The 111,465-nt window shown below is 62.1% G+C and carries 107 protein-coding genes, 1 tRNA gene, 4 pseudogenes and 1 riboswitch (2 of these 113 running past the window's edge); of the genes and pseudogenes, 41 read left to right on the top strand and 71 right to left on the bottom strand.

The annotated features are described in order from the left end of the window. The 11 genes from NKJ00_RS03365 to NKJ00_RS03315 form a co-directional block, all read right to left on the bottom strand. Window positions 1-172, bottom strand: the 5' portion of a protein-coding gene (locus tag NKJ00_RS03365; RefSeq protein ID WP_127295725.1) for a hypothetical protein. It extends 263 nt beyond the left edge of the window; 172 of the gene's 435 nt are visible here — the first part of the coding sequence; its start codon is at window positions 170-172; the stop codon falls past the left edge of the window. Window positions 173-229: 57 nt separating this feature from the next. Beyond that, window positions 230-1,372 (bottom strand): glycosyltransferase family 4 protein, encoded by a 1,143-nt coding sequence (locus NKJ00_RS03360; RefSeq protein WP_352628683.1) that lies wholly within the window; start codon window positions 1,370-1,372, stop codon window positions 230-232. Beyond that, a complete protein-coding gene (locus NKJ00_RS03355) occupies window positions 1,369-2,526 on the bottom strand; it encodes a glycosyltransferase (RefSeq protein WP_352628681.1) in 1,158 nt (385 codons plus the stop codon). The genes NKJ00_RS03360 and NKJ00_RS03355 overlap by 4 nt, the downstream gene beginning before the upstream one ends. Then, entirely contained in the window at window positions 2,504-3,313 is an 810-nt protein-coding gene (locus NKJ00_RS03350; protein WP_352609924.1) for a class I SAM-dependent methyltransferase, read from the bottom strand. The genes NKJ00_RS03355 and NKJ00_RS03350 overlap by 23 nt, the downstream gene beginning before the upstream one ends. A 5-nt stretch (window positions 3,314-3,318) precedes the next feature. After that, window positions 3,319-4,095: a class I SAM-dependent methyltransferase gene (locus NKJ00_RS03345; RefSeq protein ID WP_023808548.1), complete on the bottom strand. Its 777-nt coding sequence runs from the start codon at window positions 4,093-4,095 to the stop codon at window positions 3,319-3,321. Then, the gene (locus NKJ00_RS03340) at window positions 4,088-5,356 is read right to left on the bottom strand and encodes a polysaccharide biosynthesis protein (RefSeq protein WP_352628679.1); all 1,269 of its coding nucleotides are present in this window, start codon (window positions 5,354-5,356) and stop codon (window positions 4,088-4,090) included. The genes NKJ00_RS03345 and NKJ00_RS03340 overlap by 8 nt, the downstream gene beginning before the upstream one ends. Beyond that, the gene (locus NKJ00_RS03335; protein WP_023808550.1) at window positions 5,353-6,183 is read right to left on the bottom strand and encodes a glycosyltransferase family 2 protein; all 831 of its coding nucleotides are present in this window, start codon (window positions 6,181-6,183) and stop codon (window positions 5,353-5,355) included. Before NKJ00_RS03335 ends, NKJ00_RS03340 begins: the two co-directional genes overlap by 4 nt. Before the next feature lie 97 nt (window positions 6,184-6,280). Then, entirely contained in the window at window positions 6,281-7,306 is a 1,026-nt protein-coding gene (locus NKJ00_RS03330; RefSeq protein ID WP_352628677.1) for an NAD-dependent epimerase, read from the bottom strand. Then, window positions 7,306-8,580 carry a nucleotide sugar dehydrogenase gene (locus tag NKJ00_RS03325; protein ID WP_352613254.1) on the bottom strand — a complete coding sequence of 425 codons (1,275 nt, stop codon included), beginning with the start codon at window positions 8,578-8,580 and terminating at the stop codon, window positions 7,306-7,308. Before NKJ00_RS03325 ends, NKJ00_RS03330 begins: the two co-directional genes overlap by 1 nt. Before the next feature lie 42 nt (window positions 8,581-8,622). Next, complete coding sequence (locus NKJ00_RS03320; RefSeq protein ID WP_352613252.1) at window positions 8,623-9,900, bottom strand: sugar transferase; 1,278 nt, start codon at window positions 9,898-9,900, stop codon at window positions 8,623-8,625. Window positions 9,901-10,264: 364 nt separating this feature from the next. Further along, complete coding sequence (locus NKJ00_RS03315) at window positions 10,265-10,855, bottom strand: biotin transporter BioY (protein WP_352613250.1); 591 nt, start codon at window positions 10,853-10,855, stop codon at window positions 10,265-10,267. 117 nt (window positions 10,856-10,972) lie between these two features. Here NKJ00_RS03315 and NKJ00_RS03310 point away from each other — a divergent pair, with 117 nt between their 5' ends. Then, entirely contained in the window at window positions 10,973-11,899 is a 927-nt protein-coding gene (locus NKJ00_RS03310) for an MBL fold metallo-hydrolase (RefSeq protein WP_352613248.1), read from the top strand. A gap of 19 nt (window positions 11,900-11,918) precedes the next feature. Here the strand turns inward: NKJ00_RS03310 and NKJ00_RS03305 are convergent, their stop codons facing one another. From NKJ00_RS03305 to NKJ00_RS03285, 5 genes are all read right to left on the bottom strand, one after another. Next, window positions 11,919-12,779, bottom strand: coding sequence for a phosphorylase family protein (locus NKJ00_RS03305; protein ID WP_352613256.1), 861 nt, complete (start codon window positions 12,777-12,779; stop codon window positions 11,919-11,921). A 74-nt stretch (window positions 12,780-12,853) separates the two neighbouring features. Continuing rightward, window positions 12,854-13,645, bottom strand: coding sequence for an ABC transporter permease (locus tag NKJ00_RS03300; protein WP_128302516.1), 792 nt, complete (start codon window positions 13,643-13,645; stop codon window positions 12,854-12,856). Next, window positions 13,638-14,525: an ABC transporter permease gene (locus NKJ00_RS03295; protein WP_023808558.1), complete on the bottom strand. Its 888-nt coding sequence runs from the start codon at window positions 14,523-14,525 to the stop codon at window positions 13,638-13,640. Before NKJ00_RS03295 ends, NKJ00_RS03300 begins: the two co-directional genes overlap by 8 nt. Then, window positions 14,522-15,559 carry an ABC transporter ATP-binding protein gene (locus tag NKJ00_RS03290; RefSeq protein ID WP_128302533.1) on the bottom strand — a complete coding sequence of 346 codons (1,038 nt, stop codon included), beginning with the start codon at window positions 15,557-15,559 and terminating at the stop codon, window positions 14,522-14,524. Before NKJ00_RS03290 ends, NKJ00_RS03295 begins: the two co-directional genes overlap by 4 nt. A 27-nt stretch (window positions 15,560-15,586) precedes the next feature. Next, complete coding sequence (locus tag NKJ00_RS03285) at window positions 15,587-16,627, bottom strand: ABC transporter substrate-binding protein (protein ID WP_023808560.1); 1,041 nt, start codon at window positions 16,625-16,627, stop codon at window positions 15,587-15,589. A gap of 195 nt (window positions 16,628-16,822) precedes the next feature. Between NKJ00_RS03285 and NKJ00_RS03280 the strand changes: the two genes are divergently transcribed. After that, window positions 16,823-17,821 carry a LacI family DNA-binding transcriptional regulator gene (locus NKJ00_RS03280; RefSeq protein WP_023808561.1) on the top strand — a complete coding sequence of 333 codons (999 nt, stop codon included), beginning with the start codon at window positions 16,823-16,825 and terminating at the stop codon, window positions 17,819-17,821. 13 nt (window positions 17,822-17,834) lie between these two features. On the opposite strand, the gene NKJ00_RS03275 is transcribed toward NKJ00_RS03280, so the two are convergent. Together NKJ00_RS03275 and NKJ00_RS03270 are read right to left on the bottom strand one after the other, a co-directional pair. Then, the gene (locus NKJ00_RS03275; RefSeq protein ID WP_023808562.1) at window positions 17,835-18,620 is read right to left on the bottom strand and encodes a DUF1499 domain-containing protein; all 786 of its coding nucleotides are present in this window, start codon (window positions 18,618-18,620) and stop codon (window positions 17,835-17,837) included. 80 nt (window positions 18,621-18,700) lie between these two features. Next, entirely contained in the window at window positions 18,701-20,326 is a 1,626-nt protein-coding gene (locus tag NKJ00_RS03270) for a fatty-acid--CoA ligase (RefSeq protein ID WP_352613246.1), read from the bottom strand. A gap of 183 nt (window positions 20,327-20,509) precedes the next feature. On the opposite strand from NKJ00_RS03270, the gene NKJ00_RS03265 reads away from it, so the two are divergent. Together NKJ00_RS03265 and NKJ00_RS03260 are read left to right on the top strand one after the other, a co-directional pair. After that, on the top strand, window positions 20,510-20,866 hold the full coding sequence (locus NKJ00_RS03265) for a hypothetical protein (RefSeq protein WP_023808564.1): 357 nt from the start codon (window positions 20,510-20,512) through the stop codon (window positions 20,864-20,866). A gap of 143 nt (window positions 20,867-21,009) precedes the next feature. Beyond that, the gene (locus tag NKJ00_RS03260) at window positions 21,010-21,399 is read left to right on the top strand and encodes a DUF427 domain-containing protein (RefSeq protein ID WP_352613244.1); all 390 of its coding nucleotides are present in this window, start codon (window positions 21,010-21,012) and stop codon (window positions 21,397-21,399) included. A gap of 39 nt (window positions 21,400-21,438) precedes the next feature. On the opposite strand, the gene NKJ00_RS03255 is transcribed toward NKJ00_RS03260, so the two are convergent. The 3 genes from NKJ00_RS03255 to ppdK all read right to left on the bottom strand — a co-directional run bounded on the left by NKJ00_RS03255 (window position 21,439) and on the right by ppdK (window position 26,249). Further along, window positions 21,439-22,179 (bottom strand): polysaccharide deacetylase family protein, encoded by a 741-nt coding sequence (locus NKJ00_RS03255; protein WP_023808566.1) that lies wholly within the window; start codon window positions 22,177-22,179, stop codon window positions 21,439-21,441. A 169-nt stretch (window positions 22,180-22,348) separates the two neighbouring features. Next, a complete protein-coding gene (locus NKJ00_RS03250) occupies window positions 22,349-23,452 on the bottom strand; it encodes a glycosyltransferase family 9 protein (protein ID WP_352613242.1) in 1,104 nt (367 codons plus the stop codon). A gap of 118 nt (window positions 23,453-23,570) precedes the next feature. Then, window positions 23,571-26,249 carry a pyruvate, phosphate dikinase gene (gene ppdK / locus NKJ00_RS03245; RefSeq protein ID WP_352628675.1) on the bottom strand — a complete coding sequence of 893 codons (2,679 nt, stop codon included), beginning with the start codon at window positions 26,247-26,249 and terminating at the stop codon, window positions 23,571-23,573. 223 nt (window positions 26,250-26,472) lie between these two features. On the opposite strand from ppdK, the pseudogene NKJ00_RS03240 reads away from it, so the two are divergent. From NKJ00_RS03240 to NKJ00_RS03230, 3 genes and pseudogenes are all read left to right on the top strand, one after another. Continuing rightward, a pseudogene (locus NKJ00_RS03240) lies at window positions 26,473-26,815 on the top strand (VOC family protein). Between the two features lie 128 nt (window positions 26,816-26,943). Beyond that, window positions 26,944-27,018 (top strand) — tRNA-Gln (locus NKJ00_RS03235). Window positions 27,019-27,258: 240 nt separating this feature from the next. Continuing rightward, the gene (locus NKJ00_RS03230; protein WP_352550787.1) at window positions 27,259-27,483 is read left to right on the top strand and encodes an Hpt domain-containing protein; all 225 of its coding nucleotides are present in this window, start codon (window positions 27,259-27,261) and stop codon (window positions 27,481-27,483) included. 15 nt (window positions 27,484-27,498) lie between these two features. On the opposite strand, the gene NKJ00_RS03225 is transcribed toward NKJ00_RS03230, so the two are convergent. From NKJ00_RS03225 to NKJ00_RS03200, 6 genes are all read right to left on the bottom strand, one after another. Next, entirely contained in the window at window positions 27,499-28,923 is a 1,425-nt protein-coding gene (locus NKJ00_RS03225; RefSeq protein ID WP_127269369.1) for a glycosyltransferase family 2 protein, read from the bottom strand. Continuing rightward, entirely contained in the window at window positions 28,923-29,960 is a 1,038-nt protein-coding gene (locus NKJ00_RS03220; RefSeq protein WP_352550791.1) for a HEAT repeat domain-containing protein, read from the bottom strand. Before NKJ00_RS03220 ends, NKJ00_RS03225 begins: the two co-directional genes overlap by 1 nt. Window positions 29,961-29,962: 2 nt before the next feature. Then, the gene (locus NKJ00_RS03215) at window positions 29,963-31,705 is read right to left on the bottom strand and encodes a YaiO family outer membrane beta-barrel protein (RefSeq protein WP_352628671.1); all 1,743 of its coding nucleotides are present in this window, start codon (window positions 31,703-31,705) and stop codon (window positions 29,963-29,965) included. Next, window positions 31,705-32,097, bottom strand: a complete 393-nt coding sequence (locus NKJ00_RS03210; protein ID WP_127270163.1) for a response regulator transcription factor — start codon at window positions 32,095-32,097, stop codon at window positions 31,705-31,707. The genes NKJ00_RS03215 and NKJ00_RS03210 overlap by 1 nt, the downstream gene beginning before the upstream one ends. 276 nt (window positions 32,098-32,373) lie before the next feature. Next, on the bottom strand, window positions 32,374-32,751 hold the full coding sequence (locus NKJ00_RS03205) for a response regulator (RefSeq protein ID WP_292566459.1): 378 nt from the start codon (window positions 32,749-32,751) through the stop codon (window positions 32,374-32,376). 5 nt (window positions 32,752-32,756) lie between these two features. Next, entirely contained in the window at window positions 32,757-35,192 is a 2,436-nt protein-coding gene (locus tag NKJ00_RS03200; RefSeq protein WP_352628668.1) for a hybrid sensor histidine kinase/response regulator, read from the bottom strand. A gap of 295 nt (window positions 35,193-35,487) precedes the next feature. On the opposite strand from NKJ00_RS03200, the gene NKJ00_RS03195 reads away from it, so the two are divergent. Then, on the top strand, window positions 35,488-37,578 hold the full coding sequence (locus NKJ00_RS03195; protein ID WP_352628665.1) for an O-antigen ligase family protein: 2,091 nt from the start codon (window positions 35,488-35,490) through the stop codon (window positions 37,576-37,578). 168 nt (window positions 37,579-37,746) lie between these two features. After that, entirely contained in the window at window positions 37,747-38,619 is an 873-nt protein-coding gene (locus NKJ00_RS03190; RefSeq protein ID WP_352550799.1) for a phytanoyl-CoA dioxygenase family protein, read from the top strand. Between the two features lie 86 nt (window positions 38,620-38,705). Here NKJ00_RS03190 and NKJ00_RS03185 read toward each other — a convergent pair whose 3' ends face one another. Next, on the bottom strand, window positions 38,706-39,605 hold the full coding sequence (locus NKJ00_RS03185; RefSeq protein WP_127290810.1) for a LysR family transcriptional regulator: 900 nt from the start codon (window positions 39,603-39,605) through the stop codon (window positions 38,706-38,708). Window positions 39,606-39,733: 128 nt separating this feature from the next. On the opposite strand from NKJ00_RS03185, the pseudogene NKJ00_RS03180 reads away from it, so the two are divergent. The 5 genes and pseudogenes from NKJ00_RS03180 (at window position 39,734) to NKJ00_RS03160 (ending at window position 44,963) form a co-directional block, all read left to right on the top strand. Next, window positions 39,734-41,370 (top strand): annotated as a pseudogene (locus NKJ00_RS03180) (ABC transporter substrate-binding protein). A 657-nt stretch (window positions 41,371-42,027) separates the two neighbouring features. After that, entirely contained in the window at window positions 42,028-43,260 is a 1,233-nt protein-coding gene (locus NKJ00_RS03175) for a polysialyltransferase family glycosyltransferase (RefSeq protein WP_352628659.1), read from the top strand. A 36-nt stretch (window positions 43,261-43,296) separates the two neighbouring features. Next, the gene (locus NKJ00_RS03170) at window positions 43,297-44,178 is read left to right on the top strand and encodes a hypothetical protein (RefSeq protein WP_352628657.1); all 882 of its coding nucleotides are present in this window, start codon (window positions 43,297-43,299) and stop codon (window positions 44,176-44,178) included. A gap of 91 nt (window positions 44,179-44,269) precedes the next feature. Further along, a complete protein-coding gene (locus NKJ00_RS03165; protein ID WP_352550807.1) occupies window positions 44,270-44,638 on the top strand; it encodes a VanZ family protein in 369 nt (122 codons plus the stop codon). Between the two features lie 184 nt (window positions 44,639-44,822). Further along, entirely contained in the window at window positions 44,823-44,963 is a 141-nt protein-coding gene (locus NKJ00_RS03160) for a hypothetical protein (protein WP_352628655.1), read from the top strand. A 346-nt stretch (window positions 44,964-45,309) separates the two neighbouring features. Here the strand turns inward: NKJ00_RS03160 and smc are convergent, their stop codons facing one another. The 3 genes from smc to NKJ00_RS03145 all read right to left on the bottom strand — a co-directional run bounded on the left by smc (window position 45,310) and on the right by NKJ00_RS03145 (window position 50,281). After that, complete coding sequence (smc, locus tag NKJ00_RS03155) at window positions 45,310-48,768, bottom strand: chromosome segregation protein SMC (RefSeq protein ID WP_352628652.1); 3,459 nt, start codon at window positions 48,766-48,768, stop codon at window positions 45,310-45,312. A 105-nt stretch (window positions 48,769-48,873) separates the two neighbouring features. Further along, window positions 48,874-49,617: a DsbA family protein gene (locus NKJ00_RS03150; protein ID WP_128302501.1), complete on the bottom strand. Its 744-nt coding sequence runs from the start codon at window positions 49,615-49,617 to the stop codon at window positions 48,874-48,876. A 163-nt stretch (window positions 49,618-49,780) separates the two neighbouring features. Beyond that, window positions 49,781-50,281 (bottom strand): DUF721 domain-containing protein, encoded by a 501-nt coding sequence (locus NKJ00_RS03145; RefSeq protein ID WP_127290824.1) that lies wholly within the window; start codon window positions 50,279-50,281, stop codon window positions 49,781-49,783. A 53-nt stretch (window positions 50,282-50,334) separates the two neighbouring features. Between NKJ00_RS03145 and mutY the strand changes: the two genes are divergently transcribed. Genes mutY through NKJ00_RS03130 form a run of 3 tightly spaced genes read left to right on the top strand, consistent with a single transcriptional unit; the run spans window position 50,335 to window position 52,516 of the window. Then, window positions 50,335-51,516: an A/G-specific adenine glycosylase gene (gene mutY, locus NKJ00_RS03140; protein ID WP_352628650.1), complete on the top strand. Its 1,182-nt coding sequence runs from the start codon at window positions 50,335-50,337 to the stop codon at window positions 51,514-51,516. Further along, window positions 51,509-52,120 (top strand): HAD family hydrolase, encoded by a 612-nt coding sequence (locus NKJ00_RS03135; RefSeq protein ID WP_023808583.1) that lies wholly within the window; start codon window positions 51,509-51,511, stop codon window positions 52,118-52,120. The genes mutY and NKJ00_RS03135 overlap by 8 nt, the downstream gene beginning before the upstream one ends. Before the next feature lie 12 nt (window positions 52,121-52,132). Beyond that, window positions 52,133-52,516 (top strand): WapI family immunity protein, encoded by a 384-nt coding sequence (locus NKJ00_RS03130; protein ID WP_023808584.1) that lies wholly within the window; start codon window positions 52,133-52,135, stop codon window positions 52,514-52,516. A gap of 8 nt (window positions 52,517-52,524) precedes the next feature. Here NKJ00_RS03130 and NKJ00_RS03125 read toward each other — a convergent pair whose 3' ends face one another. After that, the gene (locus NKJ00_RS03125; protein ID WP_023808585.1) at window positions 52,525-53,658 is read right to left on the bottom strand and encodes a site-specific DNA-methyltransferase; all 1,134 of its coding nucleotides are present in this window, start codon (window positions 53,656-53,658) and stop codon (window positions 52,525-52,527) included. A gap of 176 nt (window positions 53,659-53,834) precedes the next feature. On the opposite strand from NKJ00_RS03125, the gene NKJ00_RS03120 reads away from it, so the two are divergent. The 3 genes from NKJ00_RS03120 to NKJ00_RS03110 all read left to right on the top strand — a co-directional run bounded on the left by NKJ00_RS03120 (window position 53,835) and on the right by NKJ00_RS03110 (window position 55,194). Beyond that, window positions 53,835-54,521 (top strand): HAD family hydrolase, encoded by a 687-nt coding sequence (locus tag NKJ00_RS03120; protein ID WP_023808586.1) that lies wholly within the window; start codon window positions 53,835-53,837, stop codon window positions 54,519-54,521. A 146-nt stretch (window positions 54,522-54,667) separates the two neighbouring features. Next, complete coding sequence (locus tag NKJ00_RS03115) at window positions 54,668-54,904, top strand: transcriptional regulator (protein WP_023808587.1); 237 nt, start codon at window positions 54,668-54,670, stop codon at window positions 54,902-54,904. Next, window positions 54,904-55,194 carry a type II toxin-antitoxin system RelE/ParE family toxin gene (locus tag NKJ00_RS03110; protein ID WP_023808588.1) on the top strand — a complete coding sequence of 97 codons (291 nt, stop codon included), beginning with the start codon at window positions 54,904-54,906 and terminating at the stop codon, window positions 55,192-55,194. The genes NKJ00_RS03115 and NKJ00_RS03110 overlap by 1 nt, the downstream gene beginning before the upstream one ends. A gap of 25 nt (window positions 55,195-55,219) precedes the next feature. Here NKJ00_RS03110 and NKJ00_RS03105 read toward each other — a convergent pair whose 3' ends face one another. Next, window positions 55,220-55,951: a hypothetical protein gene (locus NKJ00_RS03105; protein ID WP_023808589.1), complete on the bottom strand. Its 732-nt coding sequence runs from the start codon at window positions 55,949-55,951 to the stop codon at window positions 55,220-55,222. A gap of 128 nt (window positions 55,952-56,079) precedes the next feature. Between NKJ00_RS03105 and thrC the strand changes: the two genes are divergently transcribed. Genes thrC through NKJ00_RS03085 form a run of 4 tightly spaced genes read left to right on the top strand, consistent with a single transcriptional unit; the run spans window position 56,080 to window position 62,288 of the window. Then, entirely contained in the window at window positions 56,080-57,477 is a 1,398-nt protein-coding gene (thrC, locus tag NKJ00_RS03100; protein WP_023808590.1) for a threonine synthase, read from the top strand. 14 nt (window positions 57,478-57,491) lie between these two features. Beyond that, window positions 57,492-58,784, top strand: coding sequence for a M16 family metallopeptidase (locus NKJ00_RS03095; protein ID WP_127290840.1), 1,293 nt, complete (start codon window positions 57,492-57,494; stop codon window positions 58,782-58,784). Window positions 58,785-58,799: 15 nt separating this feature from the next. Continuing rightward, on the top strand, window positions 58,800-59,396 hold the full coding sequence (locus NKJ00_RS03090) for a GNAT family N-acetyltransferase (RefSeq protein WP_352442778.1): 597 nt from the start codon (window positions 58,800-58,802) through the stop codon (window positions 59,394-59,396). Window positions 59,397-59,399: 3 nt separating this feature from the next. Beyond that, window positions 59,400-62,288, top strand: a complete 2,889-nt coding sequence (locus tag NKJ00_RS03085) for an EAL domain-containing protein (protein ID WP_128302499.1) — start codon at window positions 59,400-59,402, stop codon at window positions 62,286-62,288. Between the two features lie 298 nt (window positions 62,289-62,586). Here the strand turns inward: NKJ00_RS03085 and NKJ00_RS03080 are convergent, their stop codons facing one another. Next, on the bottom strand, window positions 62,587-63,195 hold the full coding sequence (locus tag NKJ00_RS03080; RefSeq protein WP_023808594.1) for a YqgE/AlgH family protein: 609 nt from the start codon (window positions 63,193-63,195) through the stop codon (window positions 62,587-62,589). 170 nt (window positions 63,196-63,365) lie between these two features. Between NKJ00_RS03080 and NKJ00_RS03075 the strand changes: the two genes are divergently transcribed. The 3 genes from NKJ00_RS03075 (at window position 63,366) to NKJ00_RS03065 (ending at window position 65,301) form a co-directional block, all read left to right on the top strand. Continuing rightward, window positions 63,366-64,172: a protein-disulfide reductase DsbD domain-containing protein gene (locus NKJ00_RS03075; protein ID WP_352442779.1), complete on the top strand. Its 807-nt coding sequence runs from the start codon at window positions 63,366-63,368 to the stop codon at window positions 64,170-64,172. 84 nt (window positions 64,173-64,256) lie between these two features. Next, the gene (locus tag NKJ00_RS03070) at window positions 64,257-64,733 is read left to right on the top strand and encodes a peroxiredoxin (protein WP_023808596.1); all 477 of its coding nucleotides are present in this window, start codon (window positions 64,257-64,259) and stop codon (window positions 64,731-64,733) included. A gap of 91 nt (window positions 64,734-64,824) precedes the next feature. Continuing rightward, on the top strand, window positions 64,825-65,301 hold the full coding sequence (locus NKJ00_RS03065; RefSeq protein WP_352628646.1) for a DUF2938 domain-containing protein: 477 nt from the start codon (window positions 64,825-64,827) through the stop codon (window positions 65,299-65,301). A gap of 8 nt (window positions 65,302-65,309) precedes the next feature. Here the strand turns inward: NKJ00_RS03065 and NKJ00_RS03060 are convergent. From NKJ00_RS03060 to coxB, 14 genes and pseudogenes are all read right to left on the bottom strand, one after another. After that, a pseudogene (locus NKJ00_RS03060) lies at window positions 65,310-65,620 on the bottom strand (type II toxin-antitoxin system RelE/ParE family toxin). Next, entirely contained in the window at window positions 65,610-65,891 is a 282-nt protein-coding gene (locus tag NKJ00_RS03055; RefSeq protein WP_127290846.1) for a ribbon-helix-helix domain-containing protein, read from the bottom strand. The pseudogene NKJ00_RS03060 and the gene NKJ00_RS03055 overlap by 11 nt, the downstream one beginning before the upstream one ends. A gap of 176 nt (window positions 65,892-66,067) precedes the next feature. Next, window positions 66,068-66,598: a ribonuclease HI gene (rnhA, locus tag NKJ00_RS03050; protein WP_023808602.1), complete on the bottom strand. Its 531-nt coding sequence runs from the start codon at window positions 66,596-66,598 to the stop codon at window positions 66,068-66,070. Between the two features lie 10 nt (window positions 66,599-66,608). Next, window positions 66,609-67,571, bottom strand: a complete 963-nt coding sequence (locus tag NKJ00_RS03045; RefSeq protein ID WP_352628644.1) for a homoserine kinase — start codon at window positions 67,569-67,571, stop codon at window positions 66,609-66,611. Between the two features lie 5 nt (window positions 67,572-67,576). Continuing rightward, window positions 67,577-68,587 (bottom strand): 4-hydroxy-3-methylbut-2-enyl diphosphate reductase, encoded by a 1,011-nt coding sequence (ispH, locus tag NKJ00_RS03040; protein WP_023808604.1) that lies wholly within the window; start codon window positions 68,585-68,587, stop codon window positions 67,577-67,579. 71 nt (window positions 68,588-68,658) lie between these two features. After that, window positions 68,659-69,414 (bottom strand): SURF1 family protein, encoded by a 756-nt coding sequence (locus tag NKJ00_RS03035; protein WP_023808605.1) that lies wholly within the window; start codon window positions 69,412-69,414, stop codon window positions 68,659-68,661. Next, window positions 69,411-69,797 (bottom strand): DUF983 domain-containing protein, encoded by a 387-nt coding sequence (locus NKJ00_RS03030; RefSeq protein ID WP_352609452.1) that lies wholly within the window; start codon window positions 69,795-69,797, stop codon window positions 69,411-69,413. Before NKJ00_RS03030 ends, NKJ00_RS03035 begins: the two co-directional genes overlap by 4 nt. Window positions 69,798-69,818: 21 nt before the next feature. Further along, window positions 69,819-70,310, bottom strand: coding sequence for a L,D-transpeptidase family protein (locus NKJ00_RS03025; protein ID WP_352609450.1), 492 nt, complete (start codon window positions 70,308-70,310; stop codon window positions 69,819-69,821). A 92-nt stretch (window positions 70,311-70,402) separates the two neighbouring features. Continuing rightward, window positions 70,403-71,284: a cytochrome c oxidase subunit 3 gene (locus tag NKJ00_RS03020; protein WP_023808608.1), complete on the bottom strand. Its 882-nt coding sequence runs from the start codon at window positions 71,282-71,284 to the stop codon at window positions 70,403-70,405. A gap of 1 nt (window position 71,285) precedes the next feature. Further along, window positions 71,286-71,918: a cytochrome c oxidase assembly protein gene (locus tag NKJ00_RS03015; protein ID WP_023808609.1), complete on the bottom strand. Its 633-nt coding sequence runs from the start codon at window positions 71,916-71,918 to the stop codon at window positions 71,286-71,288. Beyond that, window positions 71,918-72,082, bottom strand: a complete 165-nt coding sequence (locus tag NKJ00_RS03010) for a cytochrome c oxidase system small membrane protein (RefSeq protein WP_024503613.1) — start codon at window positions 72,080-72,082, stop codon at window positions 71,918-71,920. Before NKJ00_RS03010 ends, NKJ00_RS03015 begins: the two co-directional genes overlap by 1 nt. After that, window positions 72,079-73,023: a heme o synthase gene (locus NKJ00_RS03005; RefSeq protein WP_023808610.1), complete on the bottom strand. Its 945-nt coding sequence runs from the start codon at window positions 73,021-73,023 to the stop codon at window positions 72,079-72,081. Before NKJ00_RS03005 ends, NKJ00_RS03010 begins: the two co-directional genes overlap by 4 nt. A 75-nt stretch (window positions 73,024-73,098) precedes the next feature. Further along, a complete protein-coding gene (ctaD, locus tag NKJ00_RS03000; protein WP_023808611.1) occupies window positions 73,099-74,751 on the bottom strand; it encodes a cytochrome c oxidase subunit I in 1,653 nt (550 codons plus the stop codon). A gap of 38 nt (window positions 74,752-74,789) precedes the next feature. After that, window positions 74,790-75,689, bottom strand: coding sequence for a cytochrome c oxidase subunit II (coxB, locus tag NKJ00_RS02995; protein WP_031212224.1), 900 nt, complete (start codon window positions 75,687-75,689; stop codon window positions 74,790-74,792). A 376-nt stretch (window positions 75,690-76,065) separates the two neighbouring features. Here coxB and NKJ00_RS02990 point away from each other — a divergent pair, with 376 nt between their 5' ends. Next, window positions 76,066-76,620 carry an invasion associated locus B family protein gene (locus NKJ00_RS02990; RefSeq protein ID WP_023808613.1) on the top strand — a complete coding sequence of 185 codons (555 nt, stop codon included), beginning with the start codon at window positions 76,066-76,068 and terminating at the stop codon, window positions 76,618-76,620. A gap of 157 nt (window positions 76,621-76,777) precedes the next feature. Next, entirely contained in the window at window positions 76,778-78,190 is a 1,413-nt protein-coding gene (tldD, locus tag NKJ00_RS02985) for a metalloprotease TldD (RefSeq protein ID WP_352550838.1), read from the top strand. Window positions 78,191-78,387: 197 nt separating this feature from the next. Here tldD and NKJ00_RS02980 read toward each other — a convergent pair whose 3' ends face one another. Then, window positions 78,388-79,629: a class I SAM-dependent RNA methyltransferase gene (locus tag NKJ00_RS02980; RefSeq protein ID WP_352628640.1), complete on the bottom strand. Its 1,242-nt coding sequence runs from the start codon at window positions 79,627-79,629 to the stop codon at window positions 78,388-78,390. Further along, window positions 79,626-80,390, bottom strand: a complete 765-nt coding sequence (locus tag NKJ00_RS02975) for a TlyA family RNA methyltransferase (RefSeq protein WP_352439982.1) — start codon at window positions 80,388-80,390, stop codon at window positions 79,626-79,628. The genes NKJ00_RS02980 and NKJ00_RS02975 overlap by 4 nt, the downstream gene beginning before the upstream one ends. A gap of 325 nt (window positions 80,391-80,715) precedes the next feature. Between NKJ00_RS02975 and NKJ00_RS02970 the strand changes: the two genes are divergently transcribed. Both NKJ00_RS02970 and NKJ00_RS02965 read left to right on the top strand, forming a co-directional pair. After that, window positions 80,716-81,711 carry a sterol desaturase family protein gene (locus NKJ00_RS02970; RefSeq protein WP_352440113.1) on the top strand — a complete coding sequence of 332 codons (996 nt, stop codon included), beginning with the start codon at window positions 80,716-80,718 and terminating at the stop codon, window positions 81,709-81,711. After that, complete coding sequence (locus tag NKJ00_RS02965) at window positions 81,708-82,859, top strand: GNAT family N-acetyltransferase (protein ID WP_023808619.1); 1,152 nt, start codon at window positions 81,708-81,710, stop codon at window positions 82,857-82,859. Before NKJ00_RS02970 ends, NKJ00_RS02965 begins: the two co-directional genes overlap by 4 nt. 89 nt (window positions 82,860-82,948) lie before the next feature. Here NKJ00_RS02965 and NKJ00_RS02960 read toward each other — a convergent pair whose 3' ends face one another. The 6 genes from NKJ00_RS02960 to NKJ00_RS02935 all read right to left on the bottom strand — a co-directional run bounded on the left by NKJ00_RS02960 (window position 82,949) and on the right by NKJ00_RS02935 (window position 87,954). Further along, window positions 82,949-83,242, bottom strand: coding sequence for a hypothetical protein (locus NKJ00_RS02960; RefSeq protein ID WP_023808620.1), 294 nt, complete (start codon window positions 83,240-83,242; stop codon window positions 82,949-82,951). Window positions 83,243-83,390: 148 nt separating this feature from the next. Beyond that, window positions 83,391-85,304 (bottom strand): 1-deoxy-D-xylulose-5-phosphate synthase, encoded by a 1,914-nt coding sequence (gene dxs, locus NKJ00_RS02955; RefSeq protein ID WP_128302487.1) that lies wholly within the window; start codon window positions 85,302-85,304, stop codon window positions 83,391-83,393. Window positions 85,305-85,434: 130 nt separating this feature from the next. Next, a complete protein-coding gene (locus NKJ00_RS02950) occupies window positions 85,435-86,355 on the bottom strand; it encodes a pirin family protein (RefSeq protein WP_352550848.1) in 921 nt (306 codons plus the stop codon). A 39-nt stretch (window positions 86,356-86,394) separates the two neighbouring features. Then, window positions 86,395-86,661, bottom strand: coding sequence for a DUF2277 domain-containing protein (locus NKJ00_RS02945; protein ID WP_027035955.1), 267 nt, complete (start codon window positions 86,659-86,661; stop codon window positions 86,395-86,397). Window positions 86,662-86,772: 111 nt separating this feature from the next. Further along, window positions 86,773-87,024 carry an exodeoxyribonuclease VII small subunit gene (locus tag NKJ00_RS02940; protein WP_127268720.1) on the bottom strand — a complete coding sequence of 84 codons (252 nt, stop codon included), beginning with the start codon at window positions 87,022-87,024 and terminating at the stop codon, window positions 86,773-86,775. A gap of 3 nt (window positions 87,025-87,027) precedes the next feature. Further along, a complete protein-coding gene (locus NKJ00_RS02935; protein ID WP_127290880.1) occupies window positions 87,028-87,954 on the bottom strand; it encodes a histone deacetylase family protein in 927 nt (308 codons plus the stop codon). Window positions 87,955-88,075: 121 nt separating this feature from the next. Continuing rightward, a riboswitch (cobalamin riboswitch) is annotated at window positions 88,076-88,255 on the top strand. A gap of 15 nt (window positions 88,256-88,270) precedes the next feature. Between NKJ00_RS02935 and bluB the strand changes: the two are divergent. Next, window positions 88,271-88,984: pseudogene (gene bluB / locus NKJ00_RS02930) on the top strand (5,6-dimethylbenzimidazole synthase); the annotation flags it as partial. A gap of 122 nt (window positions 88,985-89,106) precedes the next feature. Here bluB and NKJ00_RS02925 read toward each other — a convergent pair. Further along, a complete protein-coding gene (locus NKJ00_RS02925) occupies window positions 89,107-90,090 on the bottom strand; it encodes a hypothetical protein (protein ID WP_352628637.1) in 984 nt (327 codons plus the stop codon). 284 nt (window positions 90,091-90,374) lie between these two features. Further along, window positions 90,375-90,983, bottom strand: coding sequence for a TetR/AcrR family transcriptional regulator (locus tag NKJ00_RS02920; RefSeq protein ID WP_352628635.1), 609 nt, complete (start codon window positions 90,981-90,983; stop codon window positions 90,375-90,377). 121 nt (window positions 90,984-91,104) lie between these two features. Between NKJ00_RS02920 and NKJ00_RS02915 the strand changes: the two genes are divergently transcribed. Next, the gene (locus NKJ00_RS02915) at window positions 91,105-92,328 is read left to right on the top strand and encodes an MFS transporter (protein ID WP_023808629.1); all 1,224 of its coding nucleotides are present in this window, start codon (window positions 91,105-91,107) and stop codon (window positions 92,326-92,328) included. Window positions 92,329-92,365: 37 nt separating this feature from the next. Here the strand turns inward: NKJ00_RS02915 and ribB are convergent, their stop codons facing one another. Next, on the bottom strand, window positions 92,366-93,466 hold the full coding sequence (gene ribB / locus NKJ00_RS02910; RefSeq protein WP_023808630.1) for a 3,4-dihydroxy-2-butanone-4-phosphate synthase: 1,101 nt from the start codon (window positions 93,464-93,466) through the stop codon (window positions 92,366-92,368). Window positions 93,467-93,585: 119 nt separating this feature from the next. Beyond that, complete coding sequence (gene aroC, locus NKJ00_RS02905) at window positions 93,586-94,695, bottom strand: chorismate synthase (protein ID WP_352628632.1); 1,110 nt, start codon at window positions 94,693-94,695, stop codon at window positions 93,586-93,588. A gap of 183 nt (window positions 94,696-94,878) precedes the next feature. Here aroC and NKJ00_RS02900 point away from each other — a divergent pair, with 183 nt between their 5' ends. After that, window positions 94,879-95,139 (top strand): DUF1344 domain-containing protein, encoded by a 261-nt coding sequence (locus tag NKJ00_RS02900; RefSeq protein ID WP_352628630.1) that lies wholly within the window; start codon window positions 94,879-94,881, stop codon window positions 95,137-95,139. A 66-nt stretch (window positions 95,140-95,205) separates the two neighbouring features. On the opposite strand, the gene NKJ00_RS02895 is transcribed toward NKJ00_RS02900, so the two are convergent. From NKJ00_RS02895 to NKJ00_RS02880, 4 genes are all read right to left on the bottom strand, one after another. After that, complete coding sequence (locus tag NKJ00_RS02895) at window positions 95,206-95,793, bottom strand: histidine phosphatase family protein (RefSeq protein ID WP_352628628.1); 588 nt, start codon at window positions 95,791-95,793, stop codon at window positions 95,206-95,208. Between the two features lie 46 nt (window positions 95,794-95,839). Next, window positions 95,840-96,658 (bottom strand): enoyl-ACP reductase FabI, encoded by an 819-nt coding sequence (gene fabI / locus NKJ00_RS02890; RefSeq protein ID WP_023808634.1) that lies wholly within the window; start codon window positions 96,656-96,658, stop codon window positions 95,840-95,842. A gap of 106 nt (window positions 96,659-96,764) precedes the next feature. Further along, on the bottom strand, window positions 96,765-97,694 hold the full coding sequence (locus NKJ00_RS02885) for a DnaJ C-terminal domain-containing protein (protein ID WP_352628626.1): 930 nt from the start codon (window positions 97,692-97,694) through the stop codon (window positions 96,765-96,767). A 132-nt stretch (window positions 97,695-97,826) separates the two neighbouring features. Beyond that, window positions 97,827-98,288, bottom strand: a complete 462-nt coding sequence (locus NKJ00_RS02880; RefSeq protein ID WP_352628624.1) for an RT0821/Lpp0805 family surface protein — start codon at window positions 98,286-98,288, stop codon at window positions 97,827-97,829. Window positions 98,289-98,365: 77 nt separating this feature from the next. On the opposite strand from NKJ00_RS02880, the gene pdxH reads away from it, so the two are divergent. Beyond that, window positions 98,366-98,983, top strand: coding sequence for a pyridoxamine 5'-phosphate oxidase (gene pdxH / locus NKJ00_RS02875; RefSeq protein ID WP_352439989.1), 618 nt, complete (start codon window positions 98,366-98,368; stop codon window positions 98,981-98,983). A gap of 9 nt (window positions 98,984-98,992) precedes the next feature. Here pdxH and NKJ00_RS02870 read toward each other — a convergent pair whose 3' ends face one another. Continuing rightward, window positions 98,993-99,745, bottom strand: coding sequence for a crotonase/enoyl-CoA hydratase family protein (locus tag NKJ00_RS02870; RefSeq protein WP_023808638.1), 753 nt, complete (start codon window positions 99,743-99,745; stop codon window positions 98,993-98,995). Between the two features lie 20 nt (window positions 99,746-99,765). Continuing rightward, window positions 99,766-101,535 (bottom strand): acyl-CoA dehydrogenase family protein, encoded by a 1,770-nt coding sequence (locus NKJ00_RS02865; protein ID WP_352628621.1) that lies wholly within the window; start codon window positions 101,533-101,535, stop codon window positions 99,766-99,768. A 214-nt stretch (window positions 101,536-101,749) separates the two neighbouring features. On the opposite strand from NKJ00_RS02865, the gene NKJ00_RS02860 reads away from it, so the two are divergent. From NKJ00_RS02860 to NKJ00_RS02850, 3 genes are all read left to right on the top strand, one after another. After that, the gene (locus tag NKJ00_RS02860; RefSeq protein ID WP_352628762.1) at window positions 101,750-101,968 is read left to right on the top strand and encodes a hypothetical protein; all 219 of its coding nucleotides are present in this window, start codon (window positions 101,750-101,752) and stop codon (window positions 101,966-101,968) included. A gap of 41 nt (window positions 101,969-102,009) precedes the next feature. After that, window positions 102,010-102,201, top strand: a complete 192-nt coding sequence (locus NKJ00_RS02855) for a type II toxin -antitoxin system TacA 1-like antitoxin (RefSeq protein WP_352628619.1) — start codon at window positions 102,010-102,012, stop codon at window positions 102,199-102,201. Window positions 102,202-102,372: 171 nt separating this feature from the next. Beyond that, a complete protein-coding gene (locus tag NKJ00_RS02850) occupies window positions 102,373-103,482 on the top strand; it encodes a glycoside hydrolase family 25 protein (protein WP_352628760.1) in 1,110 nt (369 codons plus the stop codon). Between the two features lie 14 nt (window positions 103,483-103,496). Here NKJ00_RS02850 and purD read toward each other — a convergent pair whose 3' ends face one another. Both purD and NKJ00_RS02840 read right to left on the bottom strand, forming a co-directional pair. Then, window positions 103,497-104,774 carry a phosphoribosylamine--glycine ligase gene (purD, locus tag NKJ00_RS02845; RefSeq protein ID WP_352628617.1) on the bottom strand — a complete coding sequence of 426 codons (1,278 nt, stop codon included), beginning with the start codon at window positions 104,772-104,774 and terminating at the stop codon, window positions 103,497-103,499. Window positions 104,775-105,055: 281 nt separating this feature from the next. Next, complete coding sequence (locus NKJ00_RS02840; RefSeq protein ID WP_352628615.1) at window positions 105,056-105,871, bottom strand: phytanoyl-CoA dioxygenase family protein; 816 nt, start codon at window positions 105,869-105,871, stop codon at window positions 105,056-105,058. Between the two features lie 89 nt (window positions 105,872-105,960). On the opposite strand from NKJ00_RS02840, the gene NKJ00_RS02835 reads away from it, so the two are divergent. Together NKJ00_RS02835 and ubiA are read left to right on the top strand one after the other, a co-directional pair. After that, on the top strand, window positions 105,961-106,872 hold the full coding sequence (locus NKJ00_RS02835) for a LysR family transcriptional regulator (protein WP_352628613.1): 912 nt from the start codon (window positions 105,961-105,963) through the stop codon (window positions 106,870-106,872). Between the two features lie 60 nt (window positions 106,873-106,932). Then, the gene (gene ubiA, locus NKJ00_RS02830; protein ID WP_352628758.1) at window positions 106,933-107,916 is read left to right on the top strand and encodes a 4-hydroxybenzoate octaprenyltransferase; all 984 of its coding nucleotides are present in this window, start codon (window positions 106,933-106,935) and stop codon (window positions 107,914-107,916) included. Between the two features lie 36 nt (window positions 107,917-107,952). On the opposite strand, the gene NKJ00_RS02825 is transcribed toward ubiA, so the two are convergent. The 3 genes from NKJ00_RS02825 to NKJ00_RS02815 form a co-directional block, all read right to left on the bottom strand. Beyond that, entirely contained in the window at window positions 107,953-108,519 is a 567-nt protein-coding gene (locus NKJ00_RS02825; RefSeq protein ID WP_023808648.1) for a DUF6101 family protein, read from the bottom strand. 186 nt (window positions 108,520-108,705) lie between these two features. After that, on the bottom strand, window positions 108,706-110,136 hold the full coding sequence (locus NKJ00_RS02820; RefSeq protein ID WP_352628611.1) for an FAD-binding oxidoreductase: 1,431 nt from the start codon (window positions 110,134-110,136) through the stop codon (window positions 108,706-108,708). Beyond that, on the bottom strand, window positions 110,133-111,119 hold the full coding sequence (locus NKJ00_RS02815) for an L-threonylcarbamoyladenylate synthase (RefSeq protein ID WP_352609419.1): 987 nt from the start codon (window positions 111,117-111,119) through the stop codon (window positions 110,133-110,135). The genes NKJ00_RS02820 and NKJ00_RS02815 overlap by 4 nt, the downstream gene beginning before the upstream one ends. A gap of 191 nt (window positions 111,120-111,310) precedes the next feature. Between NKJ00_RS02815 and NKJ00_RS02810 the strand changes: the two genes are divergently transcribed. Then, a protein-coding gene (locus NKJ00_RS02810) for a hypothetical protein (RefSeq protein ID WP_352609417.1) crosses the window boundary here: on the top strand, window positions 111,311-111,465 show its start. The gene runs 328 nt beyond the window's last position; only the first 155 of its 483 coding nucleotides appear in the window; it begins with the start codon at window positions 111,311-111,313; its stop codon lies off the right edge, out of view.

The following is a 111,465-nucleotide window of genomic DNA, read 5'->3' as shown; positions in this document are numbered from 1 at the left end:
ACAGCAGGATCTTGCGACCGCCGACGCGCAGATCATCGACCGATGGGATTGCGAGCTTGCCGTCAAACGGCTTGAGCTCGGCTACCGGCTTCGCGGGGGACGGGCCGCCCCTCTGCATCACGATGATGCCCAGAAAGCCAACACCAAACAAAACAGCCACGACGGCAAGCAACGCTATGCTCCTGACTGACAAAACCATCCTCCATCCGACCCTGTGCGGCCGGTCCGCTCATTTCGTCGCAAGGGCGCTCAGTCTTTCTATCTGCTGAATGTACTTCTCGATGACGATCCTTTCCGAAAACTGCCGCTCGACCTTGTTTCTGCTCTGTGCCCCCATTCTGTCCCTGGACGAGCCGTCCAGCCGCGCAAACTCGACCATCTTGCTCGCAAGGTCATCAGGGTCCCTCACCTTGCATAGGAAGCCATTGACGGAGTGGTCCACCACTTCCCTGCATCCTGGCACGTCGGTTGCGATCAGCGGCTTGCCCATCGCAGCCGCCTCGAGCAGCGAGCGCGGCGTTCCCTCCCTGTAGGAGGGCAGCACGACACAATCGGCGGCACGCATGAAAGGCCGCACATCCTCGGTGGAGCCGAGATATTCGACCAATCCCTCGCCAACCCATTTTTCCACGTGCTCGCGGCTGACCGCGGTCCGGTTTTCGACATCAAGAAAGCCGAGTAGCTGGAAACGCACTCCGGGCACCTCACGGCAAACCCGACGGGCCGCCGTGATGAACTCGCCGACACCCTTGTCCCAGAGAAGCCGGGCCACGAGAAGAAAGACGATGGCGCCAGACCCGGTGCGCGCTTCGGACAACGGGGCAAAACGCACGAGGTCGATGCCGGAGCCAGGCAAAAGCGCGGTTCGATCCTTGCGAACCAGACGTTCGTCGACGAACAGCATCCGGTCATCGTCATTCTGGAAGAAAACCATTTTGGAACGGGCCAATGCCACCCGGTACAAGGCCTTGGCAATCCTGAGCAGCAGACCACCGCGGACGAACGCCGTCCCCAATCCCGAAATGTTGTTGATGACGGGAATGCCGTTCAGATTGGCCGCGATGGAGCCGAACACATTGGGCTTGATCGTGAAGCCGACAAACGCCAGCGGTCTCTCGCGCCGCAAGAGACGCCAGTAGCGCCACAGAAGGACCAAATCCCGCAACGGTGACGTGCCGGAATTGTCCATGTCGAGTTCGACATAGCGGCAGCCCATGGCCCCAATCAGCGGAGAATACTCGTCTCTCGGCGCGACGACGACCACGTCATAGCCACGGCTCCGCAGCGCCTCGATCAGTCCCTTGCGGAAATTGACGACATTCCAGGATGTGTTTATCGAGACGACTATCTTGTTGCGAGCAACGGCCGTCATCTCTGCCCACCCGGATATGACGACGGCGCTCTCAACAGCATATCCGCAAACCGATCCGGCGATCTTTCCGACAAGGTCTTTCCGTACAAGGCCGACCGATCACCGCCTTGAATGACCTTCAGCAGTGCTTCCGCAATTTCCGACGCGCCAAAGCCGGCTGAAATCTCCAGGCCCGACAGCATGTCCAGATCTCCCGCACAGGGGGTGGTGACGATGCCGGGAATCCGGCAAGCCATCATTTCCAGAAGGACGTTGGGAAATCCCTCCGTCGCCGACGTGAGCATGCCGGCACGCGCTGCGCGAAACAGCGGAAACGGGTTGTCTCTCTGGCCGAGCAGATTTAGTCGCGAGGCCAGATCAAGTTTGCCGGCGCGGGCTCTCAACTCCGCTTCCATGGGGCCAGAGCCAACCATGGTCAGCTCATAATCCTCGCCGGTCTTTCGTCTGACTTCGGCCAGCACATCAACCGCGATCATCGGACGCTTCACATCAATCAGCCGGCCGCACCAGACTATCTGTGGGCGGCGGGAAAGTATCTCGGCGTCGTGCCCGGACAATGCCTCCATGGACATTTTGACGATGAGATCGTCGTCGACCGGGTTGGGCAAAGTACACAACTTGGCGATTGCTCGCCGGGGCAATACGTCACGCAAGCGTTCATTCATATAGCTCGTTTGCGCGACTATCATGTCTTGGCTGCCATAGGCAGCGTAGAGCGCCTTGTAAGCGAGCGCGCGAGGACCCTTGAAACGATCCAGAAGTACCGTGGACTCGCGGGCGACCAGCCTATGGCTGCGGAGAAGTCCAATGCTTCGAGCGGCAGCCAGAAACGAGTTTACCCGTGCGTGGCTCGAGAACACCAAATCGTACCGACGCCGGAGCAGCCGCGGGGCGAGCAAAAACTCGCTCATGGCCTTGCCGCCGCCAAAGCCGTAGCTGCACCGAATTCCGTCCTGGTGTGATCCAGCGGCCTCGCCCGCCGCCTGGCTACCCAAGAAGCCGATTTCGACGTCCCAGTCGGGTCGCCTCGCGAGTGCGCGCGCAACAAGTTTCAGAATGGTTTCGGCACCGCCTCTTCTGTCGAGCGGAATGGCGATCAGCGCGAGCTTCCTTTTCATGAGCCGCGGGAACTCACTGTTTTCGCCGAAAGACATAGGCGTAGGTTTCAGCGGCATCCTTGCGGAGAAACAGGGCCGAAACGCCTAACCAGATGCGCCAGGCAAGAAAGGCCGGCACGAAAAAATAGAAGTAGGAGCTTTTCCAGAACAGACGGCGCTCGACAAGTTCCAGGTCGTTCCGTTTTGCGATTGTCTCGACGTCACTGGGCAAGCACTTGTCGTAGAAGGCCGGAAACCCGTCATGACCCATGCCCTTTTCAGGATAGATCGCAAAAAGCAGCCGTCGCTTCATCCCCTCCGGCAGGACCCGATTCAATCTGGCAAAAACGGCGTTGCGCGAGGGCGAGAAAATGGCAACCATGCCTCCCGGCTTCACGCAACTGGCAATGCCGCGCAGGGCACCCTCGCCATCACGGACGTGCTCGAGCGTTGCCTGGCAAATGACGACGTCAGCATCGCCCCTCCCCCTAAACGAGGTAAGGTCCGCTTCAATCTCCTCGTCGTATATTCCGCGTGGCGCTTTCGACAACTCTTCCGCGTCGAGGTCGAGCCCAACGACAAAAAGCCCCAGGCGCCGCTTCTCCGAAAGACTGACGAACGGCCTGGCACCCCCGCCAAGATCGTAAACCCGTGCGTTTGAGGTAAGTAAGGGAGGTGCTATCTCCGTCGCAAAGGTACGGTTGCCGTCGATGCGAAGGCGCCGCGGCAGAGCACTGTCCAGGAACTCGGAAATGGCCACATTCGCGCGAACAAACTTTCGCAATATCGACACTGCTTCACCACCGGTTTCGTTTGGCGATCTGCGCCCACTCGGATTTGACATCCGCGCTATATCCTGTGGAAGATGTAGAGCCGCGTATGATGCGAAAATGGGCCGAGCAACCGGTCCGCAGCAGCACGCAAACCTCTTAGGATTCCATTCTTGCTGTCGTACCAGGCCTGCATCGGCTTGGAGAAAAATGTCTCGTCCTTCAGCCCCTTGAAGCCTCCCCTTGGCTGTGATCCCAGAAGCTTGAAGCCGTACTGTTCGAAACTGGAAACAATCGAAGACGGCTCAAGAACGAACTGGTAAAATCCGGCCTGTTCACCTGAAAACCTGGGATAGAGACCCATTCTGATCTTCAGCCGTCGGAGAGGAGAAATGCTCGGCACTGTCACGAAGGCAACTCCTCCTGACCGGATGATGCGCCTCATCTCCAATGCGATCTCATCGTAACCGTCGAAGAAGTGCTCGATCACCCCCAGAGACCACACCCCATCGAAGAATTCGTCCGCGAAGCCCGTTGCTCGAACATCCCCCACGGTCACTTGCAAATGGGGCGCGGCACGGTTCACCATCCCCACGGTCTTCTGCGCGAAGTCGATCCCGTAGGCGGAAAAGCCTGCCTGGTGGAGGCCATGGACCGTATTGGCCAAGCCACATCCAGCGTCCAGGATCTTGGCCGATCCGGTCAGGTATCGCCTGGTGGTTTCAACGACAAAGCGATCCGGCCTCAAGACAATCCCTTCGGCCCAGTGAGAATCCCAATAGTCGTCATCAGCCACCGTGCCGACATGGACGATGCGCCTGTTTTCCTCGTCGTAGAGTGCTTTCTTCTCATTCATTTCTGGCATCCGGCCCGACCACCAAAACAGTGCGCTGTTTCGCATCAGGCCCTTGGTCTGCAATCACATTCCTCAATGCGAAAAAGGAACAGGCAGCGGCAACGACATATCCGAACAAAAACGCCATTTCACTGCCAAGCGGCACCCGCCACCAAAGGCCCAATGCCGCCAGACAACAGCAAGCCAACGCCCCTATCGCGTAGGAATAGGTCAACGTCATCGCTTTGGTCGACCGAAGCGCAAACGGATCGATGATCACCTTTTTCGTCCTGTTGACCAGAACAGCACAAGAAACGATCCCGAACACCACAGGGTCAAAAGACTTCCCCAGCCATCCGGAGGCATGGCCCGAGAAAAACAGGCCAACTATTCCGGCCGCCGCCGCGGTCGCAAAAATGAGTGCGATGGCCGCTCCCTCGAACAGTCCGCGCCGAAACTCCCTGACGTTTCCATTTGCGGCGCTGAGAAACGCCCTTGGCACGAAAACGAAGCTGGCCGCATTCATGAAGAAGCCGACGGACCGTTGTGAAAGATCGACACAAAACGAGAAGACACCGAGATGGGTCTCGGAGCCAAGCAACAAAACTATGTATCGGATGCCGACAAACACGCCGCTCTCGGCCAAATTGCTCAACACAAATCCCCAGCCAGTGACCAGAGACCCGGCAAGATAGGAAAAGCCAGGCCGTCTCAGATTCCTAGGTCCCAGCAAGGCAAATGAAATCAGCGCTCCGACGAAATAGCTGAGCGAAAAGGCTGCAAGAGCCGAGCCTACTTTCGCATCTCCGACAAGCAGGACTATGGCTCCTGCCTGGTATGCGACGGCCTGGCCAATCGCCGACCAACCGTACGCCCACAAGCGCAGTTGTGACCTCAAAATCTCTTGAAGTGCGGTGTGCAAGCCGAAAGAAACGATGATGGTCGCGGCAACGGCATTGCCAAATCCCAGCCACGTCAGTGCCAGTCCAGACAGGACGACAAACAACGCCACAACTGCCAGCACGGTCAAGATGGACGATACGTACTCTCTACCCATTCCCGCGGCATGCATTTTTGCGGAAACCGGCATTATCGAATAGGTCGCGACCCCAAAAACAAGTGTCGAAATAAATGAAACTGTTGCAATCGTCGTGCTGAAAATACCGTACTGTCCAGTCTCCAGATGGCTGCCGATGTACAGCAACGTCGCTATGTTCAGAAGACCAGGAACAATTCGTATTACGATGGCTTCCACCAACTTCCACAGGCTGGCTTCTTTCATGAAGTCACCCGCACGAATGACCTCTTGAGCAAGAACGGGAAACTCAAGGCACCAAAGCTCAAACAGGCAAGAACCGCCTTGCCCAGGAACCGAACCGACCGATATCGTCCTAGCCAGAACGCCTTGATGTAGTTTAAGTTCAGCAACAACATCGGGTATGCATTTTGCCGCTGAAGAAGCCGAATCCTTGCCGTCATCCCCTCCGGCAAATATCGTTTTCGTCCAATCTCGACATTGACACAGATAACGTCGTATTCGATCGCCAATCTGGACCAGAGAAGAGATGTTGGAACACGGCGGAACCGCCCCGCTGGGGGCACGGCAACCCGTTTAAGCAAAGGAGTTTTGATGACCTCCTTCTTGTCGCCGACCACCCGTTCGTCGGCCCGCATCTTTATCAGGTTTGTCCGTTCCGATGGAAATGGCTCTGCTGCCGTCTCTGGGTGGCCAAGAGCCATCGAGAACACAAAACCCGCAATCTTCTCATCGACACTTCTCTGCGAGAGGTGCTCACAGACTTCCGGTAAGCGATCGGTGAAGAGATCGTCGTCATCATCGAAGACCATGCAATAGTCGCCAGTGGCGGAAGCAATCGCCGAAAACATCGCGCGGCCTCTGCCGTCATTCGGGCCGGTGGTGACCACCAAACTGGCATCGCGAGATGCGATTTCCGCAAGCGCTTCGTTCGTTCCATCGGTCGAACCGTCGACATGGACGCATATCTGCAATGGGCAGTCCGTACGCAACAGTTGCTGAACCAGCGCCGCAACGCGATCCCGCCGATTGAACGTGGGGATGCAGACGCTCAATAGCGCCTGGGACTGCAATGGATTGCAGACTGCCTGTTTGCGAGCCGTATCGATTCCATCTGCTCCTGGTTACGTGATCATGGAACAGCGCGGATCAGCCGGGAAACGCCGAGCCTTATCCCCGCCCGAAATACGCCTGGTACCACTCGACGAACCGCCCCACCCCTTCGGTCACTGTCGTCGTCGGGCGGTAGCCGACCGCCTGCTCCAGCGCCGAGGTGTCGGCGAAGGTATCGGGCACGTCGCCGGGCTGCAGCGGCAAGAGTTCGACGATGGCTTTGCGGCCCAGCGCGTTTTCCAGCGCCTCGACATAGGCGGTCAGCTTCACCGGGTTGTTGTTGCCGATGTTGAAGATGCGCCAGGGGGCGCTGCTCGTGGCCGGATCGGGACGGCTGGAGTCCCAGGCGGCATTGCCCGTGGCCGGGCTGTCGCTGGCGCGGATCACGCCTTCGGCGATGTCATCGACATAGGTGAAGTCGCGCGTGTGATTGCCGTTGTTGAACAGCTTGACCGGCGCGCCGGCCAGGATGTTCCTGGTGAACAGGAACAGCGCCATGTCCGGGCGACCCCAAGGACCATACACCGTGAAGAAGCGAAGCCCGGTCGTCGGCAATCGGAACAGATGGCTGTAGCTGTGCGCCATCAGCTCGTTGGCGCGCTTGGTCGCGGCGTAGTACTGCAGCGGATGGTCGGCCGGACGATGTTCGGAAAACGGCATGTCGGTGTTGGCGCCGTAGACACTCGACGTGCTGGCATAGGTCAGGTGCGCGACGGCGCTGTTGCGGCAGGCCTCCAGCATGTTGGTGTAGGCGATGATGTTGCTTTCGACATAGGCATGCGGGTTTTCCAGGCTGTAGCGAACCCCGGCCTGGGCGGCGAGATGGATCACCCGGTCGAATGCATGGTCGGCAAAGCAGGCGTCGACCACGCTCTTGTCGGCGAGATTGCCGCGGATGAAATGATAGCCGGCATTGGTCTTGCGGCTCGCCTCGTCCAGGAGCCGCAGCCTCGCCTCCTTGATCTGCGGATCGTAGTAGTCGTTGACGTTGTCGATGCCGACGACCTCGTCACCGCGCTCCAGCAGCCGCTTGGCTACGTGATACCCTATGAAGCCGGCCGCGCCGGTGACCAGAACCCTCATCAGAAGCGCCCATCCGTAACATGCCTGGGGAACAGACCCTTGATGTCGTAGATGACGCCCGGGGTCTTGCAAAGCGCCTGCAGGCCGTCGACGCCCAGCGCGCGGAACTGCCTGTGGCCGACGGCCACGATAACGCCGTCATAGCGCTGATCGGGAATGTCCTTCATGCTGGCTATGCCGAAGGCACGCGCGCATTCCTGCACGTTGACCCAGGGGTCCCATATGTCGATGCCGGCATTGTATTCCTTCAGTTGGGCAACGATATCGGCGACCTTGGAATTCCTCAGGTCCGGACAATTTTCCTTGAAGGCCGCGCCCATCACCAGAATCCGGCTGCCAACGACAGGTATTCCCTTGCGCATCATCAGGCGGGCCGTCTGATCCGCCGCGTGCTGACCCATGCCGTCATTGATACGGCGGCCGGCAAGAATCACCTCCGGATGATAGCCGAGTTCCTGGGCCTTGTGGGTGAGATAGTAGGGATCGACGCCGATGCAGTGGCCGCCGACGAGACCAGGCGTGAAGCGCAGGAAATTCCATTTGGTGCCGGCGGCTTCCAGCACTTCGGACGTGTCGATGCCGAGCTTGCCGAAGATAAGCGACAGCTCGTTCATCAGCGCGATGTTGAGGTCGCGCTGAGTGTTCTCGATGACCTTGGCCGCTTCGGCGACCGCAATGCTCGAGGTACGGTGTGTGCCTGCCGGCACGATCGAGGCATAGAGCGCATCGATACCTTCGGCCGCTTCCGGCGTCGAGCCGCTGGTGACCTTGACGATCGTTTGCAACCGATGCTCGCGGTCGCCCGGATTGATGCGCTCGGGACTGTAGCCGAGGAAGAACCCCTCATTGTAGCGCAGCCCCGAATGTTTCTCGATCAGCGGCGCGCACACCTCTTCCGTGCAGCCGGGGTAGACCGTCGATTCGAAGATCACCACCGCGCCTGGCGATATGACCTCACCGACCAAAGTCGATGCCATGATCAGCGGTTTCAGATCCGGACGATTGGCCCTGTCGATCGGCGTCGGAACCGTGACGATGAAAATCCCGCAATCGCGCAGATCGGCCTTGTCGGTGGTGAATGTCAGCCGCGACGCAGCACTGATCTCATCGCTGCTGGCTTCCAGCGTATGGTCGTCGCCACGCCTCAGCGCGTCCACCCTCGACTGGTCGATGTCGAAACCGACGACATCCCTGCCGGCACCGAAGGCGACCGCCAGCGGCAGGCCGACATAGCCAAGCCCGATGATCGCTATTTTCCTAGAGGCGAGATCCATCTGCTTCCTGCGCTTACTATTCCAGAGCCATGCTTCGCTTGGTTATCTCGCACCAAAGCCGGTAAGCATCGTTTTCATTGTCTTGAGGGTTATCAAAACGTCCAGCCAAGGCGAAAAGTTCTTTATGTAATAGAAATCATAGTGCAATTTTTCCATAACGTCATCGACGGCAGCCACATGCCCCTGATTTACTTGTGCCCACCCACTTATGCCTGGCCTGACGATATGCCTGTAGCGATAGAATGGCAGCTCAGCCTCGTACCACTGTGACAGCACGACAGCTTCCGGTCGCGGTCCGATCCAACTCATTTCGCCACGCAGGATGTTGATGACCTGCGGCAGTTCGTCGATCCTGGACTTTCGCAGGAAACGCCCGACTCGGGTGATGCGACCATCATCGCGCATGGTGATCGCCCTCTCCTTGTCGCTGCCGGCGCCAGAGTGCTGGCGCATCGAGCGAAACTTGTAGACCGTGCAGATCTTGCCCCGGTAGCCCATGCGTTGCTGGCGAAACAGCGCGGGACCATCGGAATCCAGCCGGATCAGCAGTGCTATCAACGCCAGAACCGGGGAAAGAACGATAATCAAGACAAGTGCCGAGACCCAGTCGACCGCCTGCTTGATCTTGAGATAGGCTTGGTTCGGATTGAGCGAACCAAGCGTGTTTTCCGACAGGTGCTCGATCTCGACCCGACCGGTCAGCGACTCGCTGACCTGCTTGACGTGGTATACGGGCGTTCCCGAAAGGGCCCGATCCGCGATGTATCGTTCCCATTCCGCGCCAAGATCGGCACGCAGATCAACGACCACGCCGCTGGCTCTTTCGATTATCGTACTGGTCGACTTGATCCAAAACCAATGCACACCCGGTAACGTCTTGAGGCGCTCGACATCTCCGCCGGGAATCACGACGAGCCGGTACGGATCGAGACGCCGCGTCAACAGGCTCAGGCCGAAATACCAGAGCGTGGACTGCGTGAAACTGGCGGCGGCTTGAAACCGGCTGTACTCGAACCGAAAAAAGAAGATGGTCAGGAAAACAGCCCCATAGGACAGGGCAAATGTCGGCAAGATGTAACTTGCCGCGGCCACGCCCGGGAAATTTCCGATGCGGCGATAGGACAAGAAGCCCACAAGGTGCGCGATGACCGCAGCTGCCACCGTGACCTGAAGATTGGCCGAATAGATAAATTCAGGATTGAAGACAATCCGGATGATCGCCGGCGCAAAAATCGCGAATGTCAGTCCGCCAAGCAGTTGAAACCGAATCCTGAACAGGAAGTGCCGGCTTCCGACAATAGTCGACGCTGCGACATTCAACGTCTTCCCCCCTTCCCCGAAGCTGCCGTGTCGGCGACAGACCAGCGCGATAGTGCATCTGACCTGATCGCTCACAACAACGAATCGGACGTCTCGCCCCCCGGCGATTCGATACAGTCGAAGACCAAGAGCTACGACAGCGCGGCTGCGCCAGCAAGCATCTATTTCTCAGATCAACAGTGCGGGAATTGAAAAGCCTGGGCTAATAAAGCGGCTTAATGATCATTACTGAAGATGTCGCAGCGTCTAGGGCGATATAACCGACAATCTATCGAGGTTGGCGGACACCAGACCGGAAATCGGCCAGTCACGCCGCTCCGGCCAGTGGCTTGATTGCCCCTGGCCGTTTCTTCGATCGCGCGCTTCAGCCGCGCTTGAGCAGCGTCCAGACGGCCGGCACCAGGCTTGCCGCGAGAGCCACCTTGATCAGGTCGCCGACGATGAACGGCACGACGCCGAACTGCCACGATTTTTCCGGGCCGATCAGCGCCGCCAGCCAGGCGAAACCCATCGCCATCATGACGACCTCGGCAACCAGCATGGCGTTGAAAAGCTTGATCGGATGGCGGTCCCAGCCGCGATCCGCCGCCCAGCCGACGATTGCCGCCATGACCACGAAGCCTGCGAGATAACCGCCGGTCGAGCCGAGCATGTAGGCAATGCCGAGACCCTTTTCAGGCGTGCTCTGGAAGACGGGGAAGCCCATGGCGCCCTCCGCCATGTAGAGCAGCAGGGTGGCGACGCCGAGACGCATGCCGAAAGCGGCGGCGATCAGCAGCACGGCCAGCGTCTGCATCGAAATGTCGACCGGCCCGAGCATAACCTTGGTCTTGGCCGACAGGGTCAGCACAAGCGTTCCGGCGATGGCCAGGAAAAGCTGCGTTGCCAGCCGCGCCGCGCCATTTTGCGGCAGAGCCAGAGAAACAAGCGGACGCATCGTAGTTGCAATTGCCATGGTATTTCCCCAATCCGATTGCCGCACACCGATGTTCGCGGCCTCACATCCTCCTATATTGGCTTGCGTGTTATGCGGCAATCGGTTTTGCCGTTTCCCGAAACAAGGCACCGATGCATGGCACTGAAATTCGATACCGGCTTCGACCCCTTCTATGGCCAGGGGGTGAACGTCGCGCCCGATGTCCAGCGCATCACGGCCCGCAATCCAAGCCCTTTCACCTTTCACGGCACCAACAGCTACATAATTGGCCGCGATACGCTGGCGGTGATCGATCCGGGGCCGGATGACGAGGCGCATCTGCGGACCCTGCTCGGCGTGATCGCAGACCGGCCGGTCAGCCATATCTTCGTCAGCCACACGCATCGCGACCACTCCCCGCTGGCGGCCCGGCTGAAAGAGCGCACCGGCGCCCTCGTGCTGGCAGAGGGGCCGCACCGGCCGGCAAGAGCCCTGCATATCGGCGAGACCAATGCGCTCGATGCCAGTGCCGACACGGGTTTCGTCCCTGATGTCGCCCTGCCCGACGGCGAGGTGGTCGACGGCGACGGCTGGTCGATCAGGACGGTTCTGACCCCGGGCCACACCGCCAATCATGCGGCATTCGCGCTGGAAAGAATTGGCGCGCTGGAAGGAATCGGTATCTTGTTTTCGGCCGATCATGTCATGGCCTGGGCAACCTCCATCGTCGCCCCGCCGGATGGAGCGATGGCCGACTACATGGCCTCGCTGGATCGCTTGATCGAACGCGGGGACCGCTTGCTGTTGCCCGGACATGGCGGGCCGGTGACAGCACCGCGGGCTTTCATGCGCGGGTTGAAGACGCATCGCAAGATGCGCGAGCGTGCCATCCTGGAGCGGGTCAAAGAGGGCGACCGGACGATCGTGGATATGGTCAAGGCGATCTACAGGGACACCGACCCGCGGCTGCATGGCGCCGCCGGATTGTCGGTGCTTGCCCATCTCGAGGATCTGACGGCGCGCGGCCTGGTTGTGACCGATGCCGCACCGGCCATCGACGGCATTTTCACGCCGGCTGGCTAAGCTATCGGCGCCATTCGCTCTAGAACCGGCTGGAGCGCTCTGCTGGCTGAGGCGACTTCAAGCCCTGGCAAGAGCATTCGGGATCCGTTGGAAGACGTGCCGCGGTCTCCAGCGCAACCCGCGAGGCTGTCATGGAGAGGCTCGGCAGCACGTGCTCCTGCAGCAATTTCTGGCGCTCGCGGTCCATATAGTCGTTGAAACCGGCCGTGACGAACGCCAGGGGCACGAAACAGGCGCCGATCTCGCGCGATAAGGTGGCCTCAGGGGCGATCGAGTGGTTGAGCACGTCCGCTCCCATGTTTCGATATGCCAGAGCTTCGGCGGGAGTTGTCAGTCGCGGCCCGTAGCAGTGGGCAGCCACCAACTGCTGCTCGATGCCATGGACGCGGCATTCGGCTGGCCAATGGCGCCGGGCGGTCTCGGCCAACAATGCCGCACATCTTGGACATACGATCTGCTTGCCCGAGCAGTCGAAGCTCTGGCGGCCAGGCAGCAGCGAAAACGGGGTCTGCGACAGTTCGATGATATCGGCGTTTACGACTATGTCGCCGGGCTGGATCGCCTTGTTGACGGCGCCAACAGTCGAGCAGGCCAGCACTTGCCTTACACCCGCTTTCATCAAGACCCAGAACGCGCGGCGATGACAGGAATGGTCGATATGGTCTCGGGGATTGCCGTGCGAATACATGCACAGGGCACGTTTCGTTTTGCCCTCGACGGTAATAGATGCATCGAATTCGAGCAGCTTCCAATTGTCGCTGGGACCGAAAGGCGTTTGGAAACTCATGTCTCGCTGCAAGGTGCGGACGCCATCAACTTCGACATCTTCCGGAAAGGCGAGACCCCAATTCGCCGATCCGGTGATGATCGCCAACCCCACTTGGGGTATGTCCGTTGAATGATCGGCCAGATCGTCGGCTGCATGATGATTGTTGGGCATGTTTTCAGTCTCGCTTAGGATTTTTGGCGAAGGGTCACGACCAGGACAACGACCACGACGATGACGGTCCACAAGGTCGAAATCGCCGCGATGGTCGGGTCGATCTGATCGCGCAGCGACAGGAACATGAGCTTCGGCAGCGTGCTGTTTTGACCACTCGCGACGAAGATCGAAATGACGGATTCGTCTAGCGAGGTCAGGAAGGCCATCAGTGTGGCCGACAACAGACTGATCTGAAGTTGGGGGACAATTATTCCGCCAATGGCTCTCGCCCAGTTTGCGCCCAGGCTGCGCGCCGCCTGAACCTGGTTCCAGTCAAAGCGGGCCAAGGCGGGCAACAACACAATGCACGCGACCGGAATGGCTAGTACCACATGTCCGACCAGGACACCGAACAGCGTTCCGACAAGACGTTGCGCCGCCAGAACAAAGAAGAGACCGATCGCGAGCAGGATCCCCGGCACAATGGACGGGGTGAGCAGAACGCCCTGAATGGTTACGGCGGCCTTTCCGCCGAGCCGGTTGATCGAGATGCCGGCCAGAAGCCCCAGCGGCACTGTGATCATCGCTGTCAATGTGCCGAGGATCAGGCTCGTCCTGAGTGCGGCCATCCATGTCGCCGAACCGAAGAAAGTCTCGTACCAGCGCAACGAGTATGCGCGCGGTGGGAACTCGAGAAGATTGGACGCCGAAAAGGAGAGCGGGACGACGACGAGCGTCGGCAGCATCAGGAACGCCATAACGAGCGCACAAAAGCTCCACAGGAGGATGCGGGCCAGCCTGCTGTCTGGATAGGCTTCAAGCATGGGCTGTGCCGATGCTGCGTCCGGCAATGAGCCGCCGCGCAGCCAGGAACATCACCCCCACCAACGCCATAAGAACGAGGAGCAGAATGCCCAGGACGCTCGCCGAGCCCCAATCCTGGAAGGTCGATAGCGTGCGCTCGATCCGGGTGGAAAGGGGATTTACCTTGCCGCCGCCAAGCACCGCGGGCGTGATGAAGAACCCTATGGTGTAAATGAAGACGATGATCGAACCCGAGAAGATGCCGCCGGCCGAAAGCGGCAGGATGACCGTGCGGATCGTTTGCCCGAGAGTGGCGCCCATGCTCGCCGACGCGCGGACGAGGTTTGCATCGATATCGCGCATCGCCGCATAAACGGGCAGCAGAAAAAGCGGCAGCATGTAGTGAACCATGCCGATCAGCGTTCCCGTGAAATTGTAGACCAGCGGCAATGGCTCAGCTGTCAGGCCTGAACCCGTCAAAGTTGCGTTGATCAGGCCATCGCGCCGCAACAGCACGAGCCAGCCATAGGTGCGCACCAGAATGGAGGTCCACAACGGCAGCATGACGAAGGCCATCAGCAAATTGGCCACCCTTGGTCTGGCGCTGGCCAGGGCGAGCGCCAGGGGAGTACCGAGAAGAATGCAGATCGCCAGCGTGCCCAGGGACAGTTCAAGGGTTGTGACCAGTGCCGACCATGTCAGCCCGCTCGAAAGCACCTTCTCGTAGTTGCCGACGGTGTACTCGCCCCCCGTGGTCAGGAAGGATTGCCGGATGATCCATAGGATAGGCAGTATCGCCGCCAGTCCGACGATGAACAGCGCAGGCAGTGAAAGCGAGAGGAAGAACCGCCGCTCGCGTCGCGCGTCTGCCGCGAGCGCAGGATCGGCAAGGACGGTCACGCTACCACTCCCGGTATCGCGTGAACTTTCGCTGCTGGTGCATAGGCGGTCACCCGCTGACCGGCGGCTAGTTCGGCGCAGCCGCTGGCCAGCGCCGCCGGAATGCAGACAAGTATCTCTTGCCCGCCGTCAAGCGCCAGCGTCAAAAGCCAGTTCTCGCCACGAAACGCCTTGGCGCGCAGCGTTCCCTCAAGGGCCACCCCGTCTGGCCCGACGAGCTTCGCATCAAGATGGAAGCATTCCGCGCGGATCATCAGAGCTTCGCGTGACGCATCGGCGCCGTCTATTCTGCGCGCCGAGCCCGGGGCCACAATGTTGGCCTCGCCCATGAACTCCGCGACGAAGCGGGTCGATGGACGATCATAGATCCGCTGTGGCGTATCGATCTGCTGGATGCGGCCGGAATTCATCACCGCGATCCTGTCGGACATGATTAGCGCTTCGCGCTGGTCATGCGTCACATAGATGGTGGTGATCCCCAGATCATCGTGCAGACGCCGGATCTCGTACTGCATGGTTTCGCGCAGGTTCTTGTCGAGCGCCGACAACGGCTCGTCCATCAGCATCACGCGTGGCTCAAAGACGATCGCCCGCGCCAACGCCACCCGCTGGCGCTGGCCGCCGGACAATGCGGCAATGTTGCGCTCCGCCAAACCTTCAAGCTTCACGCGGGCCAAAGTGTCGAGTGCCCTCTGGCGGGCCTCGGCTTTCGGCGTCTTGCGCAGCACCAACGGATACTCGACATTTGCCAGAACGTTCATGTGGGGAAACAGGGCGTAGTTCTGGAAGACTATGCCGATGTCGCGCTTGTTGGGGGCCAAGCGGGTAATGTCCCGATCGTCCAACAAAAGTTTACCGGAATCGGGCCGGACAAATCCGGCCAAAGCCATGAGCAGCGTGGTCTTGCCCGATCCGGACGGCCCCAAGAGCGTGAGAAATTCGCCAGCCTGAATGTCGAGCGAGACATCGTCCAGCGCGACGTAAGATCCGTAGGTCTTGCGCACGCTGTCGATGGTGATCGGGAGCGACTTCATCATGTGCTTCAGCCTTAAAGCTGAGACTCAGCGGGCCATCATCTCATCGAAGGTTTTTTGAGCAGCTTCGCCATTCTTGACCCACCAGTCCGCATTCGAAAACACCGAAGTGCCGGCATTTTCAGGCGCGGTCGCAAGGGTCTTCAGACGGTCCTCGGGAATAAGGCCACCCTCATAGCCAGCAGGATTGACCGGGCCATAAGCGATGAAATCGGTCAGCTTCGCCACGCGCGCGGGCTGTGTCATCGCCGCGATGAGTTTCATGGCCGCTTCCTTGTTCGGCGCCCCCTTCGGTACCCCGAGGCAATCCGTACCGATGACGGAACCCTTGAACGTGTAATCGACCGCGCCGCCATCCGCTTTCACGGTTTGGGCCCGCCCGTTCCAGGTAACGACCAAATCCGCCTCGCCATCTTTCAGCAACTGCGCAGACTGAGCTCCCGAAGTCCACCACACCGCGACATTTGGTTTGATCGCTTCAAGCCGCTTGATCGCGCGATCCAGGCCCTCCGGCGTGCTGAGCACGGAATACACGTCGGCCGGTGCTACGCCGTCCGAGAGCAGCGCGATCTCGATCGAGTCCTGTGCATTGGCGCGGAGGGCGCGACGGCCCGGAAATTTGGCAACATCCCAGAACTCCGCCCATGTCTTTGGCGGGTTCTCGCCATAGGTCTTGGTGTTCCAGGACATGACGGTGCCATAGGAGTCGAACGGATAGCAGTAGTCGGACTTTGCGCCATCCGGCACGGCCTTTGGATCGATGATCTTGTAGTCGAGCGGCTCCAGCAGCGACTGTGCGGCGGCCTGCGCGCCCTCCGGTGAGCCCAGGTGAATGACGTCGGTTGTGACCGCGCCCGAGGTGACCTGCATCTTCAGGGCGGCCAAGCCGTCGCTGAGGGTCTCCTCGCGGACATCATAGCCAAGCTCTTTTGCAGCGGGGGCCCACATGGCTTCCTTCATGGCGTTGCCATAATCGCCGCCCGCGGTCGTGATGGTGACTGATTGGGCATAGACCGGCACGGCGGCCGAGAATGCTAATGCCGTCAAGGAAATGCGTAACCAAGACATAGGTTCTCCTCCCTAGAATTTGTTGAGACGCGCTCAAAATGGCCGATTCTTGACAATCGTAACGTTACGATTGCATCCAATTGCAGGAGAGTCAAGCTGCTTTAGCGAGAGCTTGGATTGACCGTGAGGTGGAATTCGGTCACGTAGTGGAAGTCAGCAAATCAGCCGGCGCTTTCGCAAATGAGGTCGGGCGACATGACCAACCTGAAACAGATCGCGGCGGAACTTTCCCTTTCGGTCACCACGGTATCCCGCGCGCTGAAGGATGGGCCGGAGGTTCATCCCGCCACCATCGCTCGCGTCAAGGAAGTGGCGCAGCGGGTCGGCTATGTGCCAAATCATCATGGCTTCGCGCTCAAAACTGGCCGCACGCTGACGATGACAGCAATATACCCGATGGAAACAAAAGATCATCTGTCCGATCTGTTGAAGCTTCCGTTAATCGAAGGCATGACGCTGGCGGCGCGGCAAGCGGGTTATAGCCTATCCATCTACTCCACCACGCCCGATGATGATCCCATCGAGAGTGTGCAGCGACAGCTTCAGGCGGGCAGCACAGACGGACTGATTATCACACGCATGGTCTCGGGTGATCCGCGCGTTAAGCTATTGCTGGATAGAGGCATGCCATTCGTCGCGTTTGGAAGAACTGACCTGGATACAGCATATCCTTATGTCGACATCGACAATGAACAGATTGCCTACGAGGCGACCCGGCGGCTCATGGACAAGGGCTGCCGACGCATTGCGCTGCAACTTCTCGTTCCGGGCGACCAGGCGAGTGCCATGCGTCTTTCCGGGTATGGAAGGGCAATGGCCGAGGCTGGTATTCCGATCGACCAGTCGCTGATCGGTCATGGAATGTTCACCATGGAATCGAGCGCAGCCTGGTTCGATCGCATGCTGGCCTGGTCAGATCCGCCGACGGGCTTGGCATGCGCCAACGAACTGGGCCTTCTGGGGGCATTACACGCTCTCGGCAGAAGAGGTCTCGCGCCAGGGAGTGACATCCACATTGTCACTCGGGACAGCACGCGGCTATCGCGCTTCCTGCCTGCGAAGATCGGCGTTCATTTCGTGGACATAGCGGGTGTCGGACGCAAACTTGTCGAAGTCCTGGAGAGCCGGATCGCCAATCCGATTGGACCGGTCGCGACAGTCTTGTTCAAAGGAGAGTTCGACCCTGGCGAATAGCCTCCCCTGGGTCTCATTCGACCGGAGCGGCGCCAACCTGACCGGCGACTTCCTGGTCGAGTTCCGCGAGAAATTCGGTGATGCGCGCCGCATTGTCGCCGAGGTCGTAGCGGCCGTAGCGGGATGCCGACCGCATGTCGACGATGACCGTGTCGCCATCGTCCGTCACGCGGATCGCCACGTCGGCGGGAAGGCCGATCACGAAGCCCTTGGCGACGGCGGTGATGGTCACCTCGCTTTGCCCGGCGAGATCGGGATAGGGTTCCGACAGCTCCCAGTCGCGCCGGTCGAGCACGGTTTCGACGGCATTGACGACGGTCTCGAACGGCAGGTCGTAGCTGCGTGCGCTGACCAGCGGATAGCTATCGGTCTGCAGCCGCTGTTCCCCAGGCGTCGACGGCGCAAGCACGTTCATATCCTTCCTCCGGTCGCTCACGTCGAGCGCCGGCGGTTCGTCGAAATCCGTCGAGATATCCCTGAGCGGCGGATAGATCGTCGCCCAGTAGGCGGCGACGCCATAGGGTGCGAGCACCAGCAGTGCCAGCAGCGCGCCGACCGTCAGGTCGCGACCGCCGCGGTCGCCGAAATTCCAGAGCCGCGAAAAGGCAAACCCGGCAAACAACAGCGCCATCGCCGCCAGCAGCGCGACAATGCCCAGCACCCACAGAAAGACAGGTGTTTCGACGAGATCGAAGCGATGGCCGACGAAGACCGTCAGCAGCAGCACCAACGAAAAAGCGGCCGTGCGCCGCGACCAGCCGGCCGCCTTCGACGTTTGCCGTTCAGGAATGCTAACCATCGTTTTCCGTGCTGCCCCAACCCGAACGGAGACTTAGTGCCTTTTTGCGATGGCATGAAGCCGAAACATGCACCATCGCGTCAATCCGTCGGCAGGCGATAGTCCTTGAATTGCTGGCGCAAGGTGATCTTCTGGATCTTGCCGGTGGCGGTGTGCGGAATTTCACCGACGAAAGCGACATCGTCCGGCATCCACCATTTGGCCACCTTGCCGTCCATGAAGTCGAGAATGTCAGCCTTGGTCGGTTCCTTGCCCGGTTTGCGGACGACGACCAGCAGCGGCCGTTCGCCCCATTTCGAATGCTGAACGCCGATGGCTGCCGCCTCGGCGACATCGGGATGGCCAACAGCCAGATTCTCGAGGTCGATGGTCGAAATCCATTCGCCGCCGGACTTGATGACGTCCTTCGCGCGATCGGTGATCTGCATGTAGCCGCCGGCGTCGATGTGGGCGACGTCGCCAGTGTCGAACCAGCCATCCTCATCGAACTGCTCCACGGCGCCGCCATAATAGGCACGGGCAACGGCCGGCCCACGCACTTTCAGGCGGCCAAAAGTCTTGCCGTCCCAAGGCTGCTCGTTGTTGTCGTCGTCGGTCACCTTCATTTCGACGCCGAAGGGCGGATAGCCCTGTTTCTGCTGGACATCGAGCCGGGCTTCGCCCTCAAGACCGGCATGGTCCGGCTTCAGGGTGCACAGCGTGCCGAGCGGCGACATTTCGGTCATGCCCCAGGCATGGATGACCTGGACATCGTAGTTCTGCTGAAACTTGGTCATGATCGCGCGCGGGCAGGACGAGCCGCCGATGACAACCTTGTTCAGATAGGGAAGCTTCTTGCCGGTCTCCTCCAGATGCTGCAGCAGCATCATCCAGACGGTCGGCACGGCGGCGCTGAAGGTCACCTTCTCGGTGTCGAGCAGTTCATAGATCGAGGCGCCGTCCATCTTGCAGCCGGGCATGACCAGCTTGGCGCCGATCATCGGCCCGCTCTGGCCAAGGCCCCAGGCATTGGCGTGAAACATCGGCACGACAGGCAGGATCGTATCGCGCGACGACAGTCCCATGGCGTCGGGCATGGCAGCGATCATGGCGTGCAGCACGTTCGAACGATGGCTGTAGACGACGCCCTTGGGATCGCCCGTGGTCCCGGACGTGTAACACATGCCGGCGGCGGTGCTTTCGTCGAAGGTCTTCCAGGCGAAGTCGCCATCCGCTTCGTCAAGCCAATCTTCATAGGCGACCGCGTTGGGCAATGTCGTCGGCGGCATATGCGCCCTGTCGGTCAGCACGATCACCTGCTTCAGCGATTTTACGGCGCCGGCGATTTTCTCGAGCAGCGGAACGAAGGTCAGGTCGACGAAGACTGCCTTGTCCTCGGCATGGTTCATGATCCACACGATCTGCTCGGGAAACAGCCGCGGATTGAGCGTGTGGTAGATGGCGCCGATGCCCATGATGCCGTACCAGGCCTCGATATGGCGTGCGGTGTTCCAGGCGAGCGTCGCGATACGGTCGCCCAGCCCATAGCCGTCGCGCTCCAGCCGCTGGGCGACCTTCAGGGCGCGACGATGGATGTCGGCGTAGGTGGTGCGCACGATCGGCCCCTCGATCGAGCGCGTCACGATTTCGCGCACGCCATGCTGCCGCTCGGCATTGTCGATGAGCTTGTGGCAAAGCAGCGGCCATTCCTGCATCAGTCCCAGCATTGGGTCCTCCCTCACGCTTTTGCGTTGTGCTTTTCGGGCTATTGTGGAGCGAACCGGCCGATTGTCCAGCCGCCAGCACCACCAAGCGCCGCATTGGTGGAAAACCGCCACAATCCGGCCATCGTCGGCGTTAAGTTTCGTTAACGGGCAAAGGGGTGCGATTGGCGACTGAAAGAGGTTCGCATGGACGCGCAGCTCGACGACAAGGCTCTCGAGAGTACGCTTGCCGAAAGTCTGGCCGATGTGGTGCCGGACACAAAGACTGTTTCCGAAGATGAATTTGTTGAAGTTGTCGGCGGCGCGCTGGAAGCGGTCGGCGGCACGCTGCTGTTCAAGATGTGCGTCCAGAATCAGGGCGAGGACCAGCACGTCGCGGCCGCGTCAGTCGGCGATGGCGGAAACCGCCAGTTCCTGCTGCTCACCTTGCCTACCGGCGGCGGTTCCTTGAAGGTCGAGACCGTATCGAGAAGCAGCAACCCGGTCGCCGGGATCGCTGCCGCCTATGCCGGTCTCATGGACGTGTTCAAGGCCGCTGCCTGACAGCTGACGACAAGTATCTCGAGGGTTCCAAGGCGCGATCCATCGGCGTCGGCCCGGCAAGTTTTGCGTACTGGATGGCGATAGCGGCTTGCACAATGCGCTTGCGCGACACACCTTAAAGTCGACGCAAGGAGAGCCCCCGCATGGATCAGATCGCCAACCCCGCACCCGGTTTCCAACGCAACCCAGACAAAATCATCACCATCGAGTCCTATGCCGGCACCGTTACCGTGCGTGCCGGAGACATGGTCATCGCTTCAACAGCGAAGGCCAAGGTGCTGACCGAGGCCCCCTATCCGGCGGCGTTCTACATTCCGTTCGCCGACATCGATTTCGGCAAGCTCGGCCGCACCGACCACTCGACCCATTGCCCCTACAAGGGCGATGCAAGCTATTGGAGCGTGCTGCCTGCCGGGGAGACCGGCCAGAACGCCATGTGGGCCTGTGAGCGGCCTTTCGACGAGATGGCTGAGATCCGCAACCACGGCGCATTCTATGCCAGCAAGGTCACGATCGAAGCCAAACCGGACTGAGCCGACGCCGAAGGCATCGAGATCCGCTCGGCTGGCCACTCACTCCGTCGTGCCGTTGTTGCCGATGCCTTCGGCATCGTCGAGCCGCACAAAGGTCAAGCCCTTGGCCTTGAGCGCCAGCAGCCCCTGCACCACGCCTTCGCCGGCCGCATGGGTCGGCTGGTTGATGTGCGAGATGATGACGTCGCCATCCTTGGCCGCCGCGATGCGCCGGGCGGTCTCCTTGGCGCCGAGCAAAGAGCCACCGTCGCCGTTTATCGAGAAACCCGCGACCTTGAAGCCAAGCTTGCGGATCATGGCGATTGCCGACGGGCTGTATTCGGCGGTTGCGCCACGGAACCATTTCGGTGCCGGCTCGCCGGTCCCGGCAAGAGCGGCGGCTCCCGATTCGACCTCGGCCAGCACCGCGTCCGGGCTGCCGGCACTGCGGATGCCATAGATTTTCCGCGGCGTGTCGACCGCCGGAATGTGGTGGCCGCCATGATTTTCCAGTTCGAACAGATCGGGATGCGCCCGCATGATTTCGACGGCGGCGGCGTTTCGCCTCAGCCAGATGCCGGTCACGAAAATGGTGGCGGGAATCTTGTTGTCCACCAGCGCCGAAAGTATCCGGTTGTCGGTCTGTCCACCGCACGCGTCGAGCGTAAGCGCCACACGGCCGGCTCCGCTCGCCTGCGACTTGATGTGCAGCGTCGGCTCGACGAGCGGCGCGGCATGGCTGGCGGATGCCATCGCCCACGACAGGGCGATCATGCAGAGATTTTTTTGCAGCAGGCGCATCAAACCGATTCCCGGACCCGTCATTTCAAGCAGGCATCCCAACGACCCGCATGAAGGCGGAAATCGGGATGGTGCATAGCTGAAAAGCGCTCCGCGACAATGTGACCGTTCCTGTGGGCGACAGGTCATTCCACCGCGTCGAGAGCGGTCGTGCATGCGGCGCATGATCTCAGATGGCGTGTTCCAGTTTCATTTCGGTGCGCGAAAGAACCTCGCGCACCGCATCGACCACAGGCTTGACCTCCAGGCCCCAGACGCAGCATGCTTTGCTCGGATCCGGCGCGCGGCAGAGGTTTTCGGCCATGCAGGCGCAAGGCATCGGCGGCTGGAGCGAGATGCTGGGCACGCCGACGGGACCCCAGCGCGACGGCTCCGTCAGACCGAACAATCCGACAACCGGGGTTCCGGTGGCTGCGGCCATGTGCATCGGGCCGCTCTCATTGCCGAGAAACAGCCGAGCCTGTTTCAGCAACGCCAGCAGGCTTTCAAGCGACAGGTCACCGACGAGATTGACGACCGAGGGTGCGGTTCTGGCGACGATACGTTCGGCGATCTCGCGCTCGTCCGGGCCGCCCACCAAGACGACATCCAGGCTGGTCTCGCCGGCAATCTCGACGATCACTGCTGCAAACCGCTCCGGCTGCCAACGTCGGCCCTCGAAGCTTGCACCCGCATGCACGGCGATGAATGCGTTTGGCCGCAGATGGTGCTTACCCAGCAGCGCCAATGCTTTCGCCGTCTCCGATGGCAGCGGCTGAAGGTTCGGAATCACCGTGCGAAGTTCGATGCCGAGCGCTTCGAGCGGCGAGAGGTAGCGGTACAGGAAATGCTGACCATCAAAGCCGTAGGGCTTGGCAAAGACATTGGCGGGTTGCCGCTCCAACATACGCAAGGGTCTTTCGGAAGGATTGTAACCGACACGGGTCTTGGCGTTGACGAGCCCGGTGACCATGCGCGACGTCTTCGAATCGGTCAGGTCGATGGTCAGGTCGAAACGGAAGCGGCGCAACGCCCGCACCATGGCGTAGAGCTCCTTCCCGCGCTCCAAGGGCGTTCCGCGCATGCGGTCGCGCCTGAATGCGACCACCTCGGAAGCGATACCATGGGCCATGACGAAGCTCTCGAAGCGGGCCTCGCACAGAAAGACGATGCTGGCGCCGGGGAATTCGAGCCGCAGGTTTTTGGCGAGCGCCGAGGCGAGGACGAGATCGCCTATGAACTTAGTTTGGATGACCAGGATCGAGTGGAACGGCGCGGGAGAAATCTGCAGCATCTGTTTCCGGGAGCAATTTGCGGATGGCCGCAAATTGGGCAGGAACAATGTCGAGATTACGCGACGCCGCCAGCACGTTCGCGTGAATTGCCTTACAAAACGGTAAGCTGGATGGATCCTATCGGCGGCCTGCCTTCGCAACCAGCACCGCTGCCTGCGCGGCCGCCAGCCTGGCGATCGGCACGCGATAGGGCGAACAGGACACGTAGTCGAGGCCGACCTCTTCGCAAAAGCGGATCGAAGCCGGGTCGCCGCCATGTTCGCCGCAGATGCCGAGCTTGATGTCTGGCCGCGTCGCCTTGCCCTTTTGCGCGGCCATGCGCACCAGTTCGCCGACGCCGTCGATGTCGAGCGAGACGAACGGGTCCTGATCGATAATGCCCTTCTGGCGGTAGGTTTCCAGGAACGAGGCCGCATCGTCGCGCGAGATGCCGAAGGTCGTCTGGGTCAGGTCATTGGTGCCGAAGGAGAAGAATTCGGCCGACTCTGCAATGACATGGGCACGGATCGCGGCGCGGGGGAGCTCAATCATGGTTCCCGTGAGGTAATCGATCTTGACGCCGGTTTCCTCCATGACGCTCTTGGCAACCGCATCGATGCGCGCCTTGACGTAATCGAGTTCCTTCACCAGGCCGACCAACGGCACCATGATCTCGGGGACCACCAGGGCGCCGGCCTTCCTGCCGGCCTCCACCGCCGCCTCGAAAATGGCGCGTGCCTGCATCTCGGCGATCTCGGGATAGGAGACAGCCAGGCGGCAGCCGCGATGGCCGAGCATGGGGTTGAACTCGTGCAGCGCCTCGGTGCGCTGCCTGAGCTTGTCCGGCGACACCTTCATGGCGGCGGCGACCTCGGCCACCTCCTCCTCGGTCTTCGGCAGGAATTCGTGCAACGGCGGATCGAGCAGGCGGATCGTCACCGGCAGGCCGGCCATGATCTCGAACAGTTCGAGGAAGTCCGAGCGCTGCATGGGCAGAAGCTTAGCGAGTGCGATGCGCCGGTCCTTTTCGGTGTCGGCCAGGATCATCTCGCGCATGGCGACGATGCGCTCGCCGTCGAAGAACATGTGCTCGGTGCGGCAAAGGCCGATGCCTTCAGCGCCGAAGGAACGCGCCATGCGCGCGTCGAGCGGCGTTTCCGCATTGGTTCGTACTTTCATGCGGCGCACCGCGTCCGCCCATTCCATGATGGCGGCGAAATCGCCGGAAAGTTCCGGCTGCAGCATCGATACGGCGCCCTTCAATATCTGGCCATTGCTGCCATCGATGGTGACGATGTCGCCCTTGCGGAAGGTCGAGCCCATCGCCATCAGCGTGCCGGCCTTGTAGTCGACACGCAGCGAGCCGGCCCCGGAGACGCAAGGCTTGCCCATGCCGCGTGCCACCACCGCGGCGTGGCTGGTCATGCCGCCGCGCGTGGTCAGGATGCCTTCCGCCGCATGCATGCCGTGGATGTCTTCGGGGCTGGTTTCGATGCGCACCAGGATCGCCTTGCGGCCCTGCGTCTTCAATTCCTCGGCGTCGCCGGAGGAAAAGACGATCTCGCCGGTGGCGGCACCGGGCGACGCCGGCAGTCCGATGCCGATGACGTCGCGCGCGGCCTTGGGGTCGATGGTCGGATGCAGCAACTGGTCGAGCGAGGCCGGGTCGATACGGGCGACGGCTTCCTCCTTCGTGATCAGCCTGTCCCGCGCCATCTCGACGGCAATTTTCAGCGCCGCCTTGGCGGTGCGCTTGCCGGAGCGGGTCTGCAGCATCCACAATTTGCCGCGCTCGATGGTGAATTCGAGATCCTGCATGTCGCGGTAGTGCTTCTCCAGATTGTCGGAGATGGTGACAAAGGACTGGAACGCGTCAGGCATCAGCTTCTGCAGCGACGGCTTGTCCGAGCCGGCTGCGATACGCGCCGCTTCGGTGATGTTCTGCGGCGTGCGGATGCCGGCGACGACGTCCTCGCCCTGCGCGTTCACCAGGAACTCGCCATAGAGCATCTTTTCGCCGGTCGAAGGGTTGCGCGTGAAGGCAACGCCGGTGGCCGAGGTTTCGCCCATATTGCCGAACACCATGGCCTGGACGTTGACCGCCGTGCCCCAGCTTTCGGGAATGTCGTGCAGGCGGCGATAGGTGATGGCGCGGTTGTTCATCCAGCTCGAGAACACGGCTGATATCGCGCCCCAGAGCTGCTCGTGCGGATCCTGCGGAAAAGGCCTGCCGAGCTCTTCCTCGACCTTGGCCTTGTAGAGCGCGATGACGCCCTGCCATTCGAGCGCCGTCAGTTCGGTGTCGAGCTCGTGCCCGAGCCCGCCTTTCTGATCTTCCAAGATTTCTTCGAACACCTCATGATCGAGGCCCATGACGACATCGGAATACATCTGGATGAAGCGGCGGTAGCTGTCATAGGCAAAGCGCGCATCGCCGGAATCGGCGGCCAGCGCCTCGACCGTCTCGTCGTTCAGGCCCAGATTGAGCACGGTGTCCATCATGCCGGGCATCGAGGCGCGAGCGCCCGAACGCACCGACACCAGCAGCAGTTTCGACGGGTCGCCGAACCGACGGCCGGTCAGCCGGCCGATGTGATCGAGCGCGACCGCGACATCGGCTTCCAACCCGGCCGGATAAATACGGCCGCTGGCGTAGTAGGCGTTGCAGACCTCCGTGGTGATGGTGAAGCCCGGCGGCACCGGCAGCCCCAGGCTGCACATCTCGGCCAGGTTGGCGCCCTTGCCGCCCAAGAGATTCTTGTCGCTGGCACGGCCTTCCGCCGCACCATCGCCAAAGGTGAAAACCCATTTGGTCATGCATCGCTCTCCGGTTGCAGGAGATTGGAAAGATTGGCGAAACGGAAAGTTCCGCCGGTCCGTCCTTGGAGCGATATGATGCTGCAGTGCGAAAGGCAAGCGCCGGCAAAGCGGTCGGCCTTCTACAATCGATTAAGCAAAAGCCGCGTCCGAAGATGCGGCAAAATGACTTGCCATTCCGAGGTTTTTGATGTAGAACATAAAGGGAACAAACAGGTGCGCCATGAAACTGCCCGGAAAACTCGACTATCTGGATGCCCGCGACCGGTGGAACGCTGGACCGGCTGAAGGCTTTCTACAGTACTGCCTTTGCCTGGTCGTTCACCGATTATGGGCCGACCTATTCGGCCTTTGCCGAAGGCCTGGACGGAGGCTTCCAGGCAGATGCCGCGGAAGCGCCATCAAAGCCGCTGCCCGTGCTCTACAGCAGGGATCTGGAGCAAACCCTCGACGCTGTCGAAAGCGCCGGCGGCACGATCGTCAAACCGATCTTCCCGTTCCCCGGCGGCCGGCGCTTCCACTTCGTCGATCCAGCCGGAAACGAGATGGCGGTGTGGTCCGAATAGCCCGCTGCATATCATTTGGCAGCGCTGCGTTGCCTGCCCAATTCGAGCGTTCCAACCGTCACTCATAAGGATTGTGCTTTTTGGCTGCTCTGCTAATAACGCGCCGCACAAGCGACTCTGACGGCAATTGGGGCGTCGCCAAGTGGTAAGGCATCGGTTTTTGGTACCGACATTCCCAGGTTCGAATCCTGGCGCCCCAGCCAAACACCTTTCTAGTGATGGCGGAGCGGCCGCCCATAGCACAGGCATGCCGGTGTCGTTGCAGACCAGCCTGGCGCCGTTCTCCTCTGACAGGAGATCGTGCTCGACAAACAGTCCGTTCCAACCCGCGCCGCTTTCTGCTTGAATACCCTCGACGTCCCGCAATGGAGCATCGCCCTATCTCAAACGATCCCTTCGCTTCCTTGCAGCAACGTTTCCTTGCCCGGTGTGCGGATCGGCTCGTGGAGTTGAAGGCCGCCCGTGAGAGGAGGGCTGTGCCCGGCAGCAGTTCCGACGATACGCTGATCGGGATCGCCCACTCGCTGGCGGGTGGGGCCGGAACGTTCGGCTTTCCGGGTATCAGCGTGCGAGCGTCCGAGCTTGAGACGCTGCTGATCGAGCGATCGGATGTCGCACATACTGCGCTCGATGCGCTTATTGCGGAGATCGAGCGGACGCTGAAGTGACTCAACCGAAGAGGCTCACTTCTTCGGTCCAGTCAGGCCGGTCCTGGTCATCTCGCCCCAGCTCTGGTCGGCGCGCAGATATTGCCACCAGCCCTTCACGCGCCAGAAATTGTTGAGCTGGCGGTAGCCGAAATTCTCGATCACCGCCACGGCCGTGAGCACGGCAAGGTCCCGCGCGCGCGGAAAACGCTGAAGCTCGGCTTCTTCGAGAACCAGCGAACACACGCTCACGCAAACGCCGTAGGTGAAAACCAGCGACGTGAATGCCAAGAGATATTCGGTCGAGAGGATGCCGAGTAGCCAAAAGGCTGGGATCAGCACATAGCCCAGCACCTCCGATATCGGCCCAAGCACATCGACAATCAGTATGTGGCCAAAGCCGAGGAAGCCGACCCGCCCATAGCGGGGATTGAAGAGCATGGAGCGGTAGCGGAAGAAGCACTCAAGCGCACCGCGCTGCCAGCGCGTGCGTTGCCTGGCTAGAACGCGCAGTGACTCTGGCGCTTCTGTCCAGCACACCGGCTCCGGAATGAACTGGATGCGGTATTTGCGTTTGGTGTCCATCATGTGGCGATGCAGCTTGATCACAAGGTCCATGTCCTCGCCCATCGACCCCTTGGTGAAGCCGCCAACCGCCACCACTTCGGCGCGGCGGAACACGCCGAAGGCGCCGGACACCAGCATCAACGTGTTGATGCGGCTCCAGGCCAGCCGTGCCATAAGGAAGGCCCGCAGATATTCGACCACTTGGAACAGTGCCAGCAACCGGCTGGGCAGGCGGATCTCGCGCACCCTGCCCGCTTCGATCCTCGATCCATTGGCGATGCGGATCGTGCCGCCGACGGCGATGGTGCGCTCGGGATCGTCGATGAAGGGCTGGGCCGCGCGCATCAGTGCATCGGGCTCGAGGATGGAGTCGCCGTCGATCACACAAAAGAGAGGCGCGCGGCAGACATTGACGCCGGCATTCTGGGCATCGGCCTTGCCGCCATTTTCCTTGTCGACCACAAACAGCCGTTCTGTCATCGGCGAGGAATAGAGGCCGCGGATCGGCTTGTGTGTCAGGGCCTCCTCATAGGGCCGGTGGAATTTCACCAGCTTGAAGCCTTCGATAAGGCGCTGCAGAGTCTGATCCTTCGAGCCGTCGTTGATGACGATGACCTCGAAATTCGGATATTCGAGCGCCAGCATCGAGTGCACGCTCTCGACCACGTTCACTTCCTCATTGTAGGCGGGCACCAGCAGCGCGATCGGCGGCGCTACGTCGCCATAGCGGTGCCACAGCAGAGCCGAACGCGCGACCGGCGGGCGCTTGGACAGGGCGTAGGCGGCGATGATGAGCTGCAGCAGGTAGATCGCCGTCTGCGCCAGCCCCGCCCCGATGATGAACCAGGACAGGATGGAGGCCCCCAGAACGATCTCTTGGCTCCAGTCGAACATCAGGTGGCTGGCCCCTCGGCAAGGATCAGCGAGGCTGTGCGCTGCCTGCGCGAGACGTCGCTGGCGGCGATCTCGCGCAGCACCTGCTCTCCCTTCTGGCCAAACGAGCGGAGCGCGTTGGCAGCGGCATAGCGCACAGTCCATGCCTCGTCGTCCATAAGCTGCGCGAGGGGCGGGGCGAGTTCAGACAGGCCGAGGCGGCCCGCCGCATCGGCAGCGTCGGCGCGTACATCCCAGCCGCCATTTTCCATCGCCTTGATCAGGATGGCCGGCGCATTGGCATGTCCGGTCAGGCCGAGTGCCCGCAATGCGGCTGCGGCAACCTCCGATGACGGATCGCCGGCCGCGCGAGCAAAGAACTCACCAAACCGGAACCCGCCGTTGCGGGCAAGCGCATCGATTGCGGCCGCCCTGATGAAAGGCACCGCGTCCTGACGTCCGGCGTAATCCCTGAGTTCGTCGAACCGCTTTGGCGGAAAGCGCCTGAAAAGCTCGATCAGGCGTCGCGAGCGCTGTCCCGCCACGCCGATCTTGCGCAGCGTTATGACGAGCGGCGGCAAAGCGCCGAGATCGCAGAGCGCGATCGCGACGGCGATCCTGACCTCACGTGATCCGTCGCGGTCGAGTGCCGAAAGCAGGCTTGCCACCGCGTTTTCCGAACGCAGGGCCGCCAGCATCTCGGCCGCGTGGATGCGTTCGGCGCCGTTGCCTTTTTCCAGTTGGGTGCCGACAAGCGCCGGCAGGCCACATTCGTTGAAGGCTGAGAGGAGCTCGTCGTGCTCCTCGCCGCGCAACAGCGAAATAAACTCGAAGCCGGCATCGACCGCCACCCTCGCCGGCACCGCGAGCAGCGCCGTCTTCAATGCCTCGCGATCCCGATTTTCGGTGAAGGCGATCAGCGCCGTCAGAAGAAGGCGCCGCTGATCGGCGCTCGCCGTCCCCCGGCGCTCGTGCAGCACTCGGCGCGCGATCAGCAGAAGCATGATCGCCAGGGAAAGGGCACTGAGCAGGATGGATAGGTGCCAGATGTACAACATGATCAGAACCGCGTGGTTAGGCCGAGCCCGAATATGGTTCGGTCGAATGTCGGGCGCTGCTCATGGGCGAGGCTGCCGCGCAGCGTCAGCGGATCGGTGACGTCCCAGGAGATTCCGGTAAAGACGGTACGCGTCGGCACCAGCGTGCCGTCGGAGATCTCGGGGGCATCCGCATAGCCACCGAACACATTGACTCTCGGGGTAACTGCAAGATCGGCCCGCAGCACATAACCATCGGCGCGCGTGCCGATATCGTCGGCTGCGTGGACCCAACGTGCCGAAAGCCCCAGCCGGCCGTCCAGGACATAGACTTGCACCCAGGGCGAGATTGTGGAGACCTCGGCGGTGGCGAAATTGTCATAGCGAGCATCGATGTTGAGCGAGAACGGGCCGAGCGCTTTCGCGGGCGCCATGATCCGCCACGAAGCGCCGGCCCCGACCGAATATCGTGCCAGGAAGTCGGCATCCGGCGTCGCCGCTGCCAGCACATAGGCCGAAACCGTGGGCGAAAAGGCCTGGTCGATACGGCCATCAATCTGAACATCGGTGCGACCGTAGCGAGTCGCCATCCGGGTGCGGCCCGAAATGGTCGTCTGCGGGGTGAGCCGATAGGCAAGGCCGGTCGAACTGTCTGTCCAATCACCAAGTCCATCGGTGAGGTCGCTCACTTCGCTACCGATATCGAGCCGCCATTTGCGCGGCGGTGACGCAGCTAGTCTCTGCTCGATGTCGCGCGAGCCGGGTTCGAGGGCAAGCGCCTGCCGGTAGGCATCGCGCGCGGCGTCGTCGTCGCCACGGGCGCGGCGCACATCGCCGATTCCCACCAGCGCTTCGGCATTGCGAGGATCGATCGCCAGAACCCGCTGAAACGATTGCTCGGCCCGCGTGTAATCCTGCTCGATCAGGGAAATCCGCGCGTCGAGGCCGAGCGCCTCGGCATTGTCAGGCACAGTGCCAAGCACGTCATCAACCGTTGCGCGGGCGCGCGGCACGTTGCCCTGCCAGATCGCCAGGCGGACCTTGCCGAGGCGGGCGTCGAGAAGGCCGGGCCTGATTGCCAGCGCCTGGTCGAAGAAATGCCCGGCCTCGTCGAATTTCTGTTGGGAGCCCGCCACGAGACCCATGGCGACCAGGATGTCGGTGTTTTTAGGCGCCAGCCGCAGCGCGCGGCGATAGGCGTTCTCCGCCTCGGGCAATTGTCCCGCCGCCCGCAATCTCTGGCCCTTCTCCATCAGGCCGGCGACAGGATCCGGCCGCGGCGGGCGCAGCTTCTTCCTCGCGGTCGCAGGCTTCTGCTTGCTGCTGTCGGCCTGCTGGGCCTTGCGGATGTTGGCGACAAGCGTCGCCGCGTCGGCATTGCCCCGCTCGGCACGCGACACCTCTTCTGCCAGTTGCAGCGCGGCGTCCAGATTGCCTGAGCGGAACTCGACCTGAGCGATGCCGAAGCTGGCATCCAGATAGGTCGGCGCAAGCGCAAGCGCCCTGGAAAAGGCTTCACGCGCCGCCGGCAGATTGTTGCGGCCAAGCTCGGCGAAGCCAAGTTGCACCAGGGCGTCGGCATTGTCGGGCTTGAGCGCCAGCGCACGCCGCAACAGCTCCGCCGCCTCGTCGAAATGCTGGGCTTGCCTGGCCTTGACGCCGGAAGCGTACAGTTCATCGACCGCCTGGGCCAGCGCGGCGGCAGGCGCCGATTCAACCGCCAGGAAAACGCATGCCGCAAGGACAGCGCGACGGCCACGCCACATCAGCGTTTGCCGCTCTTGCGCGCCAGCAGGCGCGCAAGCCGGGCCAGGAGCTCCTCGGGAATGAAGGGCTTCACAAGGTAGTCGTCGGCTCCCTTCTCAAGGGCCGAGACGATGTCCCTTTCGCCCTTGCGGGCGGTCAGCATGACAACCGGGATTTCCGACAAAGCCGGGTCGCTCTTGATGCGGGCAAGAACCTCCAGGCCGTCGGCCTTGGGCATCATCGCATCGAGCACGATGATGTCCGGCGCCTCATGCTCCGCCTTCAAGAGCGCTTCCGCCCCGTCTATGGCCTTGATGACCTCGTATCCCTTTGCCCTGAGCCTGAATTCCATCAGTTCGAGCAAGAGGGGATCGTCATCGCAAATCAGAACTCTTGCCTTCGCTCCGTTCACCAGCCTTGCTCCGGTTCGCGCCTCGTTTTGCCGCTTGCCCCCCGGAGTGATTGATCCATGAACCGACGTCCGCCAACGCGGTTCATGCAGACAGACACATTCTTCTCAATCTCTCGCCTAGCTCCGCCGATGCCGCGCGATTATAGACAACCTGATTCGCTACGCCTGCACCTGGGCACAATCAGTAGATGAATAAGGCGACATGGTATAGGAGCCGTGAACGGCGTCGCACAGTCTGCAGCCAGACTGCGCTCGGTGCCCACGCCAAACGTCGGCTCAGGCGCGCGATAGAAGCAATCTTTTGACTTCACCGGCAAGCGCAAGCGGGTCGAACGGCTTGGCGATCACCCCTACCGCCCCCATCGCCAGATAGCGTTCGACTTCATGCGTCTGGGTGCGCGCGGTGATGAACACCACAGGTATCGAAGCCGTCGGCCCGGACTCGGCCAGGCGCCTCAGCGTCTCCGGCCCATCCATGTCCGGCATCATTACGTCGAGCAGAATGAGGTCGGGCCGCCATTCGGCGGCATCGACCAGCGCCTGCATGCCGGACGGGCAGGACCGCACCTCGAATTCCGGCTCGAGCTCCAGCGACATCTGGGCGATTTCGCGGATATCGTCCTCGTCATCCACATAGAGAATCCTTGCGGGCATGAGCGTCACTCCTTGGCGTGCGCGGCAGGTTGAGTGCGGGGCGAAACCAACATGCTCCTGACCAGCTTTGCCACATCGATTTCCGACGCCCTGGTCTTGGTCATGATGGCCTGCACGCGATCACCTAGTTTCTGGTCGAGCTCCGCCGCCGAAAACACTATGACCCCGGTCTCGAGCGGCAGATCGGCCAGCAGGTCCAACCCCGAGCCGTCGGGGAGTGCAATATCCAGGATAACCAGGTCGAAGAGATGCCGCGCGATCGCCTCCCGGGCGTCCTTGAGCGTCTTCGCCGAAGTAATCGAGACACCCGAACCCAACCCCTCCGACATCACCGCAAGCACGCCCTCATCGTCCTCGACATGGAGAATCTTCGGCCTCTGCTCGGTCCTGCCAGCAAGGATCTTGGCAAGGGCGGCGTGAAGCCGCTTTGAATCCACCGGCTTCTCCAGCCAGTCGACGATACCGACGGCGCTGCCGTTGAGCGAACGCCTGGCCTCATCGGCAACGGCGGAGATGACGATGACCGAAATGTCGGAATTCACCGGCGATGCCCTAATGTCATGGAAGAGTTTGATGCCGGATTCCCCCGCCAGCTTGATATCGAGGGTCAAGGCCACGTATTCGCGGGACCGCAGAAGCGCCTTTGCGGTGGCGATATCGGGTGCGACGTCGCTGGAAAAGCCTTCCGCATCCAAGAGTGCCGCAATCACTGCGGCGACGTCGGTCTCGTCTTCACAGATCAGAACCCGTAGGCGGCCATCGGGCTTCCGTGTCAGGTGCGGTGGCGGATACGGCCTTGGGTGGTGCCTGCGTACTTCTGCAAGGTCCACGTGGAACGAGGTTCCCTTGCCTTCCTCGGTTTCGAAGGAAACGGCTCCGCCCAGTTTTTCGGTAATGGCCTTGACGATGCTCAAGCCCAGGCCGGTGCCGCCTATCTTACGGGTGCTGGAGGCGTCGGCCTGCTCGAATTTTCCGAATATACGGCCGCGGAAAGCCTCCGGGATGCCAGCGCCCTGGTCCATCACGGAAATCCGCAGCATGCCGTGGTCATGGCGCTGGAATTTCACTGTGACAGTACCGTCGGCATGCGAGAACTTGATCGCATTCGACAGGAGGTTCGCCATCACCTGATGCAGGCGATCCGGATCGATGTTGGCCTCGGCGCGCGGGGCATCGTCGATCAGAACGATCCTGATCCGGCTGTCAGCCATGTAGTTGGAGCTGGCGGCAATGGCCTGCTCCAGGACCTGACGGACAGGCATCTGCTTGATCTTGAAGGTGATCACGCCCGATTCGATCTTCTCCATATCCAGAATGTCGTTGATGAGAAGAACCAGCCTTTCGCTGTTGGTGTGCGCGATGTTGACGAGATTGGCGGCCTTGGGCGGCAGTTCGCCGGCCACACCGGCCGCGATCAGGCCAAGCGAGCCGCGGATGGAGGTCAGCGGGGTCCGCAATTCGTGGCTGACCGTGGAAATGAAATCGTTCTTGAGCTGGGCGGTGCGCTTCTGCTCGGTGATGTCGCGATTGTAGGTGATGACGCCGACGATCTTGCCGGCCTCGTCGCGAAAAGGGGCCTTGAGCGTGTAGAGCCAACCTTGCCGCCCATCGGGGAAAAGCGCGGGCTGGTCGATCCGCAACGTCTGCCCGGCCTCCAGCGCGCCCATCTCATCCTGCCGGAAGCGTTCGGCCACCTCCCTGGGGTAGAAATCGAAATCCGTCTTGCCGATCAGATCGTCGACCGAAGCGGCGCGAACCATTTCGGCGGTGGCGGGGTTGGCGGCGATGAAGCGGCCGTCGACATCTTTTATGTTCAGGCAATCCGGCAGTTCGCGAACCATGGCCCGGTAGGTCATGTTGGACATCAAGAGCTCCCGCCGGCGCTGCTGCCGGTCGAGCAGGACGCCGATGATGATTGTGCTGAGAAAGCGGAATACGAGGGAGGGGAACGTGCTCTGCTGCACAAGGCCCGTGACGGCTTGCGCCGGGATGACCAGGAGCGTGATCAGCCCGGCGAGAGCGACCGTTACGCCCAGACCGAATATGTCGTACATGGTGCGCGATCGGGCCGCGACGATGTGGTGCCACGCAATGCCTACGATTGCGGTAATGAGGATACCCATGACACCAGCACCCGCACCCTGCCCGCCGAGATGGACGCGATAAACAATGGAGCCGACCGTGGCGATGAGCATTGCCGGCCATCCGCCAAAGAACGCGGCAGCAGCAATGAAGGCGGCGCGCAGATCGACGACGAAGCCGGAGACGGACAGGGCAGTCGCCATGGAAATGATCGCGCCCACGCACATGACCATGCCGAGAAGCAGCGACTGCATCCGCCGCGAGAGACGCCCGGTGAAGTCCGCCACAAGGTCCCAGGCGACCACGAGGATGGAGACCAGGGCAAGGTTGGCGAGGAGTGAGTGCCAGATGTCGGTCATGACTTCGGCTCCTTTTTTCCGATAAATACCGACAAAACCTATCCGAGGTCTAAAGAACCTGCCCGGCCATGCCGTTCTATTCCCTTTGGGGCACATGGGACCCGAGAGTACCTTTGCGACCTTCCATGAAGCCGATCAGCTAATATTCGACTGCGTCATAAAAACAGATGAGCCAACGCCATCGCGGCAAATTCGGGTCAGCATTTGCACATGATCTGGACAGTGTCGCCTTGAACATCTCCTTCTTTCCATACATAGGTCGGCCAGGTGGGTGGCGGCTCAACATGGAACTTCAATGAACCTTCCTATCTTCGCCATCAACCTCGATCGCGAGACCCAGCGCTGGAGCGAATTGCTCGCCAGCGCCGAAGCGGCAGGACTGACCTTGCAGCGCATTGCCGCCGTCGACGGTCGGGCGCTTGCTGAAAAAGACTGGACGGAGATCGATCTGCCAGCCGCGCGCAAGCTGAGCGGGCGCGACATCCTTTCGGGCGAATATGCCTGTTACCGCAGCCATATCCAGGCGCTGGAGGCATTCCTCGCGGGTGGCGGCGCCTATGGCCTGATCGTCGAGGACGACGTCCTCTTCAGCGAAAACACCATACGGCGCATCGAGGCCATCATCGCGGCGGTGCCGGATTTCGACGTCATCAAGCTGACCAACCATCGCATGAGCTTCTTCATGCGCGCCGTCGAGACGACGGAAGGCGACGAGATCGGTCGTGCGCTGCATGGCCCGCAAGGCTCGGCCGCCGCCTATCTGGTGACGCGGGAGGGCGCGCAGGGTCTGTTGTCGGCGCTCGCCGTTATGAAAATGCCATGGGACGTTGCACTCGAGCGCTTTTGGGATACCGGCCTGAAAGTCTATTCGGTCCGCCAAAACGTGCTTGGCTTCGCCGCCAGCAGTGGGATCTCGGGCATAGCCGGCCCCTCGGGAAGCTACAAATCCGCAAGGCTGGGCGGGCCGAGCCGGCTACGTGCCGGGGTGTTGCGGGCCAGCGACGAGCTGCGCCGCCTGCATCACGTCCTGCTGCCGCCCCCTCTGCCGCGAGATGCCCTGGATGATGCCAAGGACAACGCGCCGCGCCACACCTTGCTTCTGTTGCTTGCGGCACTCGCCATTCTCGCTTTGGTCTCCGCGGTGTGGCGCGAGGCCGACACCTACCGCTATGCGGGCCTGGCGCTGGCCCTGTTCGCGGTCATCCGCTGGTTCAGAGTGGATTTGTGGACCTACAGCAAACCGCTGATCGGTTGGGTCGGCTTTCTGTGTCTGGGCTGGTCGCTCTATGTCTTCATCCGACTGGCGATCGTCTATTTCGGCACCCACCAGTTGGGTGGCGCCGAAGGCATTTACATGTTTCCGCTGTTCTACGCGACGACCGGCTTCGCGTTTCTGCTGTTTGTCAGGCAACCCGCACGGCTCGTGCTCTGGTTCATGATCCTCAGTCTCGTCTTCCTGGCTGCGGACACCTTCTATTCGGACATGTTTCAAGGCATCCAACCGGCCCCGTGGCTTTTCAACAATCCCATCCACGCGTCGGTAGCGGCCGGTTTCATCTTCCTCTGCACGCTGCAATTCATGGCCTACTCGGCCCAGAGAACGGACCTCGGGAAAGCAACCAAGAACCTGCATTGGGTCCTGTCGACAGCCGTCCTGCTGCTTGCCCTCGTCAATATCATCGAGATGCGGTCAAAGGGAGTGTGGCTTGCGCTTGCGCTCGCTCTGCTCTTGTTGGCGGTCATGACCCTGGCGAGAGGCCATCGTCGCGAACTGTTGGTTTCGGGTGGCGTGCTGGTGATCGTGGCGGCCGGCATTGTCGCAGCACACAACATCTTCTCGTCCACCGCCGACGATACCATGGCCTTCGTCAAAACCTTGGTTCCGGATGTGTTCAGGCATGGCATCCTCCCCGCCTTCGATCGCGCCATCGCGAGCGATGCGGTGCCACTTGCAGCCAAGGAAAGGCTGATGCTGTGGGCGGATGCGATCAATATCTGGAAACGCCACCCGATCTTCGGAGCCAGTTCCAGTTGGCTGACCGAGTGGGAGAACAGAACCTATCATCCCATGATCTTCAACGTCTTCCACAATGGTTATCTGGAGATTGCCGTGCGCTATGGTGTGGTCGGACTGGCGTTCTTTGCCTTTCTCTACACCTGGTCGGCCAGGCAGGTTCTACTGGCCATGCGAGCCAAGCTTGTCGCTCCGGCCGCATGGTCCTGCTACATCTCCACACTGGTCTTCTTCGCCCTAACCATCCTTACCAATTCCAACAACCGGCTGGCCATGGGTGAGGCCTTCATGTGGTTTGCCGCGGCGTTCGGCTTCTACTGTTTTTATGTTCGCCAGCAGAAGAACCTTGTCGCGCCGCGGACCTATTTTTAGGGCCTGCCGGCGCAGCACGTATCTGACCAGCCGATTGCGACCAATGCCCCTTTGACGCCCCGCTCAATTTCCCGATAATCGGGAAAGTCGATGCCAAAATCCATGGCTTATCGCCGGCAACCCCTTCGTTACGATCGACACAGATCACAGACGGGGGTTGTCACGGACATGCTGACGGACAGGCAGGCACGCGAGGCGGTGGAGCAGTACCGCGAGGAAGGATACGCGGTCGTTCGACAATTCGTCGACGGCGACGAGATGATCCGGCTGAAGAAGGAAACCGATGCGGTCTATGCCGAAGGCCTCAAGCATCACGCCACCTTCCGGAACGGCAACCTGAATTTCCAGATCCTGCCTGAATCGGACTTTGGCCAACGCTATGTGCTGCAGGCTTACTGGTTTTCCTGGATCAATTCCTATTTCGAAGCATTCCGCCGCAATCCCGACTATCTGAAGCTGCTCGAGGGCCTGATCGGCCGTGACATAAGGCAGATCGCCCAACAGCTGCACTGGAAGCCGCCCGGCGCCAATGTCACGGGTTATCGCTTCCACCAGGATCTGCGCTTCCGTAACCAGGCCGCCTTCGACAATGTCGCCGACGCCACCGTGACAACAGGCCTCGCGGTCGATCGGGCGACGCTGGACAATGGCTGCCTCCAGGTCGTGCCCGGCAGCCACAAGCTCGGCTATCTCGGCCTGTCGGACGAGGGAACCGGCGAACTGATGAAGGGCCTGACCGCCGAAGAAGAGTTGCGCAAGGTCGGCATCGACCCGGCGACCATCGTTCCGCTGGTGCTGGAGCCGGGCGACCTTGCTTTATGGGGGCTGCTTACCGTGCACGGCTCCTCGCCCAACAAATCGCAGCACGACCGGGCCTTTGCGCTGTCCAGCTATGTGCGGGCCGATACGACGCAACGTGGCGAATGGGCGTTCAGGGACGGTGTTTCGGTGCCGCTCGGCAAGACGCCGGCACTGTGCAAATACGAAAAGCTCTTCGAGGAGCCGGGGCCGATGTACGACACCACCGCCTGGTGGAAATGACGCCGCGTCGGGCGACGGGGGCAGAGGGGGCCTGGGGGTAGCGCCTGGCCCCTGACGGCGTTGGCCATGGGCAATCGCGCAGCATTTCAGGCGGTGAAGTCGGCCGACAGTTCGCGGATCAGGAAGTCGACGAACGCGCGCACCTTGGCCGCAATATAGGTGCGGTGCGGATAGAGCGCGTAGATCGGGCTGGAGCCAGGGCGAAACTCATCCAGTTGCACTTCCAGCCGGCCGTCCCTGATCGCAGCGTCGACCAGCAGGCTGGGCAGGTTGCCGATGCCGAAACCGGCGGTGGTCATCTGGTAGGCAGCCTCGACGCTGTTGGTCGAGATGCGCCCGCCGACAGCCGCATCGAAAGGGCCGTCGGGTCCGATAAATGGCCACGTGCCAAGGCGCTTGGCGAAATTGCTCAGCACGCAGGAATGGCTTGCCAGCTCATCCGGGTGGACCGGACGGCCGTTTGCATCCCAATAATCGGGCGTGGCGCAGACATAGTTGCGGACTTCACCAAGCCGGCGGGCAATCAGGGCGGAATCCGCCTGACCGCCGAAGCGGATGGCGACATCGTAGCCTTCCTCGACAATGCCGACGACATAACGCGCGGTGAGGTCGAACTCGATCGTGGTGAGCGGGTTTTCTTCGAGGAATTTCGGCACCAGCTTGGTTATGCGCGTGTGGCCCAGAACATTGGAGCAGGAAACCCGGATCAGGCCCCGCGTCTCCTTGTGCAGGCCGCGCGTCGAATCCTGCAGTTCGGAAATGTCGTCGAGCAGGCTGCGCGCACGCGGAGCATAGTCGCGGCCCGCCTCGGTGAGGCTAAGACGCCTTGTGGTGCGATTGATGAGCCGGACGCCGAGGTCGTCTTCCAGTTCCTTGATGGTGCGGCTGACCGCCGTCGTCGACATGTTGAGATCGCGCGCCGCCGCCGACAGGCTGCCCAGCAGGCAGACCCGATCGAACACCCGCATCGCCGTCAGAAGATTCATCTTGCCTTTCCCTCGCCGTCGCGGCCCCGCCGCCATCGGCTGCGTCCTGTAGAAAACAGCGACCAGCAACGACGCGGCAAGGGCATTCCACCGAATTTGGGCGTAAAATCAACAATGGGAGAACCGATATGACATCCAGACCTCTTCATCCCGCGATCGGCACATTTGCGAAAGGCGCGAAGAGCGGCGCGCTTGGCCGCCGCGAGTTCCTGGCGCTGGCCAGCGCCTTCGGCGCCAGCACGGCGATTGCCTATGGGCTCATCGGTCAGCCGGTCCCGGCGCTGGCCGAGGAAGCCGCCCAACCCAGGAAGGGCGGCGTGCTGCGTGTTGCCATGCAGGTGATGGAGCTGGAAGACCCGCGCAAGTTCAAGGTTTCGCAGATGGGCAACATCGCCATGCAGTTTCTCGAGCCGCTGGTGCGCTGGAAGCCGGATTTCACCTTCGAGCCGGTGCTGCTGCAGAGCTGGGAGATCAATGCGGACGCGACGGAATATGTGCTCAAGGTGCGTCCAGGCGTGAAATGGTCGAACGGCGACGATTTCAACGCCACGGATGTCGCCTTCAACATCACGCGCTGGTGCGAGAAGGATGCCGCCGGCAACTCGATGGCCGGGCGCATGACCGCGCTGATCGATCCCGATACCAAGGTGGCGCGCACTGGTGCCATCGAGGTTCGCGACGGCCACACCGTGGTCCTGAAACTGTCTCAGCCCGACATCACCATCATCCCCGCGATGACCGACTACCCGGCATTGATCGTCCACCACACCTTCAATCCGAAGGCTGCGCCCCTGTCGGCCAACCCCGTTTCCACGGGCCCGTTCGAACTTAAAAGACTCGATGTCGGCGTTGCTGCCTCGGTGCGCAAGCGGCCGGACGGGTCGTGGTGGGGCGGCGAGGTGTTCCTCGACGGCATCGACTGGACCGATTACGGCACCGACTCGGCCGCCACCGTCTCCGCCTTCGAATCCGGTGAGATCGACCTGAATGGGCAGACGCAGTCCTATGACGTCGCCATGCTCGACAGGCTGGGCCTGAAGAAAAGCGAGATCGTCACTGCCGCCACCCTGGTCTCGCGCTGCAACGTCAACGCCAAACCTTATGACGACAAGCGCGTGCGCAACGCCATACAGCTTGCGGTCGACAACGAAGCGGTGCTGCAACTGGGCGCCGACGGCATGGGTATCGTCGCGCAGAACGATCATGTCGGACCGATGCATCCCGAACACGCCGACCTGCCGCCGATCAAACGTGATCCGGTCCGGGCCAGGGCATTGCTCGAGGAAGCCGGCCAGCTCGATTTCGAGTTTGATCTGATCTCGGTCGAAGCCGATTACCGCAAGGAAAGCTCCGATGCCGTCGCCCAGCAGATGCGCGACGCGGGCTTCAAGGTGAAACGCACCGTCATCCCGGAATCGGCATTCTGGAACGACTGGACGAAGTATCCCTTCGCGACCACCAATTGGAACGCCCGACCGCTCGGCATCCAGACCTATGCGCTTGCCTACCAGACCGGTTCGGCATGGAACGAGACAGGGTTCGCCGATCCCGACTTCGATGCCAAGGTCCACAAGGCCAACGCCATCGCCGATCCGGAGCAGCGCCGTGCGGTGATGAAGGAACTGCAGGTCATGCTGCAGGATTCCGGCATCATCGTTCAGCCCACTGGCGAAAGCTGTTCTGCCATATGAAACCTGCCTTGATGGGTTACCAGATGCATCAGGCCTATGAGCAGGATTTCACCCGGGCCTGGCTCGCCGCCTGATCGCGGGCAATCCCTCCGACAGGGTGGCGCATTTTCGGCGTCGCCCTTCGCCTGCTCACCGGGAAAGTTGCGCCGAAGCGTCGGCATCAAGGGCATCCGAGGAGCAGTGCGGGCTTCGCATCGGGCATGATGCGCAGGTGCGGCCACACGCCCCATGCCTTGGCAGGTCGGCCGGGATTCCGGGCCACCGCACCGGACCGGTTGGCACATCAAGCGGGTGAAACTTTCTGGTTTCCGCCTCTGTCATCATCAAGCTCCGGTTCATGGCTGGAGCTTACTTTTGACTGATGGAAGTGAAACCCGCTTTCCCGGGCAACGACCTTCCCGAAAACCGGGAGAATTGCGCTCTTGGTGCCGACGGGGAACCGAGGCAGCAAGACGACCCGCATGAGCGGTTTGCCGCCGCCTGATGTTATGCCGGATCTCAACAGGTCTCTGCCGCTCAGTTGGAGTAAATTCGCCTGCCTATTGTGCGGAACTCCAGCCTGTCTCGAACGTTAGAACCGACATCTGCGAGATATTTCCTGCTGACGCGATAGGCAGTATTATGAAGCGGGTGGGACGCCCCAAGCCACACCGCCTGTCGGATATGAAGCAATTTTGCGTTGAGATCGCGGAACATGCAGCGTTATTTCCATCCAATCTGGAGATCTTAAATTGCCAGCTCGAATATGCTGCGTCTTTGGCAGCTGGCAATTGCTCAGCCTGGTTGCCTCACTTCGCCAATCAACAATGGATGGAAGCTCCCCGGCGGATGAGGAGCATGAGGATTACCTTCTGCTCTATGAAACGGCCGGCGTTTCCGAGCATTTCAAGACCGGTCTTGCTGAACTTGCGTCTGCAGTATGGACCTGGAGACGGATCATATGGGCGTACGACCTTCTGACGTCCGAGCGTAAATATGGGCAACTGCAAATTTTCCGGATCCATCATCAGATCCGAGCCACGATAGGTCTTGAAGTGAGTTCCGCAGCTGAAATCTGGGCCTGCTTCGTTAACCGGCCATCGGAAAAAATACTGCTGGACTCATACCCGGAAGCCAAGATCATTTTGTATGAGGATGGCTTGACGTCATACCTTCCATTCGAAATGTCAACCATGTCACAGCCGCCAGGCACCAGGTTTAGACGGCGCATCACCGGAGCCTTGATTGCAGGACTCTCTACAATTTCACCGGCGTTCCGACTGAGGAAAGCGGCCGACAAGATAGAAAGACACCATCTGAGGCGGGTGACAAAGTTTTATTCTTTGCTTCACGAAATCCCCATTCACGATGCTCTGGAGAACGTACCAAGATTTCAGGTCGGCGCTTCGCTGATGCGCGACGTAATAGATGAAGCCTGCAGGGATGCGCTTTCCGGCGGCAAACATTGCCGTGCGTCAGCCAACCCACGGATCCTGCTGCTCGGCCAAGCATTGTCGCGAAACGGCATAATGTCGTACGCGCAAGAGGCGGCGATCTATAGACGAATTGCGGAGCAGATCGTCGAGAGGGGATACGATGTCGTCTGGAAGGAACATCCAAGAATAAGCACGCCCTTCTTCCCCGAATTGCTGGATACGGTCGGCAATGTGACGGCCGACGCCAGCACCAGGATCATGGAGGCGAGCCTCCCACACATATATCCGATAGAGCTTGTCGTATCCCGGATGAACATTGTTGGGTGCGTCTCCGGCACGTCAGCTGCCCTTCTCTACCTGAAGTGGCTTTACGGCATCAAAACATACACATTCGCGGAAACCTTGATCCCCCTGATGACCGGCGCGGATATTCTAATGAGCGAAATGGTGAAAGCCCATGCGGAGCCCTTTTCAGGGCTCCAATCTTTGAACGCAACCAAGGATCCGTTGAAAGGCGGCAGCCCGAACAGGTTGAACACGATCCTCTGAATCCAACTCAGGCAAACTCGATCTGGGACACCATCGATGTCAAAGCCGCTTTCAGTCCTTCAACGTGCCACTAGGGCCGACGTTCGATCGGAGCCGTTTCCACACATCATCCTGCGCGACGCCCTTCCCCTCGATCTCTACCAGGAGTTGGCCGACACGTTTCCCGCTCCGGAAGCGCTCGAAATCGATACGCGCCGCAACAACACCAGATGGGACTATGAGGCCCACCGCATTCGGTCGAACGAAGCTGTGCCGCAAATATGGCGCGATTTTATCGCCTACCATGTATCTCAAGCATTTTTCACCGAGATCGCCGAACTGTTCTACGACGATATTCACAAGCTTTACCCTGATTATTACCCCAATTATGAACGCCTCAAGAATATGAAAGCGGGCATCAGGTTTAGTGACACCTATGCAACGCGCGACATACTGATGGATGCGATGCTCAGCGGGAACACGCCGGTAACCGATGCCGGATCGGTGCGGACAAGCCACATCGACAATGGCGACAAGCTATTTTCTGGCCTGTTTTATATGAGGCCGGAAGATTATGATGCCGTTGGCGGGGACCTGACAATTAGTCGTTTCAAGTCCAAATACGCCACACTGAAAGCCAAAGCGACACTCTTCAATGATGCCTATGTCGACGACACCCATTTGGAATGCATCGAAACAGTTAAATACGACAAGAACATTCTTGTATTGTTCATCAATTCGATTGAATCGGTCCACGGCGTAACAGTCCGCCAACCCACCAACAAATCCCGGCTTTTCGTCAACCTGGTTGGAGAAGTCGAAAAGCCATTCTACATCAAAGGAAAAAAGATACGGCCACGCTACGTCCCGGCGCATCAAAACCAGGATGAGGCGGAACAGACCTGGCTGAAAAGGCTCAAGCAAAAATTGCGGCTTTGAAAGACAACGCCGTCGATCTGAGTTTCAGCCTGAACCGCCAATACCGAGCCGGATTCGACCTTCGCGACGGCCAGGCACAGATTGGAACAGAATGAGATTCTATCCAGCCGCCGAACGGATCGCTTTTTTCGGCACGCTTATCGCTGTTGTTGCCCTTGCATTGCTGCCTATACCCCGACTCGAGGAGTATGGGATCGATATCGGTTTCCGGTCCGACAAGCTGAACCACGCCAGCGCCTTTGCCGTCATGACTTTCCTTGGAGGGCTCGGCTGGCCCGATCGCAAGACAAGGCTGATCGTCTTCCTCGCCATGGTTGGAGCGGCGATCGAGGTCCTTCAGGGCACGGCGCTGATACGACGTGATCTGGATGTGTTCGACTGGGTTGCCGATTGCGCCGGCATCGCATGTGGCCTCGTGGCCGTGATCTGTGTGAACTGGATCTTGCGGCGCAGAGGTTGACCCTGTTCTCAAGCCTTATGTGCACCGGCGCCGATAGCCACAGGAGTTCGCCCTCGGCTCCATTGACTCGGCGAAATGGGATTGCAACGATCCGATCCGAGAGTGGGCGATTTTTCTACCTTGGCCGGACAGATGAATCTTCGGGCGCGGCACCCAGGAAGCGCGCCATCAGTATTGAGGGACGATGACGATCAAGATCAGGCTTCCGGGTGGTGTGTTGAAGGTCAAGCAACGTCATGAGTTGCGGCGGCGGGAGCACAAGGGCGAAGTCCCGGTCTGGCAGTATGGCAAATTTCGTCATCTGGTGGCCCAGTACAATTCCTGATCGACCCTCCAAGAGCTCGAATACTGACAAGGAGCTTGAAATGACCCTTCCATCGACTGGAGAAGGCACGTAAGCTCTATGCATCATGGCTTTGCGAATCAGATTGCCGGGGGGCACACTGAAGGTGAAGACCTACCGCGAACTGCGTGATCGCGAACGGGATCGCAGGGTGCCTGTGCTGAAATTGGGATCACTCTATTTCGTCTGGGCTTCGGCCAAACTGCATTCGCACAAACACAATCCGACGCTCTGACCATTTGTCTTTGAGCAATTCCGCGCGAAAAGCCCTTAGAGATTTTCTTGGAATCGCTCCAGAGCGACCCATTCGCTGGCAGCGCCAACGGGATCAGCTTGCCTCGCGCATCGCTTCGGCCGCCTGCAGGTCGACCGACACCAGCTGACTGACGCCCTGCTCGGCCATGGTCACGCCGAACAGCCGGTTCATGCGCGCCATGGTGATGGGATTGTGGGTGATGATGACGAAGCGCGTCTCGGTGGTGGCGGCCATCTCGTCCATCAGGTTGCAGAAGCGCTCGACATTGTGGTCGTCGAGCGGCGCGTCGACTTCATCGAGCACGCAGATCGGCGCCGGATTGGTCAGGAACACCGCGAAGATCAGCGACATCGCCGTCAACGCCTGCTCGCCACCGGACAGCAGCGTCATGGTCTGTGGCTTCTTGCCGGGCGGGCGGGCAAGGATTTCGAGACCGGCCTCGAGCGGATCGTCGGATTCGATCAGCTGCAATTCCGCCGTGCCGCCGCCAAACAGATGCGAGAACAGCCGCTGGAAATGGCCGTTGACGACGTCGAAGGCGGCAAGTAACCGCTCACGACCTTCGCGGTTGAGGCTCTGGATCGCCTGCCGCAACTTGCGGATCGCCTCGATGATGTCCTCGCGCTCCGACACGATCGCTTCCAGCCGGTCGGATAGCTCCTTCTGCTCTTCTTCGGCGCGCAGGTTGACGGCGCCGAGCCGTTCGCGCTCGATCTTCAGCCGGTCCAGCTGACGCTCGATCTCGGCCATCTCAGGGATCGGGCTGTCAGCCTCAAGACCGGTATGGCGAATAACCAGATGCGGTGGTGTGTTCAGCGTCTCCTGGATGCGCGCCTCGACCTCCAGCCGGCGTTCGTCGGCCGCGGTCAGCCGCTCTTCGGCGCGAACGCGAGTCTCGCGCGCCTCGGCCAGGAACTGGATGGCGCCGGTGGCGGCCTTGTCCAGTTCGGATTGCCGGTTCTCCGCTTCCTGCAGACGGTCGGCCGCCGCCTTGCGCAAGCTCTCGGCCTCGGTGAGCTGCGACAGCAAGGCACGCCGCTTGGCGTCGATTTCATCGGGAGCATCGGCCAGCCGCTCGCGTTCGGCCTCGGCCTCGGCCTTGCGTTCGCCGAGCGATGCGATCTGCGTCGAGGCGTTTTCGGCCCGCTCCAGCCAATTGCTGCGCTCGGCGCCAATGGCATCGAGCCGGCGCGCGCGCGCCTCGGCTTCGCGCCGCAGCCCCTCATGCACCGCACGCGCATCGGCAAGCGCGGCGCGGTCGCGGGCGACATTGGTCGAGGACTGTTCGAGCTGCAATTGCAGATCGCCAAGATCGGGCGCGTCCTGCAGCAGCATTTCGGCCTCGGCGAAGGCGGCCGAAATCTCCTCATGGCTGTCGACGATGCGGGCGCGCGCTTCATCGAGTGCTGCGCGCCGGCTCTGCAATTCGCCGCCGGCTCTCTCGGCTTCGGCCAGCGCATTGCGGGCAGCGTCCAGCCGATGCTGGGCGTCACGACCGGCCTGGCGCGTGTTGCGCTCGGCCTCGCTTGCCAGGCGCAGCGCCTGTTCAGCCTCTCCCAGCGCCTCCTCGGCCTGGCGCAGGACGAGCGTCGCCTGTATCGCCTCGGCATCGAGCTCAGCCAGCCGGTTCTTCTGCGCCAGCCGTTGTGCTGCGGCGGTCGGCGCATCGGCGCTGGCGGTAAAGCCATCCCAACGCCAGAGCGCGCCTTCACGGCTGACCAGCCGCTGGCCGGGAGCAAGCAGCGGCTGCAACCGGCGGCCGTCGCTAGATTCGACGATACCGACCTGCGCCAGGCGGCGGGCGAGCTGTGCCGGCGCGTGGACCACGCTGGCCAGGCTTCTGACGCCTTCCGGCAGAGCCGCGTCGCCGGGCTGGATCGCGCTTTCGCCCCAATGCACCGGCGCGCTGCGGTCAAGCGGCACGTCGAGATCTTCGCCAAGGGCCGCACCCAGCGCCGTTTCGAAACCGCGATCGACGCTGATCTGCTCCAGCACGGCTGGGAAGAGATCGCCGCTGGCTGCATTCAGGATTTTGGCCAGCGTGCGCGCTTCGGTTTCGATCCGTGCCAGCTCGGCCCTGGCATCCTGAAGCGGTGGCCGGGCAGAACTTTCCGTGGCGCGGGCATCGATGACCGACTGCTCGGTCTCGGACACGGCAGCCTCGGCCTCCTCCAGCAGCGCCACGGCCTGTTCGACCAGCACCCGCTTCTCGGCCGGATCGGGCAGGCCGGCGACCTTGGAGAGTATCTCAGACAATTCCCGGTCGACATCAGCAAGCTGGCGCGCGAAGCGGTCGCGGCGTTCGGCGGTATCGCGCAGCGTCCGTTCGATCTGGTTGCGCGAGGCGGCAGCCTCGGCCCGTTCGGCGGTCAGCGCGGCGAGCTTGGCTTCGCTTTGCGAAAGCGTCGACGCCGCCTGTTCGAACGCCGCACGGGTGGTGGCTTCGCGTTCGGCGGCGCCGGCATTTTCCGAATTGAGTGCTGCCTCTTCGGTGCGAAGGCGCTCGAGAATGTCCGCATTGTCGCGGACCATGCGCTCTTCACGTGCGATATCGCCGTCGAGCTGCTGCAGCCGGCGCTCGAGTTCGCTCTGACGGGCGCGGATGCGGCCGGCTTCCTCCTCGATCTGCGACTTGGCGATCGACAAGCGCTGGAAGGCAGCGGCGGCGGCGGCTTCCGCGTCGCGCAGGTCCGGCAAGCGATGAGCGCCTATGCCTTGCTCCCTGGCGGCGGCCATCTGGGCGGCGGCGCGGTCGCCGACCAGTGCTGTCGCAACCGCCAGCGCCGAACGTGCCTCGCCTTCCTGGGTCTTGGCCAGCGTCCAGCGCAAATGCAAAAGCGTCGCTTCTGCCTTGCGGATATCGGCCGACAGGTTCTTGAAGCGGGACGCCTGGCGCGCCTGGCGCTTCAGGCTTTCGATCTGGCTTTCCAGCTCGCCGACGACGTCGTCCAGTCGTTCGAGGTTCTGCTCGGCCGCCTTCAGCCGCAGCTCTGCCTCGTGGCGGCGGGTGTGCAGGCCGGAAATGCCTGCCGCCTCTTCGAGCAGCGCGCGGCGTGCCTGCGGCTTGGCCTGGATCAGTTCGCCAATGCGGCCTTGACCGACCATCGACGGCGAACGCGCGCCGGTTGACTGGTCTGCGAACAGAAGCTGCACGTCCTTGGCACGGGCCTCCTTGCCGTTGATACGGTAAAGCGAGCCGGCCTCGCGCTCGATGCGGCGCGACACCTGCAGTTCGTCGGCATCGTTGAAGGCAGCGGGCGCCGAGCGGTCACTGTTGTCGAGGAAAAGCGTGACTTCGGCGGTGTTGCGTGCGGGCCGAGTGCCCGAGCCGGAAAAGATGACGTCGTCCATGCCGGACGCGCGCATGTTCTTGTAGGAGCTTTCGCCCATCACCCAGCGCAGCGCCTCGACAAGGTTCGACTTGCCGCAGCCATTCGGCCCGACAATGCCGGTCAGGCCGCGTTCGATGACGAACTCGCCGGGCTCGACGAAGGACTTGAAACCGAGGAGGCGAAGGCGCGAAAACTTCATTCGCCCCGCCCACTAAGCGGATTTCCGTGATTTTGCGAAAGGAATTCGCGGCACGACAAGAAGCCGCGCGCGCCGAAGCGCCGCCGCCTCGGGGCTGACTGGACGTCAGAGCAGAGGGTCGATGATGGCCGACATTTCCTCAATCGACATCGCCCCCTTGTAGGTCTTACCGTTGATGAAGAAGGTCGGTGTCGAGTCGACCTTGAATTCATTGGCGCCGCGCTTCTGGACCGATCTCACATCGTCCAGAAGTTTCTGGTCCGTCAAGCAGGCCTCGAAGGACTCCTGTGTAAAACCGGCGAGCTTCGAGATTTGCAGCAGCGCATCCTTGGTATTCTGAACGCCAACCCAGTTCGCCTGCTGCCTGAACAGGACGTCGACCATGGGGTAATAGTTATCCTTGGCGCAGCGCGCCAGCATAAAACCGGCTTCGGCGCTCGGATCGAACGGGAATTCGCGCAGGATGTAGCGGACCTTGCCGGTGTCGATGTACTTGGTCTTCAGGTCCGGAAAGGTGGTCTCGGCGAAATGCGCGCAGTGCGGGCAGGTCATCGAGGCGTATTCGACGATGGTGACCTTGGCGTCATCCTTGCCAAGCTGCTTGTCGGGCAGCGCACCCGGCTTCATCAGCTCCGTCATGTCCACGGTGCCCTGGGCTTCCGGCGCGGTGGCGGCGGCCGGCGTGGCCGGCTTCGCGGGGGCGGCCGGGGCCGCAGGCTTCACATCCGCGGCCTTCGCCTCCTCGCCAGAGTCGCTGCAGGCGGCGAGCAGGGCCACCGCCGGAATGGCGGCCAGCGAAGACAGGAGGTTTCTGCGAGACAAGCTTTGGCCGAACGGGGGACGGTTCATACGAATCACCTGACAAGGGTTGGATTTTGCAATGCAAAGGCACGAAAAGGCGAGAGTTGGCGCGAATTAAGGCATCTCGATCCCCAATCCAATCGCGAAACCTGACAAGAGCGATCACGAATGCGAGATATTGACGACGAATCCATGACTTTCTTCGAGACGCCTATGATTTTCTCTCCCCAATAATGGTCGCGCCAAGTTTCTCCAGCGAGGCGCGCAGTTCATCATTATCGACCAGGCCGACAGTTCCCGACAATTTCGTCTTCTCAGCCGCCGTCAGCGGCCTCAGGGCCGGTTTGCGCTTTCCTTTGTCGGCTGTCACCGGCTTCTGCAGGATCCTGATGCGATTGATGGCGGTGAAGCCGAGGAAGGCGTTGACCCGGTTGATGATCTCGCCCGTCTCGTGCTGCAGATGAAGTGCCGCCATGCCTTCGCAGGCAATGACCAGCACGGCCGGCTCGAACGGATCGTCCTCATGCATACGGCGCGGCCACTGGATTTTTTCGGGGCGCGAATGGCTGGCCAGCCGCGGGCCGGCGATCTCGTCCCATGACTGGACGAGGCCGATCGAAATGCCGGCCCGCTTGCGCAGCACCGGATCGAGGATCCTGGTCGCGAGATCGCTGACCGGGACGGGATTGCCGTAGGGCGTTCTCCCTGCCATGTACGTCCTCCAGCGACGACCCAGCAGATACCGGCCAGGCCAATACAAGATCAATGGCACCAGCAGACCAGACCCGCAAGACCGCATCCTGGGATAGTGGCAAAGCCACATCCGGAGATAGCAGCACAGCTGCATCCGGTGTCAGCGACGATATCGCATCCCGCCTGCTCAGCTGGTACGATGTGCATCACCGTGAATTGCCGTGGCGCATCACACCAATTGAGCATGCGCGCGGCGTGCGGCCTGATCCCTACCGCATCTGGCTCTCCGAGGTCATGCTGCAGCAGACCACCGTCGAAGCGGTGAAGGCTTATTTCAAGGTATTCGTCGAGAAATGGCCCGATGTCGAAGCGCTGGCCGCGGCGCCCACCGAGGACGTGATGAAGGCCTGGGCCGGGCTCGGCTACTACTCCCGCGCCCGCAATCTCAAGGCCTGTGCCGATCTTGTGGCCGCGCGTGGCGGCCGGTTTCCCGACACGGAGACGGGTTTGAGAGAACTGCCCGGCATCGGCGCCTATACGTCGGCGGCCATCACGGCGATTGCCTTCGATCGCCCCGCCGCCGTTGTCGACGGCAATGTCGAACGTGTCATCTCCCGGCTGTTTTCGATCACAACCCCGCTCAGCGAAGCCAAGCCCGAGATCCGTGCCCATGTCGAGCGCATGGTGCCCGGGACAAGGCCTGGCGACTTCGCCCAAGCGATGATGGATCTCGGCGCCACCATCTGCACGCCACGCCGGCCGCGCTGCATGCTGTGCCCGCTGCGCGAAGACTGCAGCGCGGTCGTTTCAGGCGATCCCGAGCACTTCCCGGTGCGCCTGCCCAAGGCCGACAAGCCGCAGCGGCACGGCGCGGCCTTTGTCGCCGTGCGGGCCGACGGCGCCATCCTTCTGCGCAAACGGGCAGAGAAGGGTTTGCTCGGCGGCATGACCGAGGTGCCGACGACGGGCTGGACCGCGCGGATCGATGGGGCAACCACGGAAGCGGCCGCGCCCTTTCCCGCCGACTGGCGGCATGCGGGCCGCATTGCGCATGTCTTCACGCATTTCGCTCTCGAACTCGAAGTCTTTCACGCTCACATCAAAGGTGATGCGCCAGACGGGCATTTCTGGTCGCTCGCTCACGAGATTTCCGGCGAGGCGCTGCCGACTGTCATGAAAAAGGCAATCGAGGCTGCGATACCCGGCGCGACGAAAAAGCCGTCGCCACACAGTGCAAAGAGGCCCCATGACTGAAATACGCCACATCGTTTTCGACATCGGCAGAGTGCTGATCCACTACGATCCCAACATTCCGTTCAGCCGCCTCATTCCGGATGCCGAAGAGAGAAAGTGGTTTTTCGACAATGTCTGCACGCATGATTGGAACATCGAGCAGGATCGCGGCCGCACCTGGGAAGAGGCCGAGGCGCTGCTGATCGCGGACCATCCCGATCACGCGGAAAACATCCGCGGTTTCCGCCGCCATTGGCACGAGATGGTGCCGCATGCTTATGACGACAGCGTCGCCATCATGGTCGGCCTGATCGAGAGCGGCCACGACGTGACCATGCTGACCAACTTCGCCAGCGACACGCTGGCCGAAGCCCGCGAGCGCTTCGATTTTCTCAATCGTCCGCGCGGCGTCACCATCTCCGGCGAGATCGGCATGATCAAGCCCGATCGCGGCATTTACGATCATCACATCGCCGCCTTCGGCCTCGAACCGGCCGCGACGCTGTTCATCGACGACAGCCAGAAGAATGTCGACGGCGCCAAGGCGGCCGGCTGGCAGTCGGTGCTGTTCACCGATGCAAAGGCGCTTCAAGCAGACCTTGAGCGGCATGGCATCGCGACCTGATCGAGACCGGCAATGGGCAAGCTCGTTCTGACCTTCAACCCGGAATGGTCAATACTTGACGCCAGTGTCGAGCATGGCCACTTTCGAGGACGTGGCGATGCCTATTTCCCGACCGACGAGGTAAGCGAATTTATTGTGTCATTGCAGGCCTATCCGCTTAAACGCGCGGATCTGGTCCTGAGATCGCCCGGCCTGATAAGCATCTCGGTTTTCCCGGCGGATGGCGTCGGTCACCTGTTCGTCCGGATCGAGGTCGCGGAGGAGATCGAAGCCCGTGACTTCGCGCGTGTGCGACTCCGGACGGACTATTCGCGTCTGTCGCGTTTTGCCAGTCAGCTCTCACTGATGGCGAAAGGCGAGGTCAGCGAAATCATCCTGGAGGAAGACAAGGCCTGAGCTGCCGATCAGGCCCCTGCCCGCTCCATGCCGAGCCGCGCGATGCGGCGAAGCTCGTCGATCGGGGTCAGGCCACCGCTGCGCTCATAATGCCAGAAGGTCCAGCCGTTGCAGGCGTCCAGCCCCTGCACTTCGGCACCGATCTTGTGGATCGAGCCGGCGCTGTCGCCGATCGCCACCGTGCCGTCGGCGCGCACCTTGGCCGCCCAGCGCTTCTTGGCATCGTAGAGCGTCGCGCCCGGCATCATCAGGCCGGTGTCGATCAGGCTGACAAAGGCGACGCGCGGCTCGGCGCGCTTGCCCGTGAGAACGGTCAAGTCGGCCTCTTCCAGCGGCCGCACCGCGTCGATGCGCTCGTTGGCGGCGTCGATATAGGCCTGCTCGCGTTCGATGCCGACGAAATGGCGGCCGAGACGCTTGGCCACCGCGCCCGTGGTGCCTGAGCCGAAGAAGGGATCGAGCACGATGTCGCCCGGTTTGGTCGAGGCCATCATGATGCGGGCAAGCAGCGCTTCCGGTTTCTGCGTCGGATGCAGCTTGTCGCCATTGTCGTTCTTCAGCCGCTCGCCGCCGGTGCAGATCGGAAACAGCCAGTCGGATCGCATCTGGATGTCGTCGTTGGACGCCTTCATCGCTTCGTAGTTGAAGGTATAGCCCTTGCCCTTCTGATCGCGCGTAGCCCAGATCATCGTCTCATGCGCGTTCTGGAAGCGGCGGCCACGGAAATTTGGCATCGGGTTGGTCTTGCGCCAGACGACGTCGTTAAGGATCCAGAAGCCGAGATCCTGCATCTTGGCGCCGACCCGGAAGATGTTGTGATAGGAGCCGATGACCCAGATGGTGCCGTTGGGCTTCAGCACCCGGCGCGCCGCCAGCAGCCAGGCACGCGTGAAAGCGTCATAGGCCTCGAAACTCTCGAACTGGTCCCAGTCGTCGTCGACGGCGTCGACCTTGGACTGATCGGGGCGGTGCAGGTCGCCGTCGAGCTGCAGATTGTAGGGCGGATCGGCGAAGATGACGTCGATCGATTTTTCGGGCAACCGGTCGAGCGCGGCGACGCAGTCGCCCTTGAGGATCGTGTCCAGCCATTCGGATTGCTGGGGAGCGTGGGATAGCTCGTCGAGAAGACGCACGGCAGACATTCTGACACCCAAGGCACGCGTTACTGTTTACTCTCCGTTATGGTTACCGATCAGCGTAAATATTCCGTGAAGGCCAAGGGACGGGTGTGGCGAATTTGCGAAGGCGGCCCTGTTGGTGTATGCCGCGCCGCCTGAGCCTTCCGAGGCCACTTCGCCCTCCTATTGTCCGGATCACCATGCCCCAGCCAGACCTTGTCATCTTCGATTGCGACGGCGTGCTCGTCGATTCCGAGATCATCGCCGCCCGCGTCGACGCCGAGCTTTTGACCTTGGCAGGATACGAGATATCGGCTGAGGAGATTTCGGAGAGCTATGCCGGCCTGACCTTCAAGGACATCATGCTGCGGGTCGAGGAAAAGTCCCGCATCCCCTTCCAGGCCTCTCTGATCGACAGGGAGGAACAATTGGTCGACCGCAAACTGCGCAGCGACGTCCGCGCCATCGATGGCGTGCGCGAGGCCGTTGCCGCGGTAAGCGTGCCGCGCTGCGTCTGCTCGAATTCACGCTCCGAGCGGATCGAATTCATGCTGGAAAAGGTGCATCTTCTGCCGTTTTTCACCGACCGGATTTTTTCGGCGATGGAAACACCGACCGGGAAAACGAAACCGGCGCCGGACGTGTTCCTGTTCGCGGCGGAGAAACTCAGCGCCAACCCGGCGAACACTTTCGTTATCGAGGATTCCGTGCACGGCGTTCACGGCGCAAGGACGGCGGGCATGCGGGTGATCGGCTTCACCGGAGCCGCCCACAGCTATCCCGGCCATGCCGACGCGCTCACCGAGGCCGGCGCCGAAACGGTGATCCGCCGCTGGGCAGAGTTGAAAAGCGTGATCGCGGCGCTGTCGGAGTGGTCGGACGCCTGAGGGCGATTGAATTTCGCCCTCGTGGCGGGACTTTTCTCGCCCGGTCGGTCTACCGTTCTCGTGCTTCAGAGTGGTAGGAGGCGATACTGCAATTTTGGGAGCTGGTTTTCATTTCAAAACCCTGATGGCTATGCGATGATTGCGTCATGACGATTGAGCTTGAAATCACGCCAGAGTTACAGGCCCGCATCGATGCTATCGCGGCGCGGTCCAGCCTGTCCGCGTCGGAAGTCGTTGCGGACGCGCTTGAGAACGGCCACTCCCTTGAGTGGCAGGAGCGGTTTTTAGACAAGGTGAACGCAGGAATTGAAGCGGCCGACCGTGGTGAATTTGCCAGCCGTGCCGATATCGAGCGGGTGTTGAACAAGTACCGCCCCACCTGATGCAGGTTTCATGGACGAGCGCCGCTCTCGACGACCTCGACCAGATTCAGGATTTTATCGCGCAGGACAGTCCCGTTGCGGCGTATCGGCTAACAGCCGATCTGATTGGTCGCACCGACGAACTCTTGGCGTCAAATCCCATGGTCGGACGCAAGGGACGAGCGGGCGGAACCCGCGAGCTTGTGATAGCGCGGACATCCTATATCGTTGTTTATCGGGTGCGCGGCAGTGACGTTGAAATCATCGCCGTTGTCCATGGGGCCAGAGAATGGCCGGAGAGCCTCACATAGCCCGCCCATGTCTTGTGTTCGCCGCTTAGTTCGTCGCGGCGGCTCTCTTCCTCTGCTTCTTCTTCGGCTTGTCGGCCGTTGCCTGATGCGCGGTTTCGTCATAGCCGGCAAAGGCCTGATAGTCCTGCGCCGTCGGCTCGGGCACGACAATATTGGAATCGGTGAAGACGAACTGCGTGGCGACCGAAGGATCGGTGACCTGGACCTGATACTGGTGGATCTGCGAATAGAGGACCTCGGTGCCATGCATCACAGCCGTGCGGATGGGCATGGTGATGGTGCCTGGAGAAAACTTCGGTCCGGGGACAATCTTGCCGGCGACCGCGATCTTCATCGTCAGCTGGCCGTTGGCACGGCTGCAGTCGCGTGTCACGTCGCTGACCGATGCCTGGTAGATGATGTTGGCCGATTCGTCGGGCGGAGTTGCAGCAGCGGCGTCAGCCTCGGCCTGGGCCGCGGCATCCTGCGCGGCGTCGCCGGTCTTCTTGATCCTGGGCTTGGGCTTCTGAGCTTCCTTGGAATAGGTGTTGAAGAAAGCCGTGCCGTCCCGCACCGTCACCCTGGGACAATAGGCCTGCAACTGGCTGGCCAGTATCTTGGGATCCTGGGGCGGCGGTGGCGCCGTCGGGTCCTCCTTCTTGCCTATGCCGAGGTTCAGGATGCCATTGTCGCCCGATTGGCAGCCGGCGGCGGCAAGCATAAAGCCGGTGAGCGCAAGACCCGCCAAAAAGCGACCACTGAATGTACGAAACGCCATGAAACTGCACTTCCCTCTCGCAAAGCTGGTGACGTATATCAACCGCGCGGCAAAAATGCGACTGAGCCAGCGCAGAAATTAACCACCTTGCGGTGGATGGAAAAGCCAAGCAGTAACGGAATTGTGACATGCATTATGTGAGTACCCGCGGGGAAGCCCCCGTTCTTGGATTTTCCGACGCCGTGCTGGCCGGGCTGGCGCGCGACGGCGGGCTCTACGTGCCGCGCGAGTGGCCACAGTTTTCCGCCGCCGAGATCCGCGCCATGCGCGGCCTTGCCTATCCCGAACTTGCCATCCGCGTGCTGTCGCCGTTCCTTGGCGACGAGATCCCGGCCTCCGTTTTCGAGCGGCTGGTGCGCGAAGCCTATGCCACCTTCCGCCACGAGGCCGTCTGCCCGCTGGTGCAGACCGGCCCCAACACCTTCATCCTGGAACTCTTCCACGGGCCGACGCTCGCCTTCAAGGACGTGGCGATGCAGCTTCTGGCCCGGCTGATGGACCATGTGCTTGCCGAACGCGACCAGCACGCCACCATCGTCGGCGCCACCTCGGGCGATACCGGCGGGGCGGCCATCGATGCCTTTGCCGGTCGCAGCCGGACCGACATCTTCATCCTTTTCCCGCACGGCCGCGTCTCGCCGGTGCAGCAGCGGCAGATGACGACGTCGACGGCTGCAAACGTCCATGCGCTGGCGATCGAAGGCAATTTCGACGATTGCCAGGGCCTGCTCAAGGACATGTTCAACGATCACGGATTTCGCGACCGGGTGGCGCTTTCGGGCGTCAACTCGATCAACTGGGCCCGGATCATGGCCCAGATCGTCTATTATTTCTCCTCGGCGCTGTCGCTTGGCGCGCCGGACAGGCCGGTCTCCTTCACCGTGCCGACCGGCAATTTCGGCGATATCTTCGCCGGCTACGCGGCCAAGAAGATGGGCTTGCCGATCGAGCGGCTGGTCATCGCCACCAACGACAATGACATCCTGGCGCGGACCTTCGCGACAGGGGAATATCGCACCAAGGGTGTCTTTGCGACCACGTCGCCGTCGATGGATATCCAGGTGTCGTCCAATTTCGAACGCCTGCTGTTCGAGGCCTCCGGCCGTGACGCGGCGACCGTGCGGCGCTACATGGACGGTCTGAAGCAGTCCGGCGCTTTCACCATCGAACCCCAGCAAATCGCCGGGATGCGGTCGGAATTCGACGCCGGCCGGGCTGATATGGACGAGGTCGCCGCCACCATCCGCTCGACGCTCGCGGCCAGCAACTATCTGCTCGATCCGCACACCGCGGCAGCTGTGCATGTCGCTGCGGGCAAGGCGTCAGGCGCCGTGCCGATGGTGGTGCTGGGTACCGCACACCCGGCAAAATTCCCGGCCGCCGTCGAAGCCGCCAGCGGCGTGTCGCCCGCACTGCCCGCATGGCTAGGTGGGTTGATGACATCGGAGGAAAAATACACGGTACTTCCCTCCGACCTGAAAATGGTGGAAGATTATGTCGGCCGCCGCGCGCGGGCGGCGCGTTAAGGAGTACTAGCCATATGGGTGTTGAGGTAAGCCGTCTGTCGAACGGCCTGACAGTCGCCACCGAAACCCTTCAAAGCATCGAATCGGTTGCCCTTGGTGCCTGGGTCAAGTCGGGTGCCCGCAATGAACGTGAGGACGAGCATGGCATGGCCCATCTGCTCGAGCACATGGCGTTCAAGGGCACGAAAAGGCGGAGCGCCTTCGAAATCGCCTCGGAGATCGAAGACGTCGGCGGCGAAATCAACGCCGCCACCAGCGTCGAAACCACTTCCTACTATGCCAGGGTGCTCTCCGACGACGTGCCGCTGGCCGTCGACATTCTTGCCGACATCCTGCAAGAGTCCGAATTCGACCCGCAGGAACTCGAACGCGAACAGCATGTGATCCTGCAGGAGATCGGCGCCGCGCACGACACCCCCGACGACATCGTCTTCGACCGTTTCACGGAAACCGCCTATCGCCATCAGACCATCGGCCGCTCCATTCTCGGCACACCCGAAACGGTCAAATCCTTCACCTCCAAGCAACTCCACGACTTCATCGAGCGGCAATATGGCGCCGAGCGCATGGTGATTGTCGCCGCCGGCGACATCAAGCATGACAATTTCGTGCGCGAGGTCGAAAAGCAACTCGGCGGCTTCCGCAGCAAGGCCGACAGCACCATCCCGCAATATGCGCAATATGTCGGCGGCGACTTCCGTGAGGACCGCGACCTGATGGACGCGCAGATCGTGCTGGGGTTCGAAGGCCGGGCCTATCATGTGCGCGACTTCTATGCCTCGCAGGTGCTGTCGATGATCCTCGGCGGTGGCATGTCGTCGCGCCTGTTCCAGGAGGTCCGCGAGAAGCGCGGCCTGTGTTATTCGGTCTATGCTTTCCATTGGGGCTTTTCCGACACCGGCGTCTTCGGCGTCCATGCCGCGACCGGCCAGAGCGACATCGCCGAACTGGTGCCTGTCATCATCGACGAGCTGCAGAAGGCCGGCGAGAAAATCCTGCAGGAAGAACTCGACCGGGCGCGCGCCCAATATCGCGCCGGACTGATCATGTCAGCCGAAAGCCCGGCCAGCCGCGCTTCGCAGATCGCACGGCAGCTGCTTCTGTTCGGCCGGCCGATCGCCAAGGAGGAACTGATGGAACGGCTGTCGGCGCTGACGGTCGAGCGGCTGACCGATCTATCGTCGCGTTTGTTCTCGACCAAGCCGACGCTTACCGCTGTCGGGCCTGTGGGCACACTGGCGCCATACGAGGCGATCCTCGAATCGCTCGCAGGCACGCAGACCACGGCCCGTAAGCTCGCCGTCTAAGCCCCTCGAAGCGTCGTGTTCGCGCTCCCTTTCTTCCGCCGCGACCTGCCGGCGCTGAAAGGCGACCGCGTCACGCTGCGCGTGCCGTTCACCAACGACTTCCGCGAGTGGGCGGCGGTGCGTGGCGATAGCCGCGCCTTCCTCGAACCCTGGGAGCCACGCTGGACTCCCGATGAACTCGACCGCAACGCATGGCGGCTGCGCATCAGCCGCTACCGCGAGGATTATGCGCAAGGAACCGCTATCGCCTTCTTCATCTTCGAGAGGAGCAGTGGCAAGCTGGCCGGCGGCATCACGCTCGGCAACATACGCCATGGCGTCTCGCAGAGCGGCCATGTCGGCTACTGGATCGGCGAGCGCTTCGGCGGCCGCGGCCTGATGACCGACGCGGTCAAGGTGGTGGCCCGCTTCGCCTTCGATACGCTGAGGTTGCACCGGATCGAAGCGGCCTGTATTCCCGACAATATCCGGTCGATCCGCGTGCTTGAAAAAGCCGGATTTCGGCGCGAAGGACTGCTGCGATCCTATCTCAGGATCAACGGCATCTGGCAGGACCACTACCTCTACGCCCGGATCGCGGACGATCCGCCGGGCGTTGGAACGAAGGACTGATTTTTGACGAATTTCCTGCGCAACGGGTCGCTGTTCGCCTTTGTCCTCGCGACACTCCTGACGCTGTGCGCGGCATCGTCGGCCTTTGCCGTCGAACCGATCAAGATTGCCCGCGACGACGTCGCGCTCGACCTTTCCGGCGCCGTCGAGATCTACCGCAACCAGGGCGAGAATTTCCAGGTGTCGACCGCGCCGGGTCCGGACGGTATCGTGCGGCGCATCGAGGTCGAGGCCAATGATGCCCGTTCCACCGGCGACTGGGCTGTTTTCGCGCTCGCCAACACCACCGACCAGCAACTCGACCGGCTGATCGTCGCACCGCATTTCCGCCTGGTGAATTCCGGCATCTTCTGGCCGGATCTCGGCTCGACCCGCATCGCCGCCATCACGCCCAGCGAAGGCTTCGCGCTCGATCGCCAGACCAGCCCCGACGCCGACGTTTTCCGGGTGACGCTGAACCCCGGCACGGTGATTACCTTCATCGCCGAACTGGCCTCGCCGAAGCTGCCGCAGGTCTACCTCTGGGATCCGGAATCCTACAAGGACTCGGTCAATTCCTACACGCTGTTTCGCGGCATCGTCATCGGCATTGCAGGCCTGCTGGCGCTGTTCCTGACCATCCTTTTCGTGGTCAAGGGAACCTCGATGTTCCCGGCAACCGCGGCACTTGCCTGGGCGGTGCTGGCCTATATCTGCGTCGATTTCGGCTTCCTCAACAAGATCATCGAGATATCGCCCGGCAACGAGCAGATGTGGCGAGCGGGAACGGAGGTGGCGCTGGCGGGAACCTTCGTGGTGTTCCTGTTCGCCTATCTCAACCTCAACCGATGGCACGGCCATTTCAGTTATGGCGCGCTGGTCTGGATCCTCGGACTGGTGCTGATCGCCGGCGTCGCCATCGTCGATCCGGCGGTCGCCGCCGGCATTGCCAGGCTGTCCTTCGCCGCCACCGCACTGACCGGGCTTGGCCTGATCATCTTCCTCGGCATACGCGGCTACGACCGTGCCATCATGCTGGTGCCCAGTTGGGTCATGGTGCTGTTGTGGCTATGCGGATCGTGGATGGCGATCACCGGCATGCTCGACAACGACATTGCCCAGCCGGCCCTGGGCGGCGGGCTGATCCTGATCATCCTTCTGATCGGCTTCACCGTCATGCAGCATGCTTTTGCCGGCGGCGCGCTGCATCAGGGCCTGTTCTCCGACCTCGAGCGGCAGGCGCTGGCGGTCGCCGGTTCGGGCGACACGGTATGGGATTGGGACGTGCTGCGCGACCGCGTCGTCACCAAGCCCGATGTCAGCATCCAGCTCGGACTGGCGCCGAACAGCCTTGGCGGCGCGGCCCGCAACTGGCTCCCGGTGCTGCATGCCGACGACCGCGACACGTTCCGCACCACGCTCGACGTCGTGCTCGAACACCGGCGCGGCCGGGTATCGCAGAATTTTCGCCTGCGCGGCGCCGACGGCCACTATCACTGGTTTTCGCTGCGCGCGCGCCCGGTCATCGGATCCGACGGCGAGGTTATCCGCTGCGTCGGTACCATGGTCGACGTGACCGAGCAGAAAAAGTCCGAGGAAAGGCTGCTGCACGACGCCGTTCACGACAATCTGACCGGTCTGCCGAACCGCGAACTTTTGATGAATCGGCTGGAAGCGATCATCTCGATCGCGCGCACCGAAGAAAAGGTGCGGCCAACCGTCTTCGTCATCGACATCGACCGTTTCAAGCAGGTCAATGACGGCCTCGGCATCTCGGCCGGCGACACCATCCTCTTGACCATCGCGCGTCGCCTGCACCGGCTGCTCAAGCCGAAGGATTCGCTGTCGCGCTTTGCCGGCGATCAGTTCGCGCTGATGCTATTGTCCGAACAGGACCCGGCCCGCATCGCCGCCGTGGCGGATGCCATCAAGCATGCCATCAACAACCCGATCACCTTTGCCAAGCGCGAGATCGTGCTGACCGCGTCGATCGGACTGATCACCTGGAATTCGCCGCAGATGTCGGCCGAGGACATGGTCAAGGATGCCGAGCTTGCCATGCACCAGGCCAAGCGCTTCGGCGGCGACAGGATCGAGCCGTTCCGTCCGGCCTTCCGCACTGTCGGCACCGACAGGCTGCAGTTCGAATCCGACCTGCGCCGCGCCATCGAGCGGCGGGAATTCACGCTTGCCTACCAGCCGATCGTGCGGCTTGAGGACGGCAGTGTCGCCGGCTTCGAGGCGCTGCTGCGCTGGGACCACCCGCGCCGCGGCATGATCCCGCCGGCGGATTTCATCCCGGTCGCCGAAAGCTGCGGGCTTATCGTGCAGCTCGGCCTGTTTGCCATGCAGCAGGCGGCGGAAGATCTCGCCAGCTGGCAAAAACAGATCGGTGACGCGCCGCTGTCGGTCTCGGTCAATTTGTCCAGCCGCCAGCTGATCCGCCGTGACCTGGTCAGCGACGTCCGCTCGGTCATCGCTCGGGCCAATCTGAAGCCGCGCTGCTTCCGGCTGGAGCTCACCGAATCGCTTGTGATGGACAATCCCGAGCAGACCGCCCATGTGCTGACCAAGCTGAAGCAGCTCGGCATCGGCCTGTCGCTGGATGATTTCGGCACCGGCTATTCCTCATTGGCCTATCTGACGCGTTTCCCCTTCGACACCATCAAGATCGACAAGAGCTTCGTCGACGACAACACGCCCAAGCGCGCGGTGCTGCTGAAATCGATGGTCAACATGGCGCATGAACTCGGCCTGTCCGTCGTCGCCGAGGGCATTTCGGACGAGAGCGACGCGCTGGAACTGCGCCAGATGGGCTGCGAATATGTCCAGAGCTTCATGTTCGGCGCACCAATGCCGGGCGACCAGGTGCTGAAGACGCTGAAGGAACAGTATCCGCTGACGCAAGCGTGATGGGATTCAGGCGCGCGTCGCCCAGGCGCGGACCTCTGCGATTGGCCGAGACGCCTATCGCTTCGTCATCCTAGGGCGAAGCAAGGAGCGCAGCGACGCGGCGCAGACCCTAGGATCCATGCCGTGAGGTTAAAGCGTTGAAAACGGTTCAGATTTCTTCGCCGCTGCATCCTTCGACATAGGTCACGGAATGGATCCCAGGGTCTCCGCGACGGAGCTTCGCTCCTGCTTCGCCCTAGGATGACGAAGGTGTAGGCGGCTTCGGCTAGCCGCGAATGTTGCGCATGACTGTTCGCGATTACGCGTGTCCGGCCGCCAAGCTGAGATGCGCAAGGTCGATACCGATCGAGGCGAGGATCCGGTCGTATTTGCGCTCGATGTCGGTGTCGAACAGAAGCTCGGCATTGGCCGGACAGGTCAGCCAGCCATTTTCGGCGATCTCGGTCTCCAATTGGCCGGCGCCCCAGCCGGAATAGCCGAGCGCCATCAGCGCATGACGAGGCCCGCGGCCGGACGATATTGCGCGCAATATGTCGACGGTCGCCGTCAGGCAGATGTCGTCGGAAACGGTCAGCGACGATTCCACCCGATAGTCTCCCGAATGCAGGACGAAGCCCCGGCTGCGGTCCACGGGGCCGCCATTGCGCACGACGAAATCGCGGGCCTGAGCCGGCAAGCGGATCGCCTCCTGCTCGTTCATGATGCCCAGTTGCACGAGCAGGTCCGGAAACAGCATCTGCTGCGTCTGGTTGATGATCAGGCCCATGGCGCCTTCATCGGAGTGTGCGCAGACATAGATGACCGAGCGCGTGAAACGGTCGTCCTTCATGCCGGGCATGGCAATCAGGAACTGATCGTCGAGAAAGCCGCGACTGGCGACCGTCTTCTTGTGGCGCAACAAGTCCATGAAGGGAGCGTAACGCGTTTCCAAAGCGCCGAAAAGATGCGCCGTGCTGGATTCGACCAAAGCCTGTTGCGGCGGCTCGAACATTCTTCTCCCTCGAAGTCACGCAAATATGATACCGGCAAGGCCATGAAATCATTGCGCGGCCACGAACGGACGATCAAATCACCGCCATGCGAAGCTTGAAAATCCTGCTGCTCGGAGCCGCCATCGGATCGGCAACCGCTCTTCCCGCCGCCGCCTCTTCGTCGGCGTGGTACAACAGTGAAGGCGGCAAGGTTCGGCTGGTTACATCAGGCAAAGCCGACGATGCCGGCCGTATCCAAGGCGTTCTCGATATTGCGCTCAAGCCTGGCTGGAAGACATATTGGCGCGATCCGGGCGACGCGGGCGTGCCGCCGCAACTCGACATTTCAGCCAGCACCAACATCGCCGACGCCACTCTGTCGTTTCCGGCGCCGCAGCGCCATGACGACGGCTATGGCAAATGGGCAGGCTACAACTATCCGGTTTCTCTGCCGGTGACATTCACGCTGGCGACGCCGAACCAGCCGGCGGTGATCGATGCCGACATCTTTCTCGGCATCTGCGAAACGATCTGCATTCCGGTGCAGACGCGGCTGACCGTCGACCCCGCCTCCGATCCGGACAATGTCGAGGACGCGGCGCTGGTGAAGGCGAGTTTTACGGCGCTGCCGACGCCCGCGAGGTCCGATTTCGGCATCAATGTGCTGCCGGGCGACCACGAGACGCTGATTGTCGAGGCGAGCTTTCCCGGCGATCCGGCGGCGGCGGATTTCTTCGTTGCCGGCGAGCGGGACTACATGTTCGGCACCCCGGCCCGCAGCGAAAAGGACGGCAAGCTGATTTTCACCGTGCCGATCCTCGATCGCCCCTCGACGACGCCGACCGATGGCGGGCTTCACTATACGCTGACGAGTGCGGCGGGCGCGGTCGCAGGGATTCTGCCTTTCCCTTGATCCAGCCTGTCCCAACGATTGCAGGAAGCCGTTGAGTTCGCTACGCAAAGACACGTCCTTCCCATTTTCCCAAGCGAGGAATCCATGACCATTTCCGTTGGCGACAAGCTGCCTGACGTGACCTTCAAGACGATGACCGCCGATGGCGCCAAGCCGATCACCGGGGCCGAGATTTTCTCGGGCAAGAAGGTCGTGCTGTTTGGGGTTCCCGGCGCCTTCACACCTACCTGCAGCAACAACCATTTGCCGGGCTATCTCGAGAACCACGATGCCATCCTGGCGCGCGGCGTCGACACCATCGCCGTCGTTTCGGTCAATGACGTCCATGTCATGGGTGCCTGGGCGCACTTCACCGGCGGAGAGGGCAAGATCCTGTTCCTCGCCGACGGCAGTGGCGATTTCGCCAAGGCGGTGGGCCTCGATTACATCAGCAACGATATGGGCCTGCGCTCGAGGCGCTTCTCAATGATCATCGACGACGGCAAGGTCACCGCGCTCAATGTCGAGACCAAGCCCGGTGTCGACGAGTCCGGTGCGGCTCATATTCTGGGGCAGCTCTGAACTTCAGCGACAACGTCGGGCTGGACCGCAACGGTTGCCGCCGCCCGACGATCGCCCTTGTATTCCAGGGATTGCCTTTGGGGGGACCTCGATGTTTGACATGTTCTGGCGTGCTATCGCGATCGGCATCGGCGCTACGGTGGCGATGGATCTCTGGGCCATCTTCCTGCACAAGGCGTTCGGGCAGCCACGGCCGAACTGGGGGCCGGTCGGTCGCTGGGTCTGGCATCTCCGCGACAAGGTCTTTCACGATGATATCGGCGGTGCAGCGCCCTACGCGCATGAAAAGGCGCTGGGCTGGGCCTTTCACTATTTTGTCGGCATCGTCTACGGCATCATCCTGGTGGTGTTGGCCGGAGCGGGCTGGCTTGCCGCGCCGACATTCCTGCCGGCCTTCATCCTCGGCATCGTCACCGTCGGCGCCGGCTGGTTCCTACTGGCACCCGGCATGGGCGCCGGTTGGGCCGCCTCGAAGCGGTCCAACCCGATGCTGATCCGTGCGCTGAACCTGGTGTCGCATACGGTGTTCGCGCTCGGGCTTTGGGGTACAGCGCTGCTGATCCGATAAACAGCTCGCTAGAATAAACGGTTCAGATCCCGCCGGCCGTCCACCACACGGACGATTTCAACCCACTCAACAGGGCCATCATCCGTGTCCGGAATCGTTTCGTAGAGCAGTACAAACGGCGCCTCCACCAGCATCCGTACGGAAGACCTGATATCGGGTGCCTAACACCCATGCGCGGATGGTCTGCCAGCTGCAAGGCCCGCGCTTCTAGTTGATCATAATAGCGATCGGCCGCTCGTATGTTTTCGCTGCCTATCATCACGTAGACGTCGATGAGGTCCGCCTTGGCCGCGGGTGACCAGACCAGCCTAACGGTCATTCCGCGAGGCTTCCGCCAGCCTTCGCCGAGCTTCCTTTCGCAACGCGTCGAAATCCACAGGCTCCGGCCTCCCACTTGCCTTGCCTTCATCCCACAGGTGCCTTAGCCGGCGGATATCGTCGTGCCGAAGTTCACGCTTGGCCAGCCAATCCCGCACCGCTTCACGCACAATCTCGCTTGCGGTGGCATACTCGCCCGCCTCGACAGCCTCACGCATCACAGCTGCTTGTTGCGGGGTCACAGCCACGCTCATTTTTTCTACGTTTGCCACGCCCGTTTCCTTATCGCATTTTGCTCTATGGTAGGAAATATTACTCCCTCCGTATTCTGGAGCAACTGCGACGCCACCAAAGGCCTTACGTCCGCTGGACGCTGGTCAAGGCAGCCTGTCGTCGGCCGTCAACCGTTGATAACGCGATGCGCGCCTAGCCGCGCCGCTCCGGAAATTCAATAGCTCTGGGTCGAGCGCCGCACTTTCGCGATTGCCGGTTGTTTGGCCGGCGCAGCAGGCTTTGGCGCGGCTGCAGGCTTGAACGGACCTTTCTTGAACGGTGCCATGCCTTCACGCGCAAGCTCGTCGGCGCGCTCGTTCTCGACATGACCGTCATGGCCCTTGACCCAGTTCCAGGTGACCTTGTGGCGCTTGTTGGCCTCGTCGAGCGCCTGCCAGAGTTCACCGTTCTTCACAGGCTTCTTGTCGGCGGTCTTCCAGCCGTTCTTCTTCCAGCCGTGGATCCACTTGGAAATACCGTCCATGACATACTTGCTGTCGGTGTGAAGGTCGACCGTGCACGGTTCCTTCAGCGCGTTCAGCGCCGAAATGGCGGCCAACAGTTCCATGCGGTTGTTGGTCGTCTCGGCTTCGCCGCCGGAAAGCTCCTTGGTGGTGCCGTTGAAGCGCAGGATCGCGCCCCAGCCGCCGGGGCCGGGATTGCCCGAACAGGCGCCGTCGGTGAAGATCTCAACCTGTTTGCTCATGATACTCATATCAGGCCAATCCATATTCCGAAGACGATTTGATCGCCCGGTGGAACCGCATCCTTCTGATGTATTCGGTCGGATCGCGTTTCATCACCAGCCCGCCATCGGGAACGGTCAACCAGTCGTACAGCCGGGTCAGCATGAAGCGCAACGCCGAACCGCGCGCCAGCATCGGCAGCGCAGCCTTTTCCTGGTCGCTCAGGGGCCGGAGGCTCTGGTAGCCGGCGAGCAGCGCCTTGCCCTTGGTGAGATTGAAGGAAAAATCCTTCTCGAAGCACCAGGCGTTGAGACAGGTGGCGACATCGTAGGCGTAGAGGTCGTCGCAGGCGAAATAGAAATCGATCAGGCCGGACAGTTTTTCGCCGAGGAAGAAAACGTTGTCGGGGAAAAGATCGGCATGGATGATGCCTTGCGGCAGGTCTTTGGGCCAGTTGCGCTCGAAATCGGCAAAGTCGGCATCGACCTCGGCGGCCAGACCCGGCTCGACCTCGTCTGCGCGATCGCGCGCTGCATCCCAGAGCTTGCGCCAGCCGTCGATGGCCAGGGCATTCGGACGCGTCATCGAAAAATCGGCGCCGGCCAGATGCAATTGCGCCAGCGCCTTGCCGACCTCGGCGCAATGCGTTGCTGTGGGCCGCCGCAACGAAAGCCCTTCCAGGAAGGTGATGATGACCGCCGGCCGGCCGGCGAGCGTGCCGATGACGCTGCCGTCATGCGCGGTCACCGGCAGCGGGCAGGACACGCCCTTGTTGGCGAGATGGCCCATTAGCCCTAGGAAAAACGGCAAATCCGCCTTCTCGACGCGCTTCTCGTAGAGCGTCAGGATGTAGGAGCCGCTGGAGGTGTGCAGCAGAAAGTTCGAGTTCTCGGTACCTTCGGCGATGCCCTTGTAGGACAGGAGATCGCCGACCGGATAGTTTTTCAGGAATGCGCCGAGTTCGCCTTCCGCAACGTCGGTGTAGACCGCCATGTGGCTTACGCGGCTCCATTGACGAAGGCCATGTCGGCCCGCGTCAGTTCGACATCGCGCAATACCCGCATGACCGGAAAATCCTCCGTTTCCGTGGCCGTGATGGCCAGATCGATCGTGACATCGAAGCGCTGCCGGAACGCGTCGATGATCTCGTCGACAATGATTTCGGGCGCCGACGCGCCGGCCGACAGGCCGAGCGTCGAGATGTTGCCGATGTCATTCCACGGAATCTCGGCGGCGCGCTGCACGAGAAGCGACATGGTGGCGCCTGCACGCTCCGCGACTTCGACAAGTCGTCGCGAATTGGAGGAATTCGGCGCGCCGACGATCAGATAGAGATCGGCGCCCGGCGCGGTGTCCTTGACGGCTTCCTGGCGGTTGGTGGTGGCATAGCAGATCGATTCCGCCGCCGGTGCCTGCAGCGCCGGAAAGCGATCCTGCAAGGCGCGGATGATGCCGGCGGTGTCCTCGACCGACAATGTGGTCTGGGTAACGAAGCCGAGCGCCTGCGGATCGGCGGGCGAGAGCTTTGCGGCATCGGCTTCGGTTTCGATCAGCGTCACCGCTCCGTCCGGCAGCTGGCCCATGGTGCCGATCACCTCGGGATGTCCGGCGTGACCAATCAACAGCACATGACGGCCGAGCCGCTGATGGCGCATCGCTTGCTTGTGGACCTTCGACACCAGCGGGCAGGTGGCATCGAGATAGAAGAGATTGCGCGCCTTCGCATCCGCCGGCACCGATTTCGGCACGCCATGCGCCGAGAACACGACGGGCGACTGCCGATGTTCGGCCGGTATCTCGGAGAGTTCCTCGATGAAGACGGCGCCAAGGCTTTGCAGCCCCTCGACGACGTAGCGGTTGTGCACGATCTCATGGCGGACATAGACCGGCGCGCCATATTTCTTCAGCGCCAGCACGACGATCTGGATGGCACGGTCGACACCGGCGCAGAAACCGCGCGGCTGGCAGAGCCGGATCGTCAGAGGTGGTTTGGTGGTTGTCTGAAGCATTAAATCCGGGCCGGTTGATCAAAGCCGAAATGAGGTGCGCACCCCTGCCCTGTCAAGGGCATCAGCCGCGTTCATTCGTCTTTCGCGGGACGGCGAAGCCGCAGGATGAGCACGGCTGCGAGCGCCGCGGCAAGCCCGTACCAAGTCATTGCATATTGCAGATGGCTGTTCGGGAGGTCGATGATGGTGACGCCGCCAACCGGCAAGCCGCCCGGGTTTGGCGTCTTGTCTGCGTCGATGAAGATCGGCACCAGCGCGGCGCCCGCCGGCAGACCGGCGCTCGCAGCCATCACGTCGCGGTCCTTCCAGTAGAAGATGTTCTTCGCCACGTCGTTGTCGGGCAGCATCATCGACGGCTTCGCCGGCAGCGGGTTGCGGGCCAGCCCGGTCACGGTCACTCTGCCAGTCACCTGTCCCTTGGCGCGCTTGGCGGCGTCCTTCAGATCGTAAGGCACGAAGCCGCGATTGATCAGGACGAAGCGGCCGTCGTCGAGCGCCAGCGGCGTGTAGACATTGAAGCCGGCGTCACCTTCCCAGGTTGCGTAGAAATGGCGTTCGCCTTGATGCAGGAACGTGCCGGTGACGGTAACCGGCGTATAGTCGACATCCCCGGTGGCGGCGAACTCTTTCTCGACCGCAACCAACGGCAAGGGCGCCGAATGGGTACGCTGGTCGATGGTCTGCAGAAGGCCTTCCTTCCAATACAGGCGCTGCACTTGCCAGGTGCCGAGCACCAGCAGGATCAGGAACAGCATAAGGCCAAGGCCGAGCAGCAATGCCGATCGCGGTCGCGAACGACCGTCAGTTTTAACGGAAGCCTCGCTCATTCGCCGCGATCCAGCCGGCCCTCGGCCGCTTTGTTGCGGTATTGCAGCGTCAGCAGCACGCCCTTGATCAGCCGCAGCGTCGTCAAGCACAGCACGATAGCCAACGGAATCCAGACCAGCAGATGCAGCCAGAGCGGCGGGCTGAGCGTGACTTCTACCCAGAGCGCCAGGCCGACGATGATAAAGCCGATGATCAGGATCACGAACACCGCCGGCCCGTCGCCGGCATCAGCGTAGGAATAATCGAGGCCGCAATTGACGCATCGCTTGCCGACGGTGAGGAAGCCGGAGAACAACCGCCCCTCGCCGCAACGCGGGCAGCGGCCATGCAGGCCGGCCGAGATCGGATCGATCGGCGGCCAGATCGCCCTGTCTTCACTCATGGGAGCGTCGTCGCTCATTGCCTACCGCTCGATCTCGATCGGTGTGCCATCGGCCACCATCGCCCAGATTTCGTCCATATCGGAGTCCGTAACCGCAATGCAGCCGTCGGTCCAGTCGACCAATTGAAGCAGCCAGCCCCACCAGCCATAACCGTTTGGCTGGCCGTGGATCATGATCATGCCGCCCGCGTCGACATTGCGCGCCTTGGCGGCCGCCAGATCGTCGGTGTTGGGGTACGAAATATGGATCGATCTGTGCGCGATGCTGTTCGGGTTGCGCCAGTCGAGGACATAGTTCCCCTCGGGCGTGCGTTGATCGCCCTCCTGGTGCTTATGCCCGACAGGATCGCCGCCGAGTGCGATGCCGTAGCTGCGCAGGATCTTGCCGTCGCCGATCAGTTCCAGCCGGCGTTCGGCTTTGTGGACACGCACCAAATCCACCTTCTCGCCGGCAAAGGCCGGGAGTGCCGCGATCATCAATGCGCAAATGGCCCGGAAAATTGTCAGCCGCATTGGCTATCGATCAGCGATCATTGCGCCAAAAAGAAGAAGGCGGCCACGTTGCCGCGGCCGCCTTCTCGAAACGGAAATTCCTCAGGCCAGGATCAGTGGCCCTCGATCACCGCGCCGACCGATCCCCAGACGTAGATCGAGGCGAACAGGAAAAGCCAGACCACGTCGACGAAGTGCCAGTACCAGGCGGCCGCCTCGAAGCCGAAATGCTGCTTGGGGGTGAAATCACCCTTCATCGCCCGGATCAGGCAGACCAACAGGAAGATGGTGCCGATGATGACGTGGAAACCGTGGAAGCCGGTCGCCATGAAAAAGGTGGCGCCATAGATGGAATCCTTGAAGGCGAACGGAGCATGCATGTACTCGTAGGCCTGCACCATGGTGAACAGCATGCCGAGGCCAACAGTCAGCACCAGGCCATTGATCAGGCCTTTGCGATCGCCATGGATGAGCGAATGGTGCGCCCAGGTCACCGTGGTGCCGGACAGCAGCAGGATGACGGTGTTGTAGAGCGGCAAATGGAAAGGATCGAGAACTTCCATGCCCTTCGGCGGCCAGACACCGCCGGTAAACGCGGTGCGGGCATATTGCTGGGCTTCGCTCGGAAACAGGCTGGCATCGAAATAGGCCCAGAACCAGGCAACGAAGAACATCACCTCAGAGGCGATGAACATGATCATGCCGTAGCGCAGATGCAGCGACACGACACGCGTGTGATGGCCCTCATGCGCTTCCTTAATGGTGTCCGACCACCAGGCGAACATGGTGTAGAGGATGATCACGAGGCCGATGAAGAACAGCCATGGATTGGCGATGTTGAAGCCGAAGATCGGGAACGAGCCGCCCTTCAGGTACTCCATCAGGCAGACGCCGCCAAAGGCGGTGACAAGTGCGCCTACCGATCCCAGGAAAGGCCACGGGCTCGGGTCGACGAGATGATAGTCATGCTGTGGTTTTGCGTGCGCGTCTGCCATATCAACCCCCGAGATTTGCTTCGGTATTCGAAATTGTCTTGCTGTTGCCCTCGGCCGGCTCCGAGGAGGCGACCGGCTTGGTCTTCTCGACCGGGAACATCGTGTAGGACAGAGTGATCGTCTTCACGTCCTTGAGCTCCGGCACATTGACGATGTCGGGGTCCACGTAGAACAGCACCGGCATGTCCAGCGTCTCCCCGGGCTTCAGCGTCGTGTCGGTGAAGCAGAAGCACTCGACCTTGTTGAAATAGGGACCTGCCAGTTCAGGCTGCACGTTGAAGGTAGCGCGGCCGGTCACGGGACGATCGAACTTGTTGGTCGCCTGATAGTGCGCCTGCACGGTCTCGCCGATCTTCATCGTCATCGAGCGCTGGACCGGCTGGAACTCCCACGGCACGCCAGCGATGTTGGCATCGAAGCGGACAGTGATCTCGCGGTCGAGCACGCGGCCGGCATACTGCTTCTCGGCACGTTGCGTCGTGCCGCCATAGCCGGTGGCCTGGCAAAACATTTTGTAAAGCGGCACCGCGGCATAGGCCATGCCGATCATGCCGGTGAAAAAGGCGAGGCAGACAGCCGCGACGATGACGTTGCCGTTCTTGCCAGCCGTTTTTTTTGAGGTCTCGACGCTCATCACATCGTGCCCAGATTGTGGCCGAACTTCACGATCGTCGCGATGTAGAAAATGACCACCAGCAGCGCCAGCGCCACACCGATGGCGATAGAACGGCTGCGCTGCGCCTTCTTCTGACGCTCGGTCAACGTGACGGTCTCGAGCTTTTCCTCGATCATGGTCATGCTCCACCCATGGCAAGCGCGCGTTCGACAACGCTGTCGGCCAGATAGGCAGCGAAGATGGCGAAGAGGTAAAGCAGCGAATAGGCGAACAGGGCCTTGGCCGGTTTCATGACGCCGTCATCGTCGGCCATGCCAAGCACTTTCCACGCGTACCAGACAAAACCGACTCCCAGAAGCAGGGCGGCCACGCCATAGAACGGCGTGGTGTAGCCAAGCAGCCACGGCAGCACGCCGACCGGGGCCAGCACCAGCGCATAGGCGAAGATCTGGCGGCGGGTCGAAGCGTGGCCGGCGACGTTGGGCATCATCGGAATGCCGGCCTTGGCATAGTCCTCGGACTTGAACAGCGCCAGCGCCCAGAAATGCGGCGGCGTCCACAGGAAGATGATCAGGAACAGGACAATGCTTTCGAGGCTGACTGTCCCGGTCACCGCGGCCCAGCCGATCACAGGCGGAATGGCGCCGGCGGCGCCGCCGATGACGATGTTCTGCGGCGTCCAGCGCTTCAGCCACATCGTGTAGACGACGGCGTAGAAAAAGATGGTGAAGGCAAGCAGCGTCGCCGCCAGCCAGTTGACCAGTACGCCGAGCGTCATCACCGACAGCACCGACAGCACCAGCCCGAAGGTCAGCGCTTCGTGCGGCTGGATGCGACCGGCCGGGACCGGGCGGGTGGCGGTCCTGGTCATCACGGCATCGATGTCGGCATCGTACCACATGTTGAGCGCGCCGGAGGCACCAGCACCTATTGCAATAGCCAGGATGGCGATCACCGCCAGCAGAGGGTTGATGGTCACGGGTGCGGCGACAAGGCCGACAAAGGCGGTGAACACCACCAGCGACATGACGCGCGGCTTCAGCAGCGCGAAGAAATCGCCCGCCGTCGCTTCCGACATGCGAAAGCCCGCTTCGTCAATCAATGGGTCGTCGACAAGGGCCATGCGTACTTAAGTCCATCATCCGTTGGCCAAAACCGCCGGCGGACCGGCGGTTTCGTATTCGAGCGGGCAGCCGCCTTACTTGATTTTCGGCAGCTGTTCCCACTGGTGGAAGGGCGGCGGCGAAGGCAGCTGCCATTCGAGCGTCGTTGCGCCCTCGCCCCATGGGTTGGCGCCGGCGATCCGCTTCTTCTGGAAGGCCTCGAACACGCCATAGAGGAAGATCAGGACGCCGATGGCCGAGATATACGAGCCGATGGACGACACATAATTCCAGCCGGCAAACGCATCGGGGTAGTCGATGGTGCGGCGCGGCATGCCGGCGAGACCGAGGAAGTGCTGCGGGAAGAAGATCAGGTTCACGCCGACGAAGGTGACCCAGAAGTGGGTGTTGGCGATGACGGGCGAATACATGTAGCCGGTCATCTTCGGGAACCAGTAGTACCAGCCGGCGAAGATGGCGAACACCGCGCCCAGTGACAGCACGTAGTGGAAGTGGGCAATGACGAAATAGGTGTCATGCAGCGAGCGGTCGAGGCCGGCATTGGCCAGCTGGACGCCGGTGACGCCGCCGATGGTGAACAGGAAGATGAAGCCCAGCGCCCACAGCATCGGCGTCTTGAACGAAATCGACCCGCCCCACATCGTCGCGATCCAGGAGAAAATCTTCACGCCTGTCGGCACCGCGATGACCATGGTGGCGAAGACGAAATAGCGCTGCGTGTCGAGCGACAGGCCGGTCGTGTACATGTGGTGCGCCCACACGATGAAGCCGACGGCGCCGATCGCCACCATGGCATAGGCCATGCCGAGATAGCCGAACACCGGCTTCCTCGAGAAGGTCGAGATGACGTGACTGATGATGCCGAAGCCCGGCAGGATCAGGATGTACACTTCAGGGTGACCGAAGAACCAGAACAGGTGCTGGAAGAGGATCGGGTCGCCGCCGCCGTCGGGCGCAAAGAAGGTGGTGCCGAAATTGCGGTCGGTAAGCAGCATGGTGATGCCACCGGCCAGAACCGGCAACGACAGCAGGAGCAGGAAGGCGGTGATCAGCACCGACCAGGCAAACAGCGGCATCTTGTGCAGCGTCATGCCAGGCGCGCGCATGTTGAAGATGGTGGTGATGAAGTTGATGGCGCCGAGGATCGACGACGCACCGGCAATGTGGATCGACAGGATCGCCAGATCCATGGCCGGCCCGGGCTGGCCCGAGGTCGAAAGCGGCGGATAGAGCGTCCAGCCGCCACCGACGCCAAAGGCGCCCGGCGCGCTCGGCACGAACATCGAGGTGAGAAGCAGGATGAAGGCCGGCGGCAACAGCCAGAAGGAGATGTTGTTCATGCGCGGGAACGCCATGTCGGGCGCGCCGATCATGATCGGAACCATCCAGTTGGCGAAACCGCCGATCAGCGCCGGCATGACCATGAAGAAGATCATGATCAGGGCGTGCGCGGTGGCGAAGGCATTGTACATGCTCTTGCCGCCGTCGATCGCGGCGTCACCGTTCATGCCATAGACCATCTGCGCCAGGCCGCTGAAGATTTGGATGCCAGGCTCCTGCAGCTCCATGCGGATGGCGACCGACAAGGCACCGCCGATGATGCCGGCCATGATCGCGAAGATCAGGTAGAGCGTGCCGATGTCCTTGTGATTGGTCGAATAAACCCAGCGGACCCAGCCGTGATAAGGCTTGTGGTCATGCCCGTCGTGAGCTGCAGCGTCTGCCATGTTCCGCTCCGTTCCCTAAATCTTGCTAACCCGCGGCATCAGTTGCCGGCGGCCGCTACCTTGTTCTGGCCGTCGACCTCGGCCATCAGCGTCTTGTTGGCGCCGGGCAGATCGGTCTTGGCTGCCGCCAGCCAGGTCTTGAACTGCGCATCGGAGACGACGCGGATGGCGATCGGCATGAAGGCATGATCCTTGCCGCAGAGCTGCGAGCACTGGCCGTAAAAAATACCTTCCTTCTCCGCCTTGAACCAAGTCTCGTTGGTGCGGCCCGGAATGGCATCGATCTTGATACCGAACGACGGCATGGCAAAGGAGTGGATCACGTCGGTCGCGGTGACGAGCACGCGGGTCATGGTGTTGACCGGCACCACCAGTTCGTTGTCGACGGCCAGCAGGCGCGGATAGACCTTGCGGTCCTCCTTGCCGGCGCCGGCCCGATCACCGTCCTGGAGGATCGCGGAGTTGAAGGAGAGCGTGTTTTCGGTCTGGTACTCGTAGTCCCAGTTCCACTGGTTGCCGGTCGCCTTGACGGTCAGCTTTGCTTCTTCCGGCGGCGTATATTGCGCGGTCAGCAGCTGGAACGAGGGAATGGCGATGAGCAGCAGGATGACGACTGGCCCGATCGTCCAGATCAACTCGATCCACGTGTTGTGGCTGGTCTTGGACGGAACCGGGTTGGCGCTCGCGCGGAATCTGACGATGCAGTAGGCGAGCAGAAGCAGCACCAGGATGGTGATCGGGACGATGAACCACATTGTGTAGTTTCCGAACCACTCGATCTGCCGCATCATGTCGGTCGCCGGCGCCTGGAAGGTTGTCTCCCAGTTCTTGGGCTGGTCGGCATGGGCGGATGCGCCGGCGAAAAACGTGATAGCGGCACAAGCACTTAGAAACTTGGCACTTGCTGGAACCTTGGCGTTTGCCAGGAAATTTCTCATCGCCCTCATCGTCTCCCAGTTCCTCGCTGCGGTACCCACGAGAATAACGAACAATGCCGGGACGGGAATCCCGACAGTTTCAAGCTGGTTCAAACCATACTCTTTTTCCCTCCGCAAGAAAGGAGCGGACGAAACCGTGCGGCATTTTTGCGCGCAAGCCCGGATGTGCCTTTGGCGGCAGCCGCGGCAGCACCGAATCGCCTACAGTGAGCCCGCAGCAGCATTCCCGCGGGCCGCACGTGCCGAACGTCGCAATTCGGGCGAAATTGGCAGGGAAAAGCGCCCTATTGGCTTTTTCGGGGCAGACCTGGTGCGGTCTCGTCCTTTACTTGGCTTTGGCGCGGCTTAAAGTGCCGTGATTCGCAATGGAGCCGTCATGAATTACTGGCTTTCGAGAAACTCTCGGTTTTCGAGAAACTGGGCGAAGGTCATCTTTCTCGCCGCCCTGTCTGGCATCGGCTTGTCCGCGATCGTGTCCGGCACGGCCAACGCCGCGCAGCCGAGCGGCACCGTGCGCTCGACGCATGGCGCATGGTCGATCATCTGCGACACACCGGCCGGCGCCACCTCGGAACAATGCGTGATGATGCAGAACGTCGTCGCCGAGGACCGTCCCGAGATGGGATTGTCGGTCGTGGTGCTGCGCACCGCTGACAACAAGGCGGAGATCCTGCGCGTGCTGGCGCCGCTCGGCGTGCTTTTGCCCAACGGGCTCGGCCTCAATGTCGACGGCAAGGATATCGGCCGCGCCTATTTCGTGCGCTGCTTCCAGGACGGCTGCTATGCCGAGGTCATTCTCGAAAAGCCGCTTCTCGACACGCTGAAGACCGGCACGTCGGCCACCTTCATCGTCTTCCAGACCCCGGAAGAAGGCATCGGCATCCCGGTCGACCTCAAGGGTTTTGCCGACGGCTTCGCCGCGCTCCCCTGACAGCCCGGCGACATCACCGACTTCATCAACCAGAAGTGACATCGGCGGGCTGCTGGCAAACCGCTTTTGTCTTCACAATGCGGCAGAACGATTGTCTCGGCGCACCTTCGCGCCTACATCGTGGCAAAGACCCATTCCTCCTGTGAACGGACGCGCCATGAACAGCCTGATCGGCCAATTCGACATTTCAGACGATCGCATCAAGCAGATCGTCGCTGAGACCATCAACGGCGCCGATGACGGCGAGCTGTTCCTCGAATATAGCGAGAGCGAAGCGTTGATGTTCGACAACGGCCGGCTGAAGACCGCCAACTTCAACACCGACCAGGGTTTTGGCCTGCGTGCGGTTGCCGGCGAAGCCAGCGGCTATGCCCATTCCAGCGACCTCTCCGAAGCTTCGCTGCTGCGCGCGGCCGATGCCGTTTCAACCGTCAAGGGCGGTTATTCCGGGACGCTTGCCGCCGCACCCGCCCGCACCAACCGCCATCTCTATGGCGAAGAGAACCCGATCCCCTCGCCTTCCTTCGAGGCCAAGGCAAAGCTCTTGCAGGAAATCGATGCCTGGCTGCGCGCCGAGGATCCGCGCGTGCGGCAGGTTTCGGCATCGCTCGCCGCATCCTGGCAGCATGTCGAGATCGTGCGCGCTGATGGCCAAATGGTGCGCGACATCCGCCCGCTGGTCCGCATCAACGTCTCCGTCGTGGTCGGCGATGGCGACCGCCAGGAGAGCGGCTCCTACGGCATGGGCGGCCGCAAGGCGTTTGGCGAATTCCTGGTCGAGGACAGCTGGAAGCACGCCGCCAAGGAGGCGCTCAGGCAAGCTCTGGTCAATCTCGAGGCCATACCGGCCCCGGCCGGCACTTTCGACATCGTCTTGTCCAGCGGCTGGCCGGGCGTCATGCTGCACGAGGCCGTCGGCCATGGGCTGGAAGGCGATTTCAACCGCAAGAAGACCTCGGCCTTCGCCGGCCTGCTCGGCCAGCAGGTCGCCGCCAAGGGGGTGACCGTCGTCGACGACGGCACGATGCCCGAGCGACGCGGCTCGCTGACAGTCGACGACGAAGGCACGCCTTCGGCCCGCAATGTGCTGATCGAGGACGGCAAGCTGGTCGGCTACATGCAGGATCGCCAGAACGCCCGGCTGATGGGCATGAAGGCAACCGGCAACGGCCGCCGCGAAGGCTACGCACACCAGCCGATGCCGCGCATGACCAACACCTATATGACATCAGGCGACATGGAGCCGGACGAAATCATCGCCTCGGTCAAGACCGGCATCTATGCCGTCTCCTTCGGTGGAGGCCAGGTCGACATCACCTCGGGCAAATTCGTGTTCGGCTGCACCGAGGCCTACATGATCGAGAACGGCAAGGTGACGCAGCCGATCAAGGGCGCGATGCTGATCGGCAACGGCCCGGACGCCATGCACCGCGTGTCGATGATCGGCAACGACATGAAGCTCGACACCGGCATCGGCATGTGCGGCAAGGCCGGACAGGGCGTGCCCGTCGGCGTCGGCCAGCCGCATCTGCGCATGAATCAGATGACGGTCGGCGGCACGCGGGTCTGATGCGATGGCCACTGGAGAAAAATCCGTTGCCTCCAGTTCAACCGACGATCAGCTCACACGGCCTGCTCCGGTCTTTCCCCCAACGCGACCCGAGGATGTGTTCGGGTCGCTGCCCAACAGAGGCAAGTCGAAAACATTGAGAGAAATGGAAACGGGCGTGCTCGCGGAAGCACGGCGTCGCCAAACCAGCGAATGATCTACCGCCTCTTCTTCGGCTTCTCCAGCAGCGCCACTGCCTCGACATGCGGCGACCACAGGAACTGGTCGATCGGGGTGACGCTTTTCAAGGTGTAGCCACCGTCGAGCAGGATGCGCAAATCCCGCGCGAGCGTCACCGGATTGCAGGACACCGCCGCAACGTAGGGAACATCCGAGCGGGCGATCTGCTTCGACTGGTCCTCGGCGCCGGCGCGTGGCGGATCGAACACCAGGCCGTCGAACGCATTCAACTCCTTGAACGTCAGCGGCCGGCGGAACAGGTCGCGGCGTTCGCCCGTCACCCGCTTCAGGCCAGTGGCGAAACGCGATCCACGGTCGAGGGCCGAAAGGGCTGCCGCATCGCCCTCCACCGCATGGACTTCCGACTTCGCGGCCAGGCGCAGAGCAAAACTGCCGCAACCGGCGAAAAGATCCGCCACCTTCTTGGCACGCTTCAGATGCCCGCCGACGATATCGGCCATCGCCTGTTCGGCGGCCTCGGTTGCCTGCAGGAACGCGCCCGGGGGCAAGGCTACAGCGACGCTGCCGAACATGACCACCGGCTTCCTCGGCTCGATGATGATTTCGTCATCGATGGACAGCCTGGCAAAGCCCTGCGCCATGACGAAATTGGCAGCGATGCGGCGCTGATGCTCCCCCAGCTTGCCGGATTCATGAACCGCGACATCGAGACCCGAACCGGTCACGGTGACCGCCAGCCGGAACGATTTGGTGGTTGCGCAGACCAATTCGGCGAGCGCCTTCAACCGATCGAGCGAAGCGACGATCTCCGGCAGCGAGATCGGGCATTCCGATATGGCGATGATCTCTGGCGACAGATGGCGATGGAAGCCGAGCAGCATGCCTGTATCGGTGCGGCGGGCGGCAAGCACGACACGGCGGCGCGTCTGCGGCGCGCAGGCGACCAGGTCACCGATCTCGCAATCGATGCCTTTGCCCTTTAGGATGTGCGCCACCTTTTCGCGTTTCCACTGGCGATAGGCTTCGGCTTCGAAATGCTGGAGCGCGCAACCGCCGCATTCGGTGAAATGGCGGCAGGCGGGATCGATGCGCAGCGGCGATGATTCCAGCACCGCCATCAGCATGGCGCGATCCCTTTCGCGCGCGGCGGTAACCGTTTCACCGGGCAGTGTGAAGGGAATGAACAGATCCCCTGTCTCGGTCTCGGCGACACCGTCGCCCTGAGCGCCAAGTTTCCTGATGCTGAAGCGCGCGCTCATCGGTCCTTGATCCCACCGAGCAGGAATTCGCGATTGCCGTCGCCGCCCTCGATCGGCGACAAATGCAGGCCCAGCGAGCGCCAACCGGGAACGGAGTCCAGCCAATCCTGCAGCAGGCCGGCGACACGGGAGGCGTCGTAGGGGTCTTTCAACAGACCACCCTTGCCGATCGCATCACGGCCCGCCTCGAATTGCGGCTTGACCAGAAACATGGCCTTGGCGCCAGCCTTCGCCAGACCAAGCGCCGGCGGCAGCGCCAGTTTCAGCGAGATGAAGCTGACGTCGGACACGATGAAATCCGGAATACGCCCGCTGAGATCGGCGAGGGCGAGGTCGCGGGCGTTCAGTCCTTCGATCACCGTCACACGCGGGTCGCCGCCGATATCAGGATGCATCTGGCCATGACCGACATCGACCGCGGTGACATGGGCCACGCCGCGCTCGAGCAACACCTGGGTGAAGCCGCCGGTCGAGGCGCCGATGTCGAGCGCTTCACAGCCGGCAGGGTCGAGGCCGAAATGATCGAGCCCACCGATCAGCTTGAGTGCCGCGCGCGACACATAGCCTTGCGCCGGATCATCGATGGTAACAAGGCATTGCGGCAAAACGCTCTGGCCGGGCTTGCGCGCAATGACGCCGTCGACGGTCACCGTGCCACGTTCGACCGCGTCGCGGGCACGTGAGCGGCTGGCAAACAGCCCGCGCTGGACGAGCAGGTCGTCGAGCCGCTGGCGTGCGCTGGCTGGCAGAGGCGAATTCATCGGCCTTCATGGCGAAAGCCGACGACGATGGCAAGAGCGCCAGCCGGAAGCATCTCGTCTCACGTTCCCATCATGACGCCCAGCACATTGCACCGTGACGATGGTGAGGCGTTCCGTCCCGCCGACCATCCTTATGAATATCCATGCGTTACGCCCGTTGAGACGGATGACCGCCGAAGCATGGGGTCTCGCCGCCTGCGGATAAATACCAAAAACCTAGAAAGCCTCATGATTTCTTAACCAATTTTCATCGCATTTGCTTGAGGACTTCAATGTTATGACCGCGACGACCGGAAACCCGGATGGAGAGGCGGCAACCTTGGAAATGGCCAGCGATATCGTCTACAAGGTTCTTGATCGGATTTCCGGCGCCGGCCTGCTGGCGACCGGACTTCTGTTGCTGACTGCTTTGGTCAGCGCCCTGGTCGCCTACTGGCGCACGGTCGAGAAAAAGAGCTGGAAAGAGTTCTTCGAGTTCGCAGTCCCGCATGAGGTCATCACGCATCCCTCGGCGAAAGCCGACCTTTTGTTCTGGGTGACGCGGAAGGCGCTGATGCCATTCCTCATGCTGCCCGCCGGCGTCGTCTTCGTCAGCGCCGTCGGCTATGCGACGAACTGGTTGCTCTCCACGCTGCTGGCAATCCAGCCGCCCCTGATCGAAGGACCGGCAGGGCCGGTGACGGTGACGATCTTCACCATCACCATGCTGCTTGCCTACGACATTTCGTACTATCTCTATCACGTCGCCCAGCACCGCTACCCGGTGCTCTGGGAACTGCACAAGGTCCACCATTCGGCCGAGGTGATGGTCGGCATCACAAAGGATCGCGTCCACCCGCTCGACGAATTGATGAACCGGGCCTGGGACGGCGTCATTCCCGGCATCTGCTTCGGGATCTGGTCGCTGGTGTCGCTGAACCTCGTCGAGCTGACGGTCTTCGGCGTCAACGTCTACATCATACGCAACATCCTGATGATGGATTTCGTCAGGCACACGCATTTCAAGATCTCGTTTGGACCATTGAACAATCTGATCCTGTGTCCGCACTGGCATCAATTGCACCACAGCACCGACCCGCGCCACTACGACAAGAACTTCGGGCTGCTCTTCTCGTTTTGGGATCGGCTCTTCGGAACGCTATGCGTTCCCAGACCCGACGAGGACTTCAAGTTCGGTTTGATCGAACGCAACGTGCGCGACTACCAGTCGCTCGCAGGCCTCTATGTTCTGCCGCTGAAGCGGATGTGGCGGCAGATCGCCAGACATTTCCGCACCGACAAGCCCGAGCCACAGCAATCGCCGCAAGGGGGCAAGCCATGAACGGACCCGCCGTGTTCCGGATGCCGCGAACGCACCGGATCGAAATTGCGACGTCGTCAGCGCGACTGGCAGAAATCGCGCCCGCCTGGGCAGCGCTCTGGCAACGCGCCGGCGGCCTCGTTTTCCAGCATCCCGACTGGATCTCGGCCTGGTGGCACACCACACCGCATCAGGACCGCCGCGGTCTCAGGATCGGCATGGTCTGGAGCGGCGAGCGCCTCGAGGCCGTCATTGCGCTCGCGACCTTCTGGCGCTCGGGCATCCGTATGCTGGAGTGGGCGGCGAAAGATCACTGCGACTATGGCGATGTCCTGCTTGCTCCCGATGCCGAGCCACAGATCCTGCCGCAACTCTGGCAACATATCCTCGACGATGGCGGCTTCGATCTTGCCTACCTCAATCGTCTGTTGCCCGATGCCCGATTCCGGACCCTGCTCGGTCCCGCCGCCCCAGGCCAAGACAATATCTTGCAGCCAAGCCACCGCAGCGAGGTCAGCTATCGAGTTTCCGGCGCCGGGCAACGCGGCGCACAATGGTTTGAAAGCCAGTCGAAAAAAACCCGGCAAAACTATCGCCGTGGCTACAAATTCATGGAGGAAGGCGGCGCGCTGCGTTTCCGCCTGATGGACGCGCACGAAGCCCGCGAGCCGGTGCTGGAGCGCGTCGCGGCACTGAAGCGGGTATGGCTTGCAAAACACGGCCGCGTTTCGGACCTCTTCGACGAAGGTTCCCCCGCGCTGGCGGCACTCATATCCGTTCTGGCCAAGCTTGGATTGCTGCGCATCTTCGTGCTCGAACGCGAAGACGAGATCATCGCCATATCGATCAATTTCGAGCAGCATGGAACGATGATGGCTTTCGTCACCACCTATGATCCGGCCTTCGAACGGGCCTCGCCAGGCATGGTCTTGATGATGGATTACATCCAGTGGTCGTTTGACCGGGGCTTGACCACGATCGATTTTCTCTGCGGCGGCGAGGATTTCAAGCGCCGCTTTGCGACGCATTCGGTGACCTTGTCGTCGGTGGTGGGTGGACGAAACCTGCGCGGACGCCTAGCCGCCCTGGCAGACCGCGCCCGCCACGCGGCGCAATCCTGGCGCCCCGAGAAACCGGCGCAGCAAGCGGAGTTGGTTGCGGCGGAGTAGCATTGCCAGCGCCTTCTTAGATCACCCGCACAGCGGCAAGCACATTGAAACGATCGGGCAATCCCGATCAAGGCTTGCTGCTCTCCAGCTCAGAATACGCTTCGCGGAACCGGACGCTCGACGGCTGGAGACAACCCATCCTCACGCCCTCCTGAAGCTTGCTCGCGTGCAGGCTCGATGGCAACCGCAGGCGCGGAAACAGGGGCCGGCAGAACCACCAGTTGCGGCACCTGCTTGAATGAAAAGCCGCCGCGGATGTCGCCCATCTTGCCAGCGATGATGCCCATCGCCGCCTTTTCGAGGCTGCGATCATAGCGCGTTTCGGCTGTGGCCGGCGCGACGATGACGGCGCAAAGCGCTGCACCGCACAGAAGCGTTTTCATTGTTGTTGTCTCCCTGCCTGATCACGATCTAGCAGGGCGCCATTGAAAAACGGCCAACAGACACGGTAAGCAAAGCGCCAAACGTCAGCGTAAACAACGCGTTAAGATCGTTGGCCGGCAAACCGATTCAAGTCATTGAGACTTTGATTCAGGCGCGCTGGGCGTGGACTGTGTGCCCGAGTGCCACGAACACGGTGCGCACGATGCCGGCAGCATCGAGCCCGGCATCGGCATACATCTTTTCCGGCTTGGCGTGGTCGGTGAACGCGTCGGGCAGTACCAGCGGGCGCACCTTCAGGCCGCTTTCCAGTAGGCCTTCATGGGCGAGGAACTGCAGCACGTGGCTGGCGAAGCCGCCGACTGCGCCCTCCTCCACCGTCACCAGCACCTCATGCGAGCGGGCCAGCCGCCGGATCAGATCCTCGTCGAGCGGCTTGGCGAAACGGGCGTCGGCGACCGTCGTGGACAGCCCGGCAGCCCCTAGCTCCTCCGCGGCGATCAGGCAATCCTGCAGCCGCGTGCCGAAGGACAGCAATGCAACCTTGGTGCCCTCCTTGACGACGCGGCCCTTGCCGATTTCGAGAACCGAGCCGCGCTCCGGCATGTCGACGCCGACGCCGTTGCCGCGCGGATAGCGGAAGGCGATCGGGCCGTCATCATAGCTTGCCGCGGTGCGCACCATGTGGCGCAGCTCCGCCTCGTCGGCGGCGGCCATGACGACGAAACCCGGCAGTGTCGCCAGGAAGGTGGTGTCGAAGGCGCCGCAATGGGTGGCGCCATCGGCGCCGACGAAGCCGGCCCGGTCAATGGGAAAGCGCACCGGCAATTTCTGGATGGCGACGTCGTGGACGACCTGGTCGTAGGCGCGCTGCAGGAAGGTGGAATAGATGGCCGCGAACGGCTTGTAGCCTTCGGTGGCAAGGCCGGCGGCGAAGGTCACCGCGTGCTGTTCGGCGATGCCGACATCGAAGGTGCGCGACGGGAACGCTTCACCGAACAAATCGAGGCCGGTACCGCTCGGCATGGCTGCGGTGACGGCGACGATACGGTCGTCCTCGCGGCCCTCCTGGACCAGGCTTTCGGCGAACACCTTGGTGTAGGCCGGTGCGTTGGCTGGCGCCTTGGCCTGCGCGCCGGTGATGACGTCGAACTTGTTGACGCCGTGATATTTGTCGGCAGCGGCTTCGGCCGGCGCATAGCCCTTGCCCTTCTGGGTGACGACATGGATGAGCACCGGGCCTTCGCCATTGTCGCGGACGTTTTTCAGGACCGGGATCAGATGCTCCAGATTGTGGCCGTCGATCGGGCCGATGTGATAGAAGCCGAGTTCCTCGAACAGCGTGCCGCCGGTGACGTAGCCGCGTGCATGCTCGACTGCCCTTGTGATCGCACGATCCGCGCGCTTGCCGAGATAGGACGTCAGTTTCTTGCCGAAATCGCGCAGGCCGATATAGGCCTTGCCGGAGGCCAGCCGCGCCAGATAGGCGCTCATCGCGCCGGTCGGCGGCGCGATCGACATGTCGTTGTCGTTGAGAATGACGATCAGCCGTGCATCGAGCGCGCCGGCATTGTTCATCGCCTCATAGGCCATGCCGGCAGACATGGCGCCGTCGCCGATGACGGCAATGACGTTGTTGCGGCCGCCGGAGAGATCGCGGGCGGCGGCCATGCCGAGGCCGGCCGATATCGACGTCGAGGAGTGGGCGGCGCCAAAGGGATCGTACTCGCTCTCGGCGCGGCGGGTGAAGCCGGACAGACCGCTTTCCTGGCGCAGCGTGCGGATACGGTCGCGGCGGCCGGTCAGGATCTTGTGCGGATAGGCCTGGTGGCCGACATCCCAGATCAGCCGGTCGTCGGGGGTGTTGAAGACATAGTGCAGCGCCACTGTCAGCTCGACCACGCCAAGCCCTGCGCCCAGATGACCACCCGTGCGGGACACGGCGTCGACCAGCTCGGCGCGAAGCTCGGACGCCAATTGCGGCAGTTCACTTTCGGCAAGCGTGCGCAGGTCGGCCGGGATGCGGACCTTGTCGAGAAGCGGCGTATGCGGCGTTGCGTTCACGGTGCTCGGGCTTTCGGTTGATGGGCGAATAGGCCGCCGGCCGGCGAAAGTAAATGTGTGTCAGTGACGCGGATCAGGCCCTAGTCTTTTGTCTATGCATTTCGTTCTGCCACTTTTGGGTGACAGGGCATCAGCTTTCCGGCAGCGGAATAAACTCTTCCTCGTCTCCGGGAACGATGTCGAAGCGGCCCGTCTTCCATTCCTCTTTCGCCTGTTCGATGCGCTCCTTGGACGACGAGACGAAATTCCACCAGATGTAACGCTTCGAACCAAGAGAGGCGCCGCCGAACAGCATGAAATGCGCCCCGGTCTGCGACGACACGACGATCTCGTCACCGGGACGGAACACCAGCAGCCGTTCGGCTGGGAATACATCACCCGAAATTGAGACCTCGCCTTCCAGCGTATAGATGGCGCGTTCTTCCGCATCAGCAGGGATTTTCACGCTGGCGCCGGGCGCCAGGCGCAGGTCGGCGTAGAGCGTCTCCGTGTCGGCCCTGACCGGGGACCGCAGTCCCTGGAAATCGCCGATGATGAGGCGCCCGTTGACGCCTTCGGCTTCGATCTCGGGAAGCCGAAGCGCTGCGGTATTCTCGAAAACCGGAGCCACCTCTTCCTTGTCGTCCGGCAGAGCCAGCCATGTCTGCAGGCCGGATACCGACATCGGCGCGCCACGCAGTTCCTCCGGCGTACGCTCCGAATGGACGATGCCGCGGCCGGCGGTCATCAAATTCACGTCGCCGGGCTGAATGACCATTTCGGTGCCGAGTGAATCGCGGTGCCGGATCTTGCCGTCGAACAGATAGGTGACCGTCGACAGGCCGATATGCGGATGCGGACGGACATCCAGTGCCTGACCGGCGCGCAGGATCGCGGGACCCATGCGGTCGAAGAAGATGAACGGCCCCACCAGCCGCCTTTTTGCCGTCGGCAGGGCACGGCGCACCTGAAAACCGCCGATATCCTTGGCGTTGGGTATGACCATCAATTCGATCTGATCGCTGGCGAAGGCATCGCCTGCCTCAGGGTCTTTCCCGGGGAAGAAGCTCATGGACTCTCCTTGTCGGTGGTCGAAGGCCGCCTGGCCGCATCAGGCAAAGCGGATCGCCGCCTTTGCCCGCAGCTTGGCCGCCACCTCTTCGCGATTACGCGGATGCTGGTGGGTTTCCAGGGAATCGAGCAGTTCGCGCGCCGAGGCGGCGATGGCTTCGACGGCATGGTCGAAGGCGTGCTGGTTCTGCTTCGAGGGTCGCGTGGTTCCGCTCAGCTTGCGGACGAACTGAAGAGCCGCGTCGCGCACCTCGTCATTGGTTGCCGGCGGATCAAAATTGAACAGGGTCTTGATGTTTCTGCACATCGCTTCCGTATCTCCTCTTGTCCTTGAGCTGTTTCAATCGGAACGAGTTATATCCTCGATCATGATCATGTCCAAAAACCGGTGAGGCGAGGCCATCGTTCGGACCGAGCCTCAATCCGCGTCGAGTGGCTCCGTTCCAACCGGCTTGCCGTCGCGCGACAGCCTGATCTTCTCGACCTTGTCCTCGGCGGCCTTCAGCAGCCGGTCGCAATGCGCCTTCAGCGCCTCACCACGCTCATAGATCTTGATCGACTGGTCGAGCGGCACGTCGCCACGCTCCAGATCATCGACGATCTTCTCCAGCGCATCGAGTGCCTGCTCGAAGCTCATCGCCTTGACGTCTTCGTTGGTCTCATCGGCCATCATTCATCCTTTCATCAGTCGCCCGACATGGGCGGCGACCGAAAATGCCAATCCCTGCAGATCGTAGCCGCCCTCGAGCAGGCTGACGAGCCGGTTGCCGCTGTGGCGTGCCGCGCGCTGCATCAGCTGGCCGGTCGCCCAGTCGAAATCATCCTCGGTCAGATTGATCTCGGCCAGCGGATCGCGGTGGTGCGCGTCGAACCCCGCCGAAATGATGATCAGGTCGGGCGCGAAATTGTCGAGCGCGGGCAGGACGCGCGACAGGAAGGCATCGCGAAACACTTCGCTGCCGGTCTGCGGCGCCAGCGGTGCGTTGACGATGTTGCCGGCGCCCGTTTCGGTCTTCGCTCCGGTGCCGGGATAAAGCGGCATCTGGTGTGTCGAGCAATAGAGCACCGACGGATCGTCCCAGAAAATATCCTGCGTGCCATTGCCGTGATGCACGTCCCAGTCGACGACGGCAACGCGCTCGACACCGTGTTTCTTCTGCGCATAACGCGCCGCGATCGCCGCCGTGTTGAACAGGCAAAAGCCCATCGCCGTGGTCTTTTCGGCATGATGGCCGGGCGGCCGGGCGGCGACGAAGACGTTGTCGGCGCGGCCCGAAAAGACATCATCGACGGCGGCGTTGGCGGCGCCGATCGCGGTGATCGCCGCTTGCCAGCTCTTCGGGCTGGCAGTGGTGTCGGCATCGATGCGGGCAATCCCCTCGTCGGGGATGGCGGCGCGCACGCGGGCGACGAAATCGGCGGGATGCGCGTAGAGGATGGTGGCCTCGTCGCCTTCCGGCGCCTGAATACGATCGAGCCCGGCAAAGGCTTCGTCGTCGAGCACGCGCTCGATGGCGCGTAAGCGGTCGGGCCGCTCGGGATGTCCGGGCGGCGTGAGATGCTCGAGGAAGATCGGATGGGTGTAGAGACGGGTGGTCATCGTCCTAATCTAGTGACCCGGATCGACAAAGGCCATGCACGGGCGGCCGATGACTGGGGAAAATCGCGACTGCGTCCATTCGCGTCGCCGCAGGCATTGGCCCCGCGGGCGCTTCGGCGTAAGGTCCCTGGTACTGCCTGGTGCCCGCCGCAAGCGGGAGAATCGGGAACACGGTTGAATTCCGTGGCGTGCCCAACGCTGTGAGGGGGACCGCGCCGGTAAATGCCACTGTCGATGACGGGAAGGCACCGGACGCGGGTTGATCCCGAGCCAGAAGACCGGCCTGGCAGGCATTGTCATCCGCGTGGTCAGGCGGATGGCATCAGAGCGACGTGCGTCTACTTGGACGCACAAAGTACGCTCTGTCAGTTTTGAATCTGCAATCGCAAGGGGACAAGCGATGCCGGAACACATGACCGCTGCCATTGACGATGGATTTGACCAGAATGCGCGCGATGCGGTCTACCGCGCCATGTTCACGCGGCGTGACGTGCGCAGCCATTTCCTGCCCACCGCGATCGATGACGACGTGCTGGCACGGCTGCTGCTTGCCGCCCATCACGCGCCATCGGTCGGCTTCATGCAGCCATGGAATTTCATTGTCATTCGCGATGTCAAACGACGGGCGGAGGTGCGCGACCTGTTCCTGGCCGCGCGAGAACAGGAACTGCCGGCGATCGAGGCGGAAAAACAGGCGCTGTACCGCAAGCTCAAGCTGGAAGGCATCTGCGAGAGCGCGCTCAACATCTGCATCACCTGCGACCGGCAGCGCTCGAAGGGTTCGCCGCTGGGACGCTGGCACAATCCGGAGATGGATCTCTACAGCACCGTCTGCGCGGTGCAGAATTTCTGGCTGGCCGCGCGTGCCGAGGGCGTTGGCGTCGGCTGGGTGAGCATCATCGAGGCTGAGGCGCTGAAGCGGCTGTTGGCCATTCCGGATCACGTAACGCCGGTCGCCTATCTCTGCGTCGGCCGTGTTTCCGAGTTCGCTCCCAAACCGGACCTTGAAACGCATGGCTGGGGACGGCGGCTGCCGCTGCCGGAGCTGATCATGAGCGAGACCTTTTCCGGGCAAGGCGAGACACAGCTCAAATCCACCGTGGCGCGCCTCAACACCGTTCCTGCCTCACCAGACACCATCCGCCCAGCCGATCAGGGTGTGGCGCCGGCCGTAGCCCAGCGCGAACCGCCGAAGGAGGCCAGCGCCTTGTCCTTGAGCTCCCTGAACTTCGACGATGCCTCGGCCAGCCGGGCGTCCCAGGCCGGATCGGGCACCTGGCCCGCGATGGTCTTGAAATAGACCTGCATCAGGCAGGCGATGGCGAAAGGCTCGATGAACGCCGCCTTGAATGCCCAGGCGAAGACGATGGCGAGCACAAAAGCCCAGCCGGCGAGCTGGCCAGGCATCAGGAACAGAATCGCACCGGCAGGTGCCAGCATCATCAGAAAGATGATGAACGACATGCCCCACATGATGACCGCCAGCCAGACGGCGTTCTTGACCATGACCTTGCCGTTCTGAGCATAGAGCACTACGCCTTGGCGCGCCGTCTCGAAGGGCGAGGCTGAATTGATGCGGATGTTGTAGCCGAGGATGATCTCGTCGACATAGGTCAGCGACAGGCGGATCACCGTGTTGATGAAGGAGACCAGGCCGCTCAGGCCTGGTATCGGCAGGAAGGCGGCGATACCGCCGAGCAGGCCGGTGATGGCACGGATGGCACCCTTGACGAGTCGGTCGACGACGAAAAGGATGTTGGCTTCGGCAAAACGCTGGGTGACGACATCCCTGGCGTAGGCGATCTGGTCCTGACCGCCGGGAATGTCGCGGCCGTCGATCAGATGAACCATGACGGCGATGTGGCCGGCCTTGACGACATAGAGGATGTATTCGCGGATCCAGTAGACGGCGATCGAGACGACGCCGAAACCGACCACGCCGCCCCACAGGGCAAACGACAGCGGCCCGTCGGGATCGGTGGAGATATGGCCAACGCCATAGCCGACGGAGGCGCCGGTGCCGGTTGCCATAATATAGGCCAGCGTGATGCCGAAATAGACGATCATGCGAAAGACGATGAACGGCCAGGTCCGCATCATGATGGACACCGACCGGCCGATCTCGAAATCCCACATGTGTCCCGAATCTCCGCCTCAGAGATGGTGGAAGAGGATGGACTCAACCCGGCGATTGTCAATTGCGGCCCTGACGCCGAAGGGCGACGAATTCGGGGTAACGGGTTGGTTCGGAGCCCGCCAGCGCGTTGGCTGACGGAGCATCAAACGAAAAACCCGCCTGTGCGGCCGGTCACTGGCGCAAATCAGCACCATGGACGAATATATACCTTAGCTGAGGGCATGGTGTCAAGAAAAAATTCCTATCGTGAACAGCTGCCGGCACGAAAGCTCCGGTGAGAACTTCAATTCGACTGCGGATCCGGCTTCTTCAGCAGGCCTTCAAGCAGTTGCTTGAACGCCGTCACCACCTTCTTCGACGTCGTTTCGGGGTCATTCGAATTGGCGATCCGTTGCGCTGCCTGGCTGCTCGCTCCGATGATCAGTCGCGAGGCGGTCTCGGGGTCGAGGCTGGAGACAACGACCCCCTCCTCCTGCAGCGCGGTCAGATGGTCGGTCATTGAAGCGATGCACGCACTGGCATTCGGCCATTGCGCTGGATCCCCCAGCACGGCCGGGCCATCGCGGAACATGATGCGCTGGATTTCCGGCTCCAGCGCCATCTCGATATAGGTCGAGCACTCGTCGACGAAATGTTGCCAGCGGGTCGGTGCTCTCGACGCGACCTCATTGATGCGCGCCGCCATCTCGCCGTCAATCTGGGCTATGACCGCCTGCAACAGCCCCTTCTTGTCGCCGAAATGATGATAGAGCGCACCGCGCGTCAGCCCGGCCGAAGCGGTGAAATCATCCATCGAGGCTTCCGCATAGCCTGTTGTGCCGAAGGCATGACGGGCCGCCGCAATAAGCTTTGCGCGCGTCTCGGCGATCATCTCCTTGCGGGGTTTGTGCATGTGTCCTGGACCTATTCACATACGCTTCGTATGCTAATTGACATACGCGGCGTATGCTCTATCTAATAATCATACGCTCCGTATGTAATTGTCCAATCGTCCTTTGTCGAGGAACCAACCGATGCAAAATCCCTATGCGGAAATCTTTCGTGCCCCCGGCGCCAAGGGCTTTGCCGCCGCCGGCTTCCTAGCGCGCCTGCCGATCGCCATGGCGCCCATCGGCATCGTGGCGATGCTGTCGCAGGCGCGCGGCGAATACTGGCTGGCTGGAGCCGTCTCGGCGACATACGCGCTGGCCAACGCCTTCGTCGCGCCGCAAATATCGAGACTGGTGGACCGCCTGGGCCAGACACGAATCGTCGTGCCCACCACTATCATCGCGGTGCTGGCTTTCGCCGTCCTCATAGCGGCGGCCAACCAGGACTGGCCGGTGTGGACGCTGTTCGTGTCGGCACTCCTGGCCGCCGCCATGCCAAGCATACCTGCGATGGTGCGGGCGCGCTGGACAGAGATTTTCCGAGGACGACCGCAGATGAACACCGCATTCGCCTTCGAGTCCGTGGCCGATGAACTGGTCTATATCGCCGGGGCATCGTTATCGGTCGGCCTGAGTGCCGCCCTATTCCCGGAAGCCGGCGTTCTGGTGAGCACATTATTTCTCGCATTCGGATCAGCGGCCTTCATCCTGCAACGCTCGACCGAGCCCCAGGTGCGGCCGGTCGACCATAACTCAAGCGGCTCGGCGATCCGCCTGCGGCCGGTTCAGATCATCACGCTTGCCCTGATCTTCGTCGGCGCAACCTTCGCGACGACGGAAGTGACCACCGTGGCGATCACCAAGGAGCTTGGCCAACCCGGCGCCGCCAGCCTTGTCATCGGCGTTTATGCGCTGGGATCGTTCGTGCTCGGCATCATCGTCGGCGCGCTCAGCCTGAAGGCGCCGCTGCAACGCCAGCTCGCCATCGCAGTCGCCCTCGTCGCGCTCGGCACGCTGTTGCCGCTCGCCGCCGACACCGTGCCGCTGCTGGCGCTGACCGTGTTCATCAGCGGTGTGGCGATCTCGCCGACCTTCATCACGGCCTTCGGCCTGATCGAGCGGCATGTGCCGGAAGCGATGCTGACCGAAGGCATCACCTGGGTCATGACCGGCATCGGCATCGGCATGGCGCTGGGCTCGTTCGCGGCCGGCGCGGTGGTGGATGCGTTCGGTGCACCGAACGGGTTCTGGGTGTCGGTGGCTTCAGGCACGATCGCGCTGGCCACGGTGCTGCTTGGCCAACGCAGCCTTGCCACGACTGAGTGCGAGATGGACGGATGTGAAGCGGCCGCGATTGCCGCGGAATAATCAGATAGCGCCCGGTTTCGAGCCGGGCGCTAGCTGCCTAGAGGATCTCGGTCTTGGCGATGTGGATGCCAAAACCTTCGAGGCCGACATAGTGGCGTTCGCGCGAGGCGATCAGGTTGATCGAGGAGATGCCGAGATCCTTGAGGATCTGCGCGCCGAGCCCGATCTCGCGCCACTCGTTTTCGCGGCGGCGAGCCTCTTCGTGATCCTCGCGGTCGCCGCTGGCCGGCCGTTTGCGTTCCTGATGCGCAACGCCGACGGAGCCTTCTCTGAGATAGACGATGACGCCGCGCCTGCGCTCACCCATCGCCTTCATGATGGCGTCGAGCCGGTGGCTGGTGCCGAAGACATCGGTCACCACATCCTCGGAATGCAGACGCACCGGGACCTCCTCGCCGTCGCGGATGTCGCCGAAGACTATCGCGACGTGATGCATGGAGTCCCACGGCAGCGTGTAGGTGAAGACCTGTGCCTTGCCGCCGAGCGTGTCGATTTCCGAGCACGCGACGCGTTCGACCAGAGTTTCCTTGCGCTGCCGGTAGGCAATGAGGTCGGCGACCGAAACCTGCTTCAGCCCATGCTCCTGGGCGAAGGCCTGCACCTGCGGGCCGCGCTTGACGGTGCCGTCATCATTGACCAGCTCGGAAATGACGCCGACCGGCGGCAGGCCGGCGAGCTTGCACAGATCGACCGCTGCTTCGGTATGACCGGAGCGCATCAGCACGCCGCCTTCGCGCGCAATCAAAGGGAAGATGTGGCCGGGCCGGACGAAATCCGAGCCGCCGACATTGCCGTTGGCAAGATTGCGAACGGTCAAAGTGCGATCTTCGGCCGAGATGCCCGTGGTGGTGCCATGCTTGAAATCGACGCTGACGGTGAAAGCCGTGGTGTGGGCGGAATCGTTGTCGGCGACCATCGGCGCAAGGTTAAGCCGCTTGGCTTCTTCGCGCGGCATCGGCGTGCAGACGATGCCGGACGTGTGGCGAACGATGAACGCCATTTTTTCGGGCGTGCAGTGGACGGCGGCGACGATCAGGTCGCCCTCGTTCTCGCGCCCGTCATCATCCATGACGACGACGATCTCGCCGCGTTCGAAAGCACGCAGGGCTTCGACGATTTTTTTCTGGTCGTAAGGCATGGGTACTCGCTTCGCTCGCAGGGGAATAAGGGAGTAGGGCAGTACGGGAGTAGGGAAAAGCAAAAAGATTTGGCCGGCCGGACTAAGAGCGCAATATATTCCCCTATTCCTCTATTCCCCTATTCCCCTATTCCCCTCCCCGTCTGTCCCCGATGCCGCAGATAGTGGTCGGCGATCGCACAGGCAACCATTGCTTCGCCGATCGGCACGGCGCGGATGCCGACGCATGGATCGTGGCGGCCCTTGGTCATGATCTCGACGTCCTTGCCGTCCTTGTCGATCGACTTTCGCGGAGTCAGGATCGACGAGGTCGGCTTGACGGCGAAACGGGCGACGATCGCCTGGCCGGTCGAGATGCCGCCGAGGATGCCGCCGGCATTGTTGGACAGGAACACCGGCTTGCCGTCATTGCCGATGCGCATCTCGTCGGCATTCTGCTCGCCGGTGATGCGGGCGGCTTCGAAGCCGTTGCCGATCTCGACGCCTTTGACGGCGTTGATCGACATCAGGCCGGAGGCGATGTCCTGGTCGAGCTTGGCATAGATCGGCGCGCCGAGGCCTGGCGGAACGCCGTCGGCGACGATTTCGATCACCGCACCGACCGAGGAGCCCGCCTTGCGGACGCCGTCGAGATATCTGGTGAAGACGGGAACGGAAGCCGGATCGGGGGTGAAGAACGGATTTTCGGCATCGCCGATGAAATTCCAGTTCCAGTTGGCGCGATCGATGGATTTTTCGCCCATCGACACCAGCGCGCCGCGCACCACCACGCCGGGCACCACCTTGCGCGCCAAGGCACCGGCTGCCACCCTGGCTGCCGTCTCGCGGGCCGAGGAGCGGCCGCCACCACGATAATCGCGCACGCCGTATTTGACGTCATAGGTGTAATCGGCATGGCCCGGCCGGTATTGGCGGGCGATCTCGCCATAATCCTTTGAACGCTGGTCGACATTCTCGATCAGCATCGACACCGGCGTGCCGGTGGTGATCATCGTTTCGCCGTCCTCGTCGAAGATGAAGCCGGACAGCACCTTCACTTCATCTGGTTCGCGACGCTGCGTCACGAAACGTGATTGCCCCGGCCGGCGCTTGTCGAGTTCGACCTGGATATCGTCGCGCGTAAAGCGGATGCCAGGCGGACAGCCGTCGACCACGCAGCCGAGGGCGGCGCCATGGCTTTCCCCCCAGGTGGTGACGCGGAAAAGGTGGCCGAACGTGTTGTGAGACATGGAAAGTGCCCTGCCCGGCAGCGGAGCCGGCTGAAGCCTGCCTTCTATTGGCGTTTTTCGTAGTGGTCAAACTGTCATCCCAGCCGTTTAAGTTTTGACACATTCGGCTGGTTTCTGCTTTCTTCGATCCGCCGTTGAGTATCCGCCGCCGCCATGCCGGTGCAATGATAAAGAGGAACGATTATGCGTACCCTGATTGGCGCCGTTGCCGCCACGCTGCTGCTTTCCACCGCCGCTTTCGCCGGCCAGACAGAAGGCCTGATCAAGAAGGTCGACAAGGACGCGCTGACGCTGACTCTGGATGACGGCAAGTCCTACAAGCTGAACGCAGAGACCGATCTCGACGCGCTGAAGCCGGGCATGGACATCGTCATTGCCTACGATGTGACCAATGGCGAAAACGTCATCACCGACATGGAACTGCCGGACAGCTCTGCCAACTAGAGCTTCCAACCTCAATTGAATGCAGTGTTTGCGGTTCAGCTTTCGCCGAGCCGCGTGCGAACTGGCCTAAAGCCACTCCAGACTCTTGCCTTCGAGCTTGAGCAGGCGATCCTGCGGTATTTCCAGGTTCGCTGCCTCGTCCTCGGCCAGCCCCAGAACGAAGCGAAACAAGGTGCGCATGACGCCGCCATGGGTCACGCATATCGTCTGGCGTTCGATTGCGTCGAAGCATGGCCTTACCCGTTCGAGCAGCATCTGATAGCTCTCAGCGCCTTCGCCGGGCGGCTGAAAGTTCCATTTGTCCAGAGCCCGCGTCCTGCTTGCGCCGGGATACCGTGTCTCGAGCTCGGGAAAGGTAAATCCCTGCCAATCGCCGAAATTGACTTCAACGAGGCGCGGGTCGGTTCGATAGGCACCCGGATCGAGCTTCATCGCAGCGCGAATACGCTTCATCGTTTCGCGCGTCCGCTTCATCGGACTGGCGAGGAAATCGAATTCCCAGGGATTTGGGACCAACGCGGCTAGCCGAAGCCCGTTTCCGGTCGCCTGCTCGCGGCCAAGAGCGTTGAGATCGGTGTCGGCCTGCCCCTGAAGCCGCATTTCGGCGTTCCACGCGGTCTGGCCGTGGCGCGCGATGTAAACCAGCGGGTACATCAGGTCTTCCGGTGCGGGATCGGGACGGACGACGGTTGGCGGGGTGTTAGTCCTTGACCGTCGAAATATCAGGCGCGTCGACGGCCTTCATGCCGACGACGTGGTAGCCCGAATCGACGTGGTGCACTTCACCGGTGACGCCGCGCGACAGGTCGGACAGGAAATAGACGCCGGAATCGCCGACTTCCTCCTGTGTCACCGTCTGCTTCAGGGGCGAATTGTACTCGTTCCACTTCAGGATGTAGCGGAAATCGCCGATGCCGGAAGCGGCAAGCGTCTTGATCGGGCCGGCCGAAATGGCGTTGACGCGGATCTTCTTGGCGCCGAGGTCGACCGCCAAATAGCGCACGCTGGCCTCGAGCGCCGCCTTGGCGACACCCATGACGTTGTAGTGCGGCATGACCTTTTCGGCACCGTAGTAGGTCAAGGTCAACAGCGAGCCGCCATTGGTCATCAGCGCCTCGGCGCGCTTGGCAATGGTGGTGAAGGAATAGACCGAAATGTCCATGGTGCGCAGGAAATTGTCGCGCGTCGTCTCGACATAACGGCCGGTCAGCTCATCCTTGTCGGAGAAGGCAATGGCGTGGACGAGGAAATCAAGCTTGCCCCAATGTTTGGCGACATTGGCGAAAACCTCGTCCAGGCTCGCCGGATCGGTGACGTCGCAATGGCCGGCGACAAAGGCGCCCAGTTCCGCCGCCAGCGGCTCGACGCGCTTCTTGAACGCCTCACCCTGATAGGTCAGCGCGATCTCGGCGCCATGGTCGACGCACGACTTGGCGATGCCATAGGCGATCGACCTGTTGTTGGCGACGCCAAGAATGAGGCCGCGCTTGCCGGCCATTAGGCCCTGTCCACCCGCCATGTGAGCGCTCTCCGCAAGATTTCAGCTTTGTGGGTTGCCCTATCGCACAGGCACAGAGCCCCTTCAAGCGCTCAAACCGGACAGTTCAGGGGACAAAAGCCGCCGATCAGCCTTTTTGGCTGCGCAACAGCGCTTCGAGCGCGCTGTCGCCGCCTTCCGGCAGCATGATGCGCACGTGAGCGTAGAGATCGCCGTGACCGCCGGCCTTTTCCGGCAGGCCCCTGCCCTTCAGCCGCAGGACCTTGTCGGAGCTCGACCAGGCAGGAATGTTGACCGCAAGCCTGCCGGTCGGCGTCTCGACCGGCACCTTGGCGCCGAGCACCGCATCCGCCAGCGCCACCGGCAGATCGGCGTGCAGGTCGCGGCCCTCGATGCGGTAGCGTGGATGGCGGCGCAGATGGATCTTGACCAGCGCGTCGCCTGGCTGGCCCGGCCCCTGCTCGCCTTGGCCTTTGAGGCGGATGGTCTGGCCATCCTCGACATAGGCCGGCAGCTTGACCGCCACTTTGCGGCCGTCGGGGAACATCGCCGTCACCTTTTCGGCGGTCGCCGCTTCCTCGATGGTGACGTCGAGCGTGACGTTCAGATCGGCTGCTGTCGCCTGCTGGCGGCGATCGCCCGTGCCGGGACCGCGCGCGCCCGAAAAAGTGTCGCCAAAAATCTGGCTGAAGATGTCGCTGTTGCCGTCGAACGGATCGCCACCCGGTCGGCCGGAGCGGAATTCGAACCGCGAACCGCCCGGACCCTGTTGCCGGCGAAAGCCGCCAAAGGAATCGCCGCCACCGGCAGCGCCCTCAAAGCCTTGGAATCGCGGCTTGCCGTCGGCGTCGATTTCGCCGCGATCGAAAGCGGCGCGATTCTTTTCGTCGCCGACGATCTCATAGGCCTGGTTGGCCGCGGCAAAACGGTCCTTCGCCTTGGGATCATTCGGGTTCTGATCCGGATGATGCTTCTTGGCGAGTTTCCGGTACGCCGATTTTATATCCTTGGCCGATGCGTTCTTGGCAACGCCCAGCACCTCATAGGGGTCGCGCATGCTTACTGCCCTGGAGAAGAGTTGAGTCTCTAGCTGCCCCCTATATGCGCTCGCATAGGAAGAAATTCCAGTGCTGGAGCCGCATATCAGACGCGGAAATCAGAGCCGGTCCGATCGACTTGCGGATCAGGCTCAGAGTGCCTTGAAGTCCTGCATGCGCCAGCCGCCGGCGCTGGCCAGGCACAGTTCGCCTTCGAACATGGCAACGCCGTCAAAGCTTTCGCGCGAGGCCTTGAAGCGGCGGCAGGTCTGGCCGTTGTCCTTCAATTCCGCCAGATCGGTGATGGTACCGCGCGAGCCGGTGCCGGCATTGGCCCATGGGACGGCCTGCCCGCCGAGCTGCTCAATGTCGGCCGAGGAGACTGCATTGCCGATCGTCGTCTGGTCGGAGTCGCGATCCGAATTGGCCGGCGCGGCCGAGGCCGACGTGCTGCTGGTCAGAATCGAGCGGTCGACTTCGGCTTTTTCCAGGCTGAAGCCGCCGGCGCCACACGCGGCAAGCGGCAAGGCGACCGCCACGATCGCGGCTTTCGCGCTGGCCGAAGCGATAACGCTCCATTGCCTGCTGTCAAAAGCTTGCGCGATACGCGACAATCGGCAGCCTCCCCCTTGCTTCGTTAAGAATCTTGGTTTTGTAAGAATCTTGGCTTCGTGACAATTTGAGAAAAATTATGAGTGACACTGAGTTAACAAGCGGTGACTTTACCGAGGCTGCCGAGCCGTTTCGCCTCTTTGCCGCATGGCTGGACGACGCAACGAAAAGCGAGCCGAACGACCCCAACGGCGTGGCTCTGGCGACCGTCGATGCCGACGGCATGCCGGATGTGCGTATGGTGTTGCTCAAGGGATTCGATGAAGGCGGGTTTGTCTTCTACACGAATTTCGAGAGCGCCAAGGGCCAGGAGATTCTTGGCAGCATGAAGGCGGCGATGTGTTTCCATTGGAAGTCGCTGCGCCGCCAGGTGCGCATTCGCGGACCGGTGGAGATCGTCAGCGACGCCGAAGCCGACGCCTATTACGCGACGCGGCCACGCGGCAGCCGCATCGGCGCCTGGGCCTCGAAACAGTCGCGACCACTGGAAAGCCGCTTTGCGCTGGAAAAGGCGGTGGCAGAATACACGGCACGCTATCCGATCGGCGAGATCCCCCGGCCAAAGCACTGGTCCGGCTTCCGAATCGTGCCGAGCACCATCGAGTTCTGGCACGACAGGCCGTTCCGCCTGCACGACCGGCTCGTCTTCAGCCGCGACGCGAAAGGCGCCTGGGATAAGACGAGGCTTTATCCCTGAAGGAGAGGCTCAGGCCTTCTTTCTGGTCATGAACGCGGTGAGCGCGGCGCGCGCCTCATCGGACTTCAGCCGCTCGCGAAAATGCTCGCTTTCCTCGCCGATGCGGGCGACGAGGTCGTCTCGCGAGCCACGCATCAGGTCGCGCGCGATCTTCAGCGCCTGCGGCGGCTTGGCCGCGATCTGCCCGGCCGCCGCCAGCACCGAGGCCTCCAGCGCTGCTTCCTCGACCACCTCGTAGATCAGGCCGGCGGCCTTCGCCCGTTCAGCCGAAAAGCCTTCGCCGAGGCCGAGCAGCGCGAAGGCACCCTGCTGCCCGAGGATGCGCGGTGCCAGCAGGCTCGATCCCGCCTCAGGCACCAGGCCAAGGTCGACGAAAGGCGTCCTGAACACGGTGCGTGGCGTGGCGAAGGTCAGGTCGCAATGCAAATTGAGCGTGGTTCCGATGCCGACCGCGATGCCGTCGACGCCGGAGACCATGGGTTTTTCGACCTTGGCCAGGGCCATCAGGAAATCCCAGACTTCGGTGCCGCCGTCGCCGCCGGTGGCGACGACCATGAAGTCGGCAAGGTCGTTGCCGGAGGAGAAAGCGCCGGGCACGCCGAGAAAGACGTGGGCGCGGATCGCCGGGTCGGCGTCGCCTTCGGCCAGGGTTTTTGACATTTTCGCATACATGGCGCGCGTCAGCGCATTCTTTTTGTCCGGCCGGTTCATGCGGATAATCTGGATGGCGCCCTGGCGCTCGACGAGGATATGGTCTGTCACGGTGTTTTCCTTGTGAAACGTCAGGCGGAGACGAGCGTCTTGCCGGCAGCGGCGAGGCTTTCGGCGCCATCGATGACGCGCGCCCTCAAGGCGCTGACCTCGCCGAGCAGGTTTTCGGCAAAGAAACGGCAAAGCGCTATGCGGTTGTGATCGGCAAGAGCACCGCGCGCCAGATAGGCGCCGCCGGCGGCAAGCGAGATCAGCCTGAGATAGGGCGTGGCGCCTGCCAGCGCCTCTTCCGACCGGCCATCGGCCGTCAGTTTTTGCAGGAAGCGGGTCGCTTCGCTGAGATCGCCAAGTGCCGCGTCGAGAGCGTCGGCGGTGCGGCCGAAACCCTTCATGTTCGAGGTCCGCACCGCTGCGGCCATATCAGCCAGTTCGGCGATGTAACCATGCACATGGTCGCCACCGCCGAGCGGCAGCTTGCGCATCACCAGATCGATCGCCTGGATACCGTTGGTGCCCTCGTAGATCGGCGCGATACGGGCATCACGATAGAAGGCGGCCGCTCCCGTCTCCTCGATGAAACCCATGCCGCCATGAACCTGGAGGCCGAGTGAGGCAACTTCGACGCCGATATCGGTCGAGAACGCCTTTGCCAGCGGCGTCAGCAGATTGGCACGGTCGCGCCAGTGTGCCGCCTCGTCACCGGCGGAGACTCGGGCCATGTCGATGGCGTGGGCACAGGAATAGCTGATGGCGCGTGCGGTTTGGGTCAGCGCCTTCATGGTCAGCAGGTTACGCTGGACATCGGGGTGATGGACGATAGGCGCCATACCCGTGCCAGTGTAGCTCGCGGCCTTGCCCTGCCGGCGCTCATTGGCATAGGCGATCGCCTTCTGCGTTGCGGCTTCCGCGACCGCTACCCCCTGCATGCCGACACAAAGCCGCGCATTGTTCATCATGGTGAACATGCAGGCTAGCCCCTTGTTCTCCTCGCCGATCAGCCAGCCGACGGCGCCGGGTTCGGCACCTTCGAAGCCGTCGCCATAGATCATGGTGCAGGTCGGTGAGGCATGGATGCCGAGTTTATGCTCAAGTCCGGAACAGAAGACGTCGTTGCGCGCGCCAAGCGCGCCATCGTCGCCGACCAGGAATTTCGGCACCAGGAACAACGATATGCCGCGCGTGCCGGCCGGCGCGTCGGGCAGCCGCGCCAGCACCAGATGGATGATGTTGTCGGTGAAATCGTGCTCGCCATAGGTGATGAAGATTTTTTGGCAGAAGATGCGGTAGCTGCCGTCACCCGCCGGCTCGGCGCGGGCGCGCAAGGCGGCGAGGTCCGAACCGGCTTGCGGCTCGGTCAGGTTCATCGTGCCCATCCAGTCGCCGGAGACGAGCTTTTCGAGATATTTGGCCTTGAGGTCGTCGGAGGCGTGTTTGTCGAGCGCCTCGACCGCGCCCATGGTCAGCGTCGGGCCGATGCCGAAGGCCATGGCGGCGGAGTTCCACATTTCGAGCGCGGCCACGCCGAGCATGGTCGGCAGCGCCTGGCCGCCATATTCCGCAGGCCCGGAGAGCGCGTTCCAGCCGCCATCGATCCAGCGGCGATAGAGTTCCTTCCAGCCGGGCGGCGTGGTGACGGCGGCGCCCTTCAGCACCGCACCCTGCCGATCGCCGATCGTGTAGAGCGGTGCGACCTCTTCGGTGGCGAAACGGCCGGCCTCACCCAGAACGGCATCGACCAGATCCTCGCCGAGATCGCCGAAGGTGCCGGCATCGAGCGCCGATTTCATGCCGGCCACGTGCTTGAGCGTGAAGGCGATATCCTCGACCGGTGCCCTATACATGCCGCTCACTCCTCCTGATGCATCGGCCTGCCCAACCGTAGAGCCGGTACCGCTGCAAAACCATCCGCCCTTTGGGCGGTCTCCCATCTTCTTTTTACGTAAACGTCAAATTTTGTCACGCGATTTTGCAATCGCGGCGGCGCGTATTAAATTCAATCGACGCCGGATCAAATCAACCGGCGACAGATCAGAACCCGCCGACCGGAACCGTGCCATGCTTGCCATACCCGACGCCTATCGCTGCATCGAATGCGGCCTGCCCTATCGAGCGGAGGGGTTCTGTTACCATGGGGGCAGACTGGACCACGGTGCCGCCTACTGGTCGGATCGCGGCATATTGTGCTCGCCGCAATGTTCGCTCGCCCACCACCGCAAACGCGCCGCCGAAGGCACGCTGCGGCAAGAGCCGGCGCCGGACCCGTTTGAATTCTAGCCATTCAGCCGGCGCTGAACGCTCGACCAAAGGTGATCATAATGCCAAACGAACAGACCGGTATTGCCCACACCGAAGCAGCGCAGCCCTCCATTGACGAGGCTGCCGCCATCCGCCTTTCAATCGAGGACCAGATCGCCTTGGTGGCAGCGATTGTGAACCCGCCGGAGCCGAATGAAGCGCTACGCAAAGCCGCGAATGCTTACAAACGGCTTGTCGTTGAATCCCGGTAAATCTCACCCTGATCGTCGATCCACCAAAGGCCACCTCAGCCGTGTCTCCCGCCGAAGCAAATCCTTAACCATGGCGGTTCAGGATTTGCCTTTGATCAACGGGGATTCCCTGTTTTGAAAAGTACGGTGCGCCTTCTTCGCCGCACAGCGCTCCTCGCTCTTGCGGCGACGATGGCGCTTTCGACGGCGGCAACGGCCTCGGATTTTTCCGAGCCGTGGAAGAACGCCGACCGCGCTCTGGTCGTCGATGCCTACGAATACAATTCCATCGACTGGGCCCAACTCGCCACCGACAAGCGGGTCGTCGGCTTCATCAACAAAGCCTCCGACGGCATGCCGCCGGCCTATTTCTGCTTGGGCAACGACATCGAGGTGAAGCTTTGCAAGGCGCTGTGGAAACGTCATGCGGTGACGCGCGAACTGTTCCAGACGCGCAGGGTGGTGGCCAAGGCACTCGGCCTGAAATGGGGCGCCTATCACCTTGCCCGCCCCGGCAATCCGGTCGAGCAGGCCAACAATTTCCTCGATTTCGCCGAGCCTGCGCCGGACGATCTCATGGCTCTCGACATCGAGGGCAATGATCCCTCGCAATGGATGTCGCTTGACGACGCCGAGGAGTTCGTACGCCAGGTGCATCGCCGCATCGGCCGTTTCCCGGTGCTGTACACCAACGGCAAGACCGCCCAGTACATTGCCGACAACAGCTACCGATACCGGCTCCTGTCGCGGCTGCCGCTCTGGTATGCGCGCTACACCAACGACATCGACGTGCATTTCCCGATGGGCAACTGGCAAGGCTACGCACTTTGGCAGTTTTCGGCGCAAGCCAATTGCGGCCGTTTCCGCTGCCCTTACAGGGTTGCCGGCACGCCTAACGACATAGACGTCAATGTCGCGCCGACAGACGCCGCCACGCTGCGCGCGCAATGGCCGTTCGGTGGGCTTATCGACGTGCCGCCGGACTATCTCGCCTCGATACCGCTACCGGTCTCACGCGAGGCCGGCCTCGCCGGCAATGTCACCATCACCTATGCGTCTGTGGCCGCGCCGCCGACTTTCGAGGACATGGTTGCAGCGTTGGGCACACGCTGGTCCCGTTTCCGCGACGGCTTCCGCATGCCAGTCGTGAAGACGGTGCCGCGACGACCAGGCTTCGGCATTGTCCAATATGTCGCCTGGAAGCGGACGGAACGGCGTTCACCCGCACAACTCGACGCTGCCTTTGCCGTGTCCGATCCACTCAGCACCGCTTCCACCGAACTCGATCGCGGCCAGCGGTGAGCCAACGCGGAACTTCAGGTTCCCTGTTCGCGCGCCACGGCCTGCCAGCCGATATCGCAGCGGCAGAACCCGTCCGGCCAATCGATGCGGTCGAGGGCAGCATAGGCTCGTTTCTGTGCCTCGCCGACCGTGGCGCCTGATGCCGTCACGTTGAGGACGCGGCCGCCATTGGCAACCAGCGCGCCGCCATTGATGGCGGTACCGGCGTGGAAGATCTGGACGCCGTCGCTCGCCGCGTCTTCGACGCCGCGGATGACCGAGCCTTTTTCTGGCGTGCCGGGATAGCCTCTCGCCGCCATCACCACGGTGAGTGCCGCCTCGTCGCGCCAGCGCACCGAAGTATGCGCAAGCTGGCCGTCGGTCGCCGCGTTGAGCAGCACCAGCAGATCGTCCTTCAGCCGCATCATCAGCACCTGGCATTCCGGGTCGCCGAAACGGGTGTTGTATTCGATCAGCCTCGGTCCCTTGTCGGTGATCATCAGCCCGGCAAACAGCACGCCGGAGAACGGCGCGCCAAGTTCGGCCATGCCGCGCATGGTCGGCTCGATGATCTCGCGCATGGTGCGTTCGACCAGTTCCGGCGTCATCACCGGGGCCGGCGAATAGGCGCCCATGCCGCCTGTGTTGGGGCCAGTGTCGCCATCGCCGACGCGCTTGTGATCCTGCGCGGTGCCGAAGGGCAGCGCGGTGTTACCGTCGCAGAGACAGAAGAAGCTCGCCTCCTCGCCGGTCATGAATTCCTCGACCACAACTTCCGCGCCGGCGGCGCCGAAGGAACCATCGAAGCAGGCATCGAGTGCTGCCTGTGCTTCACTGAGCGTCATGGCGACGGTGACGCCCTTGCCGGCAGCGAGCCCGTCGGCCTTGATGACGATCGGCGCTCCGGTCTTTTCGACATAGGCCTTGGCCGAGGCCAGATCACTGAAACGGCCATAGGCGGCGGTCGGGATGTCGTAGCGGGCACAGAGGTCCTTGGTGAACCCCTTCGAGCCTTCCAGCTGTGCGGCAGCCTTGGAGGGACCGAAGACGCGGATATTTTCGGCGCGCAGATCGTCGGCAATGCCGGCGACCAGCGGCCCCTCCGGACCGACCACCACGAGGTCGATTTTTTTCTCCCGGCAGAACGCGGCCACGGCGGCGTGGTCGGCTAAATCCAGCTTCACCAGCTCAGCCTCGCTGCCGATGCCCGGGTTGCCGGGAGCCGCATAGAGCTTCGTCAGCAGCGGTGATGCGGCAATCTTCCAGGCGAGCGCATGTTCGCGGCCGCCGGAGCCCAGAAGAAGAACGTTCATGGCCACCTCTTGATGCCGAAATTCTGCTCTGGCGGCCATCTGATGGCGTTTTCTGCGCTTCCGTTGCTCACGGACCAAATGTCCGCTCCGCTACGGTTCTCGAAACCACCACCATATGACTCGCCAGCGCGAATTTCGAAACAGTCTCTTGGAGCACCCGCTATTGCTCTCCGGGCGACGGGTCAAGGCATCAGGGTGTTTTGATCGGAATTGCGCACGGGAACGTTACCCCAGCCAGAATATGGGCCTCGAATACCGGCGCTCATATTCTGGCTGCCGCCTCAGCCCTGGTAGACCACCGGAAACCAATCCTCGCGCAATCTCTGTCCCGGCTGCATGCCATGGCCATGATAGGGCGGCGAGGTGCGGCCCGGCCGCTCGACATAGCGCGCATCGTCACCGACCCAGCGCAGCGACAGCGCCCGGCGCCGCGCCGCGGTCATATTGCCACGCGCGCCGTGCGCGGTCCTGAAGTCGAACAGGATGGCGTCACCCGGCTCCATTTCCCATTCGAGCACCTTCATCGACGGATCCTGGTCGGGATCGGGCACCGGCAGATAGTCGCCCTCGCCGGCATAAAAGTTGCTGTCGTCGAGCCAGCGCACAGGCAGGATCATCTTGTCCCATTTGTGCGAGCCGGCGATCAGGCGCAGCGTCGCTTCCTTCACCGGGTCGATGGGAATCCAGAAGCTCACCGTCTGCCGGCCATCGACGAAATAGTAGGGGATGTCCTGATGCCAGGGCGTCGGCTTCTGCGTGCCGGGTTCCTTGACCAGCACATGATCGTGGAAGAACTGTGCGGTGCGCGACTGCATCACCGCCGCCGCCAGTTCGGCGGCGGGTGAGTCCCGCACCAAGCTGACGAATTCGGGGATGCGCTCCCAGTTGCAGTAGTCATCGAAGAAACTGCCGCGGCCGTTGGCGATGTCGGATGCAGTGGCGCTGCGGCTCTGCATGTTGCGTTCGATGCCGGCGGCAATCGTGTCGACCCAGCCCTTGAAGGCGCCGCGAATGCAGACAGCGCCGTCACGCTGATAGTCGGCAATCGTGGACGCGTCGATCATGGTGGCGTCGATGGTGGCAGTCTGGGAAGCCATGGCGTTCTCCTCTTGGAATGAAGCCATTATCGCAATATCAATTCATTCAGTAAAATAATAACTTTCCATCCGACATATAGAGTACTCCTATGAGTGTGACCCTGACGCAGTTGCGCTATCTGGTTGCCGTGGCGCGTCACGGTAGCGTCACCGGCGCGGCAAAGATGCTGAACGTCTCTCAGCCGTCGATTTCGGTGGCGATCGACGCGGTCGAAAAGAATTTCGGCCAGAAGCTGTTCGTCCGCCAGCGCGGAAGCGGCGTGTCGCCGACATCGTTCGGCCGCGCCGTCGTGGCCAAGGCAAGGCAGGTTCTCACCGAAACGGACGAACTCGTCGGCCTGGGCTCAAGCAAATCGGCTGTCGGTGGTGAACTGGTGCTGGGATGCTTCGAGGATCTGGCACCGTTCTTCGCGCCGGCTTTGCTCCGCGCCTTCTCCGAACGCTATCCGGCCGTCAAAATCGTCGTTCGCGACGAGACGTTCGAGACCCTGGGACGACGGCTGGGTGATGCGGCCATCGATCTCGGCCTGACTTATGATCTCAGCCTGCCGACGCATTTCGCCCGCATCCTGCTGCGCGAACTTCGCCCGCACGCGCTGTTGCCGGCAGGCCATGCCCTGGCGGACCGGCCAATGGTCAGTCTTGCCGATCTGGCCGCCTATCCGCTGATCACGACGGACCAGCCGCACAGCTGGCAGCACATGCTCGACCTGTTTCGCAGCCGCGGCCTTTCGCCGGTGGCCGATACGACGACAAGCTCGTTCGAACTGCAGCGGAGCATGGTCGCCAACGGCTTCGGCGTCGCGGTCAGTTACACCCGCCCGCACGGCGACCGCAGCTATGATGGCCTGCCGCTCATCTGCAAGCCGCTGTCCGATCCGCTGCCCATGCAGCGGATCCTGCTCACCTATGACACGCATCAGCGTGTGTCTAATGCAGCGCTGGCCTTCGTCGAGGTGGCCAAGGACTGGTTCGCCACCCGCGACATCTTTGCCTCGTGAAAGGCTGACGAGCACCGCTTGCCGCTTGACGGTTTCTGCCGCTGCTGCCACTCCATGGACATGGAAAACATCCAGTCGAAAGCGGCCCAGGGCCGTGTCGCCGATGCGCCGAACGGCCATTGGGTCTACCGCGTGCTGCCGCGCTCGATATGGCCCTATGCGCAGCTTGCGCGGTGGGACAGGCCAATCGGCTGGCAGCTGCTGCTGTGGCCGTGCTGGTGGTCGGCGGCCTTGGCGGCAAGCGCCTATCCGCGTCCCGGCGACCCGCTGCTCTCACTGCTGCCGGCACCAGTGTATCTCGTGCTTTTCCTGGTCGGGGCCATCGCCATGCGTGGCGCCGGCTGCACCTACAACGACCTCGTCGACGAGGACATCGACAGCCAGGTGGAGCGCACGCGCTCGCGGCCGCTGCCGTCGGGCAAGGCGACCCGTCGGCGGGCATGGCTGTTTATTGCCCTGCAGGCGCTGGTCGGCCTCGTCGTGCTCATCCAGTTCAACAGCTTCGCCGTCCTGCTCGGCATCTGTTCGCTGGCGGTCATAGCCATCTATCCATTCATGAAGCGGATAACCAACTGGCCTCAACTTGTGCTCGGCCTTGCCTTTTCCTGGGGGGCGCTGATGGGATGGGCGGTCGAGTTCGGCGATCTCGATGGGCCTGCCGTCATGCTTTATATCGGCTCGATCCTGTGGGTGATCGGCTACGACACGATCTACGCACATCAGGACAAGGAAGATGACGCCATTGTCGGCGTGCGCTCGACGGCACGCCTGTTTGGCGACAACACCAAGGCGTGGCTGGCAGGGCTTTATGGTGGCGCGCTGATCTGTTTTGCGATCGCCTTCGCGTCGGCGCAGGCGCCGGTGGTGGCGCTGGCCGGGCTGATTGCCGCCGGCGCCCATATGGCGCGGCAGATCGCGGTTCTGGATATCGACAATCCGGACCAATGCCTGCGACTGTTCAGGTCGAACAACCAGGTCGGCTGGCTGATCTTCCTCGGCCTGATCGGCGGCGCTGTGTGGGTGGCGCTGAAGCCGCTGGTTTAGCGGCTTCCCGTTTCAGCATTCCCAGCGGGATCATGCTCAGTCGCGCGAAATAATCTCCTGGCCGTCGATGACCAGCCTGAGACCGAGGGCGCCTGCTCTGCGGCGAGCGAGGAAACGCGGGCGGCGCGTGTTCGAAATCCGCCCCTTGCGCCTATCCTGCGGCGGCAGCGTCTTGATGGCGGCGCCGAGCGATTCTTCCAGGGTGCGGGCGACGCCGTCCGATTCGATCAGCAGCATCGGCAGACGGTAAGCGTCGGCCCAGGCGCGCCAGTCGGCTGCGACATCGTCGAGATCGTCGGCCACAAGCAGCGGCACCGACAGCATCGGGTCGTTGTGCAGGAGTTCCAGGGTCACCGTGACATTGCCGTCCGGGTCTTCCATGGCGCGGGCGGCAACGCCGCGGAACGCATTGGCGGGCAGAACGATGATTGCGGGCAGGCCGCTCATCTCGAGCAGGCGGCGGATCACGGCGCCGCGCTGGTCGATGGTGAAGGTTACATCGCCGTAGTCGTCGCGAGTCGCGTAGCTCACCACTTGCGGCAGGCGGAATGGGTCGAGACGCATGTTGCGTCCCGCCCAGACTGGCTTCAGTCCGGTGTTCATAGAGTGGCCTTCCTGTCTGTCTCCTGAGAGCCGGTGTCCGGTTCTCTCCGGGCCGGTTTTTCCGGCCTCGTTTGTATGGAGACAGTAGCGCGGGCTCCTTACCGCCCCGCTTAAGAAAGTCGGTTAAATTTTGCTGATCTCAGGGATGGTTATCGGAATCCCACCAGCCACAAGATGTCGAAAGGATCAGATAACCTTACCCGGATTCATGATGCCGGCCGGGTCGAAAGCGGCCTTAACCCTTCGCATCAGATCGATCGCCATCGGCGGCGCGGTGGCGATCAGTTCGTCGCGTTTCAACTGGCCGATGCCGTGCTCGGCCGAGATCGAACCGTGCAGGCTGCGCACCACATCGTGCACCGCCTTGTTCATGGGATGATAGAGAGCGAGGAACGCCTCATCGTCGCCGTCGACGGGCCGCGAAATGTTGTAGTGGAGATTGCCGTCGCCCATATGGCCGAAGCAGACGACGCGGGCACCGGCGCTCACCGACGCCACGGCGCCGGCAGCCTCCGCGATGAAACGCGGAATCGATGCAATAGGCACCGAAATGTCGTGCTTGATCGAGGCGCCCTCCGGCTTCTGCGCCTCGGGCAGCAGCTCGCGGAAATTCCAGAAGGCATCGCCCTGCGTGAGACTCGCGGCAATGACGGCGTCGCCGACGAATTCCTGTTCAAGGCCGGCCGAAAGCACGTCCTCGATCAAGGCTCTCGAATCCTCCGATGAACGACCGGACGAAATCTGCATCAGCACGTACCACGGCCAGTCCTCGATCAGCGGCCGCACCACGCCCTGGGCATGCGCCAGCGTGAAATCATAGGGCCGCTTGCCGATCAGTTCGAAAGCGGTGAGTGCTGCCCCGGCACGGTCCATGGCCAGGCTGAACAGCGAAAGTGCTGCCTCGGGCGACGACAGGCCGACGAAGGCGACTTCGCGCCCCTTCGGCTTCGGGAACAGCTTGAGCACGGCGGCGGTGATGACGCCGAGCGTGCCTTCGGCACCGACGAACAGGTTTTTCAGATCGTAGCCGGTGTTGTCCTTCTTCAGCTTGCGCAGGTCGTCGAACACCTCGCCGGTCGGCAGCACCACCTCGACACCGAGACAGAGTTCGCGCGCATTGCCATAGGCAAGCACTCCGGTGCCGCCGGCATTGGAGGAAAGATTGCCGCCGATCTGGCAGGAGCCTTGCGCGGCCAGCGACAGTGGAAACAGCCGGTCGGCGGCGTCGGCCGCCTCCTGCAGCGTCTGCAGGATGACACCGGCCTCGACCGTCACCGTGTTGGACAAGACATCGATTTCACGGATGCGGTTCAGCCGCGACAGCGACAGGACGATTTCGCGCCCGGACCTGTCCGGCACCTGGGCGCCGACCAGGCCGGTGTTGCCGCTTTGCGGCACGATTGGTGTGCCCGTCTCGGTCGCCAGCCGCATGATCCGGCTGACCTCGTCGACGCTGCCCGGCCGCAGCACCAGCGATGTCGCGCCGTGCCAGAGCCCCCGTCGCTCAATGAGGTAGGGCGCGATATCGCGCTCGTCGCGCAGTGCATATTTGTCGCCGACGATCGCCGTGAAGCGATCTATGAGAGCGGGATCGAGTGTCTCTGTGATTTCGGTCATGGGGGAAAACTATGTTGCGGGTTGTGGATGTCACGAGGCGCGGCGGCACGCGACAGCCGATCGTTGATCGCTTCGCCGAGCCCGTCGAAGGGAATAGGCTCGACGGCGATGGTCCGCGCGCCGCTGCGGTCGAGCTCCTGCATATAGGCGAACAGATTGCTCGCCGCTTCGCGCAGGTCCCCGGTTTCGGATAAATTGAGGAAGGCTTCGGCGCGGCGCCAGCCTTGCGCCCTCTGGCTGCCGAAGCCGAGCAAAGCCTCGCCCTCGCCGACCGTGCCGGCATGGAGCCGCATCGCAGCACCTGGCGCATAGTGCGAGGCAAGCATGCCCGGCGCCTCGATACCGGCGATGCCGCCGCGCAACAATTCCATGCCGATGGCCGCCTCGATCTCCGCGGCGGCGATGCCGCCGGGCCTCAGCAGCCGCAATCTGTCCCCCTCGGCCTTGAGAATCGTCGATTCCAGCCCGACCGGCGTCGCCCCGCCATCGACCACCAGCTTTATCCGCGCACCGAGATCGGCGGCCACCGCTTGCGCGGTCGTTGCGCTGATCCTGCCGGATGAATTGGCGCTGGGCGCTGCAAGCGGGCGGCCGAGCCTGGCGATCAGCTCGCCGCCAAAGCCCCTCGGCATGCGCAAGGCAATCGTATCGAGCCCGGCGGTGACCAGCGGATGGATGCCGTTGCCGGGTCGTTGCGGCAGCACCAGCGTCAGCGGACCTGGCCAGAATGCCAGCGCCAGTTTCCTGGACAGCGGATCGAACAGCGCGAGGCGCTCTGCCATCGCCATATCTGCGACATGAGCGATCAGCGGGTTGAAGCGCGGCCGGCCCTTGGCCTCGAAAATGCGCGCCACACCGATGCCGTTGGTGGCGTCGCCGGCAAGCCCGTAGACGGTTTCCGTCGGGATGGCGACGACATCGCCCTCCCTGAGCAGCGCCAGCGCCCGCTCCAGCGCCTCGCCCGAGCCAAGTATTTCAGCCACTCTCGTCACCTCACAGATGCGGGGTGCGTAGTACGACGGCGGCCGTTGGGCAAGTCGCTGTTGGGTAACCGATTGTTGGCGAGCAGGAGCATTGGCGATTTATCAATCCCTAAAATGCTATGTTTCCACGAAAGCCGGCATCAATTCTGGCCTGCTATCGAACAGCTTCTGGGCAAAGGGGAGCGATATCAGTGTCTGCGCGTATCTTGTTGGGTATCATTCTTGCTGCTGCGGCCGGCGAAGCCCAGGCGTCATCCCTGGTTTTTCCAGGCACGCCATCCTCCACACCATCGATCGTCAGGATCGGCGCCCCCAACCAGCCTGGAACCGCCGATGCAGTCAACGC

It is taken from the genome of Mesorhizobium sp. M0227 (genome assembly GCF_040321855.1).
Classification (GTDB): domain Bacteria; phylum Pseudomonadota; class Alphaproteobacteria; order Rhizobiales; family Rhizobiaceae; genus Mesorhizobium.
Note: the sequence above shows the minus strand (reverse complement) of the source record. Positions and strands in the feature narration are given on the sequence as shown.

What these genes read in the sequence shown, in the direction of transcription:
- NKJ00_RS03360 (WP_352628683.1), bottom strand. Translation starts at nt 1,372, where the DNA reads ATGACGGCCGTTGCTCGCAACAAGATAGTCGTCTCGATAAACACATCC.
- NKJ00_RS03355 (WP_352628681.1), bottom strand. Translation starts at nt 2,526, where the DNA reads ATGTCTTTCGGCGAAAACAGTGAGTTCCCGCGGCTCATGAAAAGGAAG.
- NKJ00_RS03350 (WP_352609924.1), bottom strand. Translation starts at nt 3,313, where the DNA reads ATGTCAAATCCGAGTGGGCGCAGATCGCCAAACGAAACCGGTGGTGAA.
- NKJ00_RS03345 (WP_023808548.1), bottom strand. Translation starts at nt 4,095, where the DNA reads ATGAATGAGAAGAAAGCACTCTACGACGAGGAAAACAGGCGCATCGTC.
- NKJ00_RS03340 (WP_352628679.1), bottom strand. Translation starts at nt 5,356, where the DNA reads ATGAAAGAAGCCAGCCTGTGGAAGTTGGTGGAAGCCATCGTAATACGA.
- NKJ00_RS03330 (WP_352628677.1), bottom strand. Translation starts at nt 7,306, where the DNA reads ATGAGGGTTCTGGTCACCGGCGCGGCCGGCTTCATAGGGTATCACGTA.
- NKJ00_RS03325 (WP_352613254.1), bottom strand. Translation starts at nt 8,580, where the DNA reads ATGGATCTCGCCTCTAGGAAAATAGCGATCATCGGGCTTGGCTATGTC.
- NKJ00_RS03315 (WP_352613250.1), bottom strand. Translation starts at nt 10,855, where the DNA reads ATGGCAATTGCAACTACGATGCGTCCGCTTGTTTCTCTGGCTCTGCCG.
- NKJ00_RS03310 (WP_352613248.1), top strand. Translation starts at nt 10,973, where the DNA reads ATGGCACTGAAATTCGATACCGGCTTCGACCCCTTCTATGGCCAGGGG.
- NKJ00_RS03300 (WP_128302516.1), bottom strand. Translation starts at nt 13,645, where the DNA reads ATGCTTGAAGCCTATCCAGACAGCAGGCTGGCCCGCATCCTCCTGTGG.
- NKJ00_RS03290 (WP_128302533.1), bottom strand. Translation starts at nt 15,559, where the DNA reads ATGAAGTCGCTCCCGATCACCATCGACAGCGTGCGCAAGACCTACGGA.
- NKJ00_RS03285 (WP_023808560.1), bottom strand. Translation starts at nt 16,627, where the DNA reads ATGTCTTGGTTACGCATTTCCTTGACGGCATTAGCATTCTCGGCCGCC.
- NKJ00_RS03280 (WP_023808561.1), top strand. Translation starts at nt 16,823, where the DNA reads ATGACCAACCTGAAACAGATCGCGGCGGAACTTTCCCTTTCGGTCACC.
- NKJ00_RS03275 (WP_023808562.1), bottom strand. Translation starts at nt 18,620, where the DNA reads ATGGTTAGCATTCCTGAACGGCAAACGTCGAAGGCGGCCGGCTGGTCG.
- NKJ00_RS03270 (WP_352613246.1), bottom strand. Translation starts at nt 20,326, where the DNA reads ATGCTGGGACTGATGCAGGAATGGCCGCTGCTTTGCCACAAGCTCATC.
- NKJ00_RS03265 (WP_023808564.1), top strand. Translation starts at nt 20,510, where the DNA reads ATGGACGCGCAGCTCGACGACAAGGCTCTCGAGAGTACGCTTGCCGAA.
- NKJ00_RS03260 (WP_352613244.1), top strand. Translation starts at nt 21,010, where the DNA reads ATGGATCAGATCGCCAACCCCGCACCCGGTTTCCAACGCAACCCAGAC.
- NKJ00_RS03255 (WP_023808566.1), bottom strand. Translation starts at nt 22,179, where the DNA reads ATGCGCCTGCTGCAAAAAAATCTCTGCATGATCGCCCTGTCGTGGGCG.
- NKJ00_RS03250 (WP_352613242.1), bottom strand. Translation starts at nt 23,452, where the DNA reads ATGCTGCAGATTTCTCCCGCGCCGTTCCACTCGATCCTGGTCATCCAA.
- ppdK (WP_352628675.1), bottom strand. Translation starts at nt 26,249, where the DNA reads ATGACCAAATGGGTTTTCACCTTTGGCGATGGTGCGGCGGAAGGCCGT.
- NKJ00_RS03225 (WP_127269369.1), bottom strand. Translation starts at nt 28,923, where the DNA reads ATGTTCGACTGGAGCCAAGAGATCGTTCTGGGGGCCTCCATCCTGTCC.
- NKJ00_RS03220 (WP_352550791.1), bottom strand. Translation starts at nt 29,960, where the DNA reads ATGTTGTACATCTGGCACCTATCCATCCTGCTCAGTGCCCTTTCCCTG.
- NKJ00_RS03215 (WP_352628671.1), bottom strand. Translation starts at nt 31,705, where the DNA reads ATGTGGCGTGGCCGTCGCGCTGTCCTTGCGGCATGCGTTTTCCTGGCG.
- NKJ00_RS03205 (WP_292566459.1), bottom strand. Translation starts at nt 32,751, where the DNA reads ATGCCCGCAAGGATTCTCTATGTGGATGACGAGGACGATATCCGCGAA.
- NKJ00_RS03200 (WP_352628668.1), bottom strand. Translation starts at nt 35,192, where the DNA reads ATGACCGACATCTGGCACTCACTCCTCGCCAACCTTGCCCTGGTCTCC.
- NKJ00_RS03195 (WP_352628665.1), top strand. Translation starts at nt 35,488, where the DNA reads ATGAACCTTCCTATCTTCGCCATCAACCTCGATCGCGAGACCCAGCGC.
- NKJ00_RS03190 (WP_352550799.1), top strand. Translation starts at nt 37,747, where the DNA reads ATGCTGACGGACAGGCAGGCACGCGAGGCGGTGGAGCAGTACCGCGAG.
- NKJ00_RS03185 (WP_127290810.1), bottom strand. Translation starts at nt 39,605, where the DNA reads ATGAATCTTCTGACGGCGATGCGGGTGTTCGATCGGGTCTGCCTGCTG.
- NKJ00_RS03170 (WP_352628657.1), top strand. Translation starts at nt 43,297, where the DNA reads ATGTCAAAGCCGCTTTCAGTCCTTCAACGTGCCACTAGGGCCGACGTT.
- NKJ00_RS03165 (WP_352550807.1), top strand. Translation starts at nt 44,270, where the DNA reads ATGAGATTCTATCCAGCCGCCGAACGGATCGCTTTTTTCGGCACGCTT.
- NKJ00_RS03160 (WP_352628655.1), top strand. Translation starts at nt 44,823, where the DNA reads ATGACGATCAAGATCAGGCTTCCGGGTGGTGTGTTGAAGGTCAAGCAA.
- smc (WP_352628652.1), bottom strand. Translation starts at nt 48,768, where the DNA reads ATGAAGTTTTCGCGCCTTCGCCTCCTCGGTTTCAAGTCCTTCGTCGAG.
- NKJ00_RS03150 (WP_128302501.1), bottom strand. Translation starts at nt 49,617, where the DNA reads ATGAACCGTCCCCCGTTCGGCCAAAGCTTGTCTCGCAGAAACCTCCTG.
- NKJ00_RS03145 (WP_127290824.1), bottom strand. Translation starts at nt 50,281, where the DNA reads ATGGCAGGGAGAACGCCCTACGGCAATCCCGTCCCGGTCAGCGATCTC.
- mutY (WP_352628650.1), top strand. Translation starts at nt 50,335, where the DNA reads ATGGCACCAGCAGACCAGACCCGCAAGACCGCATCCTGGGATAGTGGC.
- NKJ00_RS03135 (WP_023808583.1), top strand. Translation starts at nt 51,509, where the DNA reads ATGACTGAAATACGCCACATCGTTTTCGACATCGGCAGAGTGCTGATC.
- NKJ00_RS03130 (WP_023808584.1), top strand. Translation starts at nt 52,133, where the DNA reads ATGGGCAAGCTCGTTCTGACCTTCAACCCGGAATGGTCAATACTTGAC.
- NKJ00_RS03125 (WP_023808585.1), bottom strand. Translation starts at nt 53,658, where the DNA reads ATGTCTGCCGTGCGTCTTCTCGACGAGCTATCCCACGCTCCCCAGCAA.
- NKJ00_RS03120 (WP_023808586.1), top strand. Translation starts at nt 53,835, where the DNA reads ATGCCCCAGCCAGACCTTGTCATCTTCGATTGCGACGGCGTGCTCGTC.
- NKJ00_RS03115 (WP_023808587.1), top strand. Translation starts at nt 54,668, where the DNA reads ATGACGATTGAGCTTGAAATCACGCCAGAGTTACAGGCCCGCATCGAT.
- NKJ00_RS03110 (WP_023808588.1), top strand. Translation starts at nt 54,904, where the DNA reads ATGCAGGTTTCATGGACGAGCGCCGCTCTCGACGACCTCGACCAGATT.
- NKJ00_RS03105 (WP_023808589.1), bottom strand. Translation starts at nt 55,951, where the DNA reads ATGGCGTTTCGTACATTCAGTGGTCGCTTTTTGGCGGGTCTTGCGCTC.
- thrC (WP_023808590.1), top strand. Translation starts at nt 56,080, where the DNA reads ATGCATTATGTGAGTACCCGCGGGGAAGCCCCCGTTCTTGGATTTTCC.
- NKJ00_RS03095 (WP_127290840.1), top strand. Translation starts at nt 57,492, where the DNA reads ATGGGTGTTGAGGTAAGCCGTCTGTCGAACGGCCTGACAGTCGCCACC.
- NKJ00_RS03080 (WP_023808594.1), bottom strand. Translation starts at nt 63,195, where the DNA reads ATGGACTTGTTGCGCCACAAGAAGACGGTCGCCAGTCGCGGCTTTCTC.
- NKJ00_RS03075 (WP_352442779.1), top strand. Translation starts at nt 63,366, where the DNA reads ATGCGAAGCTTGAAAATCCTGCTGCTCGGAGCCGCCATCGGATCGGCA.
- NKJ00_RS03070 (WP_023808596.1), top strand. Translation starts at nt 64,257, where the DNA reads ATGACCATTTCCGTTGGCGACAAGCTGCCTGACGTGACCTTCAAGACG.
- NKJ00_RS03065 (WP_352628646.1), top strand. Translation starts at nt 64,825, where the DNA reads ATGTTTGACATGTTCTGGCGTGCTATCGCGATCGGCATCGGCGCTACG.
- rnhA (WP_023808602.1), bottom strand. Translation starts at nt 66,598, where the DNA reads ATGAGCAAACAGGTTGAGATCTTCACCGACGGCGCCTGTTCGGGCAAT.
- NKJ00_RS03045 (WP_352628644.1), bottom strand. Translation starts at nt 67,571, where the DNA reads ATGGCGGTCTACACCGACGTTGCGGAAGGCGAACTCGGCGCATTCCTG.
- ispH (WP_023808604.1), bottom strand. Translation starts at nt 68,587, where the DNA reads ATGCTTCAGACAACCACCAAACCACCTCTGACGATCCGGCTCTGCCAG.
- NKJ00_RS03035 (WP_023808605.1), bottom strand. Translation starts at nt 69,414, where the DNA reads ATGAGCGAGGCTTCCGTTAAAACTGACGGTCGTTCGCGACCGCGATCG.
- NKJ00_RS03030 (WP_352609452.1), bottom strand. Translation starts at nt 69,797, where the DNA reads ATGAGTGAAGACAGGGCGATCTGGCCGCCGATCGATCCGATCTCGGCC.
- NKJ00_RS03025 (WP_352609450.1), bottom strand. Translation starts at nt 70,310, where the DNA reads ATGCGGCTGACAATTTTCCGGGCCATTTGCGCATTGATGATCGCGGCA.
- NKJ00_RS03020 (WP_023808608.1), bottom strand. Translation starts at nt 71,284, where the DNA reads ATGGCAGACGCGCACGCAAAACCACAGCATGACTATCATCTCGTCGAC.
- NKJ00_RS03015 (WP_023808609.1), bottom strand. Translation starts at nt 71,918, where the DNA reads ATGAGCGTCGAGACCTCAAAAAAAACGGCTGGCAAGAACGGCAACGTC.
- NKJ00_RS03010 (WP_024503613.1), bottom strand. Translation starts at nt 72,082, where the DNA reads ATGACCATGATCGAGGAAAAGCTCGAGACCGTCACGTTGACCGAGCGT.
- NKJ00_RS03005 (WP_023808610.1), bottom strand. Translation starts at nt 73,023, where the DNA reads ATGGCCCTTGTCGACGACCCATTGATTGACGAAGCGGGCTTTCGCATG.
- ctaD (WP_023808611.1), bottom strand. Translation starts at nt 74,751, where the DNA reads ATGGCAGACGCTGCAGCTCACGACGGGCATGACCACAAGCCTTATCAC.
- coxB (WP_031212224.1), bottom strand. Translation starts at nt 75,689, where the DNA reads ATGAGAAATTTCCTGGCAAACGCCAAGGTTCCAGCAAGTGCCAAGTTT.
- NKJ00_RS02990 (WP_023808613.1), top strand. Translation starts at nt 76,066, where the DNA reads ATGAATTACTGGCTTTCGAGAAACTCTCGGTTTTCGAGAAACTGGGCG.
- tldD (WP_352550838.1), top strand. Translation starts at nt 76,778, where the DNA reads ATGAACAGCCTGATCGGCCAATTCGACATTTCAGACGATCGCATCAAG.
- NKJ00_RS02980 (WP_352628640.1), bottom strand. Translation starts at nt 79,629, where the DNA reads ATGAGCGCGCGCTTCAGCATCAGGAAACTTGGCGCTCAGGGCGACGGT.
- NKJ00_RS02975 (WP_352439982.1), bottom strand. Translation starts at nt 80,390, where the DNA reads ATGAATTCGCCTCTGCCAGCCAGCGCACGCCAGCGGCTCGACGACCTG.
- NKJ00_RS02970 (WP_352440113.1), top strand. Translation starts at nt 80,716, where the DNA reads ATGGCCAGCGATATCGTCTACAAGGTTCTTGATCGGATTTCCGGCGCC.
- NKJ00_RS02965 (WP_023808619.1), top strand. Translation starts at nt 81,708, where the DNA reads ATGAACGGACCCGCCGTGTTCCGGATGCCGCGAACGCACCGGATCGAA.
- NKJ00_RS02960 (WP_023808620.1), bottom strand. Translation starts at nt 83,242, where the DNA reads ATGAAAACGCTTCTGTGCGGTGCAGCGCTTTGCGCCGTCATCGTCGCG.
- NKJ00_RS02950 (WP_352550848.1), bottom strand. Translation starts at nt 86,355, where the DNA reads ATGAGCTTCTTCCCCGGGAAAGACCCTGAGGCAGGCGATGCCTTCGCC.
- NKJ00_RS02945 (WP_027035955.1), bottom strand. Translation starts at nt 86,661, where the DNA reads ATGTGCAGAAACATCAAGACCCTGTTCAATTTTGATCCGCCGGCAACC.
- NKJ00_RS02940 (WP_127268720.1), bottom strand. Translation starts at nt 87,024, where the DNA reads ATGGCCGATGAGACCAACGAAGACGTCAAGGCGATGAGCTTCGAGCAG.
- NKJ00_RS02935 (WP_127290880.1), bottom strand. Translation starts at nt 87,954, where the DNA reads ATGACCACCCGTCTCTACACCCATCCGATCTTCCTCGAGCATCTCACG.
- NKJ00_RS02925 (WP_352628637.1), bottom strand. Translation starts at nt 90,090, where the DNA reads ATGTGGGATTTCGAGATCGGCCGGTCGGTGTCCATCATGATGCGGACC.
- NKJ00_RS02920 (WP_352628635.1), bottom strand. Translation starts at nt 90,983, where the DNA reads ATGCACAAACCCCGCAAGGAGATGATCGCCGAGACGCGCGCAAAGCTT.
- NKJ00_RS02915 (WP_023808629.1), top strand. Translation starts at nt 91,105, where the DNA reads ATGCAAAATCCCTATGCGGAAATCTTTCGTGCCCCCGGCGCCAAGGGC.
- ribB (WP_023808630.1), bottom strand. Translation starts at nt 93,466, where the DNA reads ATGCCTTACGACCAGAAAAAAATCGTCGAAGCCCTGCGTGCTTTCGAA.
- aroC (WP_352628632.1), bottom strand. Translation starts at nt 94,695, where the DNA reads ATGTCTCACAACACGTTCGGCCACCTTTTCCGCGTCACCACCTGGGGG.
- NKJ00_RS02900 (WP_352628630.1), top strand. Translation starts at nt 94,879, where the DNA reads ATGCGTACCCTGATTGGCGCCGTTGCCGCCACGCTGCTGCTTTCCACC.
- NKJ00_RS02895 (WP_352628628.1), bottom strand. Translation starts at nt 95,793, where the DNA reads ATGTACCCGCTGGTTTACATCGCGCGCCACGGCCAGACCGCGTGGAAC.
- fabI (WP_023808634.1), bottom strand. Translation starts at nt 96,658, where the DNA reads ATGGCGGGTGGACAGGGCCTAATGGCCGGCAAGCGCGGCCTCATTCTT.
- NKJ00_RS02885 (WP_352628626.1), bottom strand. Translation starts at nt 97,694, where the DNA reads ATGCGCGACCCCTATGAGGTGCTGGGCGTTGCCAAGAACGCATCGGCC.
- pdxH (WP_352439989.1), top strand. Translation starts at nt 98,366, where the DNA reads ATGAGTGACACTGAGTTAACAAGCGGTGACTTTACCGAGGCTGCCGAG.
- NKJ00_RS02865 (WP_352628621.1), bottom strand. Translation starts at nt 101,535, where the DNA reads ATGTATAGGGCACCGGTCGAGGATATCGCCTTCACGCTCAAGCACGTG.
- NKJ00_RS02860 (WP_352628762.1), top strand. Translation starts at nt 101,750, where the DNA reads ATGCTTGCCATACCCGACGCCTATCGCTGCATCGAATGCGGCCTGCCC.
- NKJ00_RS02855 (WP_352628619.1), top strand. Translation starts at nt 102,010, where the DNA reads ATGCCAAACGAACAGACCGGTATTGCCCACACCGAAGCAGCGCAGCCC.
- NKJ00_RS02850 (WP_352628760.1), top strand. Translation starts at nt 102,373, where the DNA reads ATGGCGCTTTCGACGGCGGCAACGGCCTCGGATTTTTCCGAGCCGTGG.
- purD (WP_352628617.1), bottom strand. Translation starts at nt 104,774, where the DNA reads ATGAACGTTCTTCTTCTGGGCTCCGGCGGCCGCGAACATGCGCTCGCC.
- NKJ00_RS02840 (WP_352628615.1), bottom strand. Translation starts at nt 105,871, where the DNA reads ATGGCTTCCCAGACTGCCACCATCGACGCCACCATGATCGACGCGTCC.
- NKJ00_RS02835 (WP_352628613.1), top strand. Translation starts at nt 105,961, where the DNA reads ATGAGTGTGACCCTGACGCAGTTGCGCTATCTGGTTGCCGTGGCGCGT.
- ubiA (WP_352628758.1), top strand. Translation starts at nt 106,933, where the DNA reads ATGGAAAACATCCAGTCGAAAGCGGCCCAGGGCCGTGTCGCCGATGCG.
- NKJ00_RS02825 (WP_023808648.1), bottom strand. Translation starts at nt 108,519, where the DNA reads ATGAACACCGGACTGAAGCCAGTCTGGGCGGGACGCAACATGCGTCTC.
- NKJ00_RS02820 (WP_352628611.1), bottom strand. Translation starts at nt 110,136, where the DNA reads ATGACCGAAATCACAGAGACACTCGATCCCGCTCTCATAGATCGCTTC.